The organism is Flavobacterium sp. GW821-FHT12A05 (assembly GCF_058807735.1).
This window is the reverse complement of sequence record NZ_JBXAQY010000003.1, coordinates 1-115,343: the sequence shown is the minus strand read 5'-3', so window position 1 is coordinate 115,343 and position 115,343 is coordinate 1. Positions and strand designations below refer to the sequence as shown.

Below are 115,343 nucleotides of genomic sequence, written 5' to 3'. Positions count from 1 at the left end.
ATGAAGCGTATCAAAAAGGAGAAGAACCAAAATTACCGGAATTGAAAATCCAGTATAAAGATTATTCTGAATGGAAAACCAAACAGCTTACAACAGATTCGCTGATAGGCCAAAAGAATTTCTGGCTGGATAGTTTATCGGGAGAGCTTCCTAAAATTGATTTGACAAATATCTCTAACCGTCCTAAACGTAAAACGTATAACGGACAGACTTTATCGATGTATCTGGCAAAGGATTTATCTGCTGATTTGAAGAAATTCTGCGATGAAAAAGGAGGAAGTTTATTTATGGGATTATTATCTATATGGAATGTCCTTCTTTCCAAATATACTTCGGGAGATGATATTATTATTGGAAGTCCGGTATCCTGCAGAGATCATAAAGATTTAGAAAACCAGATAGGGTTTTATCTGAATACATTGGTTTTAAGAAATAAAATACAGGCTGAAGATTCATTTGAAATGTTTTTTGACAAGGTAAAAGCGACGACTTTGGAGGTATTTAAAAATCAGGCCTATCCTTATGATCTTTTAGTGGAAGATTTAAACCTAAAACAGGATATAAGCCGAAATGCTGTTTTTGATGTCATGTTTACATTACAGGATTTAAAAGCCAATAATTTCCAGATTGTAGAAACAGATGAGATTGCAAATAATGGATACAGCTATACCAAATTTGACCTTGACATATCTGTTTTTGATCTTGGTGATACACTTTCGGTAAGCATAAATTATAATACCGATGTTTACGATCAGTCTTTAATAGAAAATCTAATACGAAATTTCAATTATCTGGCAGCCAATTTATTGAAATCTCCTGAGCTGGATATTAAAGAAGTGCCATACATTTCATCTAATGAGCAGCATATATTATTAAAAGAATTCAACAATACTTCATGGGATTATAATAAAGAGGCGTCTCTTTTGGATTTGTTCAGAAATCAGGTTTTCTCACAGTCAGATGCAAAAGCCATTGTGTTTGATGGAAAAAGCATAACCTATAAAGAACTGGATAAACTATCAGACCAGTTATCGGAGTATTTGACTGTCAATTATAACAACAGCGAAGGAGATGTAATTGCCATAGAATTAGAAAGAACAGAGTGGCTGATAATTGCCATGATTGCCGTTTTGAAAATGGGATGTGCTTATGTTCCGGTATCTCCTTCTTTCCCGGAAGGAAGAAAAATATATATAAAAGAAGACAGCGGTTGTACAATCTGTATAGATCAAAATGTAATCGAAGAATTCAATAACGCTGGTCCGGAGCAATTTCAAGGAAAGAAACGCCCAAAAACAACACCGGAAAGTTTATTGTATACGATATATACATCAGGAACTACAGGCAATCCTAAAGGAGTTATGGTTTCGAATAGAAATCTGGTTTCTTTTATTGAAAATTTCAACGAAAGATTTAATTTTTTCAGATACCAAAGACTTGGATTAACTACAAATTTTACGTTCGATATTTCGATACTTGAAATTTTAGGAGGTTTGTGTACAGGTAAAGAACTGCATTTGTTTTCAGAAAACAGATTAATAGACCTGGATAGTTTCATACAATATCTTACAGAAGAAAAACTGGAGATATTGCAGCTTACTCCATCAAGATTGTCGCAATTATTTGCAGCCAATATTACTTTTCCGGCAAGTATGAAGGTATTGTTAGTAGGAGGTGAGGCCATGCACCAATCGATGTATGAAACCTTAAAAAAGGAACATTTTGACACATTTAATGTTTATGGGCCTACAGAAACCACAATCTGGAGTACGAGCTTGGAAATAAAGAAAAGTACACACCTTAGTATTGGAAAACCATTATTAAACGAAAGCATTTATATATTGAATTCAAATAATAAACTGCTTCCTGTTGGAGTGGTAGGTGAATTATGTATTGGAGGCGATGGTGTAGCAATTGGCTATAAAAATCAGGCTTTGCTTACTCAGGAAAAGTTTATTACAAATCCATATAACGACGGTAAATTATACAAGACAGGCGATATGGCAAGATGGCTTGCTGACGGAACAATTGAATTTATTGGCAGAAAAGACAATCAAGTCAAAATAAGGGGACATAGAATTGAGCTTGGAGAAATTGAAAATGCCATATTGAGTTATGAAGATGTCAAGGAAGCTGTAGTATTAGTAAAAGAAAATGAAACTACAGAAAAAGAAATTGTTGTCTTTATGATTTCTGACAAAGAGCTGAAATCAAATGATATTAAGTCTTTTCTGGTTACGGTACTTCCAAACTATATGATCCCTTCTATATATGTGCAGCTGGAAAAATTCCCTTTATCATCCAGCGGAAAAGTAGAAAGAAAATTATTGTTGTCTATGCAGGAAAACCAAATCTCTAGTGGTGTTGACTACTTAGCGCCGAGAGATTCCCAAGAGCAGAAATTGATAGAAATCCTTTCTCAAAATCTGGATAAGGATCAGGATAAAATTAGTATCCACGATAATTTCTTCGATTTGGGCGCTAATTCATTAAAAATAATCAAGCTGCTTCATATCATCAATAAGGAAATGAATGTTGACCTGAAAGTGGTAACATTATTTGAATATCCTAATGTTTACGAATTGGCTAAGTATCTTAAAACCAGTAAAGAAGAAGACAGCAGCCTTGTAGAGAATTCAAATATCTCGAATGAAATAGATGAAATCTTAGATCTTTTATAAAACCAAACAAACCATCAAATTATTAACCGGGCAGTGTTGTGCTGCCCTACAGGAATCGTTATCAATGAAACAAGAAATAAGAAAAAAAGATATTGCTATTATAGGAATGTCGGGCAAATTCCCTAAATCCAAAGACTTAAAAGAGTTTTGGAGCAATTTGACAGGAGGAGAAGAATTAATAACTTTTTATAATGATACAGAATTAAGGGAAGCCGGAGTAAGTGAAGATTATATCCAAAATCCTAATTATGTAAAGGCAGACTCAGCGCTTGAGAATGTAGAAAGTTTTGATTATAATTTCTTTGGATATACAAAAGCCGAAGCTGCGGCAATGGATCCTCAAATTCGTGCCTTACACGAGCAAGTATGGCTGGCTTTAGAAGATGCCGGTTGTAATCCATATCAATACAAAGAGAAAATAGGAGTATTCCTTACGGCATCTGATAATATCAATTGGAGAGCGTATTCTTTATTGTCAAAAAATGAAATGGTCAATCCTTTTTTCCTAAATCAAATTTCCGATAAAAATTTTGCCAGTACTCTAATTTCGTACAACTTAAATTTAAGGGGGCCAAGCTATTTTACGGATACTGCTTGTTCGAGTTCTTTAGTTTGTACACATGTGGCAGCAAGAAGTTTATTGCTTAGAGAATGTTCTATAGCCATTGCGGGAGGAGCCAGAATTGAATCGACAGATACAAAAGGCTATATGCACCAGGAAGGAATGATAAATTCTAAAGACGGTCATTGCAGGGCTTTTGATAAAGATTCTTCTGGAACTATAACAGGAGAAGGCGTTGGAATTGTCATTCTTAAAAGAATGGAAGATGCTGTAAGAGATAAAGACCATATTTATGCCGTAATACGTTCGACTGCTGTTAATAATGACGGAGACAGAAAAGTAGGTTATACAGCTCCAAGTATAGCCGGACAGGCAGAGTGTATAAGACTGGCACATCAAGTAGCAAATATTGAACCCGAAGCAGTAACTTATATAGAAACACATGGAACCGGAACAAAACTGGGTGATCCTATAGAGATTGAAGCATTAAATAAAGCGTTCAATTATAATACAAATCATAAATGTGCTATAGGAAGTGTCAAAGCCAGTATGGGACATCTTGATACAACAGCGGGAATATCTGGATTAATAAAAACAGCATTAATCTTAAAGAATAAAAAAATACCGGCTTCTCTGCATTTTAAAGAAGCAAATCCTGAAATAAATTTTAAATCAGGACCATTTTACGTAAACCAAAAACTGTCGGATTGGACAATTGACAATCAAAATAACCGTATGGCAGGTGTCAGCAGTTTTGGTATAGGCGGTACAAATGCGCATGCTGTTTTAGAAGAATTTGTATCTGATGTACAAACCGAAGAAGATCAAAATTTCCATCTAATACGTTTTTCTGCAAAGTCGGTGAAATCTTTGGAGCAATATCAAATAGAATTAAAAAACAGATTAGAAGAAAAAGACGATTTAAAAATAAGCGACCTGGCGTATACGCTGCAGACAGGAAGAAAGCAGTTTGGTTACAATAGATTTCTGGTTGCGAAAACCAAAGAAGAAATCTTAACAGCATTAACTGAAAATGTACACGATTCTCTTTTTACAGGAAAACTGAAGCCGAATAAAAAAACTGTTTTCATGTGTTCAGGATCCGGAGTGCAGTATATAGATATGTGTAAAGGCCTGTACAACAGGATTCCTTATTTTAAGCAGTTGATAGACGCAGGGTTTCAGCAATTAAAAGAAATAACGGGTATTGATTTTTCAAAAATCGTTTATCCGGATACCATTACAGAAGATTTTCTGCAAACTATCAATCAAAATGAATACACCCAGCCTTTGGTTTTTATTTTTGAATATGCAGTTGCAAAATTATTGATCAAATGGGGCGTATCTCCAGATTATATGATAGGCCACAGTACTGGAGAATATGTTGCGGCTTGTCTTTCGGGTGTTTTCTCGTATGAGCAAGGATTGCCGCTTGTAGTGAAGCGCGCAAAAATCATGAGCTTATCTCCAGAAGGAACTATGTTGAGCATCGAACTCAGCGAATTGGAACTTCAGCAATATTTAACCGAGGAAATAGCAATAGCTGCTATTAATTCGCCAAACTCATGTGTGGTATCAGGAACGGTAAAAGCCATAAACGAATTACAGGCAGATTTGGTAGAAAAAGGTATTCCAAATTCAAGATTAAGAATTTCTCTGGGAGCTCATTCTTTTTTAATGGACACTGTATTGGATGATTATGCAGAAGCACTAAAAACAGTAGATTTTTCGGAACCTAAAATCCCTTTCATTTCAAACTTAACGGGCAGATTTATAACAACAGAAGAAGCTTGTTCTGTAAAGTATTGGATAGATCATTTAAGACATACCGTACGCTTTTCAGACGGGATAGCTCATTTATTAAAAGAACCAGATACTGTTTTTATTGAAGTTGGGCCCTCAAATGCTTTAACAACAATGTTCCAGCAGCATCAAAAACTTAATACGCATAGCAATATAGCTGTAAATGTAATCAGGCATCCTAAAAATGAAATTGACGATCAAAAATTCCTGTTGTCAAAATTAGGAGAATTATGGCTTAACGGAATAGATATCAATTGGGATGAATATTATGAAAACAATAAGGTGAATAAAGCCTCTCTTCCGGGATATGTATTTGAGAAAACCAAACTGCCCGCAAGAGTAAATCTGTTCGAAAAACTGCAGCAGCAAAACGATCCGCTTGCCTTCACTTTTGAAAATGATTTTTTTGAGAATGATGAAAAAGACGAAGAAGAAATTGCAGATAAAAAAGGAGCAATGAGCCTGAATTATGTCGCTCCATCTAACGAGATCGAATATGAGCTTGTAAAAATCTGGGAAGACTTTTTTGGAATACAAAAAATAGGAATTACAGATGACTTTTTTAGTATTGGAGGAAATTCGTTAAAAGCGCTTACTATGGTTAAGCTGGTCGCAAAAGCTTTTGATATTGAAATTACAATAAAAGACTTTTATACCAAGACTACGATAAAAGAGCTGGCACATGAAATCTCTTTGGTTTTGAAAATCATGAAAATGACTAAAGAAAAGGATAAGGAAGTTAATAAAGAAAATATCATTAAAATATAAAAAAATATGATTGAGCTTTTAAATGAACTTGAAGAGAAAAATGTCTCACTCTTTTTAGAGCAGGAAGAACTAAAACTAAGCTATCAGGGTGATACTCCTGATGCTGGTTTATTGGATAAGATTCGCAGTAATAAAATTGAAATAATTTCATTTTTAAAGAAATACTCAAATACTCAATCTTATAAGGAAATTCCGTTGACGGATCAGAGAGCATGTTATCCTCTATCCTCAAGCCAGTATCGTATTTGGCTATCCTGCAGTTCAGATGAAATCTCAGTTACTTATAATGTTCCTAATTATTTTACGCTAAAAGGAGACTATGATGTTGCAGCTTTAATAAAAGCGATTGATGCTGCTGTCGACAGACATGAAACATTGCGCACTATTTTTAAGGAAGATCAGCAGGGAAACATAAAACAATGGATTTTATCAAGAGAGAAAGCAGGATTCAAAGTAAATTATTACGATTTTAAAAACAATCCAGATAAAGAAAAAATACTGCAAAACGTTATTAAAGAAGATGTTGTAACTCCTTTTTTACTCGATCAGGAATGTTTATTGAGAGCCAGTATTTTTCAAACAGAGGAGGATTGTTTTGTTCTGTATTTCAATATTCATCATATCATCAGTGATACTTGGTCTCTGGAAGTTTTGGTCAACGATATTTTAGCATTTTATAAAGCTCATAAAGAAAATACCGAATCTAATTTGCCTCCGCTCCGTATTCAGTATAAAGATTATACGGTATGGAAGGAAAAACAGGAGGAAGAACAAAATGAGACTCAGGAAAAATATTGGATCAATAAGCTTTCCGGAGAGTTACCGGTACTGGATCTGCCTTCGTATACCTCGCGTCCGCCTGTTAAAACCTATAACGGAATTAGTCTGGAAACTTATTTATCTGAAGAGGTAACCAAAAGATTTAAGTTGTATTGTGAAGAAAACGGACTTAGTTTATTCATGGGATTACTTAGCTTATGGAATGTTTTGTTTTACAAATACACAGGTTCTAAAGACATTATCATAGGAACGGCGGTTGCCGGAAGGGATCATTTAGATTTAAAGTATTTAGTAGGATGTTTTATCAATACCATAGTCTTAAGGAATGTTATAGATCCTGAGGATGATTTTATTTCCTTCTGCCAAAAAATCAAAGAAGAGACATTGACGGCTTACGATCATCAATCTTATCCGTTTGATCAATTGGTAAATAAATTACAGCTAAAGAGAGATCACAGCAGAGGAATTCTATTTGATGTTATGTTCTTGTTTCAAAATGCCATTGATAATAATGCCAATGATTTTCAATTGGAAGAAAATCAAATAGATAGTATTAAATCAAATGGAACAAAAGGAACAGTATCCGATCTTGATTTAACGTTTAGAGAGGAAGGGAAATATTTGAAGTTAGATATCGTATTCAATACTGATATATATAATCAGTCAACGATTGAGGGACTGATGAAGCATTTCAAACAATTGACAAAAAGTTTATTAGATAATCCTAATCAGAGAATAGATAAGGTAAATTATTTATCAAACGAAGAAGAATATGAATTGTTGGTAAAGTTTAATGATACCTATAAAGATTATTCTGAAAATGAAAATATTCTTGATTTGTTTAACCAAGAAGTTTTAAAAAACCCGGAAGAAACAGCATGCATATTTAAGAAAGAACAAATATCTTATACGGACTTAGATACCAAATCAAACAAAGTTGCTAATTTTCTAAGAAGCCAAGGAGTTAAAACCGGACAATTTGTACCTATATGCGTAGAAAGATCATTGGAAATGATAATTGGAATTTTGGGAATATTAAAATCAGGAGCAGCTTATGTGCCAATAGATCCAAGTTTACCAAAAGACAGAATAAAATATATTTTAGATGATACTCAAGCAAAACTGATTCTTTCGCAATCTAATTTAAAAGATAAATTTAGTTATGAAAAAGATTTTTCTATTGCCAATTTAGATGAACATTTCTATTCAGCATTTTCAGAAAAACCTTCAGCTGTTAGTATATCTCTTAATGATATTGTATACGTAATATATACTTCTGGTACTACAGGAAAGCCAAAAGGCGTAATAATAGAACATGGAGGATTTTACAATTTAGTTAAAAATCAAATAGATTTTTTTGAAGTTACACCAAAATTAAAAACGCTTCAATTTGCCTCAATTGGTTTTGATGCTTCTTGTTCAGAAATTTTTACAAGTTTACTAGCTGGTGCTGTACTTATCATCCCGTCTAAAGAGGAGATATTAGATACCAATAAAATGACAGCGTTATTAAAAAAGCACGATGTTAAACTAGCAACGTTACCACCTTCATATCAGGCAATAATTCTGGATGAATTGGTAGAAATGAAAACGGTAGTTTCGGCTGGCGAAAGTTTAAATATAGACGCAGTTAGATTTCTACAAGACAAAGGTGTTAGGGTTGTTAATGCTTACGGCCCTACAGAAAATAGCGTATGTGCTACCATGACCGAACATTCTATTTTGGATGGAGGAATTGTTACAATAGGAAAACCGATAGGGAATACGCAAATTTATATTCTTAGCGAATATTTACAGCTAACCCCAAAAGGAGTTGAAGGAGAGCTTTGTATAGCCGGTAAACAGTTAGCACGAGGCTACGTAAATCGTCCAGACCTTACAGAAGAAAAATTCATTGTCAATCCATTCAAACAAGATGAACGCTTATACAGAACAGGAGATATAGCAAGATGGCTGCCAGATGGCAATATTGAATTTTTAGGAAGAAAAGATGATCAAGTAAAAATAAGAGGCTATAGAATAGAACTGGGAGAAATTGAAAATGCCCTCATTTCTCAAAAGAATATTTCACATGCCGTTAGTTTAATAAAGGAGCAGGAAAATGATAAGTTTATTGTTGCTTATGTTGTTGGTAAAGGTATTGATGTCAATGAATTACGAGATAATTTACGAGCATTTTTGCCGGAATACATGCTTCCAAAACATATCATTATTGTAGATGAAATGCCATTAACTACTAATGGTAAAGTAGATAAAAATGCACTGTCACTGCTGAATGCCACGATTGAAGTAACGGAATATCTGGCTCCAGGAAACGCATTAGAAAAATTATTAGCAGAAACAGCGGCAACGGTTTTAAACATCGAGAAATTGGGACTTTTGGATAACTTTTACAATGTTGGCGGAGATTCTATAAAATCCATTCAGCTTATCTCGAAGTTAAAGCAAAAAGGCTATAAAATCAGTGCCAAGGATATATTGATTTCCAGAAATTTCATGGAGTTGAGTAAAGCCATAACCATAAACGAAGGAACAATAAATCAGGAAAAAGTTATTGGAGAAGTACCTTTAACGCCTATTCAGCATTTCTTCTTTAATGATTCAGGTTTTAAAGTGCACCATCATTTCAACCAGTCAGTGGTTTTAAAAAGCAAAAATGCTATCGACTCACAAATCCTCAACCAATGCCTTGAAAAACTGGTAAACCATCATGATGCCTTAAGAATGGTTTATAAAAATGAGGCAGGTAATTGGAACCAATATAATGAAGACTATTCCGGATCTTTTTCTGTGCACACTTATGATTTGACTCATTTTTCAAATCAATTGGAGAAAATGGAAACCCTTGGGGCAGAGCTTCAGGCAGGATTCATTTTAGAGTCAGGGTCTTTATTTAAAGCGGTACATTTTAAATTATCAGATGGAGACCGTCTGGCTTTAATTGTACATCATTTGGTTGTAGATGGAGTTTCGTGGCGTGTTATATTAGAAGATTTATCGCTTTTATTTCAGCAGAGTCAGGAAAATTTACCATTGACTTTACCATTAAAAACAAATTCGTTCAAGGAATGGTCATTGTCATTAAAAGAATATGCAGAAACAGAAGCGCTATTAGAGGAAGAAAAGTATTGGATAACGGTCTGCGAATCTGAGATTCCAGCATTACCTAAAGATCTGACGTGTAAGGAAAGCGTGTTGGAATATGATGCTTCAGAATCTATTGTTATTCAAAGTAATTTCACTGCATTGCTGCAATCAAAAAAAAGCGGGATTTCAGATAATGCAGAAATAAACGATATCCTTCTTACAGCATTGGGAATGGCAGTTAATGAAACATTCAATAGCTCTAAAATGCTGCTGAAACTCGAAGGACACGGCAGGGAAGATATTTTTGAAGACATTGATATAACAAGAACTATCGGGTGGTTTACCACAGTTTTTCCTTTCCTTTTGGAAATTCCCGAAAACAACAATTATATAGCTAATTTGATGCATGTTAAAAAGAAACTCAATCAAATACCAAACAAAGGAATTGGCTATGGAGTACTCAAGTATTTAAGCGGCAAATCTTTCAGGGAAACTGTTCCTTCAATTGAGTTTAATTATCTCGGAGATTTTGGAAGCGATGTAGGAAACGATAAAGAATCTTTCTTCGAATATTCTTCAGATTCCATAGGAAACAGCACATCTGACCTTAACGGAAATTTACAATTGTTAAGCGTTTTAGGAATGATGTCTTCTAAAGAACTGCATTTTTCTATTCGATATTCTAAAAAAACTTATCTGGAAGAAACAGTAAAAAAATTAGCCCAAAGCTATGAAATTCATCTAAAAAACTTGATTTCTATGCTTTCGGATGAAGAATCTGGTGAAATACCGAATTATATAGATGAATCTGTTTCACTCGCAAAAAAATGGAAAACAGGAGATAAGGTTGAGGTTTCTAAAAATCAAATGGCATTTATAAGATCAAAACAAAATCATGGTATTTTGAATCCAATTCAGATAAATGATTTTTCAAGGGAAACATTCGAAAATCAATTCAGACAATTTTTAAAACAGGCTGATTTTCTTTCTATTGGTTTTGAAAAAGAAGATAATACTGTTTTTCAAACCATGCTCGATACTGATAAAGTCAAATTGGATATACGCTATGAAGATCTTGAACAATTAATGGCAGATTCAGCTGGGGTTGAAAATATTGTTCGTGATTTTTTCCATGAGCCTTACGATATATTCCATAAAGAATCCATAAGACTCTTTGTCATTACATCAAAAAATCAGCCAACTTATTTGCTCACAGCTATTCATCACGGTATTACAGATATGTATACGAATGCGATTATAGAACAAAAACTGCAGGATTATTTTAACGGAGAAAAAGTTATTCTTAATACCTATTCAAATTTTGATTTTTCGGCGTATCAAAGAGATTTTCTACAAACAAAAGCAGCACTCAAAAGCCGTGCATACTGGCAGGACAAACTAAAAAAGGTTTCCTATTCTAAAGTTGTAGAAACAGAATATTCGGATTGTATTGTGCAAAAAGCGGCTTTAAGCGGTAAATCATTGGAGAACCTGAAAAGAAAAGCCAATGAAATGAATCTGCCTTTAAATGCCATGTTCTTGACAAGCTATTATAAGCTTTTACAGCAAATGAATCTTGACCAGGCAGTAATGAATATAATTGCCAGCTGCAGGAATGAAGCATATAACAATCCCGAAATAGATAAGACTTTAGGGATGATAAGCAATTTTCTGCCAATGCCAATTTTACCATTTTCTGCTGATTCTGATGTTAAAAGTGTCTATTTCGATTATTTAGAAATGCTGGGTCATCAGGCTGTGCCAAACGAACAAATCAGGGAAGATCTTTATAATGAAAGAAAAATTGATTTGGAAAAAGCAACAATAGGCATTTTTAATTATCAGGTGCTGGATCATTTTAAAAATGAAGAAAATAATGAGCCGGTTATTTCAACAACATTCAATAAAAATGATTACACAAAAGGGGTTGATTTAACCTGTGTTGTTTACAACGATACAATAGAATTAACATTGGTAAGCAAATTAGAATACTATAACCGATTTCCGTCAGTATCATTGGAGTTTTTACTAAACAAAGATTTTCTGGGACTAAATAAAACAATATTAAATAATTAAATAAACCACACAAATAATGAAATTTTTAAATATCAAATTCTTCTTATTATTTATCATGCCTTATATGGCTTTTTCTCAAATTGAGATTTCCGGGAAAGTGCAGGATAAAAAAGAGGTTCTTCCTTTTGCAAATGTAGTCCTGACAAATCCAGATGGCAGTATTGTAGCAGGAGTCGTTACTGATGAGCAGGGAAACTTTGTGCTTTCGGCTAAAGAAGGCATTTATACTCTTATAGTTAATTATATAGGATACAATGAATGGACAAAACAAATTAATCTTGAAAGTAAACAGGTTTTTAATGATATCGTATTGGAGCAAAAAGCAAACACTTTAAAAGAAGTTGAAGTTGTTTCAAGAAAAAAAGTAATAGAAAGAAAAATTGACAGGATTGTTTTTAATGTAGAAAACAATATATCTGCAAGTGGCGGCGATGCACTCGATGCATTAAAAGTGGCTCCCGGAATCAGGATACAGAATAATGAAATCGTGATGATTGGAAAAAGTGAAATGAAAGTGCTGATTGATGGAAAAATAATGGAATTAACAGGAGAAGAATTGAGTAATTTTTTGGCAACAATTTCTGCTGATGACATTAAAACAATAGAAATTATTACAAACCCTCCTGCAAAATACGTTGCTGCGGGTAATAGTGGTCTTATAAATATCGTGTTTAAAAAAGGACGCAGAAATTCCTGGAGTAATGCTATTAATTATTCTCATGTCCAGGCTGATTATGGGTACTCCTCATTAGGGAATAACTTTACCTATAATAAAAATAAAGTGAAATTTTTATTCAACATAAACGGACGTTATGGGGATTATCAGGAAATAGAGCATCTTGAAGTTTTTTACCCAGACGGATTATGGAAAACAAAACTGAAAAGGGTAGAAGAGCAGAGAAATTTATCCGGAAGAATTGAGTTCGATTATGAGTTAAGCAAAAGAACAACCGTGGGATTCCAATATATGAGAACAGGTCAAAGACCAGATATGCGTGATGGATCTGTGACTAAAATCTATAATAATAACCAGACTGTAGATTCCTTATTGGTAACAAACGGATTAACAGATGTTAAAGTGTACAATAATTCACTTAACCTGCATTTTGCCACTGAAACGGATACTATTGGAAGAAAATTAACAATCGACTTGGATTACTTTGACTTTAATTCCTCTCAGGATAGAGATTTTAAAACAAATAGCTATACCAGTTCATATGATTTTTTAAATCTTATCACTTCCGCTAATAATAAAATAGGTCAGGAAATTTCTAATTATAGTGCCAGAGTTGATATGGAACATCCTATTAATGGCTTCAACCTTTCTTATGGAGGAAGAATAAGTTTTAGTGATAATAATAATAATCCCGAGTACTATAATACAATAACTGGTTCCCCGGTATTAAATGAACAATTAACAGATATATTTGAATATAAGGAGAATACTGGTGCATTATATATTAGTGGTTCTAAGGATATAGGTGCTAAATGGAAAACCCAGCTTGGGTTTAGGTATGAAAATACTAGTACAAAAGGGGTATCTAAATCTTTAAATCAAACAACGAAAAATTCTTACTGGAAAATATTTCCTACATTTTATCTTTCATACGCAATGAATGATAACAATGATTTCTCACTTAATTATGGAAAAAGAATTAACAGACCCAATTATGCATTTCTAAATCCTTTTAGATTTTATGTAAACAGTAACATTTATTCTGTTGGAAATCCTTTTCTGCAGCCTTCTTTTACAGACAATATAGAGTTAAGCCATACTTATAAAAAGAATTTAACCACCAATTTGTTTTTGAGTATTACAACTGACGGTTTTGGTCCTTTGTTTCTGGTTAATGAGCAGACAAATGAACAGATAATTACCAGAGAAAATTTCTTTAACCTTTACAATTATGGTCTTACCGAAACGTATTCGTTTAATGAAATTCCATGGTTAGAAAGTCAAAATACCCTGAGTTTGAGTTATTCAAAATCAGATTTTTACAATAAAAATGTCATTGCACAAGAGCAAAATGGAGCAGCCTTTTATTTTAGTACATTCAATACTTTCCTCCTTAATAAATCCAAAACACTTAAAGGCCAGCTGAATTATTGGTACAGTTCGCCATCTAAAAGTATGCTCTTTAAAAACAGCGAAGCTTTTAGCGTAGACTTGATTATGCGCTATAGTATGATGAAAGATAATCTTCAAATTGCTGCCGGTGTTTATGATATATTCAATACAGGACCTGCAAAACTTACATCATACATTAATAATATAGAACAAACCTATCAAATGTATGACACCAATAGGTATTTCAGAATGTCTTTGTCATATAAGTTTGGAAATAAAAAGATTAAAGGCGGTGCAAGAGATTCAGGAAATGAGGAAGAGAAAAAAAGAGCGGGAATATAACTTAAACATAAAGAACAGATGCAGATTTTTTTATTACACTTTGCGGGAGGTAACAAATACTCTTTTGATTTTTTAAAAAGATACTTGAAATCCAACATTCAATTGTTGCCGCTGGAATTGCCCGGAAGAGGACAAAGATTTGGAGAGCCTTTTGTTTTCGATATTGATGCGGCTGCAGCAGATTATGCAGACCAGATAAAGAGTCTTAGAAATAATGATAAATATCTGATATACGGTCATAGTATGGGAGCCACGATAGGGTTATTTACGGCAAAAATAATGGAGGATTTACTTGATCCTCCAGAATTTCTCATCGTTTCTGGAAATGCCGGACCCGGAGCAAAAGAAATAGATGCTGAGGGTAAAGAAGTTATCCAGCCCAAAAGATATTTAATGAATGATGAAGATTTTAAAAAGGAACTGAGAGAACTGGGAGGCATTCCTGAAGCAATATTGGAATCTGAAGAAATGTATGATTTCTTTTCGCCCATTATAAGAGCAGATTTTGAAGTACTCGAAAAAGAAGATCTCTCACTTAGAGAAATTGAAATTAAAATACCCATTCATGCCATGATGGGAGATTCTGAAAAGAAAGCTGGTCAAATAGAAAACTGGAAAAATTTTACATCTGAAGTGTTTTCACATAGGATTTTTGAAGGCAACCATTTTTTTATCCATTCGTACCCTTCGGAGTTAATGCAGACCATTATTGATTGCACTAAAGCAGATGATTTGATAAAAGCATACTAACCAGTATATTATACTTAAAAACTATTTAAAATGTTAAAATTAAAGGCCAAAAATGTTTTTTATTTATTATTATATGCTCTGCCAAACACGCTTTTAAGTTTTGGTATCATCTACATAATAAATAATGTGTTATCAGGAAAAATGAGTGTAGTCAACAGCTATATTGGCATCGTTTTTTTCTCCATGATTGTATACACTTATTTATTGAATATTGTTTTTCAAAAGAGGTTGAATAAATTTTCTTTTGATTTGCTATATGAGAATGAGAAAAAAGTTTTCTCTCAAATCTTAAAAGCTCCATTAATAAAACTAGAGAAGTTTGGGCCGCAGCGTTTCTTTACTGCTGTTGAGGATTTAAGAACATTTTCTCTTTTACCGTATACCATTACCCATACTGTAAATTCGGTATTAATGCTGATTTTGTGTCTTGCTTACATGTTTACCATATCTTTTGTTTCTGCTTTTATTGTCATTTGTCTGATAATTATTGTGGCTGGATCTTATTTTTTTGTAATGAATTCTATGTCGAAACAAGTAGATAAGCTGAGAACTTACAATGAAGATTATTATAAATATGTAGATGATGTTATGAATGGTTTTAAAGAGTTGAAAATCAATTTTTTCAGAAGAGAAAAATTGATGAATAATTTCTTAAATCCAAACAGGGATCAAGCTAAAGAACTGGATTTTAAAATCAATTATATTTTCCTGTCCATAAATTTAATCAGCCAATACGGATTGTACGTGCTCATTGGGGTAATATTGTTTGTCTTGCCAGCCTTAGGATTATTAAATCATGAAGAAATGATTTCTTATGTTGTAATTCTATTATTTATATCAGGACCAATCAACAACTTGATTAACCTGCAGCAAATGTATACACGATTCGTGGTGGCCAATAAAAGAATTGTCAAATTTTTGGAAGACTTTAAAATTACCACAAATAATACAGCTCCGACTTTTAAAGAAATACCAGATACAGCATTTGATAAATTAGAATTTAGAGATGTGGTTTATAATTACAAAAACGAATCAGAAGATTACTCATTTACTCTAGGCCCAATTAATCTTGAAATAAATCAGGGGGAAACTATTTTTATTGTAGGAGGAAATGGAAGTGGTAAAAGTACTTTCATTAATTTACTTACAAATCTTTACGAGCCTATGAGCGGCGGTATTTTTCTTAATGATGAGAAAATAATAGCTGACGAAAAAAGTAAACTTCAAGATTGTATGTCTGCCGTTTTTACTAATAATCATATTTTTTCCAACAATTATGATGATTATAATATTAAAGGAAACAAGAAATATGACCAATTGGTTAAACTAATGAAATTAGAGAAAACGATTCTTAATGACAATGAAGAATCGGTAAGAAGGAATTTTTCAAAAGGACAAAGTAAAAGAGTATCCTTAATCTTTTCTCTTTTAGAATCTAAATCGATACTGGTTTTAGACGAATGGGCAGCAGATCAGGATCCGCATTTTAGAAAGTTTTTTTATGAAGAACTAATCCCAAAATTTAGAGAAGAAGGAAAAACTATAATAGCTGTAACTCATGATGATGCCTATTTTAATCAGGCAGATAGAATTATAAAATTTGATGCAGGAAAAATTGTTAAGGATATAAAAGTCAAAAAAGAAGAAAAACTGGAAGAAAACTTTTGGGTTTAACTAATTGATATCCATTATACTTTTTAAAATAAGCTATTAATACATTAATAAACCGCATATAAACATAAACCAAATGAATATATTATTTTACTCAATTGAGCCATTTGCCAATAAAAAACCAACAGGATCCAGTAAATATAATCAACAACACTTAGCTAAACTTGCTTCACACGGACATAAATGTACGTTGTATTGTAATCTGGTTGAAGAAAGTACAGATAGAAATAAAGCCATTAATGAATACAAGGAAAAAGGATATTCTGTAGAATCTGAAGACCACCCTTTACTATATATTGATAAAATTATAGGAGAACCTTTTGAAGTAATAACATTTACATATAAATCGAAAAAAGAAATTAGCAAAAAGAACAAATTATTTTTCATAAGACTTAAAAGCATTTTTTTTTACAGAACAGGATCTAATATTTTACGAAACAGAAAAAACTTAATCCACATATTATTTTCTGCTTTAAGCCATGGAAAAGGACTATGGCGTAAGCTGGCAATTTTTAATAAATGGAAATATAACTTTTATACAGAACCATATTTCCAAGCCGTAATTCAATATTATAAATCTATAAACAAGGAAATAAATCCAGATTATATTTTAATGGATGGATGGGTAGAACGAATGGAAATTGCAGCAGATTTCTCCGCAGTAACAGAGCTTAAAAAACCTAAATTAATACCAGTAATCTCTACTAGTATAATGTCATGTTTTGGACCAATGGCAATGTTTTCTTCAAAAGAGACTATTTTTAAAGAAAGCAGAATAAAGAAAATTCATAAAATTATGGATGGTTTTCTCTTACCAAGTAATTATATGAAAGAGTATCTTTTAAAATGGTCTGGTTTAGATTTAAATTGTCAGGTAGTTTATCCTTTAATAGAAAATGATAATAAATATTTGAGCTACAAAATACCAGAGAACAAAAACAAATATGTGACCTTAATTAATGCCTCAAATTTTAAAGGTCTTCCAATTTTTATAAAGCTTGCAAAGCAATTTCCAGATGTTAGTTTTTTAACTGTAACTACCTGGGGTGATTTATACCCAAGTCAGTTAAAAGAAATGGAGAGTTTGCCCAATATAAAAATAATTGAGCCAATGACGCCAGTAGACCCTATTTATGAGATGACTCATATATTATTGACTCCCTCTTTGTGGGATGAAGCTTTTGGGATGGTAATCGTAGAAGCAATGTTAAGAGGAATACCGGTTTTAGGCAGTGATGTTGGCGGACTCTCAGAAGCTAAGCTTGGAGTAGACTTTCTGTTACCGGTAAATCCTTATAAGAGCTTTAACAGTGCAGTTCCTGTACAAGAAGATATTACGCCATGGATTGATGCTCTTGAAAAATTATTGTCTTCAGATGAGCTTTACAAACAGCTGGCTGCTGAATCTCAATCAGCATCACGAGCTTTTGTTGAAAAAAACAAGCAATCTCTATTAATAGATGGTTTTTAGTAAATATAAACACCCGATTTATAAAATTAAAAAAAATGAAACTTACACTTCCACAACAAGACGTATATTTTGAGCAGTTGATGTTTCCGGATGATCCCATTTATAACATAGGGGCGAAAATCAGTATTGAGGGAAATATTGTTTACGAAATTTTAAACCAGGCTTATATAAAATTAATCGATCAGCATGATTCTTACAGGAGCATTCTAAACCAATCTGAAGAAGAAGTAACAATTCAAATTGCTGAAAATCATGATTCGGTTTTAGAATATCTAGATTTTTCATTCAGCCAAAATGCTGATGAAGAAGCGAATGAATTCATGCAGAAAAGGTTTGAAATCTCCATTAAATTGGAAGATAAGGAGCTGCTGCACAAATTTATTCTGATAAAAGTAAGTGAATCACAGCATTATTTATTTTCAGTATACCATCACATCATTACAGACGGATGGGGAACTTCCTTAATGTTCCAGAGATTAGTGAAAAACTATAATGAGATTGTACTTTTTGGAAATGTCACATCAGAATATCCTTTTACCTATAAGGATTTTGTTCAAGACGATCAAGCCTATTTTTTATCCCAGGACTATGAAAAGGATAAAAACTACTGGAAAGAGAAATTTGAGCATCTGCCGGAACAGTTATTAGAAAAAAAAGGAAACAGCAATAAACCTAACGAAAGCAAACGCAAAGAAATCATTATAAAACGTGCGGTTTACAACCAGCTGGAGGAGCTGAGCAAAAGTCTGGGATGTACAACATTTCACGTCATATTAGGAGTTTTATATCTCTATTTTGGAAGAAAACATCAAAATGCTGATTTTACTATCGGTCTTCCAGTGCTAAACAGAGGAAAAGCTGCCTTTAAAAAAACGGTAGGGTTATTTATGGGAGTTTCTCCTTTGCGCATTCAATTCCAGCAGGATCATAATTTTGAGGAACTGATAAAAAACATCAAGCAGCAACTGCGTCAGGATTATCGCCATCAAAGATTTCCTTTAGGGAAATTGATTAAAGAACTAGGATTGTTTCAGGAAAATGACAGACTTTTTAATATCACCTTGTCATACGAAAAACAGAATTATGCAGACCATTTTATAAATACCGAAACTAAAGTAATTCCGTTGTCCCATCATTCAGAACGTGTGGCTTTGGCCATTTACATCCGTGAATTTGACCAATTAGAAGATGTGAAAATTGATTTTGATTACAATGTCAATTATTTCAGCCAGGAAGATATTTCGAGAGTTGTGGTTCATTTCGAAACCTTGCTTTTGGATGTAATTAATAATCCTGTACAATCGCTTTTTGAATATAAATATATTACAGAAACCGAAAAAGAACAGTTATTAGAAGGCTTTAATCAAACACAATTTTCTTATCGTGAGGAAACTACGTTGATAGATGCTTTCAAGGAGCAGTTAAGTAATACTCCGGATAAAATTGTTCTTAAAGATGAGGAAAAAGAATTCACCTACCGTGAGCTGGATCTATATTCAGATAAAATAGCACGTTACCTGCAAAAAAACACAAACGAAATTGATCCTTTGCCAGTAGCGGTACTAATGGATCGTTCGGCTTATCTGGTGGCTGTTTTATTAGGCGTGCTAAAGTCAGGAAGTGCTTATATTCCGCTGGATCCATCTTTTCCGGAAGACCGCCTTGAGTATATCATTGCCCACAGTGAAGTACAGCAAATTATTACAACCCGAGATTTAAGTTCTAACTGGAGTTTTAACAGAGAAATGATAGAGGTTGAGGATATACTGAACAATGAAGTTTCTTCGGAGATCAAATTAAGACAAGTTCCGGCTGCAAACACGGCTTATATTATTTATACGTCAGGATCAACGGGAAATCCTAAAGGTGTGGCGATAAGCCATAAATCATTGCTCAACTTTTTAATAAGCATGCAGCACAAACCAAAAATAGAAAAAGAAGATTATTTGTTTTCAGTTACAACACAATCTTTTGATATTTCTATACTGGAGTTTTTTGCGCCCTTAATTTCTGGAGCGTCATTATACATTGCAAGCCAGGAACTTTTATCTGATCCTTTACTGACAGTGGCAAAATTAGATGAACTAAAGCCTACTATTATCCAGGCGACTCCAAGTTTCTATCAAATGCTTTACAATGCAGGATGGAAAGGAAATAAAGCGGTTAAAGTTTTATGCGGAGGTGATTTGTTAAGCGAAACATTAGCCGATAAATTAATTGAAACGAACTCAGAATTATGGAATATGTATGGCCCAACCGAAACAACAATTTGGTCCAGCTGTAAAAAAATAACGCAAGTCAATGAAGCATCAAACATTGGCAAGCCTATTCATAATACTGAATTTTATATTCTCGATGATTATATGCAGATCCTGCCTATAGGAAGCGTTGGAAGTATTTATATTGGAGGCGATGGATTGGCTCAGGGATACTTTAAAAATCAAGAACTGACGGATGAAAAATTCATTCAAAGCCCGTTTTATCCAAATAAGAAAATATACAATACCGGCGATTTAGGGAAATGGAATGCGAAAGGCGAAATTGAATTTCTGGGACGTAATGACAATCAGGTAAAAATAAGAGGATACCGTATAGAACTTGGCGAAATTGAAACCAAACTGAATCAGATAGAAAATCTTAAAGGTTCTGTAGTTGTGGCCCAGAAGAATAGCAATCAGGAAGCGCTTTTAATTGCTTATGTAATTGCAGAAATACAGAATTTTGACCCTCGTCTTATTATTCATTCCCTAAGAGAAGAATTGCCGGAATATATGATTCCGCATACTATACTGCGTGTAGATGAATTTCCGCTTACGCCTAATAAAAAGATAGACAGGAAAGCGCTTTCACTGCGCGAGATTGTGGTTGCAAACAACACAGATTCTTATGCGGAACCTAGTACCCAAATTCAAATTAAACTTCACGATTATTATAAGGAAATTTTAGGGATAGAAAGCGGATTAAGCATAACAGATAATTTTTTTGCACTCGGAGGACATTCCTTAAATGCCGTAAAATTAATCAATCGTGTGCATGAACAATTGCATTATAAAATAACCCTGAAAGATGTTTTTAATTATCCTGATATAGAATCCCTTTCAGAATACTTGGAGAAAAAAGAAACAGATCAGGATATCACTATAATGCCTGCAGCTGAAAGTCTTTATTATCCAATAACTCCGTCGCAATACCATATTTGGCTGGCTTCACAGCAAGACGAAAAATCAATAGCCTATAATATGTCTGCGGTGTTTAAAATTAAAGGAGAAATCGATAAAACTGTTCTAGACAGTGTGTTTGTAGAAATACAAAAAAAACACGAAACATTAAGAACAAATTTTATTGAAGTAGAAGGAATTCCGTTTCAGAAAATTTTCACTCAGGAAGAAGCAGCTATTGCAGCTCATGAATTTTTTGTGGAAGAAGATGAAATCGCAGAAGCTTTGGAAAGATATGCTGATAAAGTCTTTGATTTAGAAAAAGAACCTCTTTTAAGAGTTGCATTATTTCATGAGAACAATGGAGATTCTTATTTGGTTTTTGTTACACATCATATTGTAATGGACGGATGGTCACTGGAGATTTTAATTAGTGAGTTTGTCAGTAAATATCAAACAATAGACCGCCCGATAAAACAGGAGGATCCGTTAAAGTTTCAATTTAAGGATTATGTGGTATGGCATAACAAACAGATTGAAAGTACAAATGAAAAAAATCTAAAATTCTGGAATGATTATCTGAAAGATTACTCATGGAAAAACAAGGTAATTTTTGACAAAAAATCTTTTGAAGAAAGCCGTTCAGGAGCAAAAAATAGCTTTATATATGAATCCCTAAACGGACTTCAGCTGAATACTTTCGCTCTTGAACATGATTTGTCACTTCATACTTTGCTGGTGGGAGTATTCAATATATTGATATACAAAATGTATGGCAGTGATGATTTTTGTATAGGAACGGTTAATTCTGGCAGAACCCGTTCAGAATGGCACAATCAATTAGGAATGTTTGTAAAAACACTACCGCTGAGAACCACTTCAAATCCAGAACAGACCATTCTGGAAGTGCTTCAGGCAGTACATGAGAATTTGCTGCTGATTGATGCACATCAGGATATTCCAGAATCGATACAGAATCAATTAAGACTGGATGCCTTATTGGTATTACAAAATCCTTCTTTTGATTATACAAACATTTCAGTAAATGAAGATTTGCAGCTTCAATTATTTCCTATAAATGAATCTTACAGCAGACTTCCTTTATTAATCACTTTTGCTGTAAATGAAAAAGCTGTTTCAGGAACAATAAATTACAATATGGCAAATTATGAAAAAGAAACGATTGAGCTGCTTCAGTTAAAGTATGAAAAACTATTATCAGAAATTCTAAAGAACTCCAACAGAACTTTAAACGATTTAAATATAGAATTGGCCATCGAAAGCGAAAGAACCATTGAAATAGGGTTCAATTTTTAAAACTTGAATATTTAAAATATTATGAAATTAAAATTAAAAATTACAATTATCACTTTTTTAATGGTGCTCTTTCAAGGCAGCATGAAAGCTCAAAATGTTAGTTTTAAAAAGAGCCCTGCTTTTATGCAGATTCAGCAGCCTTATGCAGGTGACATCGTTTGGGGGTATCTAAACGTTCCGGAAACATGGAATTCAAAAAATGGAAAAACAATAAAAATTGCAGTAGCAATATTGAAGAAGTCAACACCTGCAAAAAACGATAATGCGGTTGTGTTTGTACAAGGCGGACCGGGTGCAAGCGGTATAGATAATATTTGGACATGGCTTGATCATCCGCTTAGAAAAAACAATGATATTATTGTATTTGATGTTAGAGGAACCGGATACTCGCAGCCCAGACTGTCTGAAAATTTAGGACAAAAAATGCTGGAGATTTTGGCTAAAAATCAATCTGCTGAAGAAGATGAGAAGCAAAAAACGAATGTTATCATGACTTCTAAACAAGATCTTATCAATAGAGGTGTAAATATTGATGCTTATAATAGTTTCAATATCGCAAAAGATCTTCACGCATTAAAAACCACTTTAAATTATAAAAACTGGAATGTATATGGGGTTTCTTATGGAACTTACATTGCACAAGTATATGCCAGTAATTATCCGGATGACATTAAATCGCTGATACTGGATTCTGCGGTTTATGATATTTCGACCTATTATGTTGATAATACTTCAAATTACATAAATAGCTTGCAGAAAGTATTTGAAATCTGTAAAAAAGATAAGAAAACCAATGAAGAATATCCGGATTTAGAAAATGTGTATTATAAAGTTATTGCTGATTTGGAGAAGAATCCGCTCACCGTATCGGTAGATAAATCCCTTATTCCTTCAGGCAGTTTTACATACAACGCAGAAGATTTTAAGGTAGCTGTCCAGCAGGCGCTTTATAATAAGCAGTTAGTTGAAGTTATTCCGATGCTGATTTATCAGTTTTATGAAAGAAAAAAAGAACCATTAGGAAATCTGGTAAGTGCATTTTCGAGTTTGCTTAGCATGGATTATGGCGTTTATTATTGCGTGAGCTGTAACGAGGCACTTCCTAACAATGATTTTTCTCAATACCAGCAGAATGCATCCCAGTTTAAAGGATTAAAAGGAGGAATTTCATTTTACAAATCTGATTTTAAGGTGTGTGATGCCTGGAATGCTGATAGGACTGCAGCTTCAAAAGTACATTATGATCTTTCCAATCTTTCTTCTGCCAAATATAAAACTTTGATTTTCTCAGGTGAATTTGACCCAATTACACCTCAAAACAATGGAAAAAAACTTGCAGAAAAACTCAACGCGACTAATATTGATGCAAACACATACGGACACGTGCCTAGTTTTACAAAAATTGGATATGGAGTAGTAGAGAAATTCATCAATAATCCTAATGAGAAATTGAATGTCAATGCTTTTAGCGAAGCAAAAAAAATAAAGCTTGTTACAGACATTATCAATAATAAAGGGATAGCCAATACAGGGAAAAGTATCAATAATCTGGATCCAGTTTTTTTATTCCCTTTGGTAATTGCTTTAGGAATTATGCTGGCCTTTATTTTTATATACTTAATAAAGCTGATAAAAAGCAAATACACGGTGCTGCAGGATAAAATAATTAGGATTCTTGTAATTATTACTTCAATTGCAGGGTTGGTATTTTTTGTAAGCTTACTTATGGCAATATTGGCTGTTTCGCAGCAAAACTACTATATTTTGGCATTTGGTCTGCCTGAGGATTTCAGATATGTGCTTTTATTGGCCTCCGTTTTTTCGGTATGCTTAGTTTTAACATTGTTGTGTTATATTCTCACTATTAGGAAAACTAACGAAAGAAGCATCATTTTTTCAGTCATTTTCTCCAACTTTCTTTTAGCGGTTTACTTATTTTATTGGGGAATATTATAATCCCAATAGCGCTATTATACTTTCTTACTTCAATCAAAAAAAATATCAAATTAATATATTAAAACAGTTCTTATGATTGCACACTTAACAGAAGAATACACAATTCTTTCGGACAAATTTCAGGAATTCAGAACAGATAACAGCTTCCCATCAAGAATAGATACTAATGATGCATCAGTTCCGGATGCGTTCAAAATTTATAAATATCCGGTAACTGCATGGCCGGTACTCATCAATAAAGAAACGACAGACGAGTTGAAAGAAATGTCATTAAAAATACCAGGATTAATGCAAAAGATACCAGCATTGTATTTTGAGGATAATATTAAAAAAATAGCCGATTTTTATTTTGAAGGAAACGAAATGCTGGCAGAATTTGCAATGATGTGCCATGCAAAAAAACTTGAAATTGGATGCAGGTTAGATCTTACTTATACGCAGGACGGATTTAAAATTTTAGAAGCCAACATTGGATCATCGCTGGGAGGATGGCAGATACAAAATTTTGAAACTTTAATTAGAAGAAATCACCCGGAATTAGCAGATAAAGATAAAAAAGAGAATTACAAAACAAGGAACACTATGCAGCTTTATATTAAATTTCTTGTTGAACACATTATTAAGTTTGTTGGCGACAAAAATAAGACGCTTAATTTGTTTGTTGACATGAGAGACATTCAGGATGAATTTGAAAAGAAGCAAAGCCTTGACTTTCTTGATAATTTTTTCAAACAGGAACTTGATAAACGTGGTTTAAAAGGCGAGGCTTGTACGGGTAATATGGATTCGATGGAGTTAATCGACGGGAATTTACGTCTGGGTGATAAAATTATCCACGGGATAATAGTTTTAACTATGGATGTCAATGTTACTCCTGCAGTATTCAGAGCTTTTATGATGGACAAGGTCTATTTGCCGGATCATATAGGGGTAAGTATGCTGGGAGATAAGCGTAATTTGTCTTTATTATTAGAATTGGCACAAAAAGGAAAATTTTCACATGAAGAAAATGCATTAATCCTTAAAAGTATTCCATGGACTTCGTTTGTCGAAAATAAAAAAACGATTTTCAAAAACAAAGAACATGATCTTCCGGAATTGCTTAAATCCAATAAAGAACAATTTGTGATAAAAGCATCAAGAGGTTACCAAGGGAAAGATGTTTTTATTGGTAAGTTTTCGAATGACAGTGAGTGGAATGAAGCATTAGAAACAGCCTTAAAAAGCGGTGCTTTTATTGCACAGGAATTTAGTGATTCATTAGATTTTTCAGCACCTAATGGGCAAAACGAATGGACGGCGCATAAACTTATCTGGGGCGCATTTGGTTTTGGTGACACCTATGGAGGTGTTTGGGTAAGAATGTCAGAAGTAAAAACAGATGTAGGTGTTATAAACTCGGCAACAGGTGCTGTAGAGGCAATAGTTTTTGAGATTGCTAATTAATGCTAAAGCGAAAATACTTATAGAAAATGACTCAAATTTTATACGCATACATTTCTGAAGAAAACCATGATTACCTTATAGAAAAATACCTAAATGAGTTCCCTGATGATTTTAAAGAAAAAGTATTAGCTTATAGAAAATGGCAGGACAGTCAATTATCCTTGTTAGGCAGATTACTTTTGAACCATGGTTTACAAAGAATGGGTATAAAGCACGAAAAAAAAAATCTTAACTACACATTTTATAATAAACCGTTTTTAGATGATATCAATACTAAATTTAATATCTCACATTCTGGTGAAATAGTAGTTTGTGTTTTATCAGACACGAACGATGTTGGGATAGATGTTGAAATAATTGATAAAATAAACATTCAGGATTTTGAGTCGCAAATGACAAAAAGTGAATGGGGAAATATCAGGATCGCAGAGGATGAAAAAAAAGCTTTTTTTGATTATTGGACACAAAAAGAAGCTGTTATTAAAGCAAATGGAAAAGGACTTTCTATTCCTCTAAAATCTTTTGAAATTACTAATCTAAGTACAAAAATAAATGATGAAACTTTTTTTCTTAAAGAAATTTTTTTAGATGAAAAATACAAATGTCATTTAGCCTTCAAGGATAAAATAGATACAATGATAGATGGGCCTAAGATTGTGATGATTAATGAATTATAGTCTTCACTGTCTTAATTAATTTTCGAGATAGAACATAGTATTTTATTGGTGCTTACTTTATTCAGAGTGTTCTCATGAAATTACATAAGTAAATAAAAAAACGAGTTAAATATTGTTTATCAATTTAACTCGTTTTTTATTTTGTGATCTTCCCATTCATTTCCCGGATGTAGAATCTTGTTAGACTATAACAATATTACTTTCAAATGTTATCCCAACCTAAACTAGTCAAATAATTAACCTAAAAATTGCTAAATGTATTGTTTGAAATTTATTGAGCTATATATCAGGTTGTTATAAATTAAAAAGATTTTGTTGTTTATTTCTTAACACCAAATACTTGTTAAAAAAAGTTAATTTCTATTTTTTTGATTTAAAATTTTAATATATGAAATTGAAAATTACTTTTTTAACTTTTTTTCTACTAGCATTTAATTGCGCTTTCTCTCAAGAGAGTTCTGAGATGTACAAAGATTATAATCCAAAAATTGATTTATCGGTTGGCGCTCCCAATAGCTATAATTTTTACGATTATACAAAGGACGGGTCTGTAAATACATTAACCGGTTCTTTTGGAATTAGCATCCCAATTCATACTATAAAAACACCATACCTTGATATACCAATCCAAATTAATTATTCGACAAATGGAGTTAAGCTAAATACTCTTTCGAATGAAATTGGAATAAACTGGAATATTTTAGCAGGAGGAGAAATTAACAGGATTGTAAATAAAGTTCCTGACGATAGAGAAAAAACAATAGTTAGATCTGCATCAAATATATATGACGATGCAAACATCAAGAATTTTGTATGGCAAAAATTTGATCCAGCAGATGTGAGACCAACTATTTACAATAATATCCTTCCTAAAAGCTCTTTTCAATATTTTGAAAAAAATACGCAAACAGGATTATTGGTTAAAGGAGCCGGAAATAGCACTTGTGGTGCATTTTATGTAAATCAGTTTCCGTTTTCCATGAACAATTTCTTTTTTCCAGATCATGCAGTTAACACTGAAGTTGAATGTTTAAATGAAATGCATTACCGTGAAAATGGAATTGACGACGGAAAAGATAGTTATGAAGTAGATACAGAATTGGATTACTTCAAAGTAAATTTAAATGGCCGCAATTTTACTTTCGTAATAAAAAAAACAGATAATTATTTTTATAACATCCAACATCCTAACAATAGTTATAGTCTTATGCCCAACACGATATTAGATGTGTTTGAAGCGGTATGCCTTGACGATATTGGTTATAAAATTGAAATGCAGTACGGAAAAATTCCTTTTTACTATTCTAATAATAAAAAATTGGGCAGATGGATGGAAGCAGCAGCCATTATTAAATTTGTAATAACAGATAAAAATGGAGTAAGGTATATTTTTGATAAACTTGTTTTGAATGACAACGAATATCTAAGGGAATTTTACAATAGATTTGTTTATTCACAGCCTAATTATCGTTTCATGCAAATGAAAATGTTTGATACCAGTGCGGATAATTGGAAATTAACTAAAATAGTTTTGCCCAATTCTGATGAAGTAACTTTTACTTATGATGACAACAAATATTGTTATTCAAGGGAAATTGTAAGACAGCATGATGGAGAATACTTAAATAAACCGTACAATTTACAGCCCAGTAAACCTAATTACGGATTTGATAAATTAGAAACCTATGTCAGTGACTATGCCCTAAAAGAGATCTCATATAATAATCAGAAAGTAAAGTTTAGTTATATAAACAACAGACCTGATCTTTTAATGTATGATTTTACAAAACCATCCGAAGATTATAGAAAGAATTTATCGCAAATCAGTATAGTAGATCCTGCTGGTAAAACAATCCGCAAATTCGATTTCACCAAAACTTTTTATAATTATCAGGATGATGACGAAAGTCATGAATATAGCAGGATGTTCTTGACTAAAATTGAAGATAGTAATAAGGAAAGATCTTATGTTTTTGAATATGACAGCCCTGAAAAATTATTTGCAAGAAATGATGTAAGAGGACATGATTTATATGGGTATCAAAATGGCAATACACTAAAAAGTTACCCATCCTTTCCTAAATTATACATTAATTTAAATGATAATTACGGTAATAAGATTTCATATAATAAACCAATAGTTTCAGATTATTTTGAGACTACAGGTGTAGACAGGTCTCCAAATACTACTACAGCTAAATATGGGACATTAAAAAATGTTTACTTTAAGACAGGGGGTTCACTTGGCATTGATTACGAAAACAATACATTTTTTGATGAAAGATTGTTTTCTAAAAAAGAACTCGGTCCAGGAGTACGTGTCAAATCATTAAAATATTACAGTGAAGCGGATAAGCTGGAAAAAAGAATTGACTACAGTTACGATGATTTTAATGACAATTCAATTTCTGGCGGCAGATTGTTATACAAGCCATCATTTGCTTATTTTAAAAATCATTCCTTTAACAATGAATTTGATAAAGCTTCATATGAAACTAAAGGATTGCTTGATATTAAAAATTTTGATCATCGTTATGAATATAATGTACAAAATGATTTTGATAACTATTTTACTAAGGAAACACTAGAAAAAACTACCAGCTTGACCCAAATGCAAATAGCAAAAAAAATGCTTCATTTTTCAAATTATTCTTTGGGCAGTACATCAGATATTTACGGAAGAGAACTTATTTACGTGAATGTTTCAATGAAAATTATCGATGTAAAAAATCCAATTAGTAATTTGGGAGAGACTCGATATACATACAATTACAACGACAATAGAGGATTTGTAGGTGGAGTTACAGGTTTCAGGGCTGATGATTCATATTTGTATACTTTAGGTAATGTAGATTCACCAAAACTAGGAACGGCACGTCCATTTTTTATGCCGTACTTTCTGCCTGATTATAGTCCTCAACTTAGAACAAGTAAAGGTTTTATTGAAAAAGACGCAAAAGAAATATTTCCTTTTCCGCAGCGTAACTTTTTTGAAAATCTTGAAAATGCCCGTTTTGGTAAATTAAAAAAAATAGAATTTTTCAATAATGCTAACCAATTGGTATCTTCAGAAGAATATACCTATGATTATGTGAAAAAACCATCATTAATAAATAATAATAATATACTTACCAATATTCAAAGAAATATTCTGAAGATGCATCAATATTTTGATAATGATCCTGAAAAAAAATTTAAAGCTCTCTATGCTCAATATATAACTTACACTCAATCTAATTATCAAAATTGGAATGGAATGCATCTATTTAGTTTAAATAAGTTACGTTATAACTCTAAAATTGATATAAAAAATAAAAAAACAACTAATTATTTTGCTGATAATAAAAGTTTAGAAAACAATTCCGTATATAGTTACGATACTGATACAGGAAACGTTTCAGAGGTTATGATTACGGAGAGTAATCTTGATCCAATCAAGGTTACATATCAATATCCTAATCCAGTTGATGATGGTGATTTATTGAATGTTTTATGGAGCAAAAATGCAATATCAGAACCTCATACAATTAGAAAATATGTTAAGAATGCTGTAACAGAAACGACAAGAAAATCGTTTTTAATTCAAAATGCTCAAAGTTTTCCTCTGTTGTCTGAAGTTAAAAAAAGTAAGTCGCTTGTTTCTGAAAATCTTGAAAGTTCTCAAATTCAAATAAAAAAATATAACTCTAAAGATTTACCTGCAGAAATTTTAACTAAAGAAGGTTTAACTATTTCCTATCTCTATGGATATGATAAAACCCAGTTGGTTGCTAAAATAGAGAACATTGCCTATTCTGCAATTCCTTCATCATTGATCAACAATATAGAGACTGCGTCGTCTTCTACTGGTTCAGAGACAGCTATGCTTACGGCATTAACAGCATTAAGAAACGATCCTGCATTAGTTAGTGCCATGGTTACGACTTATACACATATTCCACTTGTAGGAATAAGCACAATTACTGATCCCAAAGGAGATAAAACAACATATATTTATGATACTTTGGGAAGGCTTGAATTTGTAAAAGACAAGAATGGCAATATTCTTTCGGAGAATCAATACAATTATAAACAATAACCAAAGAGGATTATGAAAAAAATAATAAGAATACTTTTGGTGTTGTTTCCCTTTATTGCAATTGGCCAGACCCAGACCCAGAATTATATTAAAACAGTTACTTATAAGGTTGCTAGTTCTGTTAAAATAACTGCACCTACCATTCTTCAGGCATCACAAAATACCGTCTATTTTGATGGACTTGGAAGACCTGTGCAAGAAATTGCAGGCCAGCAGTCAGCTAGTGGTAAAGATGTTATAAAGCATATTAAATATGACGGATTTGGTAGACAAGTAGAAGAATATCTTCCTTTTAAATCTTCTAATACCAATATGGCTTTTGATCCTTTGGCAGAAACTAATGTATTATCCTATTATGCAAATCCGAATGTGGCTGTTAATGGAAACCCTTCGCAGGAAGCCACTGGTTATCCGTTCAACAAAAAAGAACTGGAAGCTTCGCCTCTTGGGCGTGTAATGAAACAGGCTGCTCCCGGAAATGATTGGAGATTGGGATCCGGACATGAGATCAAAATGGATTATCAGACCAATATTGCAAATGACGTCAGGATATTAAAAGTTGGGATTACATGGGATGCGGCAGCAAACTTATACGCTATTTCATTCATAAATAATGGGTATTATTCTGAAGGGCAACTTGTTAAAACCGTTACCTATGATGAGAATACTGCAGCTGTACCTGCTGAGCAAAACGGATCAACCGTAGAATTTAAAAATAAAAGCGGACAGGTAATACTTAAAAGAACCTATGGATCTGTTGGAACTTCGACTGTCAATGAAAAACATGATACTTATTACGTATACGATGTTTACGGAAACCTGACTTATGTACTTCCCCCAAAAGCCTCTGACCTTATTGGTACTACATCTGCTGCAGCTACACAGGCTGATGTAATATCAACAGCTACTGTAACTTCGGGTGCGCCCTTGAATCTAACAGCTACTAATTCCATTACATTACTCTCCGGATTTAAGGCTAGTGAAGGGAGTACCTTCAGCGCTGTTATTGATATAAACCAAACTATTTTGGACAATTTGGCATATCAGTACAAATATGATTACCGCAACCGACTGGTGGAGAAAAAAATCCCGGGAAAACAATGGGAGTTTATTGTATATGATAAGCAGGATAGAGTGGTGGCTACGGGACCTGCGAATTCCCCTTTTTCAGATATCACTTCTAGTGGCTGGCTTATTACCAAATATGATGCATTTAGTCGTCCGGTTTATACCGGCTGGATGAATTCCACCGCTGCAACATCTGTCGGCAGGGCTGCATTACAGGCAGCCCAGAGCAGTTCATCCCTTACAGTATTGAGTGAAACAAAACAGAACACAGGAACTATAGATGGAATTGCGGCTTATTACAGCAATGTGGTAGCACCAACGACCTTTAAGCTTTTATCGGTTCATTATTATGATAATTATGTTTTTCCAAGTTCACCTACAATACCAATACCGGTAAGTGTAGAAGGACAAGCAGTACTGACCTCCTCACAGGTGAAAGGCATGCAGACCGCTACATGGACAAGAGTTCTTACTACAAGTGGTTCTATTACTGGGGAAACATCAGCAACCTTTTATGATGGAAAAGCCAGACCTATTCGCAGTTACTTGCAAAACTTTATTGGAGGATATACTTATACAGATAATAGCTTGGATGCTTTTTCCGGGAGATTGAATTATAATATAACAAGACACAATAGATTAGGATCCGGTCCGGATCTTGTAACAAAGGATACTTTTACTTATACTAATCAGGACCGATTACTGACACAAACCCATGAGATAAATTCGCAAACTCCTGAAGTAATTTTAAGCAATACCTACGATGAGCTAGGACAATTAATTTCTAAAAAGGTAGGGAATAATACTCAGAATATTAATTATAGTTATAATATTCGTGGATGGCTTAAAGACATCAACAATGTGGATGCACTTAACCAAGGTAGCGACCCTCAGGATTTATTTGCATTTAGAATAAATTATAACCTGCCTTCCTCGGGAATTATCGATGTGAACCCATTGTATAATGGAAACATTTCAGAAACCTATTGGGCTGCTAATTCTGATTCAGGGATAATAAGATCATATGGATATCGATATGATAACATGAACCGACTTAAAGATGCGGTCTTTAAAAATGGAAATACATTGGCTAATACTTATAATGAAGCACTTACCTATGATAAACATGGAAATATAATAACATTAAAACGCAACGGGCTCAATGGTTCTAGTTTAGCACTTATTGATGATTTGGTATACAGTTATTTAGGCAGTAACAATACAAACCAACTAGCAAAAGTAGTAGATAATGCAATAAATACAAACGGATTTACAGACAGCACTGCAAATAGTATTGATGATTACAGTTATGATGCTAATGGTAATATGGTAAGAGACAACAATAAAAATATAACATCAATTACCTATAATCATCTGAATTTGCCAAGCAAAATTACCTTTGCATCCACTGAAAATATTATTTACATTTACGACGCAGTAGGAAAAAAACTTCAGAAAGTTGTAAATAAGGTGGGAGCTTCGCAAGCCATTACAGATTATTTAGGAGGATATCAGTATGTAAATAATACACTAAAGTTTTTTCCAACAGCAGAAGGTTATGTTGAACCTGTAGGAAATTCTTATAAATATGTATATCAATATCAGGATCATTTAGGTAACATAAGGCTTAGTTATGATAAAAACCTTGTTATTCAGGAGGAGAACAACTATTATCCTTTTGGAATGAAACAGATGGGATACAATAATAATGCAATATCTTCTAATGATGCCTTGAAGTATAAGTATAACGGAAAAGAGCTTCAGGACGAGAATATTGGAGGACAGCAATTAAATTTGTATGATTATGGAGCAAGGAATTATGATCCTGCAATTGGAAGATGGATGAATATAGACCCGCTTGCAGAGAAATCACGTAGATTTAATCCATACACTTATGCACTTAATAATCCAGTGTTTTTTATTGATCCTGATGGGATGATGGCATACCCACCAATTGGACTTGATGCAAGAAATGGGCAAAAACACGTAGATGGTGATGGCGTTTGGATTTATTCTGCAGCTACAACTACTTGGGTTGGACAATATGGAAATAGAGATGGTACGAAATCCGAAGATATAGGTAATACCATTGAATTAAATAACGTTAATGTTGAAGGATATAAAAGCAATTACGTTTCATCAGGAGAGTATGGGCCAGCAATGCAAGCTTGGGATAAAGATAATAAATTTATGAATGGTTTAAGTAATACGTTCTTTGGAGTTGTTGGAACAGTTGGTGCAGTTGCCGCAATACCTGAAACTGGTGGAGCTTCAGGCCTTGCATTAACACTGACAATAGGAGAAGTATCAATTGGTATTACTCAAATGGCTGATTCATTTAGTGAAAAACCAAGTGATGTTCTTCATAATTATAGTACTGTCCCTGGACTTATTGCTGGACAAAACGGTAGTAAATATGCTCCTTTAATCGATGGCGTTTCTGGATGGATACCAGGAAGTATGTCTGGTGGTAATATATTGGGAGCTTGGGATAATATTTCAGGATTAGCCAAAGGACAGAATGCAATTAATAATGGAGCGAATCTTACAGATGCTGTATTAGATGCAAATGGTTTGATTCAAGGAGTAAGCTCAGGAGTAGAAACAATAAAAAAAAATAATTAATGATTTATAAATTAAGTTTATCAACAATATTAGTAAAGCTTTTAGTAGTTGGGATAGTATTTAACGGTTTGTTTTATTTTGCTACTAAAAATTTTAATTTTGTAGTTTATGTCTTTTCTTTTATAATAATTGTTGGATTAGAAGTTTTGATTTTCTTCTTAAAACCTTTTTTATACAAAATCGTTATACTTGAAAATTCAATCTGTTTCTATTATAGAAAGTTTTTAATTCATAGTTATTTTAAAGAAGTGAATCAAGAAGAACTTAGTTTCTCATACAAACCAGAAAAAGGAGCTAGAGGAAGTGAGGCTGACGAATTGAGATTTTACATAAATGGAAAGAAAATGACTGGAATCGGAAGAGGTCTTGATGGTTGGAATCAAAAAGCTGTAAATAGTATAATTGAAAAATTGGAAAACTTAAATATAAATAAAATAGAATAAATGAAAACAAAAAATAAAATATTAATTCTAGTTATTGCTTCTGTCATTGGAATATTCTATTCAATACACTTGCTCTATAGCAAGAAGGGATATCTAAATACAAGTGATTATATAGCTTTAAGCGTTACCTCTATATTTGTGATAGGATTAGATTATTATTTTATTAACAAATGGAAAAAAGAAGAGATAGAGTAAAAATTCAAAAAATAAATTTAATAGCCATTCCATAAAGGAGTGGCTTTTGCTTTTAATGCTTTAAAAAACTTTAATGTTTCACAAATTAAATCCTGATAATAAAATTTAGTTTTTGAAATATTAAATGTATAAAAAATGGATTTTAATTTCATTTGAAAATTCTCTATATTTGTTGAAATAGAGTTTTGATGCTTTCTTTCAAGAGCAAGAATATTCATGACGCAGTTTTCCTGAATCTCTTTTGCACTGAATTCTTTTCCAAGACTGCTCCGCTGAAAACGTATCTGGTTTTGTGGTCTACAAGTTATTTTGTAAAGTTGCCTTTTCCTGCTGGTACAATATATTGTCTTAAGAAATAATACTAATTAGTATCTTTTTTTGACAGGAATCCTATTTCTTTGTAAAAGAAATGCATATTTAATGTAATTTAGCCGTCACAAAAACACTTAATCCTGATTGAAGAAGTTTATAATCATATTGATTTCCGGCTTTATTTTATCTCCATCATTTGGCGGTTTTTTTACATACGTTTCATTTAAACTCAATCAGGTTGAGATTGCCAAAACGATTTGTATACAACGCAAAATGGTTTTTAATACCTGTAACGGGCGTTGTGAACTTCAAAAATCCATAAAGAAATACTCTGATAACGAAAAGGAAATGCAAAACAATCTGAAAGAAAAAACAGAGTTGGTTTACATTCCCAATACTTCAAAATTTGAGCTTAATATCATTACTTTATTAGAATCTAATGAAAACATTTTTGATATAATCGAAAATAAGCCGGTGGCAATTTCATTAGAAACATTCCGACCTCCATCTTTTTTGATATAAATTTTAATTTTATTTTCAATTTCCTTGATACGAGTTGTATTGTTTTTTACAATACAATTAGTGCGTGTTTATGCACCAAATAAAATCACTTTTAATTTATATACAATTTCATCAAAAACACAGTTATGCAGAGCAGGAATTTACCCCTATGCAATATGGATTTGTTTAGTGGAGGTTCAGGACACTTTTGGATGAGGGACTTAGAAGGAATATTGGAGGATTTTCCTTTTTTAGAGCATCCGCACAAAAATGATTTTTTCACCATATTAATTATAAATTATGCCCAGGGCGAGATTATGGTTGATACTGAAAAAGTCGATTTTATAGCTGCCAGAATTATCATTATCAAACCAGGATGCGTAAATTATATAAACATTGACAACGCGTCATCAGGAAAAATAATCTGTTTTACTGAAGAATTTTTCTCTTTACGTTATAACAGCAACGTACTGAATCAGTTTTCTTTTCTGGAAAGAGAAGCTGTCATTTCATTTCGCTTTACTAATGTAAACCGGGCAAGGGTCGAAAATATTATAAACTTATTGCAGGAAGAATACACAATGCATAGCGTTGCGACGCAAAAAGTTTTACGCTCTTACCTGAATATTTTTCTATTTGAAATAGAAAGAATTTACAGCCCTTACATCAAGGCAAAGCATAGAAATTCAGGTCAGGAAAAAATAGCGGAGTTTGAAAGACTGGTGGAGAAAAATTTTGCCAGCATAAAGCTTCCTTCATCCTATGCTGAATTATTGAATGTCAGTGCCAATTATCTCAATAAATTATGTAAAAAAGAAACTGGACTAACAGCCGGAGATATAATCCGTAAGCATATTATTATCGAGGCACAGCGCCTTCTTTATTACACACATTTAACCATAAATGAAATTGCCGGTCAGTTGGGATTTGAGAGTGCCTCTTATTTTGTAACAACATTTAAAAAGCATACCCTGCAGACTCCCGAACAGTTTCGCAAGAACCAGAATTTATAAACCACATTAAAAAATCCACAGTATAAATAGTGCTAAATTTTTAAAAAGATTTCCTATTTAACAACACAAGCAGGACTGTTTATCTAAACGTCCTGCTTTGTTATTTTTATGATTATCGTGGAAACAAACAGAAATTTGCATCATCAAATTATACAAGATTATGGATTTTCCAATGTTTCACATGGATTGGCTCAATAACAGAATGCTTATTGCTATGATAGCCATTATACATGTACTGATCAACCACGGACTGGCCGTTGGTTTTATGCCTTTTATTACCTGGCTGGAACAAAGAGGTGTTTTAGACAGCAGTAAGGATCAAATTACAGATTTGGACTGGGATGGCCGAGTTCATAAAATGATGATGGTGGCTTTTATTATAACCACTACACTGGGGGCTATGACCGGAGTAGGAATCTGGTTTTCTGTGGCCTTGGTAAGTCCAAGTTCTATAGGCAGTTTAATCAGGGTATTTTACTGGGCGTGGTTTACCGAATGGCTGGTTTTTGTTACCGAAGTGATTCTTATCATGATTTACTTTTTAACCTGGAAAAACAGTAATAACAGCTTAAAAGCAAAATTAAGACATATTCGCTTTGGCTGGTTTTTAAGTGTTTTTTCCTGGATTACGATGGCCATTATTGTTTCTATTTTAAGCTTTATGATGGATCCCGGAAACTGGAACACTCATAAAAGCCTTTTAAATGGCTATACCAATCCCATTTATCTTCCTCAATTATTGTTCAGAACCCCAACGGCAATGCTTGTGGCGGGAAGTTTCGGTATGTTATTGATTACTATTTTCTTCAAAAAGGGAACTGAATTTCGACACAGGGCAGTGAAGTACTGTTCTAAATGGATCTTGTGCTGGGCTCCAATATCGCTTCTTGGAGCGATTATTTACTACAGAGCTATTCCTGATGCAATGACGGCTAACATGAGTACGGCTGTTGGAACAATGGATTTTAGCAAATACTATGATCTGATGAAATACTTTATCATTTTTGGAATTTCACTTTCTGTTATAATGGCCATTGCAGGACTTGTTAGAGCCAAGATATTAAAGAGTTATATGGTGCTTGTTCCGGTATTAATGGCATTTGCTTTTTTGGGCTTCTTTGAACGTGTGCGCGAATTTGTTCGTAAACCCTATGTGATAGGAGGTTATATGTATTCTAATTTATTGTTAGAAGAAGATTATCCGGTGTATCAGCAATTCGGATTATTAAAGAACGCGACTTATACTACAGTAACAGAGATTACTCCTGAGAATAAAATTGAAGCCGGAAGAAATGTATTTATGATTGCCTGCAGCCGCTGCCATACCACAGGAGGAGTCAATAGTGTTGTAGATGTTTTCGAACGCGTTTATGGAGTTGGAAAACCACTCGATATAAGTTCGATGACCGGATATATTCCCAATATGCATAACGGACGGACTTATATGCCTCCGTTTCCCGGCACAGCCCAGGAAGCCGAAGCATTGGCTGCGTACATTAAAAATATCCAGGATACCGGCGAAACCATTGAGGGCGCACAATCAGAAGGTGTTAGTGTAAGCCCGCTTCAAAACGAAACAAGTGTATTAAACAACAAGAATAAACAATAACAATCCAGCAATGATCTTCAATTTATTAATAATGCTATCTAATAATGTACCGGTTCCCAAAGATATTCCACTGCCATTGCCATTACCAGAGTGGCTGTTGGTAATCATATTGGTTGTTTCATTTTTACTTCACATTGTTTTTGTGAATTTGATGCTTGGGGGATCCATTTTAGCTTTAGTTTCTGAAATTAAGGGACTAAAAAATAAGGACTATGATCATCTGGCACATGAGATTGTAAAAACAATAACCGTAAATAAAAGTATTGCCGTTGTATTGGGTATTGCGCCATTACTGAGTATTAATGTCTTGTATACTGTTTATTTTTACTCGGCAAATTCGCTGACCGGTCTGGTTTGGATTGCCGTTATACCTTTAGTAACCGTTGCATTTTTACTAACCTACCTGCACAAATATACCTGGGAGATATTATCGAATCATAAAGCGATTCATATTTCAATATTAGCCATTGCAACGGTTATTTTTCTTTTTATTCCTTTTATATTCCTGACGAATATCAACCTGATGCTTTTCCCGGAAAAATGGGCGGTTGTAAAAGGTTTTATTGATGCGATGTTTTTGCCCAATGTATTTCCCCGTTACGCGCATTTTATTTTATCCTCTCTGGCCGTTACAGGATTGTTTATATTCTGGTATATGAGCCGTAAGAATTATCCTTTCGATAAAATTTTTGAAAAATTCACTCTTTATGATATTCAGAAAAAAGGGTACTCTCTGGCACTGACAGCTTCGGTAATGCAATTTATAATCGGTCCGGTGGTTCTGCTGACATTGCCTTCTAAAGGTATGGGCTGGAATCTTATTGCGGTTATTTTTACAGGAGTAATTTTCTCTGTTCCGGCAATGTGGATGATTTGGAAAGGGCTTCAGGGCGAGAAGGAGCATATTGGCCGAAATTTTTATAAAATAGCTTTGCTGCTTGGAATAACGGTCACTTTTATGGGATCAGGAAGACAAATTTACAGGGCTAACGCTTTGAGAAAACACCAGGAACTGGTTCGGGTAAAAACCGATGAATTTCAGGTCTTAAAGAAAAAAGCTACGGAGAAAATAAAAGAGGAGGAGTCGAAAGTAGATAATGCCTCGAAAAGCACAGCCGAAAAGGGGCATGATGTATTTAATCAGTATTGTTCTTCATGTCATAAGACAGATGAGAAATTAGTAGGACCGCCGGTGAAAGAGATGGCTCAGATTTATAAAGGAAATGGGACTGATTTACAAGAATGGATTAAGAATCCAGGTAAAAAACGTCCGGATTATCCACAGATGCCAAGCTTTGAATCACAGTTAAATCAGGAACAACTGGATCAGCTTGCCGAGTATATTTTAACTATTAAATAGCTGATGTGAAACTTTTTAAATCGGTAATATTTTATGCTTTTCCTTTTCTGATGTTTTTCATTTTTATCTGTGCAGTGCGGTTCTCTGACACAAATTATAAGAGTAAAGCATGTAAATGCAGAAGAGTTTCCTGCTCTCAAGACGATAAAGCCGGACAGCAAATGAAACAGAAATGTAAATATTTTAATTAATTCTAATAAATCACAATATTATGACACAAGTTTTAGCCCTTATGATTCTGATTTTTATTGGTTTTTCAATTGTATTTTTAATAAATATTATAATTACAACCCTGAAGCTCAGCAAATCAAAAGAGATTAACAACTCTGAAAATCCATTAGAAAAAGACTACCAATTTATCAAAGGATTATACTAAACTGTCCATTAGTAAAATCTTATTTTGGTTTGTTAAAAAGCCCTTTTGATGCTGACACATTAAGGGCTTTTTTTTATGCAATTTTGTGAGAAAATCAATTTTTTATTTCCCGATGCGAGCTGTATTGCTTTTTTATAGTGCAAAATAGTCCTGTACAATAATTCACCTGACAAATACACATCACATTTTTGCTAATTACTTGATTATTAGTTGTCTGTTGAGAATTTTATTTAATACATGTTCTTTATATGCTGAAAAAAGCTGTTAAATAATTTATTTTTCATTTAATATTGTGTTAATTTTTTGAGTATTCTATAAATTATTATGTATAGATGCAGATTGTCTTTTTTTACTTTTTAATCTTCCGGGATTTAATACAATATAAATAAACAGTTACTTTCAATATAATTCATTATGCGAAATAGTTTTTTTCTTAAACAAGCCAATCTTTGGCTAATCCTTAAAAATCAATATCTGCTTACAAGATTGACAAGTACTTTACTGATTTTGTTTTTTTTATTTTTTAAGAGCGGAGACGCCTCGGCACAATATGCAGGACACGAGCGGTTCAACGTATATTCGCCAAATACTTATTCTCTTGGCCAATACGGCGACATTCCTGTTAATTTGTCCTCAGGAATCCCCCAAATTAGTGTTCCGGTAATCAAATTTACAGACAAGGACATCAATCTCGATGTGTCATTGTCGTACCATGCGTCAGGCATTAAGGTTGACGAGGAAGCTTCTTGGGTGGGCTTGGGCTGGGCTTTAAATGCCGGAGGAATGATTACCAGAGAAGTAAGAGGAATTCCGGATGGTTATACCTATAGTGGATTGCAGAGTAGGACTTCTATACCTGATTTCGCAGGTAATACTTATGATGATATTTCGATTAAAAACTATGTAGATCAAGTTAAATATAAATTAAGGGATGGCGACATGGGAGTAACCGATAATGGTTCGGATATATTCTACTACAATTTCAACGGGAGATCAGGCAGATTCTTTTTAAACGGAACGGCTAATGCAATATTGGCTCAATATGAAGATTTTAAAATTGAGTTTGTGCCTGAAGCTAAAAATAATGCTGCAAACCCGCTATATGTAGGGGGAGATTTTATCATTACCGATGAGCGGGGTTTTGTTTATGAATTTAAAGATCATGAGACGGTAGACTATCGTTATAATACCGGGAAATCATATACAAGCTCCTGGTATCTTTCTAAGATAAAAAGCCCTTCCGGCGGGCAGCTTACGTTCGAATATGCGGCGGGTGGCACCATAGCTTTGCAGTATCAGAAAAGACGTTTTAGCGAGGCATATTTTGTGGTAAACCAGAATAATCCTGATCATTATCTTCCGGAACAGTATGCAACTACCTACTTAGATAGTGACGAGCTAATATCCGGAATTGTTTTGAAGAAAATTACTAGTTCTTCAGGAAATTACCTGGAGTTTGTGACATCTACAAATGCAAGGAAAGACAGTGAATCGTTGTCTAACAACCAACTCGATTTTATTGTATTGAAAGATAAGAATAATCGACAGGTAAAGAAATTCCGTTTTGATTATAGTTATTTTGAAGCCAATAAATCCAGACAAATCCCAGTGGAACAGTTTAGCAACAAACATTGTCTTAATTACCGCTTAAGGCTGGATTCGTTTCGCGAGATAGGTGTAAATGATATTGGTCAAAGTCCATACCGATTTGAATATTATGGTGATAACGATCCAAATACGGACGATCTCTATACGCTTCCTTCCCGTTTGTCGCCTTGTCAAGACCATTGGGGCTATTACAACAATAGTAACAATAAAACAATTTTTCCAAGTAATCCCCAGAATTACCCTTTCCGTATTGATGACTGGGCCCTACAGTTAACACCCAGCGGAGAGGGATATGGAGGGACGGGGCCGAGTTTTGCCTATGGCGTGCCCAATGGAGGAACAAGAGAGCCCGTTGCAGAAGCAGTAAAGGCCTGTGCTTTAAATAAAATTATATTTCCCACTGGTGGCTACACGCGCTTTGAATTCGAACCACATTTGCTAAATGAAGATGATCTTTTGCCAATATCCGGAGGCTTAAGACTCAAACAAATAGAAACAAAGGAAAGCTCAAGTTCTGTTGCTATCATAAAAAACTATGAATATCCGGGGGTCGCGGTCAGCGAAAAATGTATCGGTTCGGAAAATCCTTATTATACCTGGTACAGTTCTGGTTATAACTCTCAAACTTCTACTGAGGGAAATTGGCGAAAATTGTCCGCTTTTGGAGTTCCCGCCACATTATCCGTTAACAACAGGTTTATAGCCCGTGTCGAAGGCGCTCCTCAATTGGGGTTTGGAGCAAGGGCAAACGTTATCTATACTGGTGTTAAGGAAATCTCGCCTGGTAACGGTTATACCGTTTATAGTTTTAGCTTTGCCTATGATGTAGAATTTCCCGGAGATTTGAATAACGAAGGGGTATCGATTCCAGGATTGTTTAACTCGGCAATGGTTCAAACAGAATACATAAGTACTTACAAGCCTGATTTTCTATATAAAACTATTTCTCCCTGTACGTTTCCTTATCCTAATTTTATTAACAATGATTGGAGGCGAGGACATCTTGAGTCTAAAGACACTTATTTAGAAAATGGGACCTTACTTTCTAAAAATTATACAGAATATGATATCCGTGCGCTTAAAGCAGTTCCGGGCTATAAAGTAACATCATTTGGGGATGAAATTCAATATTTCTATTCCCGCTATTATGATGTAGGCGGCATGGCTAAACCTATCAAAGAGGTAACGGAAATGTACAATAGTGATGGAAGCTATATAAGAACGGTAAAAGAGCTTGACTATAGTTCTGTTAATCATAAGCAGCTGACTGAGACCAGGGAATACGACAGCAGAGGAGATGCCACTGCCACAAAATATTTCTACCCAACCGAGTATGGCAGTTTGCTTACCAGCCTTAAAGATAAACATATCCTCGCTCCTGTGGATATCCGTAAATATCGTAATGCTAAGCTTATTTCCGGCGAACAGGTTCAGTATGGAGTCAATGGTCTGCCTTTAACAATATATAGCGCGGAGGGTGATGGTACGGATATTGTCTTTAATCCGCAGTCTCCCTATACTTTCAGTTCCAAACTTTCCAATGCCTACGATGCAAAGAATAATCTTTACAGCCAGACGGTTACGGACGGAATCACTTATGTCTATCTCTGGGGTTACAACGGGCAGTATCCGGTTGCTAAGGTTGCCAACAGCGATTACGCAACAGTAAATTCTGTAATAACACAAACACAGATAGATAATGCGGTAACCAGCGGAGAGGCTGATTTACGCACCTTATTGAATACTCTGCGCACCTCTGCATCGCTGAAGGGCGCCCAGATTACGACCTATACCTATCGCCCTTTGGTGGGTATGACGAGTATGACCGATGCAAAAGGATTGACGACATACTACGAATATGATGAGTTTCAGCGATTGAAGCAGGTCAAAGACGCACAAGGAAACATCCTTTCGGAAAACCAATACAATTACAAACACTAATTTTTAATTATGATGATGAAAAAATATTTACCTATTCTTTTTTTGTGTTGTATTTATTGTTTAAACGCTAAACCTTTTGTTAATCGCAATATAGGCGTCCTTCCAGCAGTTTCGCCAAACATACAATATCCTAATTATTCTCAAGAAATAGATCCATACCATTGGGTCAGTTCCGGTGATTCCGCCGATAATATTGTACACAATACGATTCAGGTGCAAAATAATGTCTTGTCTGTCAATTTAGAAGCCAGTTGGACTTACAATCAAACATTTGCAAGGGGAGTGGTTGCCTGGCTCGATATATATCCCGCCCTGCCCAATATGGAGCTTGGTCAAATTTATGGCTATAACGAGCAGTCGGGATATGGACTATCGGGATATTATGCCAAAATTGAAGACAATCAATTAGTGATTTACACTTTAACCCCAGACAATTGGACCAGTTTCACGACTTTCAGTTTAAGTTTTGTAATCGATTTAAGCTGTGCGGTAAACTGGTATATAGATAGTGATCATGACGGTTACGGAAGTTCAAGCGCAACACCTATTTTCGATTGTTATCAGCGTCCGTATTATGTAACAAACAATTACGACTGCAATGACCAAAACCCTGCTATAGGTATTGGCCCAAATTGGTATTACGATACCGACAACGACGGATTTGGAGACTATAATTCCAATCCCATTTCGGCATGTGTAAAACCCGCAGGTAACTATGCTGCCAACAACTTTGACACCTGCCCTAATGTTTACAGTACAACTGCTAATGGCTGCCCTGTAAATCCTCCATTAATAAACGAAAATTATGTTCGCACAATAAACCCTACTGTTCCAGTGACATCTGTCAGCGGGCTGGCGGCATCAAAAAAAATAGATAATATCACGTACTTCGATGGTTTAGGCCGCCCGATGCAAAAAGTCGGAATCGCCGCCGGCGGTAGTAGTGAAGACTTAATTGCGCCCATTGAATATGATAATTTTGGAAGGCAGAAGAAAGAATATTTACCTTATGCAAAAAGCTCCAATGGCGGCTTATACAGAAACACTGCCCTGCAGGACGTTTTACCAATTTACAACACTCCCAAATACGAAAACACTTCGAATCCATATTCCCAAAAAGATTTCGAACCCTCGCCGCTTAACCGTGTCTTACAAATGGCTGCGCCGGGTAATGCTTGGTCTTTAGCCAATAATCACACTATAAAATTGGGCTATCAAACCAATAGTGCAAACGAAGTAAAACTCTTTACAGCCAATACTAATTGGGATGCTGCTCAAAAATTATTCGATATTTCGTTGTACAATGATGGAAGCAGCTATGCTAAGGATGTACTCTACAAAAATATCACCAAAGACGAAAACTGGACAACAGCTTCAGGGAAAAACAATACTACAGAAGAGTTTAAGGACAAAGAAGGACGTATTGTCTTAAAAAGGACATATTCTAACTCCGATTTAAATAATGACGGAGATACTGCTGATGCTGGAGAAAAAGAAATACAACACGACACGTATTATGTCTATAATGTTTATGGAAACCTTACTTATGTACTGCCTCCCAAAGCAGTTGATTTAATAATCAATTCTACGACTGCGCAGTCGAATATAACTTCTTCTGCTGTTGTAACTCCGGGGAATACTTTAACGCTTACCGCAACAAATTCAATTAGATTGCAAGCAGGTTTTCATGCACAAACAGGAAGTACTTTTTTTGCTGCTATAGTAAGCAGTAACCAAAATGTTTTAGACAATTTATGTTATCAATATAAATACGATTCCCGCAACCGTCTGGTAGAGAAAAAACTACCAGGAAAGGAATGGGAGTTTATTGTGTATGACAAATTAGACCAGCCAATCTTAACCCAAGATGCCAATTTAAAAGCCCAAAACAAATGGCTGTTTACCAAATACGATGCTTTGAGCAGACCAGTATATACAGGTGAATATTCTAGTCAGGCATCGCGTGCGAGTTTACAGAATACTGTAAATTCCCAAACGACTTTGTTTGAAAACAGACAAGTAGTTAATACTATCAATAATACTACGGTATACTACTCTAATAATGCTTTTCCTAATACTGGTATTAGCTTGTATACCATCAATTATTACGATGACTATAATTTTGACTTAAATGGAGGAACTACTGAAAATGTGGGTACAGTAACACCGAGTACTAGCACCAAATCTTTGGTCACTGGGAGTAAAATACGCATTTTAGGAACCGCAAACTGGATTACTAATGTTATTTATTACGACGATAAAGGTCGTTCTATATACAACTATATTAAGAATGACTATTTAGGGGTGACGCAAAAAGTAAAAATGGAGCTTGATTTTGTGGGGAAACCTAATAAAACGACCACCCAGCATATTAAGGGAGCTTCTACGATAACAATTGCAGATACATTTACCTACGATTCTGCCGGAAGATTCAAAAAACAGACGCAGTCCATAAACGGTGGTACTGCAGAAGTCATTGCTGATAACACTTATGATGACTTGGGACAATTGGTTTCTAAAGCAGTGGGAAACAAAGAAGGAAGCCCACGTTTACAAACCATAGATTACACCTACAACATACGCGGATGGCTTAAAGGAATCAACGATTCTAATACAGCCAATAACGATATTTCTGTGGGAAGCGGGGACTTGTTTGGGTTTAAAATTAATTACAGCAATCCTTCTGCAGGCACAGCATTATACAACGGAAACATAAGTCAGACATTTTGGAAAATACAAGGCCAAGATCCTGCCTTAAAAAACTACACGTATGGTTATGATGCCCTAAACCGATTGACTAATGCCATATCCCAGAACTCTGGCCGTTACAATGAAAATCTGACTTATGACAAAAACGGTAACATCATGAGTTTAATCCGTAATGGATATACAGATCCTAATGCGACGCTATTAGGAGTAATGGATAACTTGGTTTACACCTATGATGCAGGCAACAAATTATTTAAGGTAAAAGACAGCTCAGGCAGTTCCGAAGGTTTTAAAGATGGTATTGATACAGCTCAAGAATACACTTATGACGATAACGGAAACATGAAGACTGATGCTAATAAGGGGATTACAGCCATCACCTACAACTATCTGAATCTGCCTGTCGATATTACCTTATCAGGAGGAACCGTTCATTACGACTATGATGCCACAGGTGCAAAACAACGTAAAATAGTTAGTGGAATTACCACTGATTATGCCGGGGGCTTTCAGTATGAAAACAATATTTTAAAATTCTTCCCACAACCCGAAGGTTATGTAAACCATAATAGCGGAAATTTTGAGTATATTTATCAATACAAAGATCATTTGGGTAACAATAGGGTCAGCTATAAAAATGTAGGTTCTTTAACAACGCCATCTTTACAAATTGTGGAGGAAAATCACTATTATCCATTTGGATTTAAACAAAAAGCAGCAGGAGCAGTAGTTGGCAACACAAGTTACAAGTATAAGTACAATGGAAAAGAGTTCCAAGACGAGAATATTGGAGGCAATCAGCTAAATTTGTATGATTATGGAGCGAGAAATTATGACCCTGCTTTAGGTAGATGGATGAATATTGATCCGCTGGCTGAGCTATATGTTGGAATAACACCATATTCTTATACATTTAATAATCCTGTGAGATTTATTGATCCTGATGGCCGATACGTTGATGATTCATATATTTATCAAAAATATACTAGTGGAAAAAATAAAGGAGAATATAAAAATCCTAATTTAGTTAAAGCTTGGGAGTTCTTTGCTAATTCAAAAACTGGAATAGCATTTTTATCTAATTTTGCGAGAGAAAATCAAGTCATTGCTGGTCATGAGTATAAAGAAAGTGGAAAATATGACAAAAATAATACAGATTTGAATTTTGGAAGTATGGAACCTGGGGAAACTGCAAGCGCAGAGACCTCTCATAAAAAAGATGGAAATCATCTTCAATTGACGATTCTTTTAGATGAAAATAGTTCCAAAAAAACAAGTTTTGAAGCTATTGGTTACGAAATCGATAACATATCACATGAGGCTTTTATTCATGTTGATAGTTATGCTGACGATTTTCTTGATGGTAAGTTAGATTTATCGAATATTACGCCAGAATACATTACTTCAATTAAGAAACAAATAAAAAAAGATCCGGCAAAAAGACGAGCCAATACAACTAGTGTTCTGCAACATTGGATGGCTCAAGATAAGAAAACATTAGAGAATAATACTTTTCCAATTTTGAAGCAATTTTATGAAAATGCTGGTATCAAAAAAAGCGATAAGGATATTAATAAAATAATAAACACATACAGAGATTAATAAGATGAAATTAAATATTATTTTAGTTTGCTTACTATTATTTGGTTGCAAACCTGAACAGATTAAAACTTATGATTTAGATTTAACTATTAAGTACGATGCCTTTTTAAATTCTTTTAAAATTGATAGTAAAGGTGATGCGATAATTTTAATTAACGAAATTGGCCAACAACCAAAGGTTTATCAAGCTTCTTTTAGTAAATCAGAAATGAATTTTATTAATAAATCGATACAAAATATAAATTTTACAAAATGTGATTCAATTGAAAATGATTATGCAGATGGTACACGTTATGTATTAATTTTGAGAGACCAGGTAACAAAAAAAAATACTATAGTATTAAAAGATAATTGTGAACAACAAAAACCATTAAATGATTTAGTTTTTTATATTTCACGAACCTTTAACAAGAAGAAAAAAGAAGATTATTATAAAAGTATTAGTGGTTTAGTATTTGTAAAACCTGACCTTTCTAATGGTAATGATACAGATTAGGTTTTTTATAATATAAGCACTTAACTAAATGAAACTGTCGATGTGCTCACGAAAATTGGAAAACAAGGTTAAGGGTGTGTTTTTGCATTCTTAGTTGTTATAGCCCTTTTGCTCTGAATTCTTTTCAAAGACTGCTTCCGTTGAAAACAGATCTGGTTTTGTTGTCAAGTGAAAATAAAAAGCAAACAAGTTGAAGTATCATTTTTCAATACTTTAGCTTGTTTGTTTGTTTGTAATTGTTTTGTGATTTTTTGCTCTGCTACTTCCCAGCTCTGCGAAGTCTCCTGACTTCGTAGAAACAAAGATTGGTAAAGACTTATTAGCTTTAAAAAATTATATGCGAACGAATACAAAGTCAGGAGACTTCGCACAGCAATTACGAACATTTTGTAGAGCGGGAGGTCAATTTACTGTTAATAATATTCAAAACACTGCAGCTCATGAGGGTAATGCTCATTTTAAGAATGGTGTTACTGGTGAAGGTAAAGCTCATGCCAAAGCATATCAGACGCAAATTAATCATTCGTCATGGCAGGGAACAACTCCTGAATGGAAAAAGATAATTCAAAGATCAATGAATAAAATTTTAAGTGGAGAAATTAAATAGTATGTAATTATGAAAGGATTAATATTTGCAATTCTTTTGATTTTTGTCAGCTGTGCTGATAAAGAGATAATCAATTATAAGATAAATGCAACTTGTGAAAAGATAATTGTTCAAGATAGTTCAAATAAAAAAACATTACATTTTTTAGTATCTTTTTATAACCCTAATGAAAAAGAAGTAGTTTTTTTTTCAAATTCTTATGATGTCGATTCTAAACAAAAAATAAATAAATCTGCTGGTATATGTTTAAGACTTAATGATACAGATATCGCTTTAGTTCAACCAAACTCTTCAACGTTCTTTTATATAAAACCAAAAGAGAAAATAAAAATGCTGTATACTTACAGCAAACAATATCAAAAAGAAGAACTAAAGATAGATAGTTCAATTTCAATAGATAAACAGCTGAATGATGTGATTTTGTATTATAAGTATAATAAAAAAGTTATGGATAGTTTTTTAGATAAAGATAAAAATGAGAACTCGAATTTAGTTACTCCAACATCAAGCTTTAAGGTAATATTCAAAAAAAAGGTTATAGAGTATCGAGAAAAACTAACTATAGAAGATGTTGTAAAATTGATTAATTAAAGATTGGATCTAAAAGAAGAATTTGGTATGTATCAGATGTCTTAATAGTCAGGAATTCCTTTAAAGAGTTGCAGATAATCAAATATCAGCGACAAAAATTATTGGTAACTCTATTTATACAAAACTCACTACTGGTAGAGGAGAAAAAAAACAAAGTGATACAAGATTTCATTTATAAAACTTATGGATATACTGAAAAAAATAGTAATTGGAGGCTTGTGTTTGTTGACTTTTATTAATTGTAAATACAAAGAGCAAAAAAATACTACTCAACAAAATAGAAACGAAATTGTTTTTAAAAATTGGTTACAAGATACTTTAAATGTGCTTAAAAATGAACACAAATTAGACTATAAAAGAGATATTTTAGTAAGCTCAGACTCATTATCACTTGATATTGTAAAAACATTTGATAAAGAAGTCAATCCAAAAAGTATTGAAAAGATAAAATCAAAAGAATTAATGTATTCATTCGATTTACTAGATAGGAGTCATAATATGCCGCAAGAGGAATTTAAATTAAAACTTGTTATTGGCTCTTATTATTCTGTATCGATGGTTGAGCAACTAAAATATGAATACGATAGTGAAATTAAATTATTTGATGTTATCAAGAAAAATAAAATCGAAAAATATAGATTTGTAAAAGGTAATTTCATTGAGAAAAAGATTTTAAGTTATTAAAATCCGACAGCATAAAATTTTTATAATCTATACTCAGAAAGAGAAATCAATAAAGCCACTCTATAACGGAGTGGCTTTTGCTTTTATTTGTTGTTTTTGCGATGTTTTGTCATGCTACTTCCCGATGCAGAAAGTAACAACCCCTTACTTTACTGGGTGTTTCGCTATCCGAGGTACAAATGGGGTACACATAAAACAGTGATTTTAATACCTTTTTTTTGACCATTTTTGCCGTTAAAATTTTAACATTTTTAACAAAAATTAAGCTATTTCTATTGATTTGAAGTACTAAAATACGCTAATAAATTGATAAGATAATATAGGTATTTAAGAAAAGCTTTAGCTTGTTATAATTTAGGTTTGAGAGTATTCAGCTCTGACTAAAACAAGAAAAAAAACTTTGATTGGAGGCCTTTTTCATTGTGTAATAATTTCATTCCTAATACGGCTTAGAGACTGTGGCGTAATTTTAAGATACGATGCAATATAATGCTGGGGTACCTGCTTTACCAACTCGGGATATCGCTTTAAAAATTCAAGATATTTGGTTTTGGCATTTCCGAAGTTTAAAAAATCGTTGTCTTTTATCTTGTTAAGCAGCGTAGCTTCTGTAATGCTTTTTTGGAAAATAAACAGATTTGGAATTTTTTGCGTTAAGGTTTCCATAGATTGGTTTTTTATAACCAGTAACTCACTGCCAACGACCGCCTGAATCGCAATTGAGGACGGCTGTTGTGCATAATAGCTTTCAATATCAGAAAAAAACTGTTGCTCCCTGACGAAAAACTTAGTAACATCGCTGCCTTTCCCATCAGTGCCATAAATACGCAAAATGCCTTTGTTCACAAAAGCAATTTCATTGGCAGTTTTACCAAGCTCTTGGAAATATTCATCTTGCTTCAGTGTTCTAATGCTAAAGCAGGATGCCACAACATCAATGTCCGCTGCAGTAAGGATACCGCCAAATGCTAATGCCGATTTTAATTTTTCCATTTAGATTACAATTCCCTGTTCAAGAATACTTTCTGCGCAGGCAGTAACAGCATCTTTTACAGGTACTGGCTGCCAATGCAATTCGCGTACTGCCTTGTCTATTTTCAATTTCCTTTTTACACCAAGTTCAAGAAGAATTGGTCTTAGAGATACTTCAAAGATAGAGATTAATCTCGCCAAAACATTAGGTAGTTCTTTTGTCACTATTTTTCTGTTAGGATAATGTTGCTTAAGAAGCACAGCTATTTCTTTGAAAGTCATATATCCTGCGGCCGCAATATAACGTTCTCCGGCTGCCTGATTTGATACCATTGCTTTAAGAAGCAAGTCTGCCAAAGATTCCACATCGACAATCTCAAACCCTATTTTTGGCAGGGCTGGTAGACTTTTATCGAGTATTTTAATGATGATATTTGCTGTAGTACCGAAATCATCTTCAAGTACCTTTCCCAAAATTACACCCGGCAATATTGTAGTGAGCTCCATTCCCGAGGTGTCCATCTTTATAAAATCCCAGGCCGCTTTTTCCGCAATAGTTTTGCTTCTAAAGTACGCTGTGGTATCTCTAAGGTTTTTGATATCTGTCCAATCCTCTTCTGAGAAGGTTCGATTGAGTTCCTCTTTTGTTTTTCCATATTGAATTGCCGAGGAGGAAGAAACCATTACCACGCGTTTAACCCCGTTTTTTGCTGCAGCTTTCAAAATCGACAAAGTGCCCTGTTTTGCAGGAATAATCAAGTCATCTTCATGCTTAGGCAGCTCACGGGGAAATGGTGAAGCAACATGCAGTACATAATCCATACCGTTAGTAAGTTCATCCCATACCTTATCGTCACCCAAATCAGCTTGGGCAAAACTAAGATTTTCAAGATTGCTTGTATATCTGGCAATAATCTCTTTTATAGAATTGACCCTGTCCAAATTACGTAATGTTCCGGTAACTTTATAGCCTTTGTTTAGTAATTGAATTGCGGTGTGTGAGCCTAAAAATCCGGTAACACCTGTCAGTAATACTTTTTGCTGGTTCATAATTATCTTTTTGTTTACAAAGGACTGGAAGTATTTATTCTCTGCAATTACCAATTGTTAAGAAATGCTCTTGATCTTATACTTTTAGACAAGAGATATTGAGTATTTCCTATGCAAATTAAGGCCTGTGAAGTTGGGAGACTAGCAGGCTTTTAGCGGGTGTCGGCTTCGGCGACATCCGCTATTTTTTTTAAGTACATCCATAAAGAATAAGATGTTAGATACTCTCCAGCATTTTAGCGAACCTGTTTTTAGGCTTTTAAGGCGAGAAGTATCCAGATTTATAACAAATTATAAATCTTTTAATGGATTTTCTACGGGATTATCATCCGTGGCAAACCCAAAACGTTTAGAGAGATAACTGCTCACAGCACTGAAGTTTGGATACTTCATACTATTTTCTAGTCCAAAAGAATCGAGGATGTCAACAGGCATTTTATCCATGTAAAATGACAATTCAGGTGATTTGAGCCATTCCATTTGTATTGAAATATAATTTTGCTCTTCAGTCTCGCTTCTTATTTCAGTCGATATTTTTGCTGCGATCACAAAATTTCTAGTAAGCTGAAAGGATCTGCCAGTCAAGCAAACCTTCCATACGCAGTGAATCTATAATTGTCAAAGGGAACACTATATTTTCAGTATTCCCTTTTCTACTTTGCAGAATTAATCGTATATAAGTCTTGTTAAAATCTTGTGTATTATCACTTTCGCCTCGAAGTATAATTGTAAACTATATAAGTATATTACTAAGGCGTAGATAATCTTAAAAAATATGTTTAAAGTATATTCAGATAAATGGAAATAATCAGTTCCTTCCTAAATCCAATTTCCAGTTAAAATGATTATCATTTTCACCCGCTTTGGTAAAGCTGTTCTTTTGAAGGACCTTATATGATGCATGGTTATTTTTTTCTGTCGAAGCTATAATGACTTTAATGTCGGGGCGCGTTTTAGTCCACGTAATCAATCCCGCGACTATTTCAGTCATGAATCCCTGTCCTTGAAATTCCTCATAGGTACCGTATCCTATCTCAACTTCGCCTTCAGGGTTAGGCTCGCCGACAAAGCAGGCATCACCGATCATTTTATTATCATTTTTGCTGATAGCGGTCCAGATTGTAGAATATAAATAATTTTTGCTTTTGTCTGCCACACTTGGAAGAATTGTATTCTCAAGGGCTTCCTGAAGTTCAGGAGAAATAGTTCTTGAACTTTTTTCCAGACCAAGCTCCTCTTCTAAAGTTCCGTCGCATTTTATATACTTTGCTAATTGATTCTCGTTTAAAGGTATGATTACCAGTCGATTTGTTGTTATCATTTTAATTGTTTTTACTATTAGAGTTTCCTTGATTAAGATGCTGCTTTAAAAATTTTGCTGTTTCGGAGTTCTCATCCTTCAATAGTTCAGCGACGGTTCCTGTAAAAATGACTTTGCCTCCATATTTTCCTGCTCCCGGACCAATGTCAATGATCCAGTCAGCCTGTGCAATAACATCCAAATTATGCTCAATGACAATCATGGTATTTCCTTTATCTGCCAGCTGGTTTATAAAATCCAAAAGCTTTTGAGTATCACTGGGATGCAGGCCTGTACTGGGTTCATCAAGAATAATCGTTTGGTTTGAATTTTTTAATTCTTTGGTTAATTTAAGACGCTGCCTTTCCCCGCCGGAAAAGCTGTCCAGACGTTGTCCAAGTGAAAGATATCCAAGGCCGAGATTATAGAGCATTTCTAACAATGTCTGATACAAGTTTTCGGCAAAGAAATCTATTGCCTGCTCTACAGTCATATTCATTATCTCTACAATGTTTTTATCATGATAGAGATACTTGAGGACTTCAGGTTTAAAACCGGATCCGCCGCAGATCTCGCATTGCTGTTCAATGTCATCCATGAATGCCATATCAATTTTCTCCAGACCTGTTCCTTTACAGTTTTCGCAGGCCCCTTCGCTGTTTCTGCTGAATAATTTGTCAGAGACGTTGTTTGCTTTGGAGAATCGGGCTCTTAAGTCATCTGAAAGATTGAGATAGGTGAGCAGATTAGAGCGTATTCCTGCTGCAAATAACGATTGGTCAATTATGGTTACGTCAGGATAGAGCTTTGGCAGTACTTTATTTATAAGTGTACTTTTTCCTGATCCTGCAACACCGGTAATAACGGTCAGCACCTGTTTGGGTATTTTTACATCTATATCTTTGAGATTATGCAGGCTTGCATTTTTGATCTCTAAATAGCCGTTTTCTTTTCTTGGCTTGGAATTGATCTGCGGCTTTGCTGCAAAATACAATCCGGTTTTTCCCTGTGATTTTTTAAGGTCTTCAAAGGTCCCTTGATAAACAATATGCCCGCCGTTTCTGCCCGATTCCGGCCCCATGTCGATTATCCAGTCAGCTGTCTTAATAAGGTCAGGGTCATGCTCAACAAGAAGCACTGTATTTCCTTTGTCCCGTATTTGTTTGATAACCTGAGCTATGTTATCCAGATCTTTTGGGTGCAGCCCTATACTTGGCTCGTCAAAAATATAAAGCAGGTCCGTTAAGCTGCTTCCAAGGTTTTTTACCATTTTTATTCTTTGGCTCTCGCCTCCGGAAAGTGTAGATGTCGTTCTGTCGAGGGTAAGATACTGCAGCCCGATGTTAATAATGCTGCCAAGCTTTTTTTTCAATTCTGCTAGTATAACTTCATAAGTACCGGACTGCAGAGAATCAACAAAACCAAGAAGCTCGTCTATTGGCATTGCAGTACAGTCGGCGATGTTTTTTCCCTTAATCTTACAGGATAGGATCGTATTGTTCAGCCTTCTGCCCATGCACGCAGGGCAGGGCTTTGTAATAATTATATTGTGTAAGGCGTCTTTTCGTGTAATATTCTCGCGTGACTCTTTTCGCAGAAACGCTTTTTCAATTCTTGGGACAATTCCTTCATACTTTACGGTCTTGCCCCATTCACTGTCGGGTTTCTTGGGCTTATGTTCCGGTGAATTTAATAATATATCCATTTCTTCATCAGAGTATGCACCAAGCTTTTTGTCATTATCAAAATAACCGGACTGTGTGTATCTTGTCAGGCGCCAGCCTCCCGGCTGAAAAGTCGGGAATTGTACAGCACCCTGGTTCAGAGATTTATCCTTGTCTAATAGGGCTGCAATATCTACTGTCTGTACAAAACCCAGTCCTTCACACGCAGGGCACATTCCCAGAGGGTTATTGAACGAAAATGAATTAGAATATCCTACAAAAGGACTGCCCATTCTCGAAAAGAGAAGCCTTAAGGAAGCATAAACATCAGTGGCTGTTCCTACGGTAGACCTTGCACTTCCGCCCAGCCTTTTCTGATTGATTATAATGGGAACGTTTAAATTTTCAATTTTATCGACGTCCGGTACTCCAATGTGCTGAAGGCGGTTCCTTATAAAGCTTGCCTGGGTTTCATTAAACTGGCGCTGCGCTTCAGCACCAATTGTTTCAAAGACAAGCGAGGATTTTCCCGAACCGGATACACCTGTAAAAACAACGATTTTATTCTTTGGAATAATAACTGAAACATTCTTCAGATTATTTTGTCTTGCATTTAATATGACTATATCCTTCATTTTGCTTAACTTTGTAAATAGTTAACAAAGTTAATTAATTTTAGAATATGAACAACGACGAGCAAAAATTTTATGATATATTTACTGAATTACAGTGTTTTATTCTGGCAAACATGAATAAAGGAAGCGTACATGGAGTAACTGCTACCCACTATAATATTATTGAATATATATACCGCCATGACGGCTGCACCGGTAAAGAGATTGCCAAAGCTTTTAATATAAGTGCCCCGGCTATTTCAAGGCAGATAAAATTTCTTATTTTGAATGATCTCATAACACAAAAGCAGGCATTATCTGACCGGAGAATTTTCAATTTAAGTGCAGCCGAGAAAGGAAAATTCATTGTCGACAATTCTGAGGATTTTAGGCAAAGTACGGCAAAATTAGCATCCGGGACTCTAACTTCTAAAGAGCTGCATGATTTCACATCAATTCTTTCAAAAATTTTGGAAGCAGCAAAAAATTGATTCTTAAATTATACATATAGCTCTGCAGTATTACAGTTCATAAAAGAATTTTCGTTATTAATTTGTTGGAGAGTCCTTTTCGATGTTTAATGCTATTGTTTGCCCCTTCCTTTCTACTGAGGGACTCAATGGCATTTATGAAAGATTTCCAATCTTTTAATTTTTTTTCTTATCAATGCTTAGTAGATTTGATTACGGCACATTCTCTCCAATAAGATGTGCAGCATATTTATGAATATACTGTGTACTGTCAAATCTAAAAATAATTATATATAGCACTCTATTACGAAGTTAGGGGCTTGCAGAAATATTCACTAACAGTGAGGTTACTAATAAATAATACCGAACTGACTCCTAAGAATTAGAGAAACTTAAACTGTTCGAATAATTAGAGGAAGTCCGCCGTCTTTTAAATAGTTTAAAAGATCTCTGGGTGTCGTTTACCTTATTAAACTTTATGCACTGAAGCCTGTAAAAAGTTGAGCTACCCATTCAAAGCCATGTGATTTACATCTGACGTGGCCCAAGCCAGGAAATGGCAGATGAAATGAAAATGTCCGCATCCTGCTTTCGGCAAGCTCCGACATTAATTTGGTTCTTGTAGCAATACCTGCCTCAAAATCATGGTCAGCCTCGAATCCCCATTCAGGATGGTCAAACAAGATGACATGCGTGTGGGCTGAATCCCCAAGATGGAATAATTCTTGTCCGTTAGAGGATATAAGGATGGCTACGTGTCCCGGTGTATGTCCCGGCGCAGGAATGAGTTTTAAGAATCCGAAAAGCTCTGCATTGGTCTGGACAAGATGCAGTCTGTCGTTCAACGCACCTTTCACGTTTTTAATAATTTCCACGGTAAAATCTATAAACCATTTTTTGTCTGTCAGTTTGCTTCTGGACAAATCGACGTTGTCGCTTAGCCAAAAATCGTGTTCGACGGCCGTCAGATAAACTTCAGCATTTGGAAATGCCAGAGCGCCATCCTCTTTCAGTAATCCACCGATATGGTCGGAATGAGCATGTGTTAAAATAACATCGGTGATTTCCTTGGGAAAAATTCCTGCTATTTCTAAATTGTCTAATAACCAGCCTGATCTTTCGCCCATTGTGCACCCAGCTCCAGAATCGATTAGAATGGTTTTGTCGAACGACTTAATTACAAGGACATTCATTGCAATTTTGACATAGTCCGTTGGCAGAAAATATTCCTCTAAAACTTTATTGACTTCATTCTCATCAATACCAGGGGCGATAATAGGTTGTTTGGGATTAAATAGAATATGTCCGTCTGTAACTACTGTAAGCTCCAGGCTGCCAAGCTTAAATCTGTGAAATGCTGCTTTTCGTGTTAATTTATCTGTAATGTTCATTTGTGTACTTTTTTTTTACAAAGTTCCAAAGAACATAACAGGTTGTCAATACAGTTACTTTTTTGTGTGCAGGTTACTTATTAGTGCGTAAGGCAATTAAAGCTTACCATTTTTTATTTCTTTTTCCGCCCATTCCCTTAAATGTCTGATAAAAGGAATCAGTTCCCTGCCTGTGGCAGTCAATGAGTATTCGACTCTTAGCGGAACCTCATTGTAGACTGTTCGGGTTATTAACTGATCTTCTTCAAGCTCACGTAAAGTTTGGGTTAGCATTTTTGCAGAAATGCCCAAAATCCCCTTTTTCAGCTCGGTGTAGCGCAAAACCTGGTACTCATGCAAATTCCAAAGGATTCGTCCTTTGTATTTTCCGCCAACTCTGCTAAATGCATATTCCAGCGCGCATCCTGTATCATATATTTTTCTCGTTGCCATTTCGCAAAAATACCAATAAATAAAATACTGGCAGAATGTCTGTTAGTTATCTCGAAAGAGAAATTAGGCTAGGTGAACTAAAAAGCAGTTAGAAAAAATTAGTAAAGCTTATGCTTTTGTTGAAATTTATGGATTATAAGCCATATGTTGGGAAATAATGGCTTTAATCCTATTGAGGTCTGTATGCTTAATGATTTTTTTTAAAGGACTTCCGCCGTAAAGCTCATATTTTGGAATCTTTTCTCCCGTAAACAGGATTCTTTCGACCTGAATAATATGCTTGGGGACGTTGGCTCCGTACCAGAGCGAGTCCGCTTTCATTTTCCATTTTACATCATAGAGGACGGCGCCGGCAGGATAGGAGCCACCGGCATTCTCGGCTGCATGCTTGAAGGCTGCCTTGTTGCCATATAATGTTGACATGCTGTTTTCCTTTGGATTGATGGAAAAAGTGATCGGGCAGAGGAGTAAGGGATTTTCAGGCAGCTGATCCGCGGTCGTTATAGAGGCTGCAGCATTGATATTTTCCTTGCGGCTGCAGCTGAAAAAGATTGCCAGAGAGGTGATCAATATGTAGTGTAATGGTCTCATGATTATTTGGTTTTATTGTAAATATTGAATTTGCTGGGATCAAGATGCAGTGGCGTTGTGAAAACATAATCGTTATTTTTTACCGGATTATGGCATGCGATACATTCTTGTTCAAAACCTCGATTTTCTCCATATGGTTTCAGCTCTTTTCCTTTCCATCTTGCCCATCCCCAGTCTTTTGTGGCAGCATATTTTTTCGAATCTTTTATCATGTACTCAACCTGGATGAATTCCCCTGGAGATACGCTTCCGTCTGCCGCTGTTTTCTGTTTCCAGGCAGCTTTAGCAAAAATAGTCCCATTGGGCCATGGATTTGTCTTATTTTCTGTGATGGCTTTAACTGCAACGCTGTTTCCATAAATGATCCGCATTGTCCCGTTGTCAAAGCGATCGGTCGTGCTGACCGCTTTCCAGCTCCTAAAATCAGGGATGTATGAAATGCTGTTGGGCGATGGCTTTACTTTTGAATAATCAATTATTTTTTTTACGTCCTGGGCCTGGGTATCGGACCGCGGCTGATTGGAAGGCATTTCTTCTTTAGTTATTTTTCTGGCCGCAATTGAGTTTACATATTTTCTGAGTAGCTCGATGGAAGATTCATCCAATTTGGCAGATTGGTGAAGGGCAGTATAGCTGGCTAAAGGCATTTCTTTGGAGAGTATCTTATTGAAAGCATAAAAAAGAGCTGCATTCTGCTGCGGCTTTTTCAGACTGTCCCAATTGGAAAAGTTGAGGGCTTTTCTGGCGTTGTTAATATGGGAGCTGACTATAAAGTTCGCCGGGGTTATCTTGTCAAACCAGCTGAGCCTTGTGGTGTTTGAGTGACAATCAAAACATGAATTCCTTAAAATTGCGTTTACCTCTGCAGGGACGTTAGCAAGATCTTTTGGTGGAGCGGTGTACTTGATTTCTTCGGGCCTGTAAAACTGCAGGGCGATGAACCCAAGGAGCAGAGTGGCGCCTATTTTAATTCCTTTTTTCATTTTGTTTGTTTTTTTGAACTAATGTATTTTTGCTCAAAAGTAGGGACGAACGGTGGATGGCGCCCGCTTTAATTTGGTAAGAGGGAATTTTCAGGCCCTGAAGCCGAATATTAAATGCTGAATAAATTGACTAATTTAGCCTTTGTTGTAAAACTCCATGACAATTTCAGAAGGACAATAATGCACATGAAAAAAAACTTGCTATATACGCTTTCTCTAGCAGGCATAAGCGTCGCTGTACTATTAATCAGCCTATCGTCGTTCGATTACCTGTATTCTTCGGCCAAAGAAAAACTCTGGAAAAGCAAACTGGAATCAGGTGAACGCGAGGCAAGGGAAATTTCCCGCCTTTTAGAACAGGAGCTCCGCAGCGGCCTGCCGAAAACAAAAATAATCCAAAACCTGCAGGTGAGCATTCAGAATACCGATGTGAAAAGTGATTTTATCTGTATGTATAACAAGGAAGGTATTGAGCTGTGCCATCCCAATCCTGCTTTTGTAGGGCAGAAAATCCTGGAGACGAATTCCCAGATAATGGGATCAAAGGATTCCCAGATTAAAACATTGAAAAAAGTTTTGGAACAGGGCGAAATAAGCAGCGGACTGCGGACCTTTCCTGATAATCAGGGAAGAAGTTCTGAAATTGTCAATGTCCATCCTGTTGATGGGACGGACTGGATGGTAGCATCACATGCAAACTTATCGGTATTGAACGAGGAGCTGGCAGACCTTAAAATGCAGTTCATAGTGAGCCTGATTCTAAGCACGCTGCTGATAAGCGGCAGCAGCTATATCATCATACGTCTTTTATACCGCAGATATGAAACTTCACTGGCAGCAGAGAATAAGATATTAAATGATAAGGTCAATGAGCTGCATATCTTAAATCTACATTTGAATGCAAACCGTGAAAAATTAAAAATCCCTCTGGAAGAAGCTCCGCTCAGCGAGATAATAAAGGACTCCGAAACCGTAAAAAAAAGATTTCTGACCTACCATAAAGATGAGCTTGTGAAGGTCGAAGCAGCGGATATTGCCTATTTTTATCTCGATAATGGAATAACCTACCTCTATACTTTCGGCAACAGGCAGCTTACCAGCAGCAGTAGTCTGGACGAAATTATAAAAGGGCTCGACCAGACTTCTTTTTACAGGGCAAACAGGCAGTTCATTGTTAATATTCGCGCCATTAATTCCATACTTCTTTACGGCAAAAACCAGCTCAAACTTATTATTGACCCTCCAACCAACATGGATGTCATAGTCAGCAAGAACAAATCTTCCGAATTCAAACAGTGGCTTGACCATTAAGGTGCTATCGGCATGCTATTGATCAGACTGCGCGTTAAATTATCTTAATCACTGCCTGGACGCTAAAAAGGCTGGGAATGAAAAGGAACACAAGCATTCTATAGGGAAGATAATGGCAGGTGAGAACAAAAAAAACTTACTTTTGTGTCAATTAGCGAGAATAGAAAACTTTGAAATAATAACTAATCATAGTGTTTAGCTGCATTATTTTAGTACCGTCATTTGTTATGTTTTTTTTCGATGAGTTATACTTATCATTTTTAAAAGTGCCATCAATTAGAGCAAAAGTGCCATTACTGCGCCTGTGTGAACAATACATTTGCAGAATATAAAAATAGCCTCTGACTGATAGGAAACAGACAGGCATACCTGGCCTTATTCGTTCTTGGCATATTTTATAAATCACACCGGACTCCTCACTGCCGCTATCAGAAGCAGAGATTAGAAAGGGACTTGCTTTATGCAGCAGTGGTAAAAATATCAATAACTTAAAAAAGAAAGACATCGTATGAAAAATGGATGCAACCGCAATGAAATGAATTTCAAAAAAAAAAGTTTTAAAATGCTGGCAGCAGGCGCCGCCTCTTTACTACTTTTAGTTAGCTGCTCAAAAGACGACAATAACGATAAGACCTGCTACGAGTGTGAGCGGCTTCTTGAAAAGTTGGATCATCAGGTAATAATTGAATCTTCAAGCTCCACGACCGCGCAGTGCGACAAGAGCGAAAAAGAGATCAAGGCTTTTGAAGAGGAAAACAACTACGATAGGACTTCGAACGGAATACAGGAGAAATCCACAATGAAATGCAAACTGAAGTAATACTGAATGCTAGTGCATAAATTTGGCGTAAGTCCGGGATACATCAAAACACTTTAGGCTTTGTAGACCATCGTGCATTCAAGCCAGCCCGGTTTTTATAACTTTTTAGGTAGAAGATTGGCATCCAAATATTGCAAATTTTGTTATACAAGCAGCGCTGCCATTACTATGTTTTACAGTACATTGATTTAGTATATTGCCGGCAGTTGCAAAACAGTTATAGGGATTAATATGGAAGAACACATACCGAAATATAATATCGACTTTAGAAAGCAGGGCCAGGACCAATTTTTCATACACCTGCATGAAAAGTCAAAACAAGGCCGGCCGGCCATTACCGTGCCGCACAGCCATAATTATTACTGCATCAGTTTTTTATATGAAGGAGAGATGGTGCATTTTGCCGATCTTGGAAACACGGTGATAAGTGCACCCGCTTTGCTGCTGCTGGATATTGATCAGGTACACATCCATGCGGATCTCAATGAGGACTGCAGGCTTATGACGATTTCATTCTCATCAGAATTTATCTACAGGCAGAGCAGGGAGCTTACCAAATATATCGAAGCAGTTTTTTCCCGGCCCTATATCTTACTAAGTGAAGAAGAGATGCTGGAACTTGACAAGTATAACCGGCTGATCAGCCATGAAAACAGCAGGGGTAATCACAGGAATGTTGAAATTATCAAATGCCTGCTCAATATCGTGCTGATTCAGTGCGCTGCGCTGTCCCAGAAGGACGAAAAGCCTGATTTTGATAAGAGTGATTTGTTTTCACGTTTCAAGACCTCAGTAAACAAATATTTTAGGGATAAGCATCAGGTAAAATTTTATGCGGACCAGCTCAATATTACAACATCGGTACTGACCGAGATTGTAAAGAAGACCAACAATAAAACACCCAAACAGCTGATCGACGAGCGTCTGTTTACCGAGGCCAGAAGACTTCTGTACTGGTCCAATATTACCGTTAGGGAAGTGGCTTGGGATCTGGGCTTCAAAACAGACGGTTATTTTATAAAGTTTTTTAAAAAATTTGAGGGAATTACGCCCAAGGATTTTCAAAAAAACAGCAGGATAGTTTAGACTAAAGTTACAATATAGCGGCCGATGAGGCCGCTTTTTTTTTACTCTTTTCTCCTGCCAAAAGTGCCATCAAACAGGGGAAAAGTGTGGCTTCTGCCATAAAAAGCCATTGTAGCTTTGCAAAATGTTTAGAAAGCTTGTTTCCATATTGTTACTTATTGCGCTGATTGGCTCGAACCTTTCACGTTATTTAGTTGTAGTAAGTTTCAGGATTAATAGGCAGTATATCGTTACCAACCTGTGTGAAAATAGGGCAAAACCGCTCCTGCACTGCAACGGCAAATGTTTTTTAGCTAAAAAACTCAAGCAGGCAGATGAAAATGAAAAGAAGCAGTCTGAAAAAAACGAACTCAAAAATATAGAAGTTTGTTTTTTTCAATCCTCTCATACTGCACTCTCAAACCTTTTGTTAACAGAACTGACAGACTCCAAACCAAAAATATTCCACAGCTGCGGAAACCTGAGTTATTTTGTGGGAACAATCTTCAGACCACCGCGGTCTGTGGTTTGATACTCATTAACGGCCAGAATCATTTTTTGGCGCCTTTCCCTATCTTCGATAGTATTGCAATGAATATATCGGGAGGTGCCAGGAGTCGTGGCGCGAGTACTTTACATCAGCTGTCAGGCTTGAATACCTATAACCAACATCTGGCACTACTTCCTGACGGCGTCTACAATTACTTTCTCAATAATGGAGACCATCGTCCCTTATTACCATAATCCTCATTGCAGCATATATTGACGCAATGATCTAACAATATTTTAAAATGAAAACAGCAATAAAAATATTTATCGCATTATTTATGTGTATGACAATAAATTCAAAAGCACAAACTGGTGCCGCTAAAGATCCTGAAAAAATAGACAGTTACAAACCAAGATTTGGGCGTACACAGCCCATTGTAGCAGTGGTGGCACTAAACGAGGGAACTGAACTTACGGACTTTATAATTCCTTACGGTGTGCTGGGCAGATCGGGCACGTCAAAAGTTGTGTCGGTTTCAGTAAAAGCAGGTGCCGTAAATATGGCCCCGTTGAGTTTCAGCCTTCAAAATACCATAACCGAATTTGACAAGCAGTATCCGCAGGGAGCGGACTATATCATTGTCCCGGCCGTACACAACGATAAAGATCAGGATCTTGTGAACTGGGTCAAATCCCAGGGTGAAAAAGGAGGCACGGTGGTAAGTGTTTGTCTTGGTGCTATGGTGGTGGCCAATACAGGTCTTATGAACGGTCACAGGGCTACTTCTTATTTCCCTAACCTTGAACAAAGAAAAAAATTGTATCCCGAAGTAAATTGGGAAAAAAATATACGATATATTTCTGACGGAAAGATAGTATCGAGCGCTGGGATCAGTGCTTCCATACCGTTATCGATTGCACTTGTTGAAGCAATTGGCGGGCATCAGAAAGCACTGGCTGTGGCAAAAGACCTAGGTGTAAAGGAATGGACGTCAAAGCACAACAGCGATATCTTTATGGATGGTGAAGGACCCCGTTTTTCAAGGTCAGGAAACGGCACTAAAGAGTCTACGGGAATGCCTGTAAAGACTGGAGATGACGAAATAGCTATTGGCCTTGCTGCTGATGCCTTTTCAATGACAGGAAAAACCACGATTCAGATACTTGCGGAATCGAAGGAACCGGTAACACTGGCAAACGGCCTAAAAATTATCCCCAATGGTCTTATTGGTGCCGAGGGACTTACCAGGGTACTGCCTCAGGTAAGCGGATTCCAGTCCATTCAGGTAATAGACAGGACACTGGATGATATTGCAAAGCGCTATGGAAAGGAATTTGCCTATTCAGTGGCTCGCGCAATGGAGTACCCGGAATTCACGAAATATAAAACGGCAAAATAATCAGCGGTCCCGTGAAGCGCGCCGGCAGCTGTGATAATTACAGCTGGGGTGCAGTAGCCGATCCAAGGTATTTAAAGCCCTGCCACAGCCTCTGCAGCGGGAAGCAAATCTGCTGCCTTGCAAGTACTTGGCATACGCGCGCTTTCGGGATTATTCAACACACAGACATGAACAGAATAATATCTATATTACTGTTACTACTTTTTTATTCAGCATCAGCCCAGGATATCAAAGGACGCCTGGTTTCCGAGGATAATGAGCTTCTCAGCGGCATTAATGTTTTTCTCGAAAACACCGGCTATCGCACGGTAACGGACGATTATGGTGAGTTTACACTAAAGAACATTCCCAAGGGCAATTACACCCTTATCGCTTCAGCCATCAGCTATTCCGCTAAAAAGCAGGTTGTAGTGCTTTCAGAAGATAAGGACTTGTATCTGGATCTGAGGCTCAGCAGCCGCACGACCCAGCTCGATGAGGTACTGATAGGGGCTAAAAGAAAAAGCAATAAGGACAGGGCCAGCCTTTATTCCTCCAAGCTGCCACTTGCGGATATTGAAAATCCCCAGGTAAGCAATGTTGTTTCCAGCCAGGTTTTGACAGAGCAGGGTGTTTCGAGCCTGAATTCGGCAGTAAGAAATCTTAACGGCGTGAGCAGGGGATGGGCATGGACCAACAGCTTTTATACCATGAGGGGATTTGCCAAGCCTACCTACATGCGAAATGGGACGGCCTCCTATGCAACTTCCGACCCTGATATCACGAATCTAGAGCAGCTTCAGGCGATAAAAGGTCCATCTGGAACACTTTTCGGCAGTCCCCTGATTTCATTCGGCGGACTGTTGAACAGAATTACTAAGAAGCCGTTTGAGGATTTCCATGCAGAACTCGGTTACCAGGCCGGGACTTACGATCTGAGCAGGTTTACACTTGATTTTAATACACCCGTGGACAAGGAGAACAATATTCTGCTGCGTATCAACGCATCGCACAACTATTCTGGAAGTTTTCAGGATTCGGGCTTTTTAAGGAGTACTTTTTTCGCACCCAGCCTTGTTTATCGTATCAATGACCGCCTTACTTTTAACATGGATATCGAGGTTTTGGATAAGGAAAGCACCCCTGAGTTTGAACTTACACCCGCAGGAAAGTGGCTGGACGGCAATCGGAAAAACCATGCCTCCGCAATTCCTATCGACTATAAAAAATCCTTCAGCAATAACACCCAGACCCTTCATAATCCTTCAAGGAGCTTTTTCGGACAGATCCGCTACAAAATCTCCGACAGCTGGACCTCGGAGACCAACCTGACAAGAACCCTGACGGAAAATAACGGTGACTATCCGCATGTGCGTCTTCTGGAAGGGGACAGTCTTTTGATGCGAAACACCATCCAATATCCCAAAAGCGTCTACACCGTGGCCCAGGTCCAGCAGAATTTCGTCGGCAATTTCAAACTTGCGAAATTCCGCAACAGGGTGCTTATAGGACTGGATTATTACAGCAACTCGTCCAATACTTCGTCGAACTCCCTTGGAGAGGGCGGCAGGCCGTCGATCGATACGCTGAATATCCTGCATCCGATGCCCAATTACAGCAATTTCAACTCGGTTATTATAAATGAAAGGCTTAGCGCCTATGTGCCCACCTACAGCCTGTCTTCGGTTAAGACCTATGCTGCATATGCATCGAACGTCATAAATTTCACAGACAGGCTCTCGGCTATGCTGAGTCTGCGTATAGACCGTTTTGTAAACGAAGGGACAACAAGGCTGTCGACTGGTTCGAAAAGCGGTGACTACAAGCAGACGGCCTTTGCGCCAAAGTTCGGTTTGGTTTACCAAGTCGTCAAGGACCATATTTCCCTGTTCGGTAATTATATGAACGGTTTTCAGAATGTGGCGCCTTTCACCCAGCCCGACGGCACCGTTTCGGTGTTCAAGGCCCAGAATGCAGGCCAGCTTGAAGTGGGGTTCAAAATGGACTTGAGCAGGGACATATTAAGTGCTACGGTCAGCTATTATGATATCAAGGTCAAGGACGTGATCAGGTCCAGCGGGACGACCCAGGGAACCAACTACCGCGTGCAGGACGGTACTCAGTATAGCCGCGGATTCGAAGCAGACCTGTCTTCGGTACCTCTGCCGGGACTGCTGCTGAACGCGGGCTACGCCTATAATTACAGCACCCTTACGGCAGCAGCGGCAGCATTTCAGGGACTGCGTCCAGAAGACGCGGGGCCTTCCAATACGCTTACCTTCTACAGCAGGTATAACCTTGTAGAAGGAAGTCTCAAGGGGCTGGGCATTTCATTCGGCGGGAACTACAGCGGTAGAAATGTAATTATCAATAACAGGAACCAGGGCCAATTTTACCTTGAGGCCTATACCATACTGAATGCCGGCGTGTTTTACGACTCAAAGCGCTACAGGTTTGGTGCCAATGTCGACAACCTGGGCAACAGCAAATATTACACAGGGTCTTTTTGGACCTATTCGCCGGGCATGCTTAGAAAACTTGTGCTCAGCTGGACGCTAAAGGTTTAATACAAAAACTTATGATACTGAAAAGATTAACACATATACTTCTATTGCTGCTGGCAGTTTCCCTTACAGGCTGCGAGTTCCAGAGCAGGAAACTTCCTTTTTACGGTGAGCGCGAGGCATACCAGCGAAAAGTCGACGGGAGGATAGTCACCGATACGCTCTATCACAGTATTCCCGAGTTCAGGCTGCTGAATCAGGACAGTACGATGCTGGCCAGTAAATTCTTTGACGGCAAGGTTTACATCGCCGATTTTTTCTTTACCAGCTGTCCCACGACCTGCCCCCTGATGCACCGCAATCTTGTCAAGATATACAAGCATTTCAAGAATGAGAGGGAGGTGTTGTTTCTTTCGCATTCTGTGGATTTTAAGCATGACAGTCCATCGGTCTTAAAAGCCTACTCCGCAAAGCTTGGAGTAGAAGATAATCGCTGGCAGTTTGTGACCGGACCAAGGGAGGTGATCTATCCGCTGGCGGAAAAATCCTATATATCCTCGGCGCAGGTTGAGCCGGGTGTGCCTGGAGGGTACGCCCACTCAGGGTACTTTATCCTTGTGGACAGGCATCGAAGGGTACGCGGCGCCTATGATGGAACCGACCAAAAGAGCGCTTTGCAGCTTATCGAGGACGTCCAGCTGCTACTGCATGAAAAATAATTTTATATAAAAAAACTAAACAATGACCAAAATCTTAAAAATACTTACGATCATACTCCTGGCTGCGGCCAGCCAAAACGTGCTTCAGGCGCAGGGCGTCAAAAATCTCGTACTCGATGTTTCCAATACGGCAGGAAATAAGCCTTTGGAATTAAACGGTGCCTATTATACCAATAAACTCGGTGAAAAGTTCAATGTTACCACCTGCAACTACTTCATCAGCAATATCAGGTTTAAGGCCAAAAATGGTGAAGAATATATCGTGCCGCAGGACAGCAGCTACTTTCTTTTAAAAGAAGCGGACCCTTCCACGAGGAAAATCAGCCTTAAAGTGCCGAAGGGAAAATTTACCTCGGTGACCTTCACCATCGGTGTGGACAGCCTCAGAAGCACCACTGACCTGAAGCACCGTAAGGATGCGCTGGACATCTCGGGAGGCATGACAGACGGAATGTACTGGACGTGGAACAGCGGCTATATCTTTTTCAAACTTGAGGGCACCTGCGAGCAGGCTGCTGTTGATATGACGGGACAGCGAAAATTCAGGTACCATGTTGGCGGATTTGGCGGCTACAACAAACCGTCGCTCAATAACATAAAGACAGTAACACTTGATCTTTCACAAAACGGTGTAATCGATACACAAAGCAACACGCTCGTTACCGTAAATATAAAGGCGGACATACTAAAGGTATTTGATGGAATACAACAGATTAGTATTGCGCACGATTCAAGCGTTATGTTCGGAAACCTAAGCAGGACCGTCGCGGACAATTACCAGGCGATGTTCAGCCACGGTTCCACCATAAATAAAAAATAATGAAAAAGAAGCATTTGTTACTGCTTCTGGTATTCCTTGCAGCGGTCACAGCATTTACAACTATTGAATTTTCGGGTTTTGTAAAACCTGAAAATTTCCCCGAGCCTGTTTACGATCTCAAGGGCAAACCCGTTACCAAAGAGGGCTTTGAGCTTGGCAGGAAATTGTTTTATGAAAGTGCGCTCTCACGCGACAATACGATTTCATGCGGAAACTGCCACGTGCAGTCCTCAGGCTTCACCCAGCACGGGCACGATCTGAGCCACGGTATAGAGGACAGGCTGGGCAGCCGTAACTCACCGCCGATCATGAATCTAGCATGGAGCAGGTCTTTCAGCTGGGATGGTGGTGTGTTCCATCTGGAACTTTTCCCGATTTCACCGATAACAAACCAGGTGGAAATGGATGAGACTATGGATAACGTGCTTTCCAAATTAAGGTCGAGAAAAGAATATAAGGAACTTTTTGAAAAGGTATATGGAACTCAGGAAATCACGGGCAATAAGGTCTTTGATGCCCTTTCGCAGTTCATGCTGATGTGCATTAGCAGTGATTCCAAATATGACAGCATAATGCGTAGGCAGGGGCCAAAGTTTACCGATTTGGAGCAGAGGGGTTATGACCTTTTTAAAAACAACTGCAGCAGCTGCCACAGGGAGCCGCTCTTTACCGACGGCGGGTTCCATAATAACGGACTTGACAATAAGTACAATACTGACAAAGGGCGGGAAACCATTACACTGGATGAACAGGACCGCTTCAAGTTCAAGACACCCTCCCTAAGAAATAATGCCTATACCGCACCATATATGCATGACGGAAGGTTTACAACCCTTGACCAGGTGCTCGACCACTATACAGGCGGAGTCATTGAAAGCCATACACTGGATCCTCTGCTGAGAAAAAAGGGCGTGATGGGTATACCGCTGACTGTGGAGGAGAAAAAATCCCTGAAAGCATTTTTAAAAACATTAAACGACAAGAAATTTATAACAAGAAATGATTTATCTGAAAATTATGAAAACCATAAATAAAATATGTAAAGTATTGACAGTGCTGCCCGCGGCACTTATCTTAATCTCCTGCAGCCAGAAAAAAGAGGAAGCGGGCACCGATTACAAGCATGATGAAGAGTACGTGCTGAAAATCAACGACGGTACCATACCTGTGGACAACTATATCGGCAGTGTGCAGCGAAACAGCCACCTGAAAAGTGATTCTTTAGAATTGAGCATAAATTACGGATCTCCGGGAGTCCGCGGCAGGGTAATCTGGGGTAAACTCGTTCCTTATGATTCGGTGTGGGTCAGCGGAGCCAATACGGCGACTTCCTTCGAATTTTCTAAGGATGTGGAAATAGACGGTAAGGTGCTGCCTGTGGGCAGGGCCGCATTCTTTACCATTCCCGGCAAAAAGCAGTGGACCCTTATATTTAATAAAGATGTCCAGCAGCACCTTGCCGATCAATATGTTCAGGATAATGACCTGCTGCGTTTTACAGTTACCCCTGATTCACTGGCCAAACCGGTCCGCCGGCTTACTTATGATATTAAGCAGCTTGACAGAACAACTTTCGAGATTGCCATGCTTTGGGAACAAATGAAGGTTTCTTTTAAGGCAAAAGTAGTGGATGGCAAAAAAAATAAAAACAGCCGTGGTTAGCTCTGACTGCCATTACTGGGAAAATTTTGTCCTATCGGTATTCCTGCATTGAAAAGTCTGGAACAAAACCGTATTAATAATGGATTAGGAATTTTTATGCCATTGTGCGAACTATTTAGATACTTCTAAAAATAAATCAATTCCTGTGAAGTTGGGAGACTAACAGGTTTTGAGCGGGTGCCAGTCTAGGCTGCACCCGCTATATTTTTTTATGTAAGGATTGAGAATTTTATGGTTAATCAGAAAAAAAATATATCTATAGACAAATTGAAATATTTAATCGACTTGAAACAGGTATTTTTACTTAATTAATTTTGCTGAAAATAACTGTATATTGCTTCTGTACTTACAATTTAAAGACAGATACAATTTCATTCTTGATTAAGAAATATAATGGAGCAATTATTCTATTTTAAACTTTTATTTTGATTTTATATTGAATATGAATTTTACGAAGGGAGAGCAAATAGCCATAAATCGAATTGAGCATGTTCGAAATAATAAATTATTGTATTTAAATCTTAGTGGTTTAGATTTAAATAGAATACCTGTAGACATTAGTGATCTCTCATACATATTGGACATTGATTTGAGTCATAATAAGTTTTGGACTTTTCCAAAAGAAATAGGTGTATTGGAGAACCTTCAGTATCTAAATTTCAGTCACAATAGTTTAATTGATGTTTATTTTGAATATGGACTGCAATACAGTATGCGGGAGCTGGACATTTCAGACAATTTATTAAATTTTATACCGGAGGAACTGGACTATTTGAATAATGGAGTAAACATTTTGTTCAAAAATAATCCTTTTCTTGACAAGCTGCCTCCTGAACTTATCGACAATGACAATTTATCCTATATAGGGTTTTACCAGGACTCACTTCGTACAGCTGAAAATAAAACCAGACTGTTTGAGACAAAGATTCTACTGGTAGGACGAGGTGATGTGGGAAAGACAACCATTCTTAATAAACTTGTAGACAAAGATTTTGTTGTTGAAATTGGTAAGGAAGCTTCCACGCACGGAATAAACATAAAGAGTTATATTGAGAATGTGTTTTATCCGGCTTGTTATCCTCACTATAATAAGATAATAGACGGTGAAAACTTACATGTCATGTCAGAAATTGATAAGGAAACGGAAGATATGGATGAAGATTTGAAAGACAGCGATCTGGAGATTTATGAATTTATTCATGTGGCAGATTATTATGATGGAGTGGACATACCTTTAGACCTAATAATTGGAAATGAACCCTGGTTAGAATATGATTCGAGAATTCATTTTGAAAAAGAAATCAAAGTCAATGTCTGGGATTTTGGCGGGCAGGAGATGTTATATTCTACACATCAATTTTTTTTGACAAAGAGATCTATATACATTTTTGTCTGGGACCCCCGGACTGATAATGATGAGGAAAGCTTTGAATATTGGCTGAATATTATTAATCGTCTGGGCAGCGACAGCCCTGTTATTGTTCTTATGAATAAATCGGACATTAGAATAAAAGTGATTGATGAAGCCCAGCTGAAAAGTAAATTTAAAAATATTGTAGCATTTCATAACCTTTCATGTTCAGATAACAGCGGTTTTGAATATCTGCTGAACCGGATCAATCTGGTGATATCGGAACAGAAACATATTGGAACCGAACTGCCGAAGACATGGAACTCTATAAGGGAAAACTTAAAAAAATCTAATAAGGATTATTTAACGCTTTCAGAGTTCAAGCAGTTTTTAAAGACTTCCGACCCTGAAGAAATACATTATATCGCTGGTTTTTTGTGTGATTTGGGAGACATAATTTATTTTGGGCAGGATTATGGTCTGAAGGATATTATTGTACTTAATCCCAATTGGCTTACTTCTGCGATATATGAACTGATCCATTCTCTGGAAATTCAGAAATCAAAAGGTGCTTTTAATCTCGGTGATTTGTCAAGTTTTTTAGATTTGGCGTATTACCCTGAAGAGAAACATTTTCAAATAGTCACATTGATGGAAAAGTTTGAAATCTGCTTTCAAATTCTTGGTTCTCACAATGACTACATTATCCCTGTACTACTCTCACCAACTCCGCCTGATTCGATAAAAATTTCAGAGTTTGATGTGCCGGAAGCTTTGAAGTTTACCATAAAGTACACCTTTATGCCCTCAGGTATAATTGAGCGGATCATCTGCCGTTTAAATTTTTATTTGGAAGGTGAAAATTACTGGAAATGCGGCGCTGTGTTTATCACTGAAGTAAGCAGGGGTATTATTCAGCTCGACAGGTTTAAAAAGACAATAACTATTTCTGTTGTTGGAGGTTTGCAAGCGGATTTATTTTCGATAATTAAACATGCTTTGGATATGGTACACACAGATTTAAAGCTAAGCGATATAGATTTTGAGGAACTTTACAGTTGTAATTGCAGTGAGTGTACAGTTTCTGAAACGCCCACAACTTTTGCAAGGAAAGTTTTGCTGAAATTTATAGAGAAGGGTAAGGAATTTATACAATGTCAAAAAAGTATTGAAGACATCAAGATAAACAATATTTTAGCCGGTTTTAGGTCTGTTAAAAATGAAAATTCCCTGGTAAGAAAATTTATCGATGCCGCATCAAAATTGCAAAGCAGGAAGATGATGCTGTCAGGTTTCAATGAAAATAAGGTAAATATTTACTATCAGGATCTTTTGTATCCTCTACTTAAATTAAAAAATATATCTGCAAAAGAGCAGTCGCTGATGGGAGCATCTGCGTCATTGAAGGGCTTTGGACAAATTGACATTGCTGTTGAGGATGCCGACGGAATTCCAAAAAGTATATTTGAGGGCTTTTTCCTTTCAGGACTGCACACCGACGTAATCAAAAAACACTTTGATAAAACGATTCAAAATTATGATGCGAATGGACTCAATGAGAAATACATGGGTATTTATTGCAAATCAGCAAGTTTTGTCAATTTATTTGAAAGCTATACGGAATATATTAAATCTTTTACCGGTCATGCCGAAAGGGATATTGAAATATTAGACACATCAAATATTTCACAATTTTATGTTCAAGGCAGTGAAATTAAGCTGCTCAGGACAGACTATAAGAGAAGCGGACAGAAGCTCTATTTATACCACATTTTAATTAATATTTTTATTTCAGAGTAAAATCGCTGGTGTTTTTTTAGAATAATAAATAGATTCAAAGAGTAACAATGAAAAAAAGTTAGCATTATGAAGGATTACTTTCAAAAAGACATTCCTGTTCTTTTAAATTTTACAGATTGTAGAGAGGTGCTGAATGGCTTCGCCCGTCATGAAGAAGACAAAGTCCAATATGATGCCAGGCTTATTTACAATCAAAGAAAATCAGAAGAACTTCAGCTAACAATCTATTATAAATCAGCGGATCATTTGTATGAGAAATTGGATTTCCTTAGAAGTTCCGGTGTCAATATTCTGGATCTGATTTCTCCTGCAATTTCTGAACATGCCTGGGTGCATCCTGAGTTTTTCATATTTTCCAGAAGTTCAATTATCGAACTGCAGGAAACCCATTATGTCGAGCATGACAAAAGGACGCTGATACTCATCCTTGATAATCTAGACCTTTTTGAAAACGAAAGATATGCCATGGATGGACGGTTCAGGCTGACTGAGAATATTTTTCCACATCTAGGAAGTTATATCAGGTACGGTCAGTTGGGAAATTATGACCATGGAGATAAATTTATTGACGTAAATAACAACAGGCATACAAATTTTGGCCCCATAAGTTTCATACTATCTTTTAATCATTCCTACAGGTCGGAAGCATCAGTTAAAGACTTTGTGATAACTAGGGATGCACACTTAAATATCAGGGATGGAAGCGAAAGATTAACAGATGCTGAACTCTTAGGGCTTGGACAGGATTTATGCCTTCTGATGTCGTTTTATTGGGAAAAAAATATTGATTTTTTTAATGCTGCCATCAGGGTAAATGACAAGCAACATTATGCCAACAGAGAGGTCTTTAAATTATGCGGGGATAATTTTGATGCCTCTGAAGAATTTTATCTGAAAGAACAGTACCCGACATTTTACGATTTTGCAGAGTCTATTAGTTTTGAAAATTTCCAAAATCACAAACGCCTTCTGCAAGAGTCAGTGCCTCGTCTAATCAGGGTTAAGAATCTAGATGATATTTCTGCTTTTATGATTTTTTATAATGTAATAGAAAAATGCAGAAATTACTTTTTGGTCAATGCAATCCAAGGTACTTCTTTTACGGTTAGGGAGGAGTTTGAATTTACCCTTTCCAAGGGCAAGACCAATAATTTTATAAAAAATAAAATAAAAGAGATAGGGGAGATAGTTGCCGAATCGGATAAGGAGGAATTTGATTCGAAAGCCTCATTGAAAGTGACATTCATTAAAAAGACCGGTTTGATAGATCAGTTCGAGAATTTTATATCGTATCTGGATTTGGATGCGGACAAATATGATATAAAATTTGAAGAGCTTATTAAAATTAGGAATCAGATTTACCACGGAAATATACCGGAAGTAGCTGTTTCTTTATACAACAACGAGATGAAGAAACTTATTTTGGATATTTTATTGAAGATCATTACTTAACATAAATCATTATGGTCTATCATACATTATGAATGTTACAGAGTGTATGACAACCAAAATAATTTGCAGTATTCCGTTATTTAAGGATGAGCACCTAAAATATAGCAGTCACTCTGGACATAGCAGACTCATGCGGCGCCCCGATTCAGACTGTGAATCTGTTTCAGAGTTTTAAAGATTGTGTGGAGAATGAGCTCAGATTAAGAAACAGTCCCCTGTGTTCTGTTAAACCCTGTCTAAGCATCTGCCACAAGAGGCTGCAGCCAAGCTGCGCCAATGTGCCGTTTATAAACAGATCCTGTTTTTCCAATGCTTCGGTAAGCGAGCAGCTAGGGGTATTATCTGTATCGGAGAAGCGCAGCAGTTCCCCGTATTCTTCGGTAACAAAAGGCAGTCTGTCAATAGTTTGAAACAGATTGGATTCAGGCTGTCTTACCGTTCCAATAGTAGAAAAGATAACCTGTCCCGTATTTTTTGCATTGCCGAAGTCCATCCAATACCTCGGCATATCAGAATGGGATGAACTGCTTTTCTGCTGCTCGAGTGCTTCGGCTATTGTGAAACGGGCAGCAGCGGTGTCCACGCAGGAAATATAAATCGCTGCTCTCTGTGCCGTTTCGGGTGTAAATGTTTTCTCAACGGTTTTCCATCCTGTGCCGAAAAATCGGTTGGTTCGGGTAATGAGTGCGGATGCTTTGGACAGTCCGACCTCGCACTGGGCAAAAAGCTGCCTGCCCCTGTTGGCATCGGTTATGATATCATCATCCCACAGGCTGACCTGAAAACCCGCATGTCCGAGAGCATTCAGGGAATGGGACATCCTTGCCAGTGCAGTCAGCACCTGCGAGCCTGTACCGCCTGCCCCGATAAGGCAGACCGAAATAGGATTAACAGGATTGAGCAGTTCGTCTGCTGTAAAATGGGCTTTTGTTTTCAGGGTTTCCATTACAATAGATTTTTAAGGGTTAAACTGTTACTGATAAGCTTCTCAGCAGGAAAACTCCCGCCGCTTTTCATCAGCTGCTTATAAAGACTGATAAGGTTTTCCTTAAGGGGATGGTGTCCGCCGATATGATGGGAGAAATAACTCCCGAAGAAATACCCCTGCCATGTAGCGGTAAATTCTTCCAAAGCAGCTGCCTGCTTTATGCGAACGTCAACATTACCCATACAGACATTCCCGTTTTGATACAGGTTAAAAAAAGGTGCATAGTACAGCGGGGTTTCTTTTTTAGGCCTGCTGCTGCCCTTGAGGGCAAAGACAGCTAAGTGCTTTTTGTCTGCTTTCCATACAAGGGCAGGCAGGCTGACTGCCCCGCAGTCAAGGTTCAGGCTCTCGGAAAAGTAAAGCTTTACCCGCTGCGCTTTGGTGTACCACACCACGCTGCCGCTTTCCGACGGGTCTATGTGCAGCACATTGGGGGATAGTATTCCATCGGGTTTGAGGAATGCTTTTGCTGCCTGTCCTGTGTCAAGGGATCTGGCAAGACGCTGTGCTTCGCTGACCGAGAGCGGGCGGGGGTTCACGGGAGAGCCTGCGTTGTCCATTTCGTAATATTCGATGTAGGGGCTTTGCTGCCCTTCTGCGGTAAAGACCACAAGGGCGGCTTTCGGGTGGTAAAGAAGTATATCAGTTTTCATGGCTGTAATGGTTTAGGAGGTAACACAGTTCATTGATAAGGGGAAAAAGGCGGCACTCAAAGTCAAGGCTGTCTTTTTGTTGCGGCTGCCCGTCAAAGCACCGCCTGAGGACAGGTTCCTGCATACAGCTGCATTCGCCGAAATCACTATTGACAACCTGTTCAAGCTGATTGTAGAGCCATCCCTCGGTAGAGCAGACAAAACCTATGTATTTTTCCATTGTGATGCAGTCCGTATCGTCATACTGCTCGGGGTCGGGCAGGCACTCCATGTCAGCATGGGTATAAATACCTGTATGAGGAAATTCCCGCCACAGATCGTAAAACCGCCGCGCAAGGGAGTGGCATTCCCTGTCAAAACTGTCCTTAGGCACAAATGCTGTGAGCCATTCCTCGAAGCGCTGCAGATGCACCTTACTGTAAAGCCTTCTGCGCATTATCTCTCCGATATGCACAGCAGTATTGACCTGACTGTTAAGGCTGCCAAAATCATCATCCCATCCCTCGGGATCATCTGTAACCCACTGGCAGAGCATATCATAATTCCAATACAGATAACTGTCTTCCTCCCTGTAATATGATACACCTGCACACCTGTAGAGGTAGGAGAAGATGCAGAGCAGCAGCTGTGCCGCTTTCCTGTGTTTCCTGTCCTTTAACATTTGGTGCAGCGGCAGGACTGGAATGAAAAACAGCGTATTCTGCGTGTCAAACCTTTCGGCCGCACTGAGCATAAAATTCTCATTGTCCGCTTCAAAATCAATGGTGATGCGCTGCGGCAGTTTTTCACTGAGCAGCCTTTGCGCATCGTGCAGGGCGGCTTCACGCCCGTAAGGGTAATACAGTTTAGGGGTGTCAGCGGGGCTTATCCCGTAGTGCCTGCAAAGCAGGGCAAAACAGCGGTAAAAATGCCCTTTCTCCTGCGGGTTTTCCTTTTGATTTTCCCCTGCATAATGGGGCAGGAAGCGGGTTTTTAGAAAACCATAGGCAGCATTTGGGCAGGGGCTGAGATCAGTTGGTCTGAAAGCACCTCGGCGGTGTCTTTCTTTCGTGAGAGGGACAGCAGGAACTGCCCTGCGTTTTTGTGCAGGAGCTGCTGCCTTTTGTTTTGGGGCAGCCGCAGCCGCCCTGATATAAGCTGTTTCATATTCCATTGTATTGGATTTAGGGTTAACCTTTAGTTCCCATAGTGGTTTCAAAACGGTACTCGACCGTATCGTTCTTAATTTCAGGACCAACGGTTTTGGCGGTGGTCAGCATCGGGTAGGAGTGGGCGTAAAAGTTCATTACGGTTTCCACGCTCCATTTCGGGTCAGGGTCGGAAAGGTTAATATCACTGCCCTTGTCCTTCAGGAGAAAGACCCTCGGCATTATTGTGGTCTGTAACATCATCGTTAGGATTTGGTTCTACTTCTTTTATGGTTTCTGCGGGCTGTTCAGCACCGAAAAGGTCAGGGCTGAATTTGGCGGAGAGTGCCGCCCTGCGGGTGCGTATCTCCTCCGCTTTGTCGGGGAACTCGGAGGGCTGCGGGATTTTGATCCACGCTTCCTTGAATTTCCCTTCTTTTTCCAAAGCTTCAACTTTGTCCATTACTCCTGCGTACTGCGTTTGCTTTATTGCTTCGGGGGTCTGCTTTTCGGGCTGTGCTGCCTTTTCGTTTTTTTTCTTTTCAGAAGCGGCATTCTGTTTTGCTTTCTCCTGTCCGTTTTGGTACTGCTCCATATTGACAAACAGGGCAGAGGTCTGTGTTACAGGCTCGGCTATGGCATCAAAGAAGCCCTCGCAGAGTTCCTTTGCCGTCCCTTTAAGGATAAGGGGCGGGATATGCGCTTTGGCATTGTCTGTGCAGGCATCGTTCTGCAAAAGCACCGATACGGTAAGCTGCTCCCCGTCTTTTTTAAGGGTGACGTTCAGGCAGCCCTCAAAATTGAGGGAAGCTGCATGGGCGAAAAAATTGGTTACTGCCATGATTTTTAAGTTTTAGGTTCAACTTCTGTATTGTTACCCTGTTTTGGGGATGCGGTATAATGCTCAAAGAGCATCCGCACCGCTGCCTTGTAGGCGGTGTTCTCAGGGACATTGTGCATGGTCTCAGCCTGCCTTGTGATGCAGTCAATGGTATAGATGGCAGTATGCCCCGCAAAGATTTTTTCGGTTAGCTGCTGTGTGCCTTTGACGGGAGAGCTGCTGAAAATGGCAGCTGTTTCGGCTGCAGCTGCAGCAAGCCTGTACCAAAGGTCAAAGCCGAAAAGGCTGTTATCCCATAAGGGGCGCAGGGTGTGCTCGTTTTGTGTCAGGTCTGCGTACCCGTCCTGTAACGCTTTGAGTATCTCGGGCAGCCTTTCGGGGAACAGCCCCGCAAGGAGCCTGCCTTTTTCGATATTGTTCATATGCTGTAATGGTTTCATAAGAGTTTAGTTTATGCAGCCCCGCAAGGCAGGGCTGCGGTTATACATCAGTTCAGCAGCAGGGCAGCTGTCCCTGCTTTCTCAAAATCCCTGCACAGGTCAAAGGCTTTCTGCCCCCTTATCTGCGCCGTACCGCCAAGCAGGATGGATTTTATTTTGTCTTCGCCAGTCTTGAAACTGCGCACGTTTTGGTAGTAGCCCGTCACGGCATTGTATGCCCCGAAAAGCGTTCCTTTGGTGGTCTCCATCACTTGGGTATCGTCTGCCATTGCATATTCGAAGGCAGCTTCGCAGGCATTTTTATAGACGGCTGAAAGTTCCTGTTCTGTGCCTTTTTTTAAGAGGTCAAGGGTTTCTTTGTTTGGGCATAATGCTAATTGTATCAATTTTTTAACTTCGATGTCCTCAATTTTCACTTTAGCCCAATGATTAAAAATGCCTTCAAGCTGTACGGATAGCGTATCGGCAAGCCCCATTACCTTGTGCGCCTGCTCAAGGCGTTCTTTTGCCCCTGCGGTGTGGCGTATGCGCACGACATTGGAAGCAGAGCGAAGGGCGGCATTCAGGGTGTTCTGACAAACGATGCGCACGGGTGTAAAGGCTGCGGTAATCGAACCGCTACCGTCGTGCGAGGTGGTAAGGAATATGTACTTTTCGGTAATATCATCACCGTTTCCCACACGGATATATCCGGGCAGCTTGGCGGTAATGAAAACACGTTCCCCGCTGCCTAATGCCCCTGCGGTTTCGTACAGGATGCCATCCCCGCCGCCTACAATGGCATCAAAAAAGGCAAAGGCATCGGTGTTCTGCACAATCTGGTAATCTTTTCCCACCACACCAAACACGGCATTGTTATCAGTGCGCATGGTGGCATACTGCTCAGGTACAGCGAAGCTTATCAGCGGGTCTGTACCTTTGGCAAAAAGCGGTGCTTTTACCACTTCATAATCAAGCCCAGCAAAGGCAATAGCCTGTGCACTTTTCGGGTAATCCTGCACGATTGTGCCAAGCCCGTGCCAAGCGGGCTGTTTTGTGCTGAAAAAAGCGTGTTTTCCAGTCTGTTCGTTGTAGTTTATATTATGTGCCATGATGGTTTCAATTAAAGGTTAAATACTATTTTCTCTGTTCAGAACGGCAGGTCATCGTTGGGTACTTCTTCTTTTTTATCCGTTCCCGCCTGTGGTGCTTCTGAACCTTTTCCCTCTGCCTGCACAGGACTGCCCCCGTGCAGGGTAATTTTGGAGGTATGGAAGTTCAGCCCTGCTTTTGGCTGCCCTTCGCCGTCCATCCACGCACGTACGCTCACACGCCCTGCGAGTTCCACAATCTTGCCTTTAGTAAGGTAGGGTGCTATACCTGTGCCTATCCAGTAGGAGCAGTCAAAAAATTCGGTCTGCGTTACACGCTCCCCGTTTTTAGCTTTGTAGGTGTCGTTTACCGCTACGGCAAAGTTTACGACCTTTCTTTGATCTGACAGGGTGCGCACTACGGCGTCCGCTGTCACTCTTCCAGTAATTTCCATGATAAATACTAATTAAAGTGAAACATTATTTTAATCCTCTTTTTTCCCTGCCTTACAAGCATTTCCCAAAAGAAAAAAGGGAAAAAAAGAAAGCCCCGCGGAAGTGTGCAGGGGCTTCGGAGCGCTATAAGTCCCGAAGGGCGGACGCAGGACGTTATGCGCGTGCAGAAGACTCCCTGCATAATAACTTCGCTGGCCTTTTTATCCCTTTTCGTATTGGGAACTGTATATAAACATGATTTAGTACTCGTAAATAATTATCATTATTGTGTTAAATGACATGTTAAATTTTATATTTTTAGGTCTGATACCAACCACCCTTATACTATGAGAATTTCTTACCAGATTGCTTTTAATTTTTCGCCGTCAGATGCCCAGCTGGCAATTGTGTCTACAAACGAAATAGGTACAGCAGGTACCCTAAACAGGTACGTTTTAAGTGAATACGGTTATGAGGAGTCCATACTTCAGAATCTTGATCTTAAGAAAGGTTATGACCTTTTTCAGCTGGGCGAAAAACCGATATTGTTTGTTGTTACCATTGCCCAGCGGGGTGATACCAGGGAGCTGTTGAGAGAAAACCTGCTAAAAGCCATAAAGGATAATGCAGGCGCCCTGGCAGGTGTTAGAGTATGGCTGCCGCTATTGGGGACCGGAGCAGGAGGGCTTAGCTATAAGGAAAGCTGGATGCTTCTCTTAGATGTTTTCAATGAGCTGAAAGATATGGGTTCAGAACATGAACTTAATTTTATGGTGGCAGTGCCTGATGATAAACAAGGAAAGGAGTTTTATGATAATTTATCTTCTGATAGAAATACGGATGACACGAAAAAATTGCTGGAAATAGTCAAAAAGCAGGGGATTAGGTTTTTTTTGGTAGGTTCTTCATGGGACGGAGATGATCAGGCAGAGCGTTTTTATGATGAGGAAATATGGGAAACAGGATATGACAAGAAGTACGACCATATTATTAATTCCATCAGAGGAGGAGATATAGTAATCCACAAATCTACATTTCCAACGCGGGAGGGAAGGAATTTTTTAAGATTTAAGGGATTGGGAATTGTCAAAGAAAATTTTAATAACGGCACGCGCATAGCTGTGGACTGGCTGTTAAAAGGGTTCAGGATTGATGTGGAAGACCTGGGCTATCACCGAACAACGATTGCAGAGCCTTCGTTAGCAGATTTTACTAGTATTCTGAACCATCTCAATGCTGATGCTATAAGGGTGCTTCTAGCATTTCTGGCACCTGAGGAGTTATCTGATTCCACGCATATAGCCGGACTGGCCAGTGACACGGATGCAGGGGAGGATTATCTGGATATTATGCCAGATGTGAATGCTTTCGCCCTGCTTTTGGCGGCAAAGAGCTTCCAGCCGCCTCTTGCCGCAGCACTGCTGGGCCGCTGGGGGTCAGGTAAAAGTTTTTTTATGAAAAAACTAAGGACGCAGATTGAAAAACTCTCGGATTCCGATAATGGATATTTCTGCAAAGGAATAGTACATGTTCATTTCAATGCCTGGTCCTATATGGACGCTAATTTATGGGCAAGCATTACTACAAGGATTTTTGAAGGACTTCATTATTACATAACAAATGACAGTGATGCAAAATACAACGTAGTAGAAATTGAAAAGAGGCTTACAAAAGACCTTTCGGTCACCAAGCAGGAACTTTCGGGCCTTGAGGGACAGAAGAGCGAGATAGAAAGCCAGCTGCAGGATCTGGAGACAAAAAAAAACACGACAAAAAAAGAATTAGAAGACAAGATAGATGAGCTCCGAAAAAAGTCGCTTAAAGAAGTACTTAAAGGTGTAGACGACGAGTTTAAAGTAAAGGATGAACTTAAAAACGTTCTTTTAGAAAATAAAAGCATAGTTGACAGTATCGATGATTTCAAAAAGATTGTCCCTGAGGAGTACTGGGAGAAACCAGAGGAAATGTATACTAAACTGCGTTCTGTTCCCGGGACGGTTAAGCTTTTCACGACTGCACAAACAGCCAGGGAGAACAGGGCATGGCTTGTCGGTACAATTATCTTATTTACTGGTGTTCCTGTCCTGCTATGGTTTTTAAAGGATTATATCAGTTCTCACAGTTTTATTCCAGGAACCACATTCTGGCTTGTGGTTACATTTATCGGAGGATTTTATGTCAATGCGATTAAATTTTACCGTAAAGCCAAGCCCTTTTTTGCTAAAATATGGAAGATCAAAGAGGACTATATCAAAAGCAGGGATAATGCCGTGTTTGAATTTAACCAGCAGGAAAAAGCACTGGCTTTTGAAATTGAGACTAAAAAGAATGAACTTGAAGCAGTTACCAGCCAGATCAGTAAAGTAGAGATTGTAAAATCCACTGTTGAGTTTAAGATCGGCAACGCCTTGTCGACAGAAGCATTGTATGAATTTATTGAGAAGAGATGCCAGAGTGAAGACTACAGGAAACATTTAGGCCTGGTATCAACTATACGTAAAGATTTTGAAATACTAAGCGATCTGTTTACCGGCCACAAACAGGAAATTTCAGATACCGAGGATGGCAAAAAGTTCAGTGACTTATTTAACAGGCCCCTGGAGCGGATTGTACTTTACATAGATGATTTAGACAGATGCCCTGAAGACAGAGTAGTGGAAGTTCTTGAGGCAGTAAATCTCCTTATGGCATTTCCCCTGTTTATTGTAGTAGTGGGAGTTGACCCTGTCTGGGTACGGAATGCATTAGTATCAAAATACAGGAAACAGTTTGGCAATGATGACAAGGAATATCAGAATATTGATCCTGGGAGCTACCTTGAAAAAATCTTTCAGATACCATTTCATTTAAAGCAGGCGGACAGTAGCAATATAAGAACCATGCTTCGGGGACTGGCCCAGGTTCAGATGCCTGTCAGCCCATCAGTTTCTGGACCTGAACAGTCCGCAACTGCAGAAAATCAGGAAAGTATGGATAACCAAAGCAATAACAATAATCGCACCCAGGCCCCAGTTGTTTTAAATTCTTCCGTTGTTTCAGATCAGATTGTAATTAAGGCGTTAAGTTTTTCTGAAACTGAAATTGGCAATATTGAGCAGATGTCAGCAATTCTTGGCAGCAGCCCAAGGCTTATCAAACGTTTTGTAAATATATACAGGATAGTAAAATCCCATGATTATATCAGCAGGGAAAGCAAAATTAAAGAAAAGGATCTGGAAGCTATACTATTTGTTCTGGCACTCTGTCTTGGGAAATATAAAGGCCTTGTCGGATTATTAAGCGGTTTTTTAGAAACTGCTGGGGATACCGTAAAATTTTCAAAGTTTCTTGTCCGTAATGATGTATTATTTAAAGGCCTTGAGCAGGAAAGAATAAACCTGGAATCCCTGTTGAACGAAAAACTCCCTCATCTGCTTGAAGTCGATACAGGGTTAATTAGAAAACATATTGGTTTTATAAGAAGGTTTGTTGTTGAATAAACTGAGAATTATTGTAGAGATTTAATTATGGAATTTAAACTGACCACAGAAATAATTGATTTAAGCACAGCAAATACATGGAATGCTGCAAAACTGGAATGGGTATTTGATCTTGCCTACTATAGTGATGAAGAGCAGACCTGTCTGTGCGGCCATTTTCCAATACGTAACATATGCGTGATAAGGAACAGGACTAATAAGGTAATTACAGAAGTAGGGAACCACTGCATAAAAAAGTTTTTAGGAATTGACGATGGGGATAAGGTATTTACATCTATTAAAAAACTAAAAGATGACATAAGCAAAAGCATGAGTGCGGAGGTTGTGGAGTATCTTTACAGAAAGCATGCAATCAATGACTATGAATATAAATTCTATCTGGATATTTACCGAAAAAGAAACCTTTCCGTTAAGCAGGAGGATATTAAAAGAAAGATCAACGAAAAGTTTCTCAAATTTACCAGTTATGAGACCAATTCACAGTTCTCTAAAATCAACCTTATTTTAAACTGGGCCCAGGATAATGCCGATTTTGACACTGAATTTGTTTTATCAGTGAAAAAGAGTTGCGAAAAAAACGGAAGACTGACTGATAAACAGGTTCTTGGATTAGATAATATTATTAAAAGATTCGGCATAACATAAACAGTAATGCACCTGCGCATTGAGGTACGGGATTATACATTATCATCGAGACTGCCGCGCACCTGACGCTCATAAATCTCCTGCAGCTCACGGCTTATCATTTCCGATTTTACCGGATCCATATCTTTTTCAATCATAAGACGTACCATCATGGTTATGGTACTCCAGGCTAATTTAGGATTATGGTAGTCGCTAATCGGTTTAGCCTGATAGGGCAGTGCAGTAAATCTTTGGAGGTTGTACTGATCCTTACCCGCCCAGTCATAAAATTCAAGAATGATTGGTATTATTTTTACTGACTTGTTCAGGTCATAACGGTTTATAGTATTTGTAACTTCATGTTCAATAATATATTTCGTATTGAAAAAATACTCGCTCACCATAAAAAACACTATATCAGCTTCATCAAATTTTTCTTTGATGGCCGAATCCCATTCTGCAGCGGGAATAAGATTTGTACAGTACCAGGGTTCTTCAATGAGGTCTGCCGCGACAAGAGGCTGAAGGTATCTGATCAGTGCATTGACGTTTTTAAGGTCTTTTTTTGAATAAGAAATAACGACTTTCTTTTTCTTGATTTTCTCGTTTGTAAACATTTTATAATCCTTTAAATTGAAAAATTTTTCCTCTCCTTTTGTTTCATCAAAATCTTTGAGTTTTTTTTCGGAGAAAATCAATTTTCCATATTTGGCGTTCCTGTTCAGCACTTTAGTTGAAATAAAATCGACACCGTCAAGAGTGACCATTTCTTCATAATCGTATCCCTTATTAACCTCTTGTATATAGCCTATTACCTGATCAATAAAGTCTGTTTTTTGAATGGTAAGATTTAAATTAAAGATATCGATGCATGCGTTCCCTTCTTCATTGCCGATATGAAATTTTATCATTACTATTTCATGTGTTGCGGGATTCTTTATAATCAGGCCGTCTTTCCAATAATAGAACATATCGCCAGAATCATTATTACCAGAAAGAAGCAGGCTGCTGTAATGCTGGAAAATACTGAGGATAATACTTTTTTGAATAAAGCCCGTGTATTCGAATCTTCGACATGGGATTGTTCCCTGCTGAAGAAATAGATTAATTTTCGTTTCGGGCATCTTAGGCAGATAAAGCGGTGCAATATATTTGCTGGAAAAAGGGTGTTTAAAAATAATCTTGAAATCAATCATCATGTCCAATATGCTGGTAACGTCATTCTCAGCAATCTGCTTTTCATTGATGAGATAGGATACATCAAATTCACCGCCTTTCTCCTTCAGGTCGACCAAAACATTGTGAATATTATCAATGAGCCATCTTTTATCCATATAAATATTTCCTTGAGCGGACTGGTTAGAATACAGAATAAGTCCTATCTGCTCCAGATAACGTATCAGTATATAAGCCTGCTGTTCATCGATAGGTGAATTTATGAGATTATTACAGTACTGCATGAAATCAGCCTTATTTACAACTGGTTTCCCCTGATAGGTACTGATGCTGTTTTTGACTGGTTCGTAAAATTTTGGGAGTGTGGCTCCTATGATATCCATATTGTGCAGCATTTCGGTGAGCAGCATATCAAACTGTTCCATATTTCTTTTGGGAGATTTTATGGATATTGCCGTAATGTCGAATATAAAAGGATAATCTTTTTTTAAGCTGGTATTGTTTAAGAATTTAATATCGGAAACACTTGCAACCTTATTTTGGAGAAGGAGAAGCGAACTATTATACGATTGATTTTTTTTATCATCAAAATCAATATTATCAGCCTCTACATCTTTGATGTAATGTTTGACAGATTCGAGCCAGTATTTAATCGGATAATCCTGGGTCTCAACCTTGACCTGCTCTTTCTTATGATTTAGCTGAATGCAGGAACGCAGATTAAGATTATTTGTTTCCGGAGTCCATAATAGCATATAAACAGCATTTGAGCCGTAGAAAAGGTGATGCGTATCATGGTAGTAATCATGCCCTCCAAAATCAAAAACATGAAGGATGCACTCTTCCCCCAGAGAAGAAATCTTGTATTTGCTTTTTACGATTTTTTCCTGCATCCATAGGGTTGGTAGATGCTCCTTTTCAATATCTTTTTCATTATCAAGATATTTTACCATAGTAGACTTACCGACTTCACTATTACCCACAAGAATAATCTTGATGTCTTTATTGATATATTTTCCGCGCTGTCTTATATCATTAAGTACCCTGAGCACTGCTTCCTTTCCAATATTTACAATTTCCATCGGAGGCTGGGCCAAAGGATTTTTTGCGATATTAATAGTTCCTACTTTCCATTTATCATTTTCGATTCCAAGAGTGTTTATAAGGCTTTCAATAGGCCTTAAATCCTTAATTTTGTTATGGTGGAGATCGACTGTTTCAATGCTTTGTGCATCTTTTAAGAAGGAGACGGATTCAATGAGATTATTACTAAGATAGATTTCACGAATTTTTACCCCTTCTTTGATGTTTTCTACATTTTTGATTTTATTATTATTAAAGAAAGCAACTTCCAGCTCAGGCAGCTGGCTGAGTTCCCTAAGGGATTTGAGACAGCAGTTGCTTAGATTAAGGTATTTTAACTGCTTTAAGGATGTAAGTGCATGCAGGCTGTCAATGGGCCATCTGTTCCATAATTGATCTTTCTTATTCCAGTCTCCTCCGCAGATCAGCACTTTTAAATTTTTCAGTTTTTCAATATCCGAAGGAATGTATTCAATTGTATTTCTTTTCCAATCATTACTGCTGTATCTGGGTTTCCATACGCCGTTTTCAAATTCGCCCCATTCATTGCTTAGTATGAGTTCTTCCAGGTGTGTGCATTCAAATAATTCAGGGACCAGGCAGAGATCCCTTAATCCGCACATCCCTAAATCAAGTTTTGTGGATTTGGTCAATAAATTTTGTTCGATCAGCTGACTGGCAAAATAGATGTTTGATTCATTGTAAAGTAGATCTTTTTCTTTTGAAATACCATCATGCCAGAGCGGTTTGATATAAGGCAGATACAATATTCGGGAACAAAGTGCCCCAAAATTTTCATCATTTAATGTTTTAAATCTTAACCCCCTGAAAAAACTGATTATATAATCTTCATCTAATTCGGTAAGATTATTATCCATCAGCAGCTCTTTTAAAACCTGCTGGCGATGTACTTTTGAAAGCATTGTGAGATTATCAGAGGGCCTTAATAAATAGTTTAAAGCATTTCTGACACTGGGGCTTAGTGTGATAAGGTCGTTATTTTTTTTAAATTTCAGAAGGTTCAAAAACCAATCATTCTGTCTTACACCTGCTCTTGCCAGTACACGTTTGTCTGGGTATCGATTCCAAAAGTTTTTACGGTAAGCATTGTAATCGAGATAAGCTATCAGTTCACCGCACAATGTAAGGAAAGAATAATAAATTCCGTTGCTGCTGAATTCTTCAAAAAAATCTTTGAAAGCTAACTTTGAATTTCTGAAGTCCAGTTCAATCCTGTTATAAAAATCATTTTCTAAAGGTAAATAGTTCAAAAATTCCTGAAATTTTAACTGTGCTAATTCAAAGTAAAATTCAGAATCGTACAGTAGCTGCTGAATATGTTTTTCTTTATTTATCTTTGAGAGTTCGGCTTCTATTACAAGTTGTGAGCTTGGTGTATCTGTATCGAGGTGAAGACTTTCAAATGACTTATAAATTTTCTTATCGGGAGTATAAAAAGTCAAACGAACCGAATTACGCGCAGTTTCATAAAATGCATTAAGCATAATATTCCTGCTTGTGAAATGACTTAGTTTACCTGCTCCTATACCTAATATCGGGGTGGCAATTTCTGAAATGTCCAAATTTTCATTTGCAAATCTGGCAAGACGTCTGGCAGCCAGTTTTATTGCAAAATATGCGCTTTCATAATTCTCGACTACGCATGCGAGAGCTATAAATTTCACTCGGTTTTGGGATCTTACTTCCTGAAAATATACTTCACCAAGGCGGTATTTTTTTAACCCGAATTCTATAAAAATGTCTAAATTTTCAAGTCCGTCATCAAACGAGCGGGAAATGGTTCCTTCTGTTGAAATGGGAACAACAATAATATCACAGTCTGTTTCAAATATAGAAGCATTTATAAAATCCAGCATAATTCAGTAGTTGGTTGAAGTCTCTTTTCTGTTCTTTTACCAGGCAGAAAAGAGCAGTGTTCTTAATTAATGCAAGATACAAGTTTAGAGTTAAGTTTTTATAATCCTGTAAGAAAAAAGCTTTCCCAATAACTGCTTTTCAGCCAGTATGCAATATCTTCCGAAAGGTAAGGTTGATTCTTGGAAGCATATCTTTGGCTGATTTTGGTATATGGTGCTCCCAAAAGGTATTAGTTGTCCCAGATATCAGTAACAATGTACCGTGATGCAGTGGAATTTCAATCTGCGGCAGGCTTTTATCTGTTTTGTGCCTGAACCGGAACGGGCGGGTCTGCCCGAAGGTAAGGGAAGCTATATTGGGATTTTTTCCAATACGGTGTTCCTTGTCGGAATGCCAGGCTACGCTGTCCCCGCCATTACGATAAAGGTTCAGCAGCACTGCATTGAAGGATAATCCTGTTTCCTTTTCAACCTTTTGCTTCAGCAATAACAGTTCAGGTGTCCATGCAAGGCTATTTTCTATTGAACCGGCCGGCCCATACCAGGCAATCATGCGGGGAGCAGTCACAATCTTATCATACATGGGCATTTCATATTCTCTCCAGGGTGTCTGATGAAGCAGAGAGGTATAATAAATATCTGCCTCATTTTTGCTTACAAAGCCATCGTACTGTATCAGCTCAAGGCCGGGAAGGTCGTAAAACTTTTTAGGGGCTGTCCCGCAGGTAAACATATCGGTGTCATTGAAAAGTAACATATCTCTATTTGTTTCTGTTTCTAAAATCTTATAGTACTGCTTATATATTTTAATATTTTTTTATGTCTTCATCTTTTGGCGGGGAAGGCCGATTTCCTGCTCCTGAGGATAGGGTGCACGGTGGGTCATGGAAACATCTTCTTTAAGTTTCTGCTGGGTCTTTCCGCTTTCCTCGTCAGTTTCCCTATATCGGGGATCGGGGATGAAAGGCATCTTTTCCATTTTGGATATGGTAATGGTAGGGAAGTGGTAGTCCACTTCTACTGTGCCCAGCAGCAGATAGCATCCTCCACCCTTAAAGGGGTACTGTTTAAGACTTCCCGTAAAATGTGCCGTATCGAAAAATTCCCCATTGGCATCAATCCAGGTCCCGAAATACATAGCACCCATTTTGGTTGGTACATGTTTTCTGGAAACCAGATAAGCCAGCATTTTGACCTGCTTTTTATGATGTTTTACAAGGTCGCATGCCATAACTGCCCCACGGTATGAGGTTTTCAAAAGATTAAATGGGGTTACGGATACAGGAAACCCTAAAAGCTCAATCTCATCAAAGGCATCTTCAAAAGGCGAGCGCTTAAGTTCCGGGAGTTTGTATTCCCTTACCGGTTCAGGCAGGAGCATTGGCTGGCGGTTTTCCGGCTTAAAGTTCATCATAATGCGCCTTGCTGTTATCAGCAGTTCGTTTTTGTTTTTACCTGTAGAGCGGAATGCCCCGATATAGATCAGCAGCTGGAGTCCTTCAATACCTATTGGAATTCGCCTTATAAAATCCTCCAGTGATATATACTCTCCATGGGTTTCACGCTCCTCTATGATTCGGAGTGCTGTTTCTCCCTGCAGCCCCTGCAGCAGCATAAAGCCTAGATATATATCCTTTACGTAAAGTACGGTTTCTATTCTGCTTTTATTGATGCATGGATTATGTATGGCAGCACCGGACATCCGGGCTTCATGCACATAAACTTCTGTCCTGTAAAATCCTCCCTGGTTGTTGATGACCGCAACCATAAATTCAACAGGATAATGAACTTTAAGGTAGAGGCTCTGATAACTTTCCACAGCGTAGGAAGCGGAATGGGCCTTACAGAAGGAATAACCTGCAAAGGATTCTATCTGACGGTAAATTTCAGAGCTCAGCTTTTCAGGATGGCCTTTGGCTGCGCAGGAGGCAAAAAAGTTATCTTTTACTTTCTGCAGGGCGGCAAGCGAGCGTCCCTTGCCGCTCATTGCCCTTCTGAGTATATCACCGTCAGCTGCTTCCACGCCGCCGTAATGCAGGGCAATTTTGATCACATCTTCCTGGTAAACCATAATGCCGTAGGTTTCACCCAGCTGCTCTTCAAATACGGGATGGAAATACTCGAACTTATCGGGATGGTTGTGCCTGAAGATATACTCCTTCATCATACCGCTCTGAGCCACACCAGGGCGAATAATGGATGAGGCAGCGACCAGTACCTTGTAGTTATCGCACTTCAGACGGCGCAGCAGCCCCCGCATGGCGGGGCTTTCAATATAAAAACAGCCTATAGTTTTACCTCTTGCCAGAAATTCATTGCATACGGCTTCGTCTTTTGACAGTGAAGTATCCCTGATATCGACAGTAATACCGCGATTTTTTTTGATAATTTTTACGGACTCGTCAATATGTCCGATTCCCCTCTGTGACAGGATATCAAACTTATCAAAACCGATTTCCTCTGCCACGTGCATATCGAACTGTACAATCGGAAATCCTTTAGGCGGCATTTCAAGGGCCGTGAAATCGGTGATAGGATCTTCGGATATTAGTATACCGCAGGAATGCATCGAGCGCTGGTTGGGATATTTTTCCATCATCATGCCGTATTTATGCACGAGCTGTATTACCTTATTTTTATCATGCTGGTCTATGGACGTCCCGGACAGGGCATCCAGTTCTTCTTTCGGCAGCCCGAATACCTTTCCAACTTCCCTGAAGATGGATTTGTATTTAAATTCAACATTGGTGCCGCAGAAAGCCACATGGTCCGCACCATAGCGCCTAAAGATATAATCCAGTATCACATCACGCTCTTTCCAGGACCAGTCAATATCAAAATCAGGAGGTGTTTTTCGGTTCAAGTTAAGGAAGCGTTCAAAATATAAATCCAGTTCCAAAGGACAGATATCGGTAATGCCAAGGCAGTAGGCAATAATACTGTTGGCACCGCTGCCACGCCCGATATGCAGGAACCCCATGGAATTGCTGTAGCGTATAATATCCCATGTTATAAGGAAATACCCGCTGAAGCCCAGCTCGTCAATAACTTTCAATTCTTTTTTCACACGTTCGCAGGCTTCGGTATTATCCGTCCCATAACGTCTTATCAGGCCCTGCTGTGCCAGACTGGTCAAAAGCTGCAAATCCGTATGTGTGTCTGCTGTATAATTTTTTTTATTGCGGGGCACCCCAAACTCATATTCAAATGTACATTGATTTATGATTGAAAAAGTATTCTCCAGTATTTCAGGGTATTGTGAGTACCGCGCTGCGATCTGCCTGGGAGCGGCCATCATTTCGTCTGCCCCGCAGTAATCATCAGGGGTAAGTTTAGTGCCGAGTGTATTGAGATCAACTGCTCTAAGTACGCGGTGCAGGCTGTATTCCGTTTTACTGCTGAAAGTAACAGGATTCAGTACAGCCATCCTGTTTATTTTGTTTTTCCATTCGGGACGTATCAAAAAGGAAAGGTTTTTAGTGCGGATGCCTATATATTCAAAACCCCTGAGCGTATCAGGAATATTTTCTATTGGATAGATCACAATGGCGTCCATGAATTCCGGCGCTGTATCGGGTACAGGCAGTCCTTCCAGATTATATTTGGTCCTGTGGCGGTTTATCTCTCCGATACCTTTACGGTTTTTGGCAATGGCAATGTATAGCAGCTTGTGGTCTTCACGAAATTCCATCCCGACAATGGGTTTGATGCCGGCTTCGGTACATGCTTTATAAAATTCATAGATACCGGTAACGGTATTGATATCGGTCAGTGCCATAGCAGTGGCTCCCAGGTTTTTTCCCTGAAGAACCAGATCGGCAACAGAGATGGTGCCGTAGCGCAGGCTGTGAAAGGAATGGCAGTTCAGGTACATAGCTACTGTATTTTTTTTGATTGGTAAATACCGCTGCAGCGCATCACGGCATTGGCACCAAAACGATTCTTGATCCTGTCCATAGCCTGATATAACGACATCATTTCCTGAGTGTCCTCAAATAGGTTGATCTGATAGGAACCTCGTACGAGCCTTCCAAATCTTACCCCGACAAGCCTCAGGCTCATACGGCGCTGGTAGAGTTTTTCGAAAGCTTCCATAACTGCCTTGGTAAGTATGTGATCTGAAGAGGTATAAGAGATAGCTACCTGTCTGGTTTCGGTATCAAAGTTAGAGTAGCGTATTTTAACCGTCACACTCGAAGTCAGCCACTGCTCGCTTCGCAGCTGATAGGCTAATTTCTCTACCATTGCAGAAAGGACAGAACGAAGGTATCTCAGGTCAGTAGTGTCCTGATGAAAGGTATCTTCAGTTGACAGGGATTTGCGTTCCCTGTAAGGTTCTACGGGATTATTGTCTATACCGTTAGCTTTTTTCCAGAGTTCAAGACCGTTTTTTCCGATCATTTCCTGAAGCACATTGACAGGCATTTCAGCAAGGGTCTGTATGTTACGGATAGCCATACGTGAAAGCAGCTTGAAGGTGGCATCCCCGACCATTGGAATTTTACGTATGGAAAGCGGGTTAAGGAACTGCTGTACCATAGGTTGGGGGATTTCCAGATTTCCTCTGGGTTTTCCTTCGCCAGTGGCAATTTTTGAAACGGTTTTATTTACCGAAAGGGCAAAACTGATGGGCAGTCCGGTCTCAAGGGTAACAAGCGATGAAAGCTCACTGGTCCATTTGTAAGAGCCATGGAACCTGTCCATCCCGGTTATGTCCAGGTAAAATTCATCTATACTGGCTTTTTCGACAACCGGTGCTCTGGACTCAATAATTTCGGTAACGTTATGTGACATTTTAGAGAACAATTCCATATCGCCTTTCACGATTTTAGCATCAGGACAGAGGCGCAGTGCCATTTTTATCGGCATAGCCGAATGCACGCCGAACCTGCGTGCCTCGTATGAGCAGGAGGCTACTACGCCGCGGTCACCTCCGCCCACAATCAAAGGGATTCCATCGAGCCTGGAATCCATCAGCCTGACACAGGAAACAAAAAAAGTATCAAGGTCCATATGTACAATTGCCCTTTCCATAAAATATTCATTTTTGTACTATGCAAAATTAGGATAGATATTCCCAAAAAATATTATATTTGTTGGGATAAATAATCCCAAAAAGCATATGTCTTTATTCTCTGACAATATCAGGCACCTTAGGGTGAAAAAAGAAGTTTCGCAGCAATTCGTGGCTGAGAAACTCTCTATAAGTCGCGACAGGCTTGCAAAATATGAAGAAGGAAAGTCTCAGCCCCCTTTCGAAATTTTGATTAAACTGTCTCATTACTATCATGTGAGCATTGACCTGCTGCTGACTGCCGATATTCGAAAAATAGATATCGACGGGCTTATGAAACTTGATGACAACCGAATCCTGTTGCCTATTGTGGTGGATTCTAAAGGTGCGAACATTATTGAAATTATTCCGCATAAGGCAAGAGCAGGCTACCTGAGCAGCTACAGCGATCCTGAATTTGTGGAAAGTCTGCAGCATATATCACTGCCTTTTCTTGGCAGCGGAAAGTTCAGGACATTTCCGGTGGAAGGAGATTCGATGCCCCCGCACATGGATGGTTCTTTTATAGTCGGCAGATATGTAGAAAATGAGCGGAATATTAAAGACGGCAAGACTTATGTGCTGCTTACAAAAAATGAGGGCATTGTATACAAAAGGCTGAAAAGAAGCGGAGGGAAAAATTTCCTGTTCATATCGGACAACACCTTTTATGAGCCTTACGAGGTGAAGCTTTCAGACATATTGGAAATATGGGAATATGCAGGCAGCATAGCCACTAAGGAATTTGAGCCCGACAACCTTGAGCCACAGAGCATCAGAGAACTACTTTACGGGATAAGAGATGAAGTTAAAGCACTAAAGGGTATTAAACAATAAGAATACAGGCAAATGCATACAACTATACGTTTTAAGATCAGAAAAGAGGTAGATACGCCAACGGCGAGAAAAATTCTTAAACTCAAAGGCGGGCTTATTGCAGAGTCTTTTACTGATATCATACACTTCGATGATGAAGGGGAAGATTTTTACGTCCATTATTTTCAGCTAGAGAAATCTAAGAGCGAACTGGCTACTGATTTTATAAGAACTTTTTCTGAGGAGAATGACCTTAAAGGGGTTGTTGTTCTTTTTTAATATATAAATAAAATGTGCCTTTCACCCGTTTGTATCCTGCCAGGCTTACAAATGATAATGCGTCCTGAGGAACAGTACTAAAAAACACAACGCTTTTGGAAAAAAGAAATCCTCAAAAGTGGATTTTTATTACATTAGTATAAATTAAAATCAAACTAACATGACTTACAAAGATAAATTAGAGGAATTAAGAAAAATTGCAGTTGACAAATTTAAAACATTAGAAGAAATTCATACAGATCTTATAAGTGCCCACATACCCAAAAAATATGTTTCTGCAGATCATCAAATAGCCATTAGTGAACATACAATTGCTGTAAATGATTATGGCAGATTAGTCAGCGACATGGTAAATAAGGGTTATTCACAATCAGACGAAATGGCTGACTAACTATCTAAAATGGTTCATTTAAGGAGTTTTTTAGCTTCTATTCGTTCCCCGGCATCCAAAAGTATGGAGTGTATTTTCTTTTCGAGTTCCCTTTTTGAAGGGAGCTCGGTCCAATACTCAGCAACCATGATTCCATCTTTATGCATTTCAAGGAGTTGTACCTGTTCGGGATTACTTTCCGAACAGAGTATAATACCAACCGGAGGTAATTCTTCTTCATTTTTTTCGTAGCGATCAAGCCATTTAAGATATAACTCCATCTGTCCTTTATATTTAGCGTGAAATTTTCCAAGCTTGAGCTCAACGGCAACCAATCTTCGCAATTTTCTATGATAGAAGAGTAAATCAAGATAGAAGTCTTCACCATCGATAATCATTCTTTTCTGCCGCTCTATAAAAGAAAGCCCTTTACTTAATTCAAGTATAAATTTTTCAATTTCTCGTAATACTGCATCTTCGAGATCTTTTTCCAAATATGTATCACTGAGTCCTAAAAAGTCTAGGAAATAAGGATCTTTAAAGCTATTGCGTATATCGGGCGTGACTGCATTACGAATATTAGCTATTGAAGTACGCTCATATTCTTTATTATGTATTTTTTTTCTTAGTTCACGAACTCCAATTCCAGAAGCCGAGTGAGCATAGAATAATCTCGCTTCCTCACTCTTCAAAGGCAACAGTACTAAAAAATGAGACCAGCTCAATTGTCGTGACAGTGTTACGACAATTTCCTTTTCACTGAACATTTCACTGAATTGCAGCATTCTTCTTAAATTTTTTTCTTCAAAATTCCTACCATATTTTTCTACCAATTGTCGTGACAGTGTCACGACAATCTGTTTGCCATAGTCTGCCCTTTTATTTTCAAGGATGTCTTGGTTTATCCTAAAACCTACATGCCAGAAAAGCATCGTCAAGGCACTGTTGGCCTGTTGCGTAATTTGGTGCTGTGCCTGTTCTATCAGCAGCGAAAGCTCATTCAACAGAGAGGTATTATGAAATATTTTATTTTTCATATTTCTTTCTTTAAAGATTTACAAAATGTTTTTTTTGGTACAGTTATTTTTTCCGGATAACCAAATAAGACTTAGCCGGGTCTGCAATAAGCTTTTCCATTTCGGTATCGATAACCTGCTGTATATCCTGTCTGATCTGATCATAATTGCGTTGGACAATATGGTTATCTATAACACGTACCTTTTCAATTTCCTTGTAACTTTCTTCTTCCTCTCTGATCGCATTATGGTCATTGACAATAGAACAGTGGAATGCCTTTAAATCAATCCTGCAGTCCGGATCATCGGCAACCATACCTACAAAATCCCCTGATGAAAGGGAGCTGATTTTGGATGGGGGAATGGCGGCTTCCAGCTGTTTGGAGCGGCTTATAGAAGTATCGCCACTGTTAATGGAAAGGCTTTCGCGATCCTGCATTATTTTTCCAAAACGCTCCGAGAGCTGCTTGGCTGTATCGCCGGTTACCTGTCCGCTTACGATGTTGCCGACAATGTTGATCAGTACATCCGCCTGCTCGCGTCCGTAATCTTTTCTTAACTGACTGAAATCCTGTATCCCAAGACAGGTAGAAACTTTATTGCTTCTGGCCGTTGCAATCAGGCTGTCCATGTTGTTGAGATAGATGGTCGGAAATTCGTCAAAGATCAGGCTGCTTTTCAGCTTTCCTTTTTTGTTGACCTGTTTTACAAGGCGTGTCACATAAAGGGAAAGCACGGCACCATAAATCTGTATTTTCTGGGGGTTGTTTCCCATGCATACGATTTTTGGTTCCAGAGGATTATTGATGTCCAGGCTGAAGTCATTTCCCGAAAGCACATAGTAAAGCTGCGGGGAAGAAAGCCTTGCCATTGCTACCTTCGCAGAGGCAATCTGGCCCTCGAGCTGCTCCATTACGTCATTTAGGTAGGCGTTAACAAACGGGTTTATAAGCACCTCAATTTCTTTCTCGGTACGCAGCAGTGTAAAGAGGTTATCATAGTCGGCCTGCATCAGTTCAATGACATGGGGCAGGGTGCAGAATACACCATCCTGATACTTCTTAAGATACCATATAATCGCGGTAAGGAAGTTGATGGGAGATTCCACAAAAAAGTCGCCCTGCTTTTTGATCCATTCCCTGTTGAGCCCCATCAGAATTGTCCTTGCTGATTCCGCGGCATCGGTAATATCTGTCATGGCGGAAGGATCTAAAGGATTGCATCTGTGGGTTATGGACAGGTCATCAAAATTAATGACATAAAACTTTGGAGGCACCCGATAGCAGTGCCTGTTTTTCAGCCAGGTATTATATGCTATACGTGAGAGGTCATCAAATTTAAAATCATAAATAAACATCGTGAACCCTTTGCGGATATGCTGGGTGATGATATGGCGGATCACAAAGTAAGACTTCCCCGAACCCGGTGTGCCGGTGACCATGATGCCTCTGAACGGATTGATGATATTGATCCAGCTTTTATGCAGTTTATCCTTCAGATAATACTTAGCGGGCAGGTTAATAGAAAATTTGTTCTCCAGCAGACGTTCTTCCTGAGGGAAGGTCTCATTGAGCTTGTTGAATATATCCCTGTCATTGAGTTTCCTCCTTACCAGTCTCGATAACCGCGTGCCGCCGTTGAGTATCATCAGGTAACCTGCAACTGCTAATGCCATATATAGAATCACTGTTACGCGAAGGTCATGCGGGGGCAGTAGAACCAAGCCGCTTATAAAATAAAACAGCAGGCCTGTGCTTATCAGCACCACTGCCGATTTACAGCTTAATTTCTCATCCTTTCTGCCTTTTGCACCCAGAAGCGATATGAGAAGAAGACCCAGTGAAAAAAGTTTGGAGGTATGGAAAGAATTGAACAGCCCCGTAGCGGTTATGTTCTCCAGTATCCGGTCTGTGAAACTGCTGTGCAGCCCCCAATTATAAAAACCGGAGTAGCAGTAAAAATAAAAATGAAAGAAGAGCATAGTAAGGCTCATAAGTCTTGTCATGTCCAGTATCTTTCGTAATGCCTGTTCGTTTTCACCAGTCTGTAATGCCATGATTTTTTAAGATTATTTATTACCGGGATGCCCTCTTTTCTTCTTTTTCTTTTTAAACTGATTCGGTATATTACCGCTTGTATTTTCGGTTTTAGAAAGCAGCTGTGCCGACTGTTCCAAAATACCTGAACCTGTTCTGCCGCTTTCAATGCCGTACTCCAGATTATCACCCTGAATGTTTGAAATTTTTGTTTCGGTCCTGTTCTGATTTTCTTTTATTTCGGTGGAAGTGCACCGCTGTTGAATTCCCTTGGCGCTGTAACTTTTTCCAAGTGCGCTTCCATTGAAAACACATTTAGTTGTATGATCGACATAGGTAATTCCATACAGTGTACCGGCATCATTCTGACGAAGCACTGCCTGGATGCCTTCCCTTTCGAGCGCTTTACAGAGCGCTGTCAGATTAATTGGTTTACCGGCTGATATTTTGCTGTCAATGGCGTTCTTTACATGCCCTTTAAACTTTAACCGGGCTGCCTCATTTAAAGGGAACTGCTTTTCCAGAAAAGCCAGTGTCGGCTTACTATAAAGGGCGCTGGCCTTAACAGGGATGCCTGTTTTATTTCCCTTATCATCCAGTATGCGGTACATCAGCCCCCTGTTTTTATATACTCTTGATTTTTCGCTTCCCCTGTCGGCCATTATATTGTACTGGCTGAGCACCGCGTTGAGTTCATGAAGGCTTGTGAACCTGTAACTTGGTACGACGGCATCCACAATATTTGCAATGGCCCTTCGGGTATCATTTTTTCCGTAAATTACTTTCGAAAGGGCATCACCGGCAGTTTTCTGCACAGTGGTATTGTCCCTGCCTGCCTGTACTAAGCCATATTTTTTTTCGATAAGTTTCCTTGCTGTTTCCGATTGGTTCTTTCCTATATTCTGCATATCGATCCGTCTGCCGTCCGCCTCTATTTTTATGGAGACGATATGGATGTGCGGATGCCCTGCATCATGATGCCGGTATACCAGATAGGGCTGTTTTCCAAAGCCGATCCTTTCCATATATTCGGCTGCAATACCCATTAATTTTTCCTTCCCGATATCCTTCTCACTGATATCAAAATTGAGTGAGATGTGCACGCTGTTTCGTGTTACATTAGGGTTGAGTTCAGCCTGGCGCACCAGACGGTTATATTTCATTGTGAAATTCATCTGATCGGTTTCCATAGGGTAATTTCCCTGCCCGATACACTGCGCTTTTCCTTCTTTGACCTTGTTCTCATTATAGTTAAGAATGTGCCTCAGGGAATGGCCGGTCCTGATTACCGCAACCACAACTCACCGATTTTCTGGATACTTTTTTTAATGCTTTCCAGCTTGGAGGATATCGTATTCTTATCCAGTTCATATCGTATGATCCACTGCCTGAATTCGGCATAATCATTAAGCGTGTGCAGCCTTTTAACGGACTGGTTAAAATTATTTCCAATGGCATTGAGCTCATTGCGCAATGCAATAATTTCGCTCATCAGCTCATCCTGCGACTGGTTGCGGTACTTTCCGATAACAGGTTTTTTCAACAGCTGTAGCCTGGCATATTCACTCAGTTTCCTGCAGGTGGACCGGAGATAAAAAACCATGATTATTTTGTATTCTTCAGGGGTAAGGCGCAGGTGCAGCCATCGGGTGCGGTTCGTCTTTTTTTCTTCCATCATTCTATCCTTTTCATTTCTTTACGGCATTCATTTATCTTTCAGCTTATCTGCCAACGAGTTCCGAGTAAAGGGCAGCAAGATTGCGGTTGTGATACAACCGGACATCTTGCCGATTGCGCCGGAAAACGGCAATCCCTGCCATCGTCTTAAAAACTTGCAGAATCCGTAATGCCTAACCCATCTGTTAGTTGTCCCGGACTTAATGAAAGTGCACTGCAGCAGGCAGTGCTTTTTCAGACACTACGGGCTCCAAGTCCTGACGAATTCCGGAAGGTCTTGGAGACTATATCTTTTATGCACTGCTAAATTAGTCACAGAGCAGCTACACTTCCAATCCTGGGTATTTTTTGACAGGGATAGTCTGGGATTTAAGAAGTATTTTTGGATATAAGAAATGTATAATTTAAAACACTAGATGTATGATGACAAACAATGAAGTGGCCCAGGTGTTTGATACGGTTCTCAGCAGTCCGGGCATGAATGAGCAGGTAAGGATCGATACCAGGATTTCAAGAAAAGCTATTCTACTGCTGCACCAGATTATCGATGGCGGATTCTCAGTTAAGGAGGTTCAGGACGGCATGCCTTTATCAGGACTTGTCTCCTCGGCAACGCAGGAAGAATTAAAAGTTCTGGCGGCTGAATGTCTAAAGAAAGGAGGGCTTGAGGAGATCAACGAAAAGCTACTCCGTTTAAGTAATTTGGGGAAAAAGTAAATGGGTAGGGGATGCATAAGTGCATCCCTTTTTTTACACCTTTTTTATAAGTTTCCGCACCTAATACCAAAGTGGTTTTGTATGCCTTGGAAGTAATTTAGCAATACGTTATTCATCCAAATTATTTTAAGTATCCATGAAAACCTTAACCACAGCCAGAACCAAAACCTCTTTTATAGTCAGCTACCTCTATATCCTTCTTTTTGTATACGCAGCTGTCAGTAAGCTGCTTGATTTTGAAAACTTTCAGGCCCAGATAGGGCAGTCGCCTCTGCTGAGTATTTTTGCCCAATATGCTTCTGTTGGTGTCTTGATTCTTGAATTTTTGATATCAGTTATGCTGGCGGTACCACTTTTTAGGCTTACAGGACTTTATATGGCTTTTACCCTTATGGTAATCTTCACGGCCTATGTTTATCTCATCCTTAACTACAGCTCTTTTATTCCTTGTTCGTGCGGTGGAATACTCGAAAAAATGGGGTGGAGGGAGCATCTGATTTTTAATGCTGCATTCGCTGTGCTTGGTGCAGTTGCGATCTTTTTTCATGCTGAAGCGAGAGACTCGGCAAAGGTTAATTGTCAAACTTCTAAAGTTGGCTTATCATGAAATCATCTGTAAAAAAGACTGTTGTTCTGGTTCTGCTTACAATGAGTGCCATTAGTATTACGACTATGCTCTACCACTGGTCGGAAAACAGAATGCAGAAAGAGAATCCGTTCATCAGGAGATACACTCCGCTTTCAGCAGAAAAAACAGCAGAAATCGCCCTGGACAACCCCCATTATTATATAGCGGGCCAGTCGGGGTCAAGTATCTTTCTTGCCAACCACAAAGCCCCGCTTTATATTACAGAAGTTGATACGATGCTAAGGACGCGCATCGAGCATAAGATAGAGCTGGACCGATATGATTTCGCTTTCCGTTCTGTCGAGATCCGTATTGCTGCCCCATACTTTTACATGTACGACGGACTTGTTCCGGTACTCTACAGGGGGATGCTCTCTGATTATAAAGCCAATGTTGTTGTAACTGGCAAAGAATTTTTTACAGGAGCAGTGGTGATGGACTCAACCCATATGGCAGTCAGGGGGCAGGAGGAGGGCTCTGGAGAAAACCTCTTGGGAATTCTTAACATAGCAAAAGGCAGCATTGCGGAATACCATCCGGAGCTTTTGCAAAAGCAGATCGACGGTCTTTTTGATACCAGCGGGACCATGAATTACAGTGAAGAACTGAAGAGATTCGTGTATGTTTACTTTTACCGTAACCAATATATCGTCGCTGACGACAAGCTTAACCTGAAAGCCAGGGGCAGGACCATCGATACTACATCAAGAGCAAAGCTCAAAATAGTCAAAATTGAAAGTTCAGGGGACAGAAAACTTGCAGCTCCGCCTCTCACAGTCAACCTTAACAGTACGGTAAGCTCCAACCTGCTTTTTGTCAATTCCGGTCTGGTGGGCAGGTATGAAATTCCTGAGGTCTGGAGGGTTGCATCGATAGTTGATGTCTATGACCTGAACGAACAGGTATATCTGTTGAGCTTTTATATCTACGACATTCCGGATTCGGGAAAAATGCGGAATTTCTTTGCTGACAGGACTGCTGTCTATGCTATCATTGGAAAGCATCTTCACAAATATTCTTTTGGAAAACCAATCAGGGATTATTTTATAAAATCAAAGAAAAATGATTAATCAATCTACAGGCCTGTAGCAGGGGGAAAGATCGAAAACCTGTTGAAAAGAGTAGATCACAAACAACTTAAATTTTATTATCATGAAAACAACTTTTTTTAAAGCCTTAGTGCTTCCGATTACTGCTTTTGCACTTGCAAGCGCAGGAGCTCTAACTACAGACAGATCGTCTGTAAGTAAAGCAGATGATGTATTGATCACAGGTTATATTCACCAGACAACATCCAGCAGCTGTGACGCTGTTCAGGTGGATTGCGATGTGTCTGGCTCAGCGCCTTGTATGTTTGGTACCAACAATGTATGGCGTAAAGCCAATCCAAGTGCGGCACAGCCCTGTGCATTGCCGCTTTACAAAAATTAACCTTGTAAATGAAAATGCAGTTCAAAAGAACTGCATTTTCTGTTTTTTTAATTATAGGTGATCCAATTCTCAGGCTTGTTTCCTTTGAGGTAATGGTCGAACCACTGCTTTATCCGCATAGTAAGGTCAGCTTTATTTTCAGGCTCCTGCAGAAAATGGAATTCGCCGGGATAAATCAGCATTCGGTGTTTTTTGCCAAGCCTCCTCAGGGCATTATAAAGTATGATGCTTTCGTTCTTTGGAATAGTGGGATCATCTGCACCGCACCAAATCAATAAGGGAGCCTTTATCTTATCTGCGTTATAGAGCGGTGAGTTCCTAAGATAGGCCTGCTTATCTGTAAAAAAAGAAGTTCTCATACGGAACTGCTGGCTTTCAAAGCGCCATATTTGTGCAGCATCCGTATCGCCGCCGATAGTAAAACTATACTCCACAGGGTCAGCGACCCCGGCCCCGGATACAGCTGCTGCAAAAAGGCTGCTGTGCGTTACAATAAAGTTGGTTTCATAACCTCCGAAGGAATGTCCTATAAGGCCCGCCTATCTTGTATTTATGATTATCGGTATAGTAGGGTATTTTACTGTTCCTTCTGTGGCAAATTATATTGTACATGCCGGCGGGAGTGCCCTGAGCCAGAAAGTCAACAGCATTTTTTCAGGCGGAACGACAATGGCAGTAAACAGTTCAGCGGCTGGTGCAGGCATGGCAGCAGATGTCATGGGAAGTGCGGCTTCCAGATTATATCAAAGCATGGCGGGACAGGAAAAATCGTCTCCGTACTTTGATGATAAATCAGGATACATGAATGATAAATTAAAAGGTAACTCTTAAGAGCAGAAGCGATGTTTACAAAATTAAAAAATATAGATACTGCTTTCAGGCATGTCCGTGGTTTTACCCTTGCTGTCATATGCACCAGCAGTTTCACCAGCATTTATATTGCATGGAAAAGTTTTACTACTGTCAGCAGCCTTCAGGATAAGGTATATGTACTGGCAAATGGGAAGGCAATACAAGCATTTGCTTCAGACCGGAAGGAAAACATACCTGTAGAGGCTAAAGATCATGTTAGGGTATTCCATCAGTATTTTTTCACCCTTGATCCAGACGATAAAGTAATCAAAGAAAACATTTCAAAGGCACTTTATCTTGCTGACGGATCCGCGAAGAATATCTACAATGACCTTCGTGAAAACGGTTATTACAGTGGTATTATATCCGGTAATATCAGCCAGGAGATAGCGGTTGACAGCGTAGTGGTCGATATATCGAATTATCCTTTCAGCTTTCGCTGCTATGCCCGCCAGAAGATCATCAGGCCGGCAAGCATTGTGAAAAGGCTCCTGGTGACACAGGGAGAATTAAGGAATGTATCAAGGAGTGATAACAATCCGCACGGCTTTTTGATTGAGCGCTGGAAGACTTTAGATAATCAGGATATAAGCTCAGAACAGCGAAAACCATGAAAAAGAGGGCTGAAAAACCGAAGAATGGCAGAGGAATGCTGCAGCAGCAGCCCGCATTTCTGGATTGCCTCACCCGCAGGCTTGCAGAGCGGCTGGAGTGTATTTTCTCTAAATATTCTAAAACTAAAGCGGTGATAATACTTGCAGTATTCTGCACGGGGACCATTACGCTTTTGTGCTGGATAGCGGCACAAGGATTCTATACCGAAGGAAAGACAAATCTTATGCTGGATAGACTCTCAAAAGAAGTATCTAAACCTAAGGAAGAGCACCTTGTAATACCAAGCGACGATAATATTTTAAAAAGACTCTCAAGGGGCAGAAGATATCTGGACAGCCTTCGCCAAGATCCTGCCTTAAAATACAAATACGACAGCCTTATGAGGGCCCGTCCAGGCCTTTTGGACAGCCTGAGACAGGCAGAAGATTACTTTAAACACTGAATTAAATGAAAGAGCGAATGGGAACAACAAAAAAACAAAGACAGCGAAAAATGCTGTGGGTGCTTCCGATACTGGCGGTGCCCTTTCTGACGATACTTTTCTGGTCAATGGGCGGAGGGAAATCCTCTGCTAAAGACCTGCCTGAACAAGAAAAGGGATTAAACAGCGCCCTGCCGGAGACGGCTGTGCCGGAGAACGGCTTTAATAAACTGAATTATTACGACAGGGCAGATGCTGACTCAAGCAGGCAGCAGAATCTGGAAAGTAAAGACCCCTTTTTTATGGCTGACGAAGCCATGAATGAAGAAGGGATAAAAGGGGAGGACCGGCTTTTTAAATCATCTTTCCGAAATCCCCGTGAACAGCAGGTAATGGAAAAACTGAAAACGCTTCAGCAGACGGTTTCGGAGCCAGGGCAGATCAGGGACAGCAGGTTTAAATTTAGGGAGGATGTAAGAGAACCTTCTTATGAAACAGCAGGTGAAATAAAAAGACTGGAGGCGATGGCGGCCACGATGAATTCAGCCCCTCAGGAAGATCCGGAAATGCAGCAGATTAACGGCATGCTTGAGAATATACTTGACATTCAGCATCCCCAGCGCGTCCAGGACCGTATGAAGAAAGACCAGCGCCTTAAAGAGGGGAAAGCTTTTACAGTCTCCAGGCCGGTAGAAGATAATATTATCGGTGATCTCTCAGAAGATCCGCTGCGGACAAATCAGCAGTCAGGCTCCAATGAATTCTATTCAATGGAGGATACAAAGACCGGCAGTGATGAAAAAAATGCAATAGCGGCCACAATAGCCGAATCCCAGATCTGCGTCAATGGTTCAATGGTAAAACTCAGGCTGTCTCAGGAAATTGAACTAAGCAGTACCCGAATACCAAAAAATACTTTCGTATACGGGACGGCATCACTAAAAGGCGAACGATTAACGGTCGAAATAAGTTCGATCAGGTTTCAAAACTCAGTTTTCCCTGTAGAACTCCTGCTTTATGATATTGACGGGCTTGAAGGGATATATATTCCGGGAGCTATAAGCAGGGATGCTGCCAAAGCCTCCGCAGAGAGGTCCATTCAGCCGCTGGGCATTGCATCGCTTGATGATTCATGGGGATCGCAGGCAGCCGGTGCTGGTATTGAAGCGGCCAAGAGCCTTCTCAGCAAGAAGGTAAAGCTGGTAAAGGTGATGGTCAAGTCAGGATACCAGGTTCTTTTAAAGGACAAAAAAAGAAACAACAACTAAACATATTACTATTATGAAAACATTTTATGCATTCTTGCTAGCATTATCATTTTGTGCCCAGCATCCGGCATCTGCACAGGGAAGGAAAAAAAGCCCAGGTGAGATCATTTCTTATCCGATGGATATTGCTTATTCCAAGACTACCAGTATTGTTTTCCCTTTTGATGTCCAGTCAGTAGACAAGGGGAGCAGGGACATACTGGTCCAGAAGGCGAAAGGAGTTGACAATATCCTGCAGATCAAGGCAGCGGTTCGGAATTTTGAGCAGACCAACCTTACTGTTATTACCTCAGATGGAAAACTTTATGATTTCAGGCTCTGCTATCTGGAAGATCCAAATACGCTCACTCACACTTTTTCCGACAGCAGACAGGATAACTTTATAAACTACTCGGACCAGAATGACAACAAAAAAAAGATCTTCTACGGCGCTGAGCTTGCTTATCATGAAAGAAAAAAAGTGAACTATAATGAGAAGCAAAACGGAATTACCCTTGCCGTGACCGGAATTTACATCCATAACGACCTGATACAGTACCGAATAAAAATAACCAACGACACTGACATAGGCTACGATATCGACCAGTTTCGTTTTTTTATACGAGACCAGAAAAAAGTTAAGAGGACAGCATCGCAGGAGCTGGAACTTGTTCCCGTGCTGGCCTATAAAGCCCCGGAAAAAGTAGAAGCTAAATCAGAAGTGCAGTTTGTTTATGTACTGCCAAAATTTACAATTCCCGATCAAAAAAATCTTATAGTTGAAATGATTGAAAAGTCAGGCGGGAGGCATCTTCAGCTGCTATTGAGAAACAGTAAGACAGATAAAGTATTTCCAATACCTGCATTCAGCAACTAGAGGGAAACAGACATACGCAGAACAATATTATCATGATAATAAACATCAGCGATTATAAACTGCTGCTGGACCTGGCAGTATCGATGGAAGGTGATGGATATAAGCATGTGGTTTATCCCATTGAAGAAATATCAGATGCCCATACTCTTGCCTTTTTTAAAACTTCATGGGAAGCAGCCGAACACTGCTTTGAGATGTCAAATGATGCAGACTTTTACAAAAGTCTTTCTATAAATTCATTTATAAGTGATTTAAAGACAGTTGAACATACCGGAATTGATACTACAGAGAACGAAGCGTTCGATCTGCTCGGGCTTGCCCGAAGTTATAGGGACAGGGCAATATTTCAAGATATTAACTTAGAACAAAATATTATGAACGAGAAAAATTTTGATTACCTGAAAGACCAGGTTATGTATACCGGCTTCGGTGAAGCACTGGAAGGGGAACTGAGACAAAATATGGAGCAGCAAAAACCAGAATTTAAACTGCAGCATGATGCATTTTATGGAGAATGCAGAGTAGGTGCAGAGCTGAACTTCCGAAAATCGGAGCAGTCCGACCTCTATTTTTTTAACTCCTACAAGGTAAACCTGCAGAAAGAAGGAAGCGAGGAATCGCTTGAACAGACTTTCTATATTAACAAAGGGAATAATATTACCCTGAAAGAGGCGTACAATCTTATGGAAGGAAGATCTGTTAACAAAGATCTCACCAACAGGGAAGGAGAAACCTATAACGCATGGGTTCAGCTTGATTTTAAAAATACCGATACCCGTGGAAATTTTATGCTGAACCACTACCATGAGAATTATGGTTTTGATCTGGAAGCGGCGCTTTCAAAGCATCCTATTAAAGAACTAAACACCCCAAAATATAAAGAAGACCTTATTAACTCGCTGAAAAAAGGAAATATCCAGTCAGCAACTTTTATCAAAGACGGGACTGAAACCAAACAGTTCGTCGAAGCTAATCCGCAGTTTAAAACTGTAACGGTTTATGATTCGAATTTAAAACGCCTGGATGCAAGACAGGACAAGAAAGAGAGTGAATCAGAAAAAGCATCAAACAGCCAGTCTAAATCTGCCAGGCAGAATGAAAACGATGAAAACGAAAACCAGTCTGAAAAAAAAAGCAGCAATCGCCGTAAGGCACAATCAATGTAAAAATGAAGTGCACAAAGCCCTTATCCAAATTTTTTGAGCTGATCAGAAACGACTACAGGATCAGCAGCACACATATAGGAATATATGCTGCGCTGCTATACTTTAGCGAGGATAAGGGTTATTCAAATCCTGTAGAAGCTTTTAGTACTGAGGTAATGAACACGGCCAAAATATCGGCACACAAAACATACAGGAAATGCTTAAAGGAGATGACTGAATATGGTTACCTGCGCTATGTGCCGTCATTCAAAAAGAACCAGCCCAGCAAGATATACTTTAATGATCCCTAAAACAGCCGTATGGAACCATTTACATTTGAGGAGCTGCCAATGGCAGTCACAAAGCTGTTTGAAAGAATCAAGAAAATCGAAAAGCTTCTTAAAGCCACAATTAAAGTAAGCCGGGAAAAGGACGATTTTATGGATATCGAAGAAGCTGCAAAATATCTGCGGCTTTCACCAGCAACGATTTACAGCAAGGTCTCACGACATGAGCTGCCTGCTAACAAAAAGGGTAAAAGGTTATATTTCAGCAGGAAAGAATTGAAATTATGGATTCTGCAGGGCAAAGCAAAAAGTATTTCAGACTATAGTGCTAATGCTGAAAAATATTTAAGAGAAAATAAATTAGAAAGCTTAAAAGGGAAAGCTGCCAATAAGTAATGGCAGCTTCTTTTGTTTAATCCGATTAGTGGTTTTTCTTATCCAGTCTTTATTTTTACCTAAGTTTTATACGGTGGGTACTTTCCCGTTTTGTTTTGTCTATCACTTTAGCGTACACCTGTGTTGTCCTGACGTTCTTATGCCCCAGGAGTTTGGAGACCGTAAAGATATCCGTTCCAGAATTTAACTGCAGGGTTGCATATGTATGCCTAAAACAATGGAATGTAATATGTTTGGTAATTCCGGCTGCGGCAACCCAAATTGGCACAAAGCGGTCAATATCCCACTTTTTAAGTCCGTCAAACACTTTAGTTCCTGCTTTTTTTCGTTCGCCCAGGATTTCAAAGGCATGTTCAGAAATAGGCAGCGTCTCTTGTCCTGCAGTCTTTTGCTGCTTAAACCGAATGAATGGCCCATCATACTGAGAATACTCTATTTCTGACCATTCCAGCTTCTCAATATCTGAATAACGAAGCCCTGTAAGGATAGAAAACAGCGCGGCCTCCTTAACGATTGGTTTTGGACAGTCGGTATCAAACAAAAGCTGCGCCTCTTCCAGATATAGAAAATTTCTCTGGACATCTTCTTCTTTTATATACTCTACTGCTGCATTCAAATCCTGCTGCAGAAGGCCTTCCTTGTAGGCTTGTTTTAAAGTTGCCTTTAGTTTATTAAAGTAAGAATGGGCAGAATTTACAGAAAGCTTTTTATCAGGATTGCGCCTGCTTTTTGCCTGAAGCATATAATCACGGAAGCCCTCGATCAATGATGGTGTCAGTTCAGAGAAGGTGAGACTGTCCGTTTGGATAAAATCCTTAAAATATCCTATGGCATAGTCCCATATATCATAATTAATACCAATCCTCTTTTTACCCTGCGTTTGAAAATAATCCAGAAAAGATATCTCGCCGATCTCTTTTAAACGGAGCAGTCCTTTTTCAAACTCGGTATAGATATCATCCTTCAGAAGTTCCGTCTGTCTTCTAATCTGTATCATTTTGGCAGTGTTGAGGTTTTCCTCATTCGCCATTTTATCAAATGCATTAGCAGGACGAGCTATCAGGTACAGCTTCAGAAATTCTCGTCTTGAAAACTCATTGGCAGCACTGTCATAGATAGGAGGGTAGTAGTCAAGATATAAAGATAGTTTCTTTCCGCCGGCTATAGCTTTCTTACGCAGTGTTACTTTTATTTTCGTACTCTTTCTCATATAATCTGTCTCATTAGTAACTTTTCAATATCTGATTTAAGTACATAGGTGTACTTTCCTTTAGAGAACCGGGCGATCTGCTCCCTTCGTATAAGGTTATATAAAGCCCCGTTTGAAATGCCGAATTTCTCCTGCATTTCATTGATGCTGTAACAGTCACTGAGTTCCGGTATCCTGTTGTCAGGAATTATTATGTCGGGAAACTCGAAGTAGCTGTTTACATCTGCTCTTTTTAAAATGGTGCGGCGCCCAAGCTTTTTGATGCCAAGTTCGCCCCGGTCGATAATTCGGTACAGGGTCCTGCGGCTGACACCAAGAAGTTTTGAAGCGTCGTCAATGCTTAAAAAATCCTTGGCCGTTATGCTGGGGTCAAATCCCTCCAGCGTGGTTTTGGTCTGCTGGTTACTGGCATTTATTTTAGCCTGTTTCTGGCGGGCTTTATATCCTTTACTGCCGCATGTAAGGTTACAGAACCGTGTTTTAGTTGTTTTGGCCGTAAAGACCTTTTTGCAGTATTCACATACCCTTTCAACCTGAATATTTGAGCTCATTTTGCGTAAATAATTAATCGTGTCACAATGTGTCCCACTGTGTCCTGATGTGCCTCCATGTGCCAAAGTGTGCCATAATTTGGCCTGACACTTGTACCTTACTGTTAAAATTATTTTCGAGGTACAATGGAGGTACAAATAAGAACAAAGTTGCGCAAATAAAACGAAAGTTTTGGGTATAAAAAAATCACTACATTGTTGATATGTAGTGATTTAACGTATTTTTTAGAACGATGTTTTGTGTTGTTTTGTGCCCTTATTTACCGATGCAGAAATTAGCAAAAATATTACCTAACAATTCGTCATTAGAAACCTGACCTGTAATCAACCCAAATTGATATAAAGCCTCACGAATATCAAGTGCAATTAAGTCACTTGAAAGATTCGTTTCAAGTCCGAATTTTACTTTTTGTATTTCATCTAAAGCTTTTAGTAATGAATCGTAATGTCTTGTATTAGTAACGATTGTTTCGTTATTTCGAAGTGCTCCGGTATTGACAAAAGAAAGCAATTCATTCTTTAAATCATCGACACCAATTTTTTCTTTAGCGGAAATTAATAACAGTTTTGCATTTAAATTTTCAAGCTTGGTTGTAATGTTTGAAACTTCATCTGCAGATAATATATCTTTCTTATTTACTACAATAACCAAAGGTTTCAATGGATATTTATTCTTGATTTGTTCAATTTCAGAAACAAATTCAGAACTCGAAACCTGAAACTTCAAACCATCAAACAAATAAATTACAACTTGCGCCTGATCTATTTTTTCGAAGGTTTTTTTAATTCCAATGCTTTCTACAACATCTTTGGTTTCACGAATTCCCGCAGTATCAATAAAACGGAAACCAATACCGCCAATAACCAATTCATCTTCAATTGTGTCTCTTGTCGTTCCGGCAATGTCAGATACAATAGCGCGTTCTTCGTTTAATAAAGCATTTAATAAAGTCGATTTCCCAACGTTAGGTTCGCCTACAATTGCAACCGGAATTCCGTTTTTAATAACATTTCCAACGGCAAACGAATCAATTAAACGTTTTAAAACAAATTCAATTCGGTTTAATAATTCATGAAACTGCGTTCTGTCGGCAAATTCTACATCTTCCTCAGCGAAATCTAATTCCAATTCAATTAAAGAAGCAAAATTCAAAAGTTCCTCACGCAGTTTGGCAATCTCATTACTAAAACCGCCTCGCATTTGCTGCATGGCAATTTGGTGAGAAGCCTCGTTATCTGACGAAATTAAATCGGCTACCGCCTCAGCTTGCGATAAATCCAGTTTTCCATTTAGGAAAGCGCGTAAAGTAAATTCTCCCGCATCGGCCATTCGGCATCCTTTTCTCAATAATAATTGAATTATTTGCTGCTGAATATAAGTAGATCCGTGGCACGAAATTTCTATAGTATCTTCTCCAGTATAAGAATTTGGACCTTTAAAAACAGAAATCAAAACTTCATCAAGTGTTTTTTGATTATCAACAATATGACCTAAGTGCAAAGTATGAGTTTTCTGTTTTGTTAAATCTTTGTTTTTGATTGATTTAAAAACGGAGTTTCCTATTGAAATAGCCTCGGCTCCCGAAATACGGATTACAGCAATAGCTCCAGCACCAGACGGAGTAGCTAATGCAACTATAGAATCTTGATTTATCATGCTGCAAAGGTAAGAAAAAAGCAGAAAATTTTAAAGTGATAATCTGAAGCTGATCAGGAACTAAAAGTGATAAAAAAGTATACCTAATTAAGAAATTATTAACTGTTAAATTCCTGATAATTATCAGTCCAATTTATTTTTAGAATGATTAAATTTGAGAAACAAACCTAAAATCTCAACAAAATGAAAAAGATATTATTTCCCACAGACTTCTCTGAAGCTGCAACAAATGCATTTGTCCACGCTTTAGAGTTTGCAAAAATTGTTAAAGCCGAACTTGTGTTATTGCATACATTTGAGATTCCGGTTTATGACAGTCAATTTTTTCCAGAGAATTATGCATCGATATACAGTTCTATAGAATTAGCAAAATTTGAAATGTTTAAAGATGAAATTCCAAAACTTCGAGCCATTGCCGCCGAACGTAAACTAGATGATATTGTATTAAAACACCGTTTAATGGATGGTGATTTAATTTATAATTTAAGAAACGCAGTAGAAGAAGACCAGATCGACTTTGTAATCATGGGTACTACCGGTAATAGTGACTGGACAAAATTCTTTACGGGATCGAATACAAACTCTGTTATTTCAGAAGTAAACGTTCCGGTTTTATGTATTCCAATTGATGCTAAATACAAGAAAGTCAAAACAATTGCTTTTACTACCAGATATCGTGAAAAAGATAAAGAAGTATTGAAAAAAGTACTGAAAATCGCTGAAAAAACGGAAGCAAAAGTGAAAAGTCTATATGTCAAAACTTCAAATTCTGATGTTTCTGATGCAACTATTAAAGAATGGGAACAAGAATTTGCTGCTGATAATGTAGAATTTCTAGTCTTGCCAAGTGATGAAGTTAAAGAAACAATTCTTGATTTTATACTTTATAAAGATATTGATATCCTGACGACTATTACGCATAAAAGATCATTCTTTGAATCTTTATTCGATTCGAGTTTTAGCAAAAAAATCACCAAAGAAGTTTCTATTCCCGTACTAATAATGCACGAGAAATAAAATTGAACTTAAAATGAATCGTTTTTTTGAAAGTGTAAAACCTATATTTGTATTTCATAAATTATAAAAATGGAAGTATACATAAGTAAGGTTGAGCACTATTCGAAAGTTTTTAATGAAATCAACAAAAGATATAACAGCATAAGTATTTTAAGGCTTTTAAGCGTGTTTTTTTGTTTGTTTATGTTGTTTTACTACATCAAAACCAACGAAGCGCTTTATATAGTTTTTGCTATTCTGTCTTTTGTTGGTTTTCTTTTTTTAATGAGAATTCACACGAAATTATCTTTTGAAAGAGAAGTAACAAAAGCCATTTTAAAAATCAACAAGGATGAAATATCTTTCTTGAAAAGAGAAAAACTTACTTTTGAAAACGGAATAGAATTCAACGATTTTCATCATCCTTATGCTTACGATTTAGATATTTTTGGAGAACATTCCTTATTCCAGAACCTAAACAGAACAGCCACTTTTATCGGTAAAAAAACTTTAGCACATCAATTATTGAACCTGTTTTCTAATGAAACAATCATAGAGAATCAGGAAGCAATAAATGAGTTGAAATCTAAAATAGACTGGCGTCAGGATTTTGAAGCTCTTGCGATTGTCAGTGCTGACAGTAAAAATTCGTATGATGCATTAATTAATTGGATTTCATTTAAAAATAATACTTTACCTAAAGTTTTAGTTGCACTTTCTGTTATTCTTCCAGCTTTATTTTTTGGCTTTATAATTGCGTATTTCATTACTTCAAAAACGATTATTTTATCCTATGTAACGTACATTTTTATAGCCAATTTAATTGTTCTAGGAAGATCAATTAAACGAATTCAATCTGAAATTGCGCAGGCAGATAATATCGATAAAACAATTAAACATTACAGCTTATTAGTAGAAAAGATTGAAACCGAAAAATTTGAATCTAAAAAGCTGATTGAATTACAAAAACAGCTGATTTCTAAAAATGCATCGGCAAGTTTTCATTTAAAGCAATTATCAGAATTGTTTTCGAGAATGGATACCATAAGTAACTTTGTTACAGCCACTTTATTTAACGGTTCATTTCTTTTTAATCTTCATGTTTTAAGAGCTCTTTTAAAATGGAAAGAAGATTATTCGCATGAACTGGAAAAGTGGATTAATATCATTGGGGAATTTGAAGCCTTGAACAGCCTGGCTAATCTTTCGTATAATAATCCTGATTTTGTTTTCCCTGAAATTAATTCAGAATATAAAATTGGATTTGAAAATTTAAGTCATCCGTTATTAAATCCAGTAAGCAGAGTAGGGAATGATACGCATTTTTATCCGGAATCTTTTATGATTTTAACGGGTTCTAACATGTCTGGAAAAAGTACTTTTTTAAGAAGTTTAGGAATCAATATGGTTCTAGGTGGAATTGGTTCAGTAGTTTGTGCTTTAAAAGCTAACATTCACCCACTTCCAGTTTTAGTTTCAATGCGATTATCTGATTCTTTAGCCGACAGTGAATCGTATTTCTTTGCCGAAATTAAACGTTTAAAACAAATTATGGATGCTCTGGAAGAACGCCCGGCTTTTGTTTTATTAGACGAAATTTTAAGAGGAACAAATTCTGATGATAAACGAAACGGAACTATAGAAGTGGTAAAAAAGGTTATTGCCAAAAAAGCTATTGGAGCCATTGCCACTCACGATATCGAAGTCTGCTTAACTACAAACGAATATCCTAATGTTTTAACCAATCAGTGTTTTGAAGTCGAAATTCAAAACAACGAACTTCACTTCGATTATAAACTCCGCAAAGGAATCTGCCAAAACAGAAGTGCTACTTTCTTAATGCAGAAAATGGGAGTTATTTAAATTGTTAATTGTTAATGGTTGATTGTTGATGGTTGATTGTTGATGGTTGATGGTTGATTGTTGATGGTTAATGGTTAATGGTTAATGGTTAATTGTTGATGGTTAATTGTTGATGGTTGATGGTTGATGGTCTCTGCGCA

84 protein-coding genes (1 of these 84 running past the window's edge) are annotated in these 115,343 nt (G+C 37.7%); 54 read left to right on the top strand and 30 right to left on the bottom strand.

The features are described 5' to 3' along the window. The 14 genes from AC1RRQ_RS07375 to AC1RRQ_RS07310 form a co-directional block, all read left to right on the top strand. A protein-coding gene (locus tag AC1RRQ_RS07375; RefSeq protein WP_493022366.1) for an amino acid adenylation domain-containing protein crosses the window boundary here: on the top strand, positions 1-2,681 show its 3' portion. 3,547 nt of this gene lie to the left of the window's left edge; 2,681 of the gene's 6,228 nt are visible here — the last part of the coding sequence; the start codon falls outside the window, past its left edge; its stop codon occupies positions 2,679-2,681. Positions 2,682-2,745: 64 nt separating this feature from the next. Next, positions 2,746-5,814 carry a type I polyketide synthase gene (locus AC1RRQ_RS07370; protein ID WP_493022365.1) on the top strand — a complete coding sequence of 1,023 codons (3,069 nt, stop codon included), beginning with the start codon at positions 2,746-2,748 and terminating at the stop codon, positions 5,812-5,814. A 6-nt stretch (positions 5,815-5,820) separates the two neighbouring features. Next, the gene (locus AC1RRQ_RS07365) at positions 5,821-11,757 is read left to right on the top strand and encodes an amino acid adenylation domain-containing protein (protein ID WP_493022364.1); all 5,937 of its coding nucleotides are present in this window, start codon (positions 5,821-5,823) and stop codon (positions 11,755-11,757) included. Between the two features lie 16 nt (positions 11,758-11,773). Beyond that, complete coding sequence (locus tag AC1RRQ_RS07360) at positions 11,774-14,167, top strand: TonB-dependent receptor domain-containing protein (RefSeq protein WP_493022363.1); 2,394 nt, start codon at positions 11,774-11,776, stop codon at positions 14,165-14,167. A gap of 18 nt (positions 14,168-14,185) precedes the next feature. Further along, positions 14,186-14,917, top strand: coding sequence for a thioesterase II family protein (locus tag AC1RRQ_RS07355; protein WP_493022362.1), 732 nt, complete (start codon positions 14,186-14,188; stop codon positions 14,915-14,917). A 30-nt stretch (positions 14,918-14,947) separates the two neighbouring features. Beyond that, entirely contained in the window at positions 14,948-16,591 is a 1,644-nt protein-coding gene (locus tag AC1RRQ_RS07350) for a cyclic peptide export ABC transporter (protein ID WP_493022361.1), read from the top strand. 73 nt (positions 16,592-16,664) lie between these two features. After that, a complete protein-coding gene (locus AC1RRQ_RS07345; protein ID WP_493022360.1) occupies positions 16,665-18,059 on the top strand; it encodes a glycosyltransferase family 4 protein in 1,395 nt (464 codons plus the stop codon). 35 nt (positions 18,060-18,094) lie between these two features. Next, positions 18,095-22,534 (top strand): non-ribosomal peptide synthetase, encoded by a 4,440-nt coding sequence (locus AC1RRQ_RS07340; protein ID WP_493022359.1) that lies wholly within the window; start codon positions 18,095-18,097, stop codon positions 22,532-22,534. A gap of 21 nt (positions 22,535-22,555) precedes the next feature. Then, on the top strand, positions 22,556-24,490 hold the full coding sequence (locus AC1RRQ_RS07335) for an alpha/beta fold hydrolase (RefSeq protein WP_493022358.1): 1,935 nt from the start codon (positions 22,556-22,558) through the stop codon (positions 24,488-24,490). 72 nt (positions 24,491-24,562) lie between these two features. Next, positions 24,563-25,936: an ATP-grasp domain-containing protein gene (locus tag AC1RRQ_RS07330; RefSeq protein WP_493022357.1), complete on the top strand. Its 1,374-nt coding sequence runs from the start codon at positions 24,563-24,565 to the stop codon at positions 25,934-25,936. A gap of 26 nt (positions 25,937-25,962) precedes the next feature. Continuing rightward, a complete protein-coding gene (locus tag AC1RRQ_RS07325) occupies positions 25,963-26,613 on the top strand; it encodes a 4'-phosphopantetheinyl transferase family protein (RefSeq protein ID WP_493022356.1) in 651 nt (216 codons plus the stop codon). Between the two features lie 388 nt (positions 26,614-27,001). Further along, positions 27,002-30,691 (top strand): hypothetical protein, encoded by a 3,690-nt coding sequence (locus AC1RRQ_RS07320; protein WP_493022355.1) that lies wholly within the window; start codon positions 27,002-27,004, stop codon positions 30,689-30,691. A gap of 12 nt (positions 30,692-30,703) precedes the next feature. Beyond that, complete coding sequence (locus AC1RRQ_RS07315; RefSeq protein WP_493022354.1) at positions 30,704-34,384, top strand: DUF6443 domain-containing protein; 3,681 nt, start codon at positions 30,704-30,706, stop codon at positions 34,382-34,384. Beyond that, on the top strand, positions 34,384-34,827 hold the full coding sequence (locus AC1RRQ_RS07310; protein WP_493022353.1) for a hypothetical protein: 444 nt from the start codon (positions 34,384-34,386) through the stop codon (positions 34,825-34,827). Before AC1RRQ_RS07315 ends, AC1RRQ_RS07310 begins: the two co-directional genes overlap by 1 nt. A 212-nt stretch (positions 34,828-35,039) precedes the next feature. Here the strand turns inward: AC1RRQ_RS07310 and AC1RRQ_RS07305 are convergent, their stop codons facing one another. Then, positions 35,040-35,240 carry a hypothetical protein gene (locus AC1RRQ_RS07305; RefSeq protein ID WP_493022352.1) on the bottom strand — a complete coding sequence of 67 codons (201 nt, stop codon included), beginning with the start codon at positions 35,238-35,240 and terminating at the stop codon, positions 35,040-35,042. A 238-nt stretch (positions 35,241-35,478) separates the two neighbouring features. Here AC1RRQ_RS07305 and AC1RRQ_RS07300 point away from each other — a divergent pair, with 238 nt between their 5' ends. The 10 genes from AC1RRQ_RS07300 to AC1RRQ_RS07255 all read left to right on the top strand — a co-directional run bounded on the left by AC1RRQ_RS07300 (position 35,479) and on the right by AC1RRQ_RS07255 (position 50,431). Next, the gene (locus AC1RRQ_RS07300; RefSeq protein ID WP_493022351.1) at positions 35,479-35,856 is read left to right on the top strand and encodes an OapC/ArvC family zinc-ribbon domain-containing protein; all 378 of its coding nucleotides are present in this window, start codon (positions 35,479-35,481) and stop codon (positions 35,854-35,856) included. A gap of 155 nt (positions 35,857-36,011) precedes the next feature. Further along, entirely contained in the window at positions 36,012-36,848 is an 837-nt protein-coding gene (locus AC1RRQ_RS07295; protein ID WP_493022350.1) for a helix-turn-helix domain-containing protein, read from the top strand. Between the two features lie 160 nt (positions 36,849-37,008). Next, positions 37,009-38,457, top strand: coding sequence for a c-type cytochrome (locus AC1RRQ_RS07290; RefSeq protein ID WP_493022349.1), 1,449 nt, complete (start codon positions 37,009-37,011; stop codon positions 38,455-38,457). Positions 38,458-38,488: 31 nt separating this feature from the next. Next, positions 38,489-39,817 (top strand): c-type cytochrome, encoded by a 1,329-nt coding sequence (locus AC1RRQ_RS07285; RefSeq protein WP_493022348.1) that lies wholly within the window; start codon positions 38,489-38,491, stop codon positions 39,815-39,817. A 790-nt stretch (positions 39,818-40,607) separates the two neighbouring features. Further along, the gene (locus AC1RRQ_RS07280) at positions 40,608-43,742 is read left to right on the top strand and encodes an RHS repeat domain-containing protein (RefSeq protein WP_493022347.1); all 3,135 of its coding nucleotides are present in this window, start codon (positions 40,608-40,610) and stop codon (positions 43,740-43,742) included. Positions 43,743-43,757: 15 nt separating this feature from the next. After that, entirely contained in the window at positions 43,758-48,053 is a 4,296-nt protein-coding gene (locus tag AC1RRQ_RS07275; RefSeq protein ID WP_493022346.1) for a DUF6443 domain-containing protein, read from the top strand. A gap of 4 nt (positions 48,054-48,057) precedes the next feature. Then, positions 48,058-48,549, top strand: a complete 492-nt coding sequence (locus AC1RRQ_RS07270) for a hypothetical protein (RefSeq protein ID WP_493022345.1) — start codon at positions 48,058-48,060, stop codon at positions 48,547-48,549. Positions 48,550-48,886: 337 nt separating this feature from the next. Then, a complete protein-coding gene (locus tag AC1RRQ_RS07265; RefSeq protein WP_493022344.1) occupies positions 48,887-49,156 on the top strand; it encodes a hypothetical protein in 270 nt (89 codons plus the stop codon). A 9-nt stretch (positions 49,157-49,165) separates the two neighbouring features. Then, the gene (locus tag AC1RRQ_RS07260; RefSeq protein WP_493022343.1) at positions 49,166-49,747 is read left to right on the top strand and encodes a hypothetical protein; all 582 of its coding nucleotides are present in this window, start codon (positions 49,166-49,168) and stop codon (positions 49,745-49,747) included. A gap of 183 nt (positions 49,748-49,930) precedes the next feature. Then, positions 49,931-50,431 (top strand): hypothetical protein, encoded by a 501-nt coding sequence (locus AC1RRQ_RS07255; RefSeq protein WP_493022342.1) that lies wholly within the window; start codon positions 49,931-49,933, stop codon positions 50,429-50,431. Between the two features lie 417 nt (positions 50,432-50,848). Here AC1RRQ_RS07255 and AC1RRQ_RS07250 read toward each other — a convergent pair whose 3' ends face one another. From AC1RRQ_RS07250 to AC1RRQ_RS07230, 5 genes are all read right to left on the bottom strand, one after another. Next, on the bottom strand, positions 50,849-51,424 hold the full coding sequence (locus AC1RRQ_RS07250) for a Crp/Fnr family transcriptional regulator (RefSeq protein WP_493022341.1): 576 nt from the start codon (positions 51,422-51,424) through the stop codon (positions 50,849-50,851). Continuing rightward, positions 51,425-52,453, bottom strand: coding sequence for an NAD-dependent epimerase/dehydratase family protein (locus AC1RRQ_RS07245; protein ID WP_493022340.1), 1,029 nt, complete (start codon positions 52,451-52,453; stop codon positions 51,425-51,427). Positions 52,454-52,744: 291 nt separating this feature from the next. Next, complete coding sequence (locus tag AC1RRQ_RS07240) at positions 52,745-53,002, bottom strand: hypothetical protein (RefSeq protein ID WP_493022339.1); 258 nt, start codon at positions 53,000-53,002, stop codon at positions 52,745-52,747. A gap of 259 nt (positions 53,003-53,261) precedes the next feature. Further along, the gene (locus AC1RRQ_RS07235; protein ID WP_493022338.1) at positions 53,262-53,774 is read right to left on the bottom strand and encodes a GNAT family N-acetyltransferase; all 513 of its coding nucleotides are present in this window, start codon (positions 53,772-53,774) and stop codon (positions 53,262-53,264) included. 1 nt (position 53,775) lies between these two features. Next, positions 53,776-56,052 carry an ATP-binding cassette domain-containing protein gene (locus tag AC1RRQ_RS07230; protein WP_493022337.1) on the bottom strand — a complete coding sequence of 759 codons (2,277 nt, stop codon included), beginning with the start codon at positions 56,050-56,052 and terminating at the stop codon, positions 53,776-53,778. Positions 56,053-56,099: 47 nt separating this feature from the next. Here AC1RRQ_RS07230 and AC1RRQ_RS07225 point away from each other — a divergent pair, with 47 nt between their 5' ends. Beyond that, the gene (locus AC1RRQ_RS07225; RefSeq protein WP_493022336.1) at positions 56,100-56,522 is read left to right on the top strand and encodes a MarR family winged helix-turn-helix transcriptional regulator; all 423 of its coding nucleotides are present in this window, start codon (positions 56,100-56,102) and stop codon (positions 56,520-56,522) included. A 455-nt stretch (positions 56,523-56,977) separates the two neighbouring features. On the opposite strand, the gene AC1RRQ_RS07220 is transcribed toward AC1RRQ_RS07225, so the two are convergent. From AC1RRQ_RS07220 to AC1RRQ_RS07205, 4 genes are all read right to left on the bottom strand, one after another. Beyond that, the gene (locus AC1RRQ_RS07220; protein WP_493022335.1) at positions 56,978-57,892 is read right to left on the bottom strand and encodes an MBL fold metallo-hydrolase; all 915 of its coding nucleotides are present in this window, start codon (positions 57,890-57,892) and stop codon (positions 56,978-56,980) included. A gap of 96 nt (positions 57,893-57,988) precedes the next feature. Further along, positions 57,989-58,324, bottom strand: coding sequence for a winged helix-turn-helix transcriptional regulator (locus tag AC1RRQ_RS07215; protein ID WP_493022334.1), 336 nt, complete (start codon positions 58,322-58,324; stop codon positions 57,989-57,991). Positions 58,325-58,450: 126 nt separating this feature from the next. Further along, entirely contained in the window at positions 58,451-58,915 is a 465-nt protein-coding gene (locus AC1RRQ_RS07210) for a hypothetical protein (protein ID WP_493022333.1), read from the bottom strand. Between the two features lie 2 nt (positions 58,916-58,917). Further along, positions 58,918-59,898, bottom strand: coding sequence for a heme-binding domain-containing protein (locus AC1RRQ_RS07205; protein WP_493022332.1), 981 nt, complete (start codon positions 59,896-59,898; stop codon positions 58,918-58,920). A 186-nt stretch (positions 59,899-60,084) separates the two neighbouring features. Between AC1RRQ_RS07205 and AC1RRQ_RS07200 the strand changes: the two genes are divergently transcribed. The 11 genes from AC1RRQ_RS07200 to AC1RRQ_RS07150 all read left to right on the top strand — a co-directional run bounded on the left by AC1RRQ_RS07200 (position 60,085) and on the right by AC1RRQ_RS07150 (position 75,270). Further along, on the top strand, positions 60,085-61,209 hold the full coding sequence (locus AC1RRQ_RS07200) for a LytR/AlgR family response regulator transcription factor (protein ID WP_493022331.1): 1,125 nt from the start codon (positions 60,085-60,087) through the stop codon (positions 61,207-61,209). Positions 61,210-61,717: 508 nt separating this feature from the next. Then, entirely contained in the window at positions 61,718-62,029 is a 312-nt protein-coding gene (locus AC1RRQ_RS07195; RefSeq protein WP_493022330.1) for a hypothetical protein, read from the top strand. Positions 62,030-62,260: 231 nt separating this feature from the next. Then, positions 62,261-63,115 carry an AraC family transcriptional regulator gene (locus AC1RRQ_RS07190; RefSeq protein ID WP_493022329.1) on the top strand — a complete coding sequence of 285 codons (855 nt, stop codon included), beginning with the start codon at positions 62,261-62,263 and terminating at the stop codon, positions 63,113-63,115. Between the two features lie 770 nt (positions 63,116-63,885). Further along, complete coding sequence (locus tag AC1RRQ_RS07185) at positions 63,886-64,983, top strand: DJ-1/PfpI family protein (protein ID WP_493022328.1); 1,098 nt, start codon at positions 63,886-63,888, stop codon at positions 64,981-64,983. 167 nt (positions 64,984-65,150) lie between these two features. Then, entirely contained in the window at positions 65,151-67,529 is a 2,379-nt protein-coding gene (locus AC1RRQ_RS07180; RefSeq protein ID WP_493022327.1) for a TonB-dependent receptor domain-containing protein, read from the top strand. An 11-nt stretch (positions 67,530-67,540) separates the two neighbouring features. Beyond that, positions 67,541-68,185: an SCO family protein gene (locus AC1RRQ_RS07175; protein WP_493022326.1), complete on the top strand. Its 645-nt coding sequence runs from the start codon at positions 67,541-67,543 to the stop codon at positions 68,183-68,185. 22 nt (positions 68,186-68,207) lie between these two features. Continuing rightward, positions 68,208-69,005 (top strand): MbnP family protein, encoded by a 798-nt coding sequence (locus AC1RRQ_RS07170; protein ID WP_493022325.1) that lies wholly within the window; start codon positions 68,208-68,210, stop codon positions 69,003-69,005. Continuing rightward, on the top strand, positions 69,005-70,039 hold the full coding sequence (locus tag AC1RRQ_RS07165; protein WP_493022324.1) for a cytochrome-c peroxidase: 1,035 nt from the start codon (positions 69,005-69,007) through the stop codon (positions 70,037-70,039). The genes AC1RRQ_RS07170 and AC1RRQ_RS07165 overlap by 1 nt, the downstream gene beginning before the upstream one ends. Next, positions 70,023-70,667 (top strand): DUF2911 domain-containing protein, encoded by a 645-nt coding sequence (locus tag AC1RRQ_RS07160; protein WP_493022323.1) that lies wholly within the window; start codon positions 70,023-70,025, stop codon positions 70,665-70,667. The genes AC1RRQ_RS07165 and AC1RRQ_RS07160 overlap by 17 nt, the downstream gene beginning before the upstream one ends. A gap of 442 nt (positions 70,668-71,109) precedes the next feature. Then, on the top strand, positions 71,110-73,818 hold the full coding sequence (locus tag AC1RRQ_RS07155) for a COR domain-containing protein (protein WP_493022322.1): 2,709 nt from the start codon (positions 71,110-71,112) through the stop codon (positions 73,816-73,818). 66 nt (positions 73,819-73,884) lie between these two features. Next, positions 73,885-75,270, top strand: a complete 1,386-nt coding sequence (locus tag AC1RRQ_RS07150) for a hypothetical protein (RefSeq protein ID WP_493022321.1) — start codon at positions 73,885-73,887, stop codon at positions 75,268-75,270. A gap of 163 nt (positions 75,271-75,433) precedes the next feature. Here the strand turns inward: AC1RRQ_RS07150 and AC1RRQ_RS07145 are convergent, their stop codons facing one another. From AC1RRQ_RS07145 to AC1RRQ_RS07110, 8 genes are read right to left on the bottom strand one after another with little or no spacing between them, the layout of a single operon-like run. Beyond that, positions 75,434-76,216 (bottom strand): PRTRC system ThiF family protein, encoded by a 783-nt coding sequence (locus AC1RRQ_RS07145; RefSeq protein ID WP_493022320.1) that lies wholly within the window; start codon positions 76,214-76,216, stop codon positions 75,434-75,436. After that, a complete protein-coding gene (locus AC1RRQ_RS07140; RefSeq protein WP_493022319.1) occupies positions 76,216-76,911 on the bottom strand; it encodes a PRTRC system protein B in 696 nt (231 codons plus the stop codon). The genes AC1RRQ_RS07145 and AC1RRQ_RS07140 overlap by 1 nt, the downstream gene beginning before the upstream one ends. Continuing rightward, positions 76,901-78,064: a hypothetical protein gene (locus tag AC1RRQ_RS07135; protein WP_493022318.1), complete on the bottom strand. Its 1,164-nt coding sequence runs from the start codon at positions 78,062-78,064 to the stop codon at positions 76,901-76,903. The genes AC1RRQ_RS07140 and AC1RRQ_RS07135 overlap by 11 nt, the downstream gene beginning before the upstream one ends. A gap of 16 nt (positions 78,065-78,080) precedes the next feature. Then, positions 78,081-78,299: a PRTRC system protein C gene (locus AC1RRQ_RS07130; RefSeq protein ID WP_493022317.1), complete on the bottom strand. Its 219-nt coding sequence runs from the start codon at positions 78,297-78,299 to the stop codon at positions 78,081-78,083. Beyond that, on the bottom strand, positions 78,244-78,879 hold the full coding sequence (locus tag AC1RRQ_RS07125) for a PRTRC system protein E (protein WP_493022316.1): 636 nt from the start codon (positions 78,877-78,879) through the stop codon (positions 78,244-78,246). Before AC1RRQ_RS07125 ends, AC1RRQ_RS07130 begins: the two co-directional genes overlap by 56 nt. Positions 78,880-78,884: 5 nt before the next feature. After that, entirely contained in the window at positions 78,885-79,319 is a 435-nt protein-coding gene (locus AC1RRQ_RS07120; RefSeq protein WP_493022315.1) for a hypothetical protein, read from the bottom strand. Between the two features lie 47 nt (positions 79,320-79,366). Next, a complete protein-coding gene (locus AC1RRQ_RS07115; RefSeq protein WP_493022314.1) occupies positions 79,367-80,410 on the bottom strand; it encodes a DUF932 domain-containing protein in 1,044 nt (347 codons plus the stop codon). 38 nt (positions 80,411-80,448) lie between these two features. Further along, complete coding sequence (locus tag AC1RRQ_RS07110) at positions 80,449-80,844, bottom strand: single-stranded DNA-binding protein (protein WP_493022313.1); 396 nt, start codon at positions 80,842-80,844, stop codon at positions 80,449-80,451. Between the two features lie 327 nt (positions 80,845-81,171). Here AC1RRQ_RS07110 and AC1RRQ_RS07105 point away from each other — a divergent pair, with 327 nt between their 5' ends. Next, positions 81,172-84,303: a P-loop NTPase fold protein gene (locus AC1RRQ_RS07105; RefSeq protein ID WP_493022312.1), complete on the top strand. Its 3,132-nt coding sequence runs from the start codon at positions 81,172-81,174 to the stop codon at positions 84,301-84,303. A gap of 27 nt (positions 84,304-84,330) precedes the next feature. Further along, positions 84,331-84,948 (top strand): hypothetical protein, encoded by a 618-nt coding sequence (locus tag AC1RRQ_RS07100; protein WP_493022311.1) that lies wholly within the window; start codon positions 84,331-84,333, stop codon positions 84,946-84,948. A gap of 32 nt (positions 84,949-84,980) precedes the next feature. Here the strand turns inward: AC1RRQ_RS07100 and AC1RRQ_RS07095 are convergent, their stop codons facing one another. From AC1RRQ_RS07095 to dinB, 4 genes are all read right to left on the bottom strand, one after another. Then, complete coding sequence (locus tag AC1RRQ_RS07095) at positions 84,981-89,063, bottom strand: COR domain-containing protein (protein WP_493022310.1); 4,083 nt, start codon at positions 89,061-89,063, stop codon at positions 84,981-84,983. Between the two features lie 139 nt (positions 89,064-89,202). Beyond that, complete coding sequence (locus AC1RRQ_RS07090) at positions 89,203-89,820, bottom strand: alpha-ketoglutarate-dependent dioxygenase AlkB family protein (protein WP_493022309.1); 618 nt, start codon at positions 89,818-89,820, stop codon at positions 89,203-89,205. Positions 89,821-89,880: 60 nt separating this feature from the next. Beyond that, positions 89,881-92,937 carry a DNA polymerase III subunit alpha gene (locus AC1RRQ_RS07085; RefSeq protein WP_493022308.1) on the bottom strand — a complete coding sequence of 1,019 codons (3,057 nt, stop codon included), beginning with the start codon at positions 92,935-92,937 and terminating at the stop codon, positions 89,881-89,883. A 2-nt stretch (positions 92,938-92,939) separates the two neighbouring features. Further along, a complete protein-coding gene (dinB, locus tag AC1RRQ_RS07080) occupies positions 92,940-94,097 on the bottom strand; it encodes a DNA polymerase IV (protein WP_493022307.1) in 1,158 nt (385 codons plus the stop codon). An 88-nt stretch (positions 94,098-94,185) separates the two neighbouring features. Between dinB and AC1RRQ_RS07075 the strand changes: the two genes are divergently transcribed. The 3 genes from AC1RRQ_RS07075 to AC1RRQ_RS07065 all read left to right on the top strand — a co-directional run bounded on the left by AC1RRQ_RS07075 (position 94,186) and on the right by AC1RRQ_RS07065 (position 95,602). After that, complete coding sequence (locus AC1RRQ_RS07075; RefSeq protein WP_493022306.1) at positions 94,186-94,953, top strand: XRE family transcriptional regulator; 768 nt, start codon at positions 94,186-94,188, stop codon at positions 94,951-94,953. Positions 94,954-94,965: 12 nt separating this feature from the next. Further along, on the top strand, positions 94,966-95,211 hold the full coding sequence (locus AC1RRQ_RS07070) for a hypothetical protein (RefSeq protein WP_493022305.1): 246 nt from the start codon (positions 94,966-94,968) through the stop codon (positions 95,209-95,211). A 160-nt stretch (positions 95,212-95,371) separates the two neighbouring features. Further along, positions 95,372-95,602 carry a hypothetical protein gene (locus AC1RRQ_RS07065; RefSeq protein WP_493022304.1) on the top strand — a complete coding sequence of 77 codons (231 nt, stop codon included), beginning with the start codon at positions 95,372-95,374 and terminating at the stop codon, positions 95,600-95,602. A 14-nt stretch (positions 95,603-95,616) separates the two neighbouring features. Here the strand turns inward: AC1RRQ_RS07065 and AC1RRQ_RS07060 are convergent, their stop codons facing one another. Genes AC1RRQ_RS07060 through AC1RRQ_RS07045 form a run of 4 tightly spaced genes read right to left on the bottom strand, consistent with a single transcriptional unit; the run spans position 95,617 to position 100,311 of the window. After that, positions 95,617-96,618 carry a PDDEXK nuclease domain-containing protein gene (locus tag AC1RRQ_RS07060; RefSeq protein ID WP_493022303.1) on the bottom strand — a complete coding sequence of 334 codons (1,002 nt, stop codon included), beginning with the start codon at positions 96,616-96,618 and terminating at the stop codon, positions 95,617-95,619. Between the two features lie 43 nt (positions 96,619-96,661). Next, positions 96,662-98,653, bottom strand: a complete 1,992-nt coding sequence (gene mobC, locus AC1RRQ_RS07055; protein WP_493022302.1) for a conjugal transfer protein MobC — start codon at positions 98,651-98,653, stop codon at positions 96,662-96,664. Between the two features lie 12 nt (positions 98,654-98,665). Then, complete coding sequence (locus tag AC1RRQ_RS07050) at positions 98,666-99,931, bottom strand: relaxase/mobilization nuclease domain-containing protein (RefSeq protein WP_493022301.1); 1,266 nt, start codon at positions 99,929-99,931, stop codon at positions 98,666-98,668. After that, positions 99,919-100,311: a plasmid mobilization protein gene (locus AC1RRQ_RS07045; protein ID WP_493022300.1), complete on the bottom strand. Its 393-nt coding sequence runs from the start codon at positions 100,309-100,311 to the stop codon at positions 99,919-99,921. The genes AC1RRQ_RS07050 and AC1RRQ_RS07045 overlap by 13 nt, the downstream gene beginning before the upstream one ends. Positions 100,312-100,730: 419 nt before the next feature. Here AC1RRQ_RS07045 and AC1RRQ_RS07040 point away from each other — a divergent pair, with 419 nt between their 5' ends. The 4 genes from AC1RRQ_RS07040 to AC1RRQ_RS07025 all read left to right on the top strand — a co-directional run bounded on the left by AC1RRQ_RS07040 (position 100,731) and on the right by AC1RRQ_RS07025 (position 103,086). Next, positions 100,731-101,027, top strand: a complete 297-nt coding sequence (locus tag AC1RRQ_RS07040; protein ID WP_493022299.1) for a hypothetical protein — start codon at positions 100,731-100,733, stop codon at positions 101,025-101,027. Between the two features lie 136 nt (positions 101,028-101,163). After that, positions 101,164-101,634 (top strand): MauE/DoxX family redox-associated membrane protein, encoded by a 471-nt coding sequence (locus AC1RRQ_RS07035; protein ID WP_493022298.1) that lies wholly within the window; start codon positions 101,164-101,166, stop codon positions 101,632-101,634. Continuing rightward, positions 101,631-102,725 (top strand): hypothetical protein, encoded by a 1,095-nt coding sequence (locus AC1RRQ_RS07030; protein WP_493022297.1) that lies wholly within the window; start codon positions 101,631-101,633, stop codon positions 102,723-102,725. The genes AC1RRQ_RS07035 and AC1RRQ_RS07030 overlap by 4 nt, the downstream gene beginning before the upstream one ends. Before the next feature lie 82 nt (positions 102,726-102,807). Next, positions 102,808-103,086 carry a DUF6520 family protein gene (locus AC1RRQ_RS07025; RefSeq protein WP_493022296.1) on the top strand — a complete coding sequence of 93 codons (279 nt, stop codon included), beginning with the start codon at positions 102,808-102,810 and terminating at the stop codon, positions 103,084-103,086. A gap of 47 nt (positions 103,087-103,133) precedes the next feature. Here the strand turns inward: AC1RRQ_RS07025 and AC1RRQ_RS07020 are convergent, their stop codons facing one another. Beyond that, a complete protein-coding gene (locus tag AC1RRQ_RS07020) occupies positions 103,134-103,616 on the bottom strand; it encodes an alpha/beta hydrolase family protein (protein WP_493022807.1) in 483 nt (160 codons plus the stop codon). On the opposite strand from AC1RRQ_RS07020, the gene AC1RRQ_RS07015 reads away from it, so the two are divergent. The 7 genes from AC1RRQ_RS07015 to AC1RRQ_RS06985 all read left to right on the top strand — a co-directional run bounded on the left by AC1RRQ_RS07015 (position 103,615) and on the right by AC1RRQ_RS06985 (position 108,926). Further along, on the top strand, positions 103,615-103,917 hold the full coding sequence (locus AC1RRQ_RS07015) for a TraJ family protein (protein ID WP_493022806.1): 303 nt from the start codon (positions 103,615-103,617) through the stop codon (positions 103,915-103,917). The genes AC1RRQ_RS07020 and AC1RRQ_RS07015 overlap by 2 nt on opposite strands. Positions 103,918-103,928: 11 nt before the next feature. Further along, positions 103,929-104,552, top strand: coding sequence for a conjugative transposon protein TraK (gene traK / locus AC1RRQ_RS07010; RefSeq protein WP_493022295.1), 624 nt, complete (start codon positions 103,929-103,931; stop codon positions 104,550-104,552). After that, the gene (locus AC1RRQ_RS07005; protein ID WP_493022294.1) at positions 104,549-104,995 is read left to right on the top strand and encodes a hypothetical protein; all 447 of its coding nucleotides are present in this window, start codon (positions 104,549-104,551) and stop codon (positions 104,993-104,995) included. Before traK ends, AC1RRQ_RS07005 begins: the two co-directional genes overlap by 4 nt. Positions 104,996-105,012: 17 nt before the next feature. Further along, the gene (gene traM, locus AC1RRQ_RS07000; protein ID WP_493022293.1) at positions 105,013-106,242 is read left to right on the top strand and encodes a conjugative transposon protein TraM; all 1,230 of its coding nucleotides are present in this window, start codon (positions 105,013-105,015) and stop codon (positions 106,240-106,242) included. A 13-nt stretch (positions 106,243-106,255) separates the two neighbouring features. Beyond that, entirely contained in the window at positions 106,256-107,098 is an 843-nt protein-coding gene (traN, locus tag AC1RRQ_RS06995) for a conjugative transposon protein TraN (RefSeq protein WP_493022292.1), read from the top strand. Positions 107,099-107,130: 32 nt separating this feature from the next. Next, the gene (locus tag AC1RRQ_RS06990; protein ID WP_493022291.1) at positions 107,131-108,264 is read left to right on the top strand and encodes a hypothetical protein; all 1,134 of its coding nucleotides are present in this window, start codon (positions 107,131-107,133) and stop codon (positions 108,262-108,264) included. A gap of 299 nt (positions 108,265-108,563) precedes the next feature. After that, complete coding sequence (locus AC1RRQ_RS06985) at positions 108,564-108,926, top strand: helix-turn-helix domain-containing protein (RefSeq protein ID WP_493022290.1); 363 nt, start codon at positions 108,564-108,566, stop codon at positions 108,924-108,926. Between the two features lie 55 nt (positions 108,927-108,981). Here AC1RRQ_RS06985 and AC1RRQ_RS06980 read toward each other — a convergent pair whose 3' ends face one another. The 3 genes from AC1RRQ_RS06980 to mnmE all read right to left on the bottom strand — a co-directional run bounded on the left by AC1RRQ_RS06980 (position 108,982) and on the right by mnmE (position 112,344). Continuing rightward, complete coding sequence (locus tag AC1RRQ_RS06980; RefSeq protein WP_493022289.1) at positions 108,982-110,136, bottom strand: tyrosine-type recombinase/integrase; 1,155 nt, start codon at positions 110,134-110,136, stop codon at positions 108,982-108,984. Then, positions 110,133-110,687 carry a helix-turn-helix domain-containing protein gene (locus AC1RRQ_RS06975; protein ID WP_493022288.1) on the bottom strand — a complete coding sequence of 185 codons (555 nt, stop codon included), beginning with the start codon at positions 110,685-110,687 and terminating at the stop codon, positions 110,133-110,135. The genes AC1RRQ_RS06980 and AC1RRQ_RS06975 overlap by 4 nt, the downstream gene beginning before the upstream one ends. Before the next feature lie 256 nt (positions 110,688-110,943). After that, the gene (gene mnmE / locus AC1RRQ_RS06970; RefSeq protein WP_493022287.1) at positions 110,944-112,344 is read right to left on the bottom strand and encodes a tRNA uridine-5-carboxymethylaminomethyl(34) synthesis GTPase MnmE; all 1,401 of its coding nucleotides are present in this window, start codon (positions 112,342-112,344) and stop codon (positions 110,944-110,946) included. 183 nt (positions 112,345-112,527) lie between these two features. Between mnmE and AC1RRQ_RS06965 the strand changes: the two genes are divergently transcribed. Next, the gene (locus AC1RRQ_RS06965) at positions 112,528-113,361 is read left to right on the top strand and encodes a universal stress protein (protein ID WP_493022286.1); all 834 of its coding nucleotides are present in this window, start codon (positions 112,528-112,530) and stop codon (positions 113,359-113,361) included. Positions 113,362-113,430: 69 nt separating this feature from the next. Then, a complete protein-coding gene (locus tag AC1RRQ_RS06960) occupies positions 113,431-115,203 on the top strand; it encodes a MutS-related protein (protein WP_493022285.1) in 1,773 nt (590 codons plus the stop codon). Positions 115,204-115,343: the final 140 nt, after the last annotated feature.

Coding starts and splice junctions, on each gene's coding strand:
- AC1RRQ_RS07370 (WP_493022365.1), top strand. CDS start 2,746: ATGAAACAAGAAATAAGAAAAAAAGATATTGCTATTATAGGAATGTCG.
- AC1RRQ_RS07365 (WP_493022364.1), top strand. CDS start 5,821: ATGATTGAGCTTTTAAATGAACTTGAAGAGAAAAATGTCTCACTCTTT.
- AC1RRQ_RS07360 (WP_493022363.1), top strand. CDS start 11,774: ATGAAATTTTTAAATATCAAATTCTTCTTATTATTTATCATGCCTTAT.
- AC1RRQ_RS07355 (WP_493022362.1), top strand. CDS start 14,186: ATGCAGATTTTTTTATTACACTTTGCGGGAGGTAACAAATACTCTTTT.
- AC1RRQ_RS07350 (WP_493022361.1), top strand. CDS start 14,948: ATGTTAAAATTAAAGGCCAAAAATGTTTTTTATTTATTATTATATGCT.
- AC1RRQ_RS07345 (WP_493022360.1), top strand. CDS start 16,665: ATGAATATATTATTTTACTCAATTGAGCCATTTGCCAATAAAAAACCA.
- AC1RRQ_RS07340 (WP_493022359.1), top strand. CDS start 18,095: ATGAAACTTACACTTCCACAACAAGACGTATATTTTGAGCAGTTGATG.
- AC1RRQ_RS07335 (WP_493022358.1), top strand. CDS start 22,556: ATGAAATTAAAATTAAAAATTACAATTATCACTTTTTTAATGGTGCTC.
- AC1RRQ_RS07330 (WP_493022357.1), top strand. CDS start 24,563: ATGATTGCACACTTAACAGAAGAATACACAATTCTTTCGGACAAATTT.
- AC1RRQ_RS07325 (WP_493022356.1), top strand. CDS start 25,963: ATGACTCAAATTTTATACGCATACATTTCTGAAGAAAACCATGATTAC.
- AC1RRQ_RS07320 (WP_493022355.1), top strand. CDS start 27,002: ATGAAATTGAAAATTACTTTTTTAACTTTTTTTCTACTAGCATTTAAT.
- AC1RRQ_RS07315 (WP_493022354.1), top strand. CDS start 30,704: ATGAAAAAAATAATAAGAATACTTTTGGTGTTGTTTCCCTTTATTGCA.
- AC1RRQ_RS07310 (WP_493022353.1), top strand. CDS start 34,384: ATGATTTATAAATTAAGTTTATCAACAATATTAGTAAAGCTTTTAGTA.
- AC1RRQ_RS07305 (WP_493022352.1), bottom strand. CDS start 35,240: ATGAATATTCTTGCTCTTGAAAGAAAGCATCAAAACTCTATTTCAACA.
- AC1RRQ_RS07295 (WP_493022350.1), top strand. CDS start 36,012: ATGGATTTGTTTAGTGGAGGTTCAGGACACTTTTGGATGAGGGACTTA.
- AC1RRQ_RS07290 (WP_493022349.1), top strand. CDS start 37,009: ATGGATTTTCCAATGTTTCACATGGATTGGCTCAATAACAGAATGCTT.
- AC1RRQ_RS07285 (WP_493022348.1), top strand. CDS start 38,489: ATGCTATCTAATAATGTACCGGTTCCCAAAGATATTCCACTGCCATTG.
- AC1RRQ_RS07280 (WP_493022347.1), top strand. CDS start 40,608: ATGCGAAATAGTTTTTTTCTTAAACAAGCCAATCTTTGGCTAATCCTT.
- AC1RRQ_RS07275 (WP_493022346.1), top strand. CDS start 43,758: ATGAAAAAATATTTACCTATTCTTTTTTTGTGTTGTATTTATTGTTTA.
- AC1RRQ_RS07270 (WP_493022345.1), top strand. CDS start 48,058: ATGAAATTAAATATTATTTTAGTTTGCTTACTATTATTTGGTTGCAAA.
- AC1RRQ_RS07265 (WP_493022344.1), top strand. CDS start 48,887: ATGCGAACGAATACAAAGTCAGGAGACTTCGCACAGCAATTACGAACA.
- AC1RRQ_RS07260 (WP_493022343.1), top strand. CDS start 49,166: ATGAAAGGATTAATATTTGCAATTCTTTTGATTTTTGTCAGCTGTGCT.
- AC1RRQ_RS07255 (WP_493022342.1), top strand. CDS start 49,931: ATGGATATACTGAAAAAAATAGTAATTGGAGGCTTGTGTTTGTTGACT.
- AC1RRQ_RS07250 (WP_493022341.1), bottom strand. CDS start 51,424: ATGGAAAAATTAAAATCGGCATTAGCATTTGGCGGTATCCTTACTGCA.
- AC1RRQ_RS07245 (WP_493022340.1), bottom strand. CDS start 52,453: ATGAACCAGCAAAAAGTATTACTGACAGGTGTTACCGGATTTTTAGGC.
- AC1RRQ_RS07235 (WP_493022338.1), bottom strand. CDS start 53,774: ATGATAACAACAAATCGACTGGTAATCATACCTTTAAACGAGAATCAA.
- AC1RRQ_RS07230 (WP_493022337.1), bottom strand. CDS start 56,052: ATGAAGGATATAGTCATATTAAATGCAAGACAAAATAATCTGAAGAAT.
- AC1RRQ_RS07225 (WP_493022336.1), top strand. CDS start 56,100: ATGAACAACGACGAGCAAAAATTTTATGATATATTTACTGAATTACAG.
- AC1RRQ_RS07220 (WP_493022335.1), bottom strand. CDS start 57,892: ATGAACATTACAGATAAATTAACACGAAAAGCAGCATTTCACAGATTT.
- AC1RRQ_RS07215 (WP_493022334.1), bottom strand. CDS start 58,324: ATGGCAACGAGAAAAATATATGATACAGGATGCGCGCTGGAATATGCA.
- AC1RRQ_RS07210 (WP_493022333.1), bottom strand. CDS start 58,915: ATGAGACCATTACACTACATATTGATCACCTCTCTGGCAATCTTTTTC.
- AC1RRQ_RS07205 (WP_493022332.1), bottom strand. CDS start 59,898: ATGAAAAAAGGAATTAAAATAGGCGCCACTCTGCTCCTTGGGTTCATC.
- AC1RRQ_RS07200 (WP_493022331.1), top strand. CDS start 60,085: ATGAAAAAAAACTTGCTATATACGCTTTCTCTAGCAGGCATAAGCGTC.
- AC1RRQ_RS07195 (WP_493022330.1), top strand. CDS start 61,718: ATGAAAAATGGATGCAACCGCAATGAAATGAATTTCAAAAAAAAAAGT.
- AC1RRQ_RS07190 (WP_493022329.1), top strand. CDS start 62,261: ATGGAAGAACACATACCGAAATATAATATCGACTTTAGAAAGCAGGGC.
- AC1RRQ_RS07185 (WP_493022328.1), top strand. CDS start 63,886: ATGAAAACAGCAATAAAAATATTTATCGCATTATTTATGTGTATGACA.
- AC1RRQ_RS07180 (WP_493022327.1), top strand. CDS start 65,151: ATGAACAGAATAATATCTATATTACTGTTACTACTTTTTTATTCAGCA.
- AC1RRQ_RS07175 (WP_493022326.1), top strand. CDS start 67,541: ATGATACTGAAAAGATTAACACATATACTTCTATTGCTGCTGGCAGTT.
- AC1RRQ_RS07170 (WP_493022325.1), top strand. CDS start 68,208: ATGACCAAAATCTTAAAAATACTTACGATCATACTCCTGGCTGCGGCC.
- AC1RRQ_RS07165 (WP_493022324.1), top strand. CDS start 69,005: ATGAAAAAGAAGCATTTGTTACTGCTTCTGGTATTCCTTGCAGCGGTC.
- AC1RRQ_RS07160 (WP_493022323.1), top strand. CDS start 70,023: ATGAAAACCATAAATAAAATATGTAAAGTATTGACAGTGCTGCCCGCG.
- AC1RRQ_RS07155 (WP_493022322.1), top strand. CDS start 71,110: ATGAATTTTACGAAGGGAGAGCAAATAGCCATAAATCGAATTGAGCAT.
- AC1RRQ_RS07150 (WP_493022321.1), top strand. CDS start 73,885: ATGAAGGATTACTTTCAAAAAGACATTCCTGTTCTTTTAAATTTTACA.
- AC1RRQ_RS07145 (WP_493022320.1), bottom strand. CDS start 76,216: ATGGAAACCCTGAAAACAAAAGCCCATTTTACAGCAGACGAACTGCTC.
- AC1RRQ_RS07140 (WP_493022319.1), bottom strand. CDS start 76,911: ATGAAAACTGATATACTTCTTTACCACCCGAAAGCCGCCCTTGTGGTC.
- AC1RRQ_RS07135 (WP_493022318.1), bottom strand. CDS start 78,064: ATGGAATATGAAACAGCTTATATCAGGGCGGCTGCGGCTGCCCCAAAA.
- AC1RRQ_RS07130 (WP_493022317.1), bottom strand. CDS start 78,299: ATGTTACAGACCACAATAATGCCGAGGGTCTTTCTCCTGAAGGACAAG.
- AC1RRQ_RS07125 (WP_493022316.1), bottom strand. CDS start 78,879: ATGGCAGTAACCAATTTTTTCGCCCATGCAGCTTCCCTCAATTTTGAG.
- AC1RRQ_RS07120 (WP_493022315.1), bottom strand. CDS start 79,319: ATGAAACCATTACAGCATATGAACAATATCGAAAAAGGCAGGCTCCTT.
- AC1RRQ_RS07115 (WP_493022314.1), bottom strand. CDS start 80,410: ATGGCACATAATATAAACTACAACGAACAGACTGGAAAACACGCTTTT.
- AC1RRQ_RS07110 (WP_493022313.1), bottom strand. CDS start 80,844: ATGGAAATTACTGGAAGAGTGACAGCGGACGCCGTAGTGCGCACCCTG.
- AC1RRQ_RS07105 (WP_493022312.1), top strand. CDS start 81,172: ATGAGAATTTCTTACCAGATTGCTTTTAATTTTTCGCCGTCAGATGCC.
- AC1RRQ_RS07100 (WP_493022311.1), top strand. CDS start 84,331: ATGGAATTTAAACTGACCACAGAAATAATTGATTTAAGCACAGCAAAT.
- AC1RRQ_RS07095 (WP_493022310.1), bottom strand. CDS start 89,063: ATGCTGGATTTTATAAATGCTTCTATATTTGAAACAGACTGTGATATT.
- AC1RRQ_RS07090 (WP_493022309.1), bottom strand. CDS start 89,820: ATGTTACTTTTCAATGACACCGATATGTTTACCTGCGGGACAGCCCCT.
- AC1RRQ_RS07085 (WP_493022308.1), bottom strand. CDS start 92,937: ATGTACCTGAACTGCCATTCCTTTCACAGCCTGCGCTACGGCACCATC.
- dinB (WP_493022307.1), bottom strand. CDS start 94,097: ATGGAAAGGGCAATTGTACATATGGACCTTGATACTTTTTTTGTTTCC.
- AC1RRQ_RS07075 (WP_493022306.1), top strand. CDS start 94,186: ATGTCTTTATTCTCTGACAATATCAGGCACCTTAGGGTGAAAAAAGAA.
- AC1RRQ_RS07070 (WP_493022305.1), top strand. CDS start 94,966: ATGCATACAACTATACGTTTTAAGATCAGAAAAGAGGTAGATACGCCA.
- AC1RRQ_RS07065 (WP_493022304.1), top strand. CDS start 95,372: ATGACTTACAAAGATAAATTAGAGGAATTAAGAAAAATTGCAGTTGAC.
- AC1RRQ_RS07060 (WP_493022303.1), bottom strand. CDS start 96,618: ATGAAAAATAAAATATTTCATAATACCTCTCTGTTGAATGAGCTTTCG.
- mobC (WP_493022302.1), bottom strand. CDS start 98,653: ATGGCATTACAGACTGGTGAAAACGAACAGGCATTACGAAAGATACTG.
- AC1RRQ_RS07045 (WP_493022300.1), bottom strand. CDS start 100,311: ATGATGGAAGAAAAAAAGACGAACCGCACCCGATGGCTGCACCTGCGC.
- AC1RRQ_RS07040 (WP_493022299.1), top strand. CDS start 100,731: ATGATGACAAACAATGAAGTGGCCCAGGTGTTTGATACGGTTCTCAGC.
- AC1RRQ_RS07035 (WP_493022298.1), top strand. CDS start 101,164: ATGAAAACCTTAACCACAGCCAGAACCAAAACCTCTTTTATAGTCAGC.
- AC1RRQ_RS07030 (WP_493022297.1), top strand. CDS start 101,631: ATGAAATCATCTGTAAAAAAGACTGTTGTTCTGGTTCTGCTTACAATG.
- AC1RRQ_RS07025 (WP_493022296.1), top strand. CDS start 102,808: ATGAAAACAACTTTTTTTAAAGCCTTAGTGCTTCCGATTACTGCTTTT.
- traK (WP_493022295.1), top strand. CDS start 103,929: ATGTTTACAAAATTAAAAAATATAGATACTGCTTTCAGGCATGTCCGT.
- AC1RRQ_RS07005 (WP_493022294.1), top strand. CDS start 104,549: ATGAAAAAGAGGGCTGAAAAACCGAAGAATGGCAGAGGAATGCTGCAG.
- traM (WP_493022293.1), top strand. CDS start 105,013: ATGGGAACAACAAAAAAACAAAGACAGCGAAAAATGCTGTGGGTGCTT.
- traN (WP_493022292.1), top strand. CDS start 106,256: ATGAAAACATTTTATGCATTCTTGCTAGCATTATCATTTTGTGCCCAG.
- AC1RRQ_RS06990 (WP_493022291.1), top strand. CDS start 107,131: ATGATAATAAACATCAGCGATTATAAACTGCTGCTGGACCTGGCAGTA.
- AC1RRQ_RS06985 (WP_493022290.1), top strand. CDS start 108,564: ATGGAACCATTTACATTTGAGGAGCTGCCAATGGCAGTCACAAAGCTG.
- AC1RRQ_RS06980 (WP_493022289.1), bottom strand. CDS start 110,136: ATGAGAAAGAGTACGAAAATAAAAGTAACACTGCGTAAGAAAGCTATA.
- AC1RRQ_RS06975 (WP_493022288.1), bottom strand. CDS start 110,687: ATGAGCTCAAATATTCAGGTTGAAAGGGTATGTGAATACTGCAAAAAG.
- mnmE (WP_493022287.1), bottom strand. CDS start 112,344: ATGATAAATCAAGATTCTATAGTTGCATTAGCTACTCCGTCTGGTGCT.
- AC1RRQ_RS06965 (WP_493022286.1), top strand. CDS start 112,528: ATGAAAAAGATATTATTTCCCACAGACTTCTCTGAAGCTGCAACAAAT.
- AC1RRQ_RS06960 (WP_493022285.1), top strand. CDS start 113,431: ATGGAAGTATACATAAGTAAGGTTGAGCACTATTCGAAAGTTTTTAAT.